Annotated in this window: 107 protein-coding genes, 4 tRNA genes and 1 pseudogene (1 of these 112 running past the window's edge); 72 read left to right on the top strand and 40 right to left on the bottom strand. The window is 69.7% G+C overall.

The features are described 5' to 3' along the window. The 5 genes and pseudogenes from ACIQCY_RS09620 to ACIQCY_RS09600 all read left to right on the top strand — a co-directional run. Nucleotides 1-71, top strand: the final stretch of a protein-coding gene (locus ACIQCY_RS09620; protein WP_400483674.1) for a DUF4233 domain-containing protein. It extends 361 nt beyond the left edge of the window; the window shows 71 of its 432 coding nt (coding positions 362-432); its start codon lies beyond the left edge, outside the window; it ends in the stop codon at nucleotides 69-71. 81 nt (nucleotides 72-152) lie between these two features. Next, nucleotides 153-569: a nucleoside-diphosphate kinase gene (gene ndk / locus ACIQCY_RS09615; protein ID WP_400483673.1), complete on the top strand. Its 417-nt coding sequence runs from the start codon at nucleotides 153-155 to the stop codon at nucleotides 567-569. Between the two features lie 67 nt (nucleotides 570-636). Next, complete coding sequence (locus ACIQCY_RS09610; protein ID WP_400483672.1) at nucleotides 637-1602, top strand: aldo/keto reductase; 966 nt, start codon at nucleotides 637-639, stop codon at nucleotides 1600-1602. A gap of 162 nt (nucleotides 1603-1764) precedes the next feature. Beyond that, nucleotides 1765-1956: a hypothetical protein gene (locus tag ACIQCY_RS09605; protein WP_400483671.1), complete on the top strand. Its 192-nt coding sequence runs from the start codon at nucleotides 1765-1767 to the stop codon at nucleotides 1954-1956. Between the two features lie 151 nt (nucleotides 1957-2107). Then, a pseudogene (locus tag ACIQCY_RS09600) lies at nucleotides 2108-2203 on the top strand (NUDIX domain-containing protein); the annotation flags it as partial. Between the two features lie 314 nt (nucleotides 2204-2517). Here the strand turns inward: ACIQCY_RS09600 and ACIQCY_RS09595 are convergent. From ACIQCY_RS09595 to ACIQCY_RS09585, 3 genes are read right to left on the bottom strand one after another with little or no spacing between them, the layout of a single operon-like run. Further along, nucleotides 2518-3081: a dihydrofolate reductase family protein gene (locus ACIQCY_RS09595; RefSeq protein ID WP_400483670.1), complete on the bottom strand. Its 564-nt coding sequence runs from the start codon at nucleotides 3079-3081 to the stop codon at nucleotides 2518-2520. A gap of 10 nt (nucleotides 3082-3091) precedes the next feature. After that, entirely contained in the window at nucleotides 3092-3937 is an 846-nt protein-coding gene (locus ACIQCY_RS09590; protein WP_400483669.1) for a hypothetical protein, read from the bottom strand. 54 nt (nucleotides 3938-3991) lie between these two features. Further along, nucleotides 3992-4390 carry a hypothetical protein gene (locus ACIQCY_RS09585; protein WP_400483668.1) on the bottom strand — a complete coding sequence of 133 codons (399 nt, stop codon included), beginning with the start codon at nucleotides 4388-4390 and terminating at the stop codon, nucleotides 3992-3994. 149 nt (nucleotides 4391-4539) lie between these two features. Here ACIQCY_RS09585 and ACIQCY_RS09580 point away from each other — a divergent pair, with 149 nt between their 5' ends. Beyond that, nucleotides 4540-4809, top strand: a complete 270-nt coding sequence (locus ACIQCY_RS09580; protein ID WP_400483667.1) for a ribbon-helix-helix protein, CopG family — start codon at nucleotides 4540-4542, stop codon at nucleotides 4807-4809. 375 nt (nucleotides 4810-5184) lie between these two features. Here ACIQCY_RS09580 and ACIQCY_RS09575 read toward each other — a convergent pair whose 3' ends face one another. From ACIQCY_RS09575 to ACIQCY_RS09565, 3 genes are all read right to left on the bottom strand, one after another. Beyond that, complete coding sequence (locus ACIQCY_RS09575) at nucleotides 5185-6306, bottom strand: AI-2E family transporter (protein WP_400483666.1); 1122 nt, start codon at nucleotides 6304-6306, stop codon at nucleotides 5185-5187. A 387-nt stretch (nucleotides 6307-6693) separates the two neighbouring features. Beyond that, on the bottom strand, nucleotides 6694-6939 hold the full coding sequence (locus ACIQCY_RS09570; protein WP_400483665.1) for a hypothetical protein: 246 nt from the start codon (nucleotides 6937-6939) through the stop codon (nucleotides 6694-6696). Between the two features lie 127 nt (nucleotides 6940-7066). Then, nucleotides 7067-7462, bottom strand: coding sequence for a PLDc N-terminal domain-containing protein (locus ACIQCY_RS09565; protein ID WP_400483664.1), 396 nt, complete (start codon nucleotides 7460-7462; stop codon nucleotides 7067-7069). A 214-nt stretch (nucleotides 7463-7676) separates the two neighbouring features. Between ACIQCY_RS09565 and ACIQCY_RS09560 the strand changes: the two genes are divergently transcribed. Next, nucleotides 7677-8096, top strand: coding sequence for a hypothetical protein (locus ACIQCY_RS09560; protein ID WP_400483663.1), 420 nt, complete (start codon nucleotides 7677-7679; stop codon nucleotides 8094-8096). Beyond that, complete coding sequence (locus ACIQCY_RS09555; protein WP_400483662.1) at nucleotides 8093-8401, top strand: transcriptional regulator; 309 nt, start codon at nucleotides 8093-8095, stop codon at nucleotides 8399-8401. Before ACIQCY_RS09560 ends, ACIQCY_RS09555 begins: the two co-directional genes overlap by 4 nt. Before the next feature lie 232 nt (nucleotides 8402-8633). On the opposite strand, the gene ACIQCY_RS09550 is transcribed toward ACIQCY_RS09555, so the two are convergent. Both ACIQCY_RS09550 and ACIQCY_RS09545 read right to left on the bottom strand, forming a co-directional pair. Next, entirely contained in the window at nucleotides 8634-9281 is a 648-nt protein-coding gene (locus ACIQCY_RS09550; RefSeq protein ID WP_400483661.1) for a response regulator, read from the bottom strand. Next, nucleotides 9278-10426: a sensor histidine kinase gene (locus tag ACIQCY_RS09545; protein ID WP_400483660.1), complete on the bottom strand. Its 1149-nt coding sequence runs from the start codon at nucleotides 10424-10426 to the stop codon at nucleotides 9278-9280. Before ACIQCY_RS09545 ends, ACIQCY_RS09550 begins: the two co-directional genes overlap by 4 nt. A 163-nt stretch (nucleotides 10427-10589) precedes the next feature. Here ACIQCY_RS09545 and ACIQCY_RS09540 point away from each other — a divergent pair, with 163 nt between their 5' ends. From ACIQCY_RS09540 to ACIQCY_RS09530, 3 genes are all read left to right on the top strand, one after another. Beyond that, nucleotides 10590-11075, top strand: a complete 486-nt coding sequence (locus ACIQCY_RS09540; RefSeq protein ID WP_400483659.1) for a DUF6326 family protein — start codon at nucleotides 10590-10592, stop codon at nucleotides 11073-11075. Between the two features lie 210 nt (nucleotides 11076-11285). After that, the gene (locus tag ACIQCY_RS09535) at nucleotides 11286-11975 is read left to right on the top strand and encodes a hypothetical protein (protein WP_400483658.1); all 690 of its coding nucleotides are present in this window, start codon (nucleotides 11286-11288) and stop codon (nucleotides 11973-11975) included. A gap of 307 nt (nucleotides 11976-12282) precedes the next feature. Further along, the gene (locus tag ACIQCY_RS09530; protein WP_400483657.1) at nucleotides 12283-13614 is read left to right on the top strand and encodes an alpha/beta fold hydrolase; all 1332 of its coding nucleotides are present in this window, start codon (nucleotides 12283-12285) and stop codon (nucleotides 13612-13614) included. Nucleotides 13615-13782: 168 nt separating this feature from the next. Here ACIQCY_RS09530 and ACIQCY_RS09525 read toward each other — a convergent pair whose 3' ends face one another. The 9 genes from ACIQCY_RS09525 to ACIQCY_RS09485 all read right to left on the bottom strand — a co-directional run bounded on the left by ACIQCY_RS09525 (nucleotide 13783) and on the right by ACIQCY_RS09485 (nucleotide 23763). After that, nucleotides 13783-15909: a 3-hydroxyacyl-CoA dehydrogenase NAD-binding domain-containing protein gene (locus tag ACIQCY_RS09525; protein WP_400483656.1), complete on the bottom strand. Its 2127-nt coding sequence runs from the start codon at nucleotides 15907-15909 to the stop codon at nucleotides 13783-13785. Next, on the bottom strand, nucleotides 15906-17156 hold the full coding sequence (locus ACIQCY_RS09520) for a thiolase family protein (protein ID WP_400483655.1): 1251 nt from the start codon (nucleotides 17154-17156) through the stop codon (nucleotides 15906-15908). Before ACIQCY_RS09520 ends, ACIQCY_RS09525 begins: the two co-directional genes overlap by 4 nt. Before the next feature lie 87 nt (nucleotides 17157-17243). Next, nucleotides 17244-18569 carry an HRDC domain-containing protein gene (locus tag ACIQCY_RS09515; RefSeq protein WP_400483654.1) on the bottom strand — a complete coding sequence of 442 codons (1326 nt, stop codon included), beginning with the start codon at nucleotides 18567-18569 and terminating at the stop codon, nucleotides 17244-17246. A 129-nt stretch (nucleotides 18570-18698) separates the two neighbouring features. Further along, on the bottom strand, nucleotides 18699-19325 hold the full coding sequence (locus ACIQCY_RS09510; RefSeq protein ID WP_400483802.1) for a DUF3000 domain-containing protein: 627 nt from the start codon (nucleotides 19323-19325) through the stop codon (nucleotides 18699-18701). A gap of 128 nt (nucleotides 19326-19453) precedes the next feature. Next, nucleotides 19454-20524, bottom strand: coding sequence for a threonine aldolase family protein (locus ACIQCY_RS09505; protein ID WP_400483653.1), 1071 nt, complete (start codon nucleotides 20522-20524; stop codon nucleotides 19454-19456). Between the two features lie 7 nt (nucleotides 20525-20531). Beyond that, nucleotides 20532-21266 (bottom strand): SDR family NAD(P)-dependent oxidoreductase, encoded by a 735-nt coding sequence (locus ACIQCY_RS09500; RefSeq protein WP_400483652.1) that lies wholly within the window; start codon nucleotides 21264-21266, stop codon nucleotides 20532-20534. Then, nucleotides 21263-22627 carry a DUF6421 family protein gene (locus tag ACIQCY_RS09495; RefSeq protein ID WP_400483651.1) on the bottom strand — a complete coding sequence of 455 codons (1365 nt, stop codon included), beginning with the start codon at nucleotides 22625-22627 and terminating at the stop codon, nucleotides 21263-21265. The genes ACIQCY_RS09500 and ACIQCY_RS09495 overlap by 4 nt, the downstream gene beginning before the upstream one ends. A gap of 210 nt (nucleotides 22628-22837) precedes the next feature. Beyond that, nucleotides 22838-23263, bottom strand: coding sequence for a peptide-methionine (R)-S-oxide reductase MsrB (gene msrB / locus ACIQCY_RS09490; RefSeq protein WP_400483650.1), 426 nt, complete (start codon nucleotides 23261-23263; stop codon nucleotides 22838-22840). A 14-nt stretch (nucleotides 23264-23277) separates the two neighbouring features. After that, complete coding sequence (locus ACIQCY_RS09485) at nucleotides 23278-23763, bottom strand: hypothetical protein (protein ID WP_400483649.1); 486 nt, start codon at nucleotides 23761-23763, stop codon at nucleotides 23278-23280. 88 nt (nucleotides 23764-23851) lie between these two features. Here ACIQCY_RS09485 and ACIQCY_RS09480 point away from each other — a divergent pair, with 88 nt between their 5' ends. After that, complete coding sequence (locus tag ACIQCY_RS09480; RefSeq protein ID WP_400483648.1) at nucleotides 23852-25129, top strand: alpha/beta hydrolase family protein; 1278 nt, start codon at nucleotides 23852-23854, stop codon at nucleotides 25127-25129. Here ACIQCY_RS09480 and ACIQCY_RS09475 read toward each other — a convergent pair. Together ACIQCY_RS09475 and ACIQCY_RS09470 are read right to left on the bottom strand one after the other, a co-directional pair. Continuing rightward, complete coding sequence (locus tag ACIQCY_RS09475) at nucleotides 25113-25553, bottom strand: SufE family protein (protein WP_400483647.1); 441 nt, start codon at nucleotides 25551-25553, stop codon at nucleotides 25113-25115. The two genes, ACIQCY_RS09480 and ACIQCY_RS09475, sit on opposite strands and share 17 nt — an antisense overlap. Then, nucleotides 25550-26467 carry a sulfurtransferase gene (locus ACIQCY_RS09470; protein ID WP_400483646.1) on the bottom strand — a complete coding sequence of 306 codons (918 nt, stop codon included), beginning with the start codon at nucleotides 26465-26467 and terminating at the stop codon, nucleotides 25550-25552. Before ACIQCY_RS09470 ends, ACIQCY_RS09475 begins: the two co-directional genes overlap by 4 nt. 304 nt (nucleotides 26468-26771) lie before the next feature. On the opposite strand from ACIQCY_RS09470, the gene zapE reads away from it, so the two are divergent. Continuing rightward, nucleotides 26772-27803: a cell division protein ZapE gene (gene zapE / locus ACIQCY_RS09465; RefSeq protein ID WP_400483645.1), complete on the top strand. Its 1032-nt coding sequence runs from the start codon at nucleotides 26772-26774 to the stop codon at nucleotides 27801-27803. 114 nt (nucleotides 27804-27917) lie between these two features. Here zapE and ACIQCY_RS09460 read toward each other — a convergent pair whose 3' ends face one another. The 5 genes from ACIQCY_RS09460 to ACIQCY_RS09440 all read right to left on the bottom strand — a co-directional run bounded on the left by ACIQCY_RS09460 (nucleotide 27918) and on the right by ACIQCY_RS09440 (nucleotide 28729). Then, a complete protein-coding gene (locus ACIQCY_RS09460) occupies nucleotides 27918-28169 on the bottom strand; it encodes an antitoxin (RefSeq protein ID WP_400483644.1) in 252 nt (83 codons plus the stop codon). A 161-nt stretch (nucleotides 28170-28330) separates the two neighbouring features. Then, nucleotides 28331-28404: transfer RNA gene (locus tag ACIQCY_RS09455), tRNA-Gly, on the bottom strand. A gap of 29 nt (nucleotides 28405-28433) precedes the next feature. Beyond that, a tRNA-Val gene (locus ACIQCY_RS09450) sits at nucleotides 28434-28505 on the bottom strand. 27 nt (nucleotides 28506-28532) lie between these two features. After that, nucleotides 28533-28603, bottom strand: a tRNA-Cys gene (locus ACIQCY_RS09445). Between the two features lie 52 nt (nucleotides 28604-28655). Continuing rightward, nucleotides 28656-28729: transfer RNA gene (locus ACIQCY_RS09440), tRNA-Gly, on the bottom strand. Between the two features lie 194 nt (nucleotides 28730-28923). On the opposite strand from ACIQCY_RS09440, the gene ACIQCY_RS09435 reads away from it, so the two are divergent. The 5 genes from ACIQCY_RS09435 (at nucleotide 28924) to rpe (ending at nucleotide 33827) form a co-directional block, all read left to right on the top strand. Next, nucleotides 28924-29799, top strand: a complete 876-nt coding sequence (locus tag ACIQCY_RS09435) for a cytochrome (RefSeq protein ID WP_400483643.1) — start codon at nucleotides 28924-28926, stop codon at nucleotides 29797-29799. Between the two features lie 201 nt (nucleotides 29800-30000). Further along, the gene (gene def, locus ACIQCY_RS09430; RefSeq protein ID WP_400483642.1) at nucleotides 30001-30612 is read left to right on the top strand and encodes a peptide deformylase; all 612 of its coding nucleotides are present in this window, start codon (nucleotides 30001-30003) and stop codon (nucleotides 30610-30612) included. Next, the gene (locus ACIQCY_RS09425; RefSeq protein ID WP_400483641.1) at nucleotides 30609-31583 is read left to right on the top strand and encodes a methionyl-tRNA formyltransferase; all 975 of its coding nucleotides are present in this window, start codon (nucleotides 30609-30611) and stop codon (nucleotides 31581-31583) included. The genes def and ACIQCY_RS09425 overlap by 4 nt, the downstream gene beginning before the upstream one ends. Further along, nucleotides 31580-33130: an RsmB/NOP family class I SAM-dependent RNA methyltransferase gene (locus tag ACIQCY_RS09420; RefSeq protein ID WP_400483640.1), complete on the top strand. Its 1551-nt coding sequence runs from the start codon at nucleotides 31580-31582 to the stop codon at nucleotides 33128-33130. Before ACIQCY_RS09425 ends, ACIQCY_RS09420 begins: the two co-directional genes overlap by 4 nt. 34 nt (nucleotides 33131-33164) lie before the next feature. Further along, nucleotides 33165-33827 carry a ribulose-phosphate 3-epimerase gene (rpe, locus tag ACIQCY_RS09415; protein ID WP_400483639.1) on the top strand — a complete coding sequence of 221 codons (663 nt, stop codon included), beginning with the start codon at nucleotides 33165-33167 and terminating at the stop codon, nucleotides 33825-33827. Nucleotides 33828-33836: 9 nt separating this feature from the next. Here the strand turns inward: rpe and ACIQCY_RS09410 are convergent, their stop codons facing one another. Then, nucleotides 33837-34508 carry an acVLRF1 family peptidyl-tRNA hydrolase gene (locus tag ACIQCY_RS09410; protein ID WP_400483638.1) on the bottom strand — a complete coding sequence of 224 codons (672 nt, stop codon included), beginning with the start codon at nucleotides 34506-34508 and terminating at the stop codon, nucleotides 33837-33839. A 93-nt stretch (nucleotides 34509-34601) separates the two neighbouring features. Here ACIQCY_RS09410 and ACIQCY_RS09405 point away from each other — a divergent pair, with 93 nt between their 5' ends. The 13 genes from ACIQCY_RS09405 (at nucleotide 34602) to nusB (ending at nucleotide 47464) form a co-directional block, all read left to right on the top strand. After that, entirely contained in the window at nucleotides 34602-36080 is a 1479-nt protein-coding gene (locus ACIQCY_RS09405; RefSeq protein WP_400483637.1) for a replication-associated recombination protein A, read from the top strand. Nucleotides 36081-36366: 286 nt separating this feature from the next. Next, nucleotides 36367-36993: a 30S ribosomal protein S4 gene (gene rpsD / locus ACIQCY_RS09400; RefSeq protein WP_104181758.1), complete on the top strand. Its 627-nt coding sequence runs from the start codon at nucleotides 36367-36369 to the stop codon at nucleotides 36991-36993. Between the two features lie 158 nt (nucleotides 36994-37151). Next, nucleotides 37152-37526, top strand: coding sequence for a DUF948 domain-containing protein (locus ACIQCY_RS09395; RefSeq protein WP_400483636.1), 375 nt, complete (start codon nucleotides 37152-37154; stop codon nucleotides 37524-37526). A gap of 23 nt (nucleotides 37527-37549) precedes the next feature. Continuing rightward, nucleotides 37550-37813 carry a DUF6167 family protein gene (locus ACIQCY_RS09390; RefSeq protein ID WP_400483635.1) on the top strand — a complete coding sequence of 88 codons (264 nt, stop codon included), beginning with the start codon at nucleotides 37550-37552 and terminating at the stop codon, nucleotides 37811-37813. Between the two features lie 183 nt (nucleotides 37814-37996). Next, a complete protein-coding gene (alaS, locus tag ACIQCY_RS09385) occupies nucleotides 37997-40675 on the top strand; it encodes an alanine--tRNA ligase (protein WP_400483634.1) in 2679 nt (892 codons plus the stop codon). Between the two features lie 8 nt (nucleotides 40676-40683). Beyond that, complete coding sequence (gene ruvX / locus ACIQCY_RS09380) at nucleotides 40684-41220, top strand: Holliday junction resolvase RuvX (protein WP_400483633.1); 537 nt, start codon at nucleotides 40684-40686, stop codon at nucleotides 41218-41220. A gap of 71 nt (nucleotides 41221-41291) precedes the next feature. Further along, nucleotides 41292-42512, top strand: a complete 1221-nt coding sequence (gene mltG / locus ACIQCY_RS09375) for an endolytic transglycosylase MltG (RefSeq protein ID WP_400483632.1) — start codon at nucleotides 41292-41294, stop codon at nucleotides 42510-42512. Continuing rightward, complete coding sequence (locus ACIQCY_RS09370) at nucleotides 42513-43397, top strand: shikimate dehydrogenase (protein WP_400483631.1); 885 nt, start codon at nucleotides 42513-42515, stop codon at nucleotides 43395-43397. It abuts the gene before it with no gap. Nucleotides 43398-43429: 32 nt separating this feature from the next. Next, on the top strand, nucleotides 43430-44638 hold the full coding sequence (aroC, locus tag ACIQCY_RS09365; RefSeq protein ID WP_400483630.1) for a chorismate synthase: 1209 nt from the start codon (nucleotides 43430-43432) through the stop codon (nucleotides 44636-44638). Continuing rightward, the gene (locus ACIQCY_RS09360; protein ID WP_400483629.1) at nucleotides 44638-45228 is read left to right on the top strand and encodes a shikimate kinase; all 591 of its coding nucleotides are present in this window, start codon (nucleotides 44638-44640) and stop codon (nucleotides 45226-45228) included. Before aroC ends, ACIQCY_RS09360 begins: the two co-directional genes overlap by 1 nt. Further along, complete coding sequence (aroB, locus tag ACIQCY_RS09355) at nucleotides 45218-46312, top strand: 3-dehydroquinate synthase (protein WP_400483628.1); 1095 nt, start codon at nucleotides 45218-45220, stop codon at nucleotides 46310-46312. Before ACIQCY_RS09360 ends, aroB begins: the two co-directional genes overlap by 11 nt. 181 nt (nucleotides 46313-46493) lie before the next feature. Beyond that, nucleotides 46494-47057, top strand: a complete 564-nt coding sequence (gene efp / locus ACIQCY_RS09350) for an elongation factor P (protein WP_087075808.1) — start codon at nucleotides 46494-46496, stop codon at nucleotides 47055-47057. After that, complete coding sequence (gene nusB, locus ACIQCY_RS09345; RefSeq protein WP_400483627.1) at nucleotides 47054-47464, top strand: transcription antitermination factor NusB; 411 nt, start codon at nucleotides 47054-47056, stop codon at nucleotides 47462-47464. The genes efp and nusB overlap by 4 nt, the downstream gene beginning before the upstream one ends. A gap of 111 nt (nucleotides 47465-47575) precedes the next feature. Here nusB and ACIQCY_RS09340 read toward each other — a convergent pair whose 3' ends face one another. Next, nucleotides 47576-48874 (bottom strand): PrsW family intramembrane metalloprotease, encoded by a 1299-nt coding sequence (locus ACIQCY_RS09340; protein WP_400483626.1) that lies wholly within the window; start codon nucleotides 48872-48874, stop codon nucleotides 47576-47578. Nucleotides 48875-48970: 96 nt separating this feature from the next. Here ACIQCY_RS09340 and pyrR point away from each other — a divergent pair, with 96 nt between their 5' ends. The 13 genes from pyrR (at nucleotide 48971) to ACIQCY_RS09275 (ending at nucleotide 64102) form a co-directional block, all read left to right on the top strand. Further along, nucleotides 48971-49558, top strand: coding sequence for a bifunctional pyr operon transcriptional regulator/uracil phosphoribosyltransferase PyrR (gene pyrR, locus ACIQCY_RS09335; protein WP_400483625.1), 588 nt, complete (start codon nucleotides 48971-48973; stop codon nucleotides 49556-49558). Beyond that, complete coding sequence (locus tag ACIQCY_RS09330; RefSeq protein WP_400483624.1) at nucleotides 49555-50583, top strand: aspartate carbamoyltransferase catalytic subunit; 1029 nt, start codon at nucleotides 49555-49557, stop codon at nucleotides 50581-50583. The genes pyrR and ACIQCY_RS09330 overlap by 4 nt, the downstream gene beginning before the upstream one ends. Beyond that, on the top strand, nucleotides 50580-51953 hold the full coding sequence (locus ACIQCY_RS09325; protein WP_400483623.1) for a dihydroorotase: 1374 nt from the start codon (nucleotides 50580-50582) through the stop codon (nucleotides 51951-51953). Before ACIQCY_RS09330 ends, ACIQCY_RS09325 begins: the two co-directional genes overlap by 4 nt. Next, nucleotides 51941-52489 (top strand): hypothetical protein, encoded by a 549-nt coding sequence (locus ACIQCY_RS09320; RefSeq protein WP_400483622.1) that lies wholly within the window; start codon nucleotides 51941-51943, stop codon nucleotides 52487-52489. Before ACIQCY_RS09325 ends, ACIQCY_RS09320 begins: the two co-directional genes overlap by 13 nt. Continuing rightward, on the top strand, nucleotides 52486-53835 hold the full coding sequence (gene carA, locus ACIQCY_RS09315; protein WP_400483621.1) for a glutamine-hydrolyzing carbamoyl-phosphate synthase small subunit: 1350 nt from the start codon (nucleotides 52486-52488) through the stop codon (nucleotides 53833-53835). The genes ACIQCY_RS09320 and carA overlap by 4 nt, the downstream gene beginning before the upstream one ends. Continuing rightward, nucleotides 53835-57143, top strand: coding sequence for a carbamoyl-phosphate synthase large subunit (gene carB, locus ACIQCY_RS09310; protein WP_400483620.1), 3309 nt, complete (start codon nucleotides 53835-53837; stop codon nucleotides 57141-57143). The genes carA and carB overlap by 1 nt, the downstream gene beginning before the upstream one ends. After that, on the top strand, nucleotides 57133-57984 hold the full coding sequence (pyrF, locus tag ACIQCY_RS09305; RefSeq protein ID WP_400483619.1) for an orotidine-5'-phosphate decarboxylase: 852 nt from the start codon (nucleotides 57133-57135) through the stop codon (nucleotides 57982-57984). The genes carB and pyrF overlap by 11 nt, the downstream gene beginning before the upstream one ends. A gap of 136 nt (nucleotides 57985-58120) precedes the next feature. After that, a complete protein-coding gene (mihF, locus tag ACIQCY_RS09300) occupies nucleotides 58121-58459 on the top strand; it encodes an integration host factor, actinobacterial type (RefSeq protein ID WP_400483618.1) in 339 nt (112 codons plus the stop codon). Between the two features lie 10 nt (nucleotides 58460-58469). After that, complete coding sequence (gene gmk, locus ACIQCY_RS09295) at nucleotides 58470-59039, top strand: guanylate kinase (protein WP_400483617.1); 570 nt, start codon at nucleotides 58470-58472, stop codon at nucleotides 59037-59039. A gap of 42 nt (nucleotides 59040-59081) precedes the next feature. Beyond that, complete coding sequence (rpoZ, locus tag ACIQCY_RS09290) at nucleotides 59082-59342, top strand: DNA-directed RNA polymerase subunit omega (protein WP_055771293.1); 261 nt, start codon at nucleotides 59082-59084, stop codon at nucleotides 59340-59342. Between the two features lie 31 nt (nucleotides 59343-59373). Further along, nucleotides 59374-60588 carry a bifunctional phosphopantothenoylcysteine decarboxylase/phosphopantothenate--cysteine ligase CoaBC gene (gene coaBC / locus ACIQCY_RS09285; RefSeq protein WP_400483616.1) on the top strand — a complete coding sequence of 405 codons (1215 nt, stop codon included), beginning with the start codon at nucleotides 59374-59376 and terminating at the stop codon, nucleotides 60586-60588. A 106-nt stretch (nucleotides 60589-60694) separates the two neighbouring features. Further along, complete coding sequence (metK, locus tag ACIQCY_RS09280) at nucleotides 60695-61906, top strand: methionine adenosyltransferase (RefSeq protein WP_400483615.1); 1212 nt, start codon at nucleotides 60695-60697, stop codon at nucleotides 61904-61906. Between the two features lie 45 nt (nucleotides 61907-61951). Further along, nucleotides 61952-64102: a primosomal protein N' gene (locus ACIQCY_RS09275; protein ID WP_400483614.1), complete on the top strand. Its 2151-nt coding sequence runs from the start codon at nucleotides 61952-61954 to the stop codon at nucleotides 64100-64102. A 71-nt stretch (nucleotides 64103-64173) separates the two neighbouring features. Here ACIQCY_RS09275 and ACIQCY_RS09270 read toward each other — a convergent pair whose 3' ends face one another. The 5 genes from ACIQCY_RS09270 to ACIQCY_RS09250 all read right to left on the bottom strand — a co-directional run bounded on the left by ACIQCY_RS09270 (nucleotide 64174) and on the right by ACIQCY_RS09250 (nucleotide 68305). Next, nucleotides 64174-64461, bottom strand: a complete 288-nt coding sequence (locus tag ACIQCY_RS09270) for a hypothetical protein (RefSeq protein WP_400483613.1) — start codon at nucleotides 64459-64461, stop codon at nucleotides 64174-64176. Beyond that, on the bottom strand, nucleotides 64461-65591 hold the full coding sequence (locus tag ACIQCY_RS09265; protein ID WP_400483612.1) for a glycosyltransferase family 4 protein: 1131 nt from the start codon (nucleotides 65589-65591) through the stop codon (nucleotides 64461-64463). Before ACIQCY_RS09265 ends, ACIQCY_RS09270 begins: the two co-directional genes overlap by 1 nt. After that, nucleotides 65588-66460, bottom strand: coding sequence for an alpha/beta fold hydrolase (locus ACIQCY_RS09260; protein WP_400483611.1), 873 nt, complete (start codon nucleotides 66458-66460; stop codon nucleotides 65588-65590). The genes ACIQCY_RS09265 and ACIQCY_RS09260 overlap by 4 nt, the downstream gene beginning before the upstream one ends. Beyond that, nucleotides 66460-67293: an aldo/keto reductase gene (locus ACIQCY_RS09255; RefSeq protein WP_400483610.1), complete on the bottom strand. Its 834-nt coding sequence runs from the start codon at nucleotides 67291-67293 to the stop codon at nucleotides 66460-66462. Before ACIQCY_RS09255 ends, ACIQCY_RS09260 begins: the two co-directional genes overlap by 1 nt. A 103-nt stretch (nucleotides 67294-67396) precedes the next feature. Continuing rightward, nucleotides 67397-68305: a sugar-binding transcriptional regulator gene (locus ACIQCY_RS09250; RefSeq protein WP_400483801.1), complete on the bottom strand. Its 909-nt coding sequence runs from the start codon at nucleotides 68303-68305 to the stop codon at nucleotides 67397-67399. A 215-nt stretch (nucleotides 68306-68520) separates the two neighbouring features. Here ACIQCY_RS09250 and ACIQCY_RS09245 point away from each other — a divergent pair, with 215 nt between their 5' ends. From ACIQCY_RS09245 to holA, 8 genes are all read left to right on the top strand, one after another. Continuing rightward, nucleotides 68521-70263: a glycerol-3-phosphate dehydrogenase/oxidase gene (locus ACIQCY_RS09245; protein WP_400483800.1), complete on the top strand. Its 1743-nt coding sequence runs from the start codon at nucleotides 68521-68523 to the stop codon at nucleotides 70261-70263. Between the two features lie 137 nt (nucleotides 70264-70400). After that, the gene (locus ACIQCY_RS09240) at nucleotides 70401-71144 is read left to right on the top strand and encodes an MIP/aquaporin family protein (RefSeq protein ID WP_400483609.1); all 744 of its coding nucleotides are present in this window, start codon (nucleotides 70401-70403) and stop codon (nucleotides 71142-71144) included. Nucleotides 71145-71209: 65 nt separating this feature from the next. Further along, nucleotides 71210-72727: a glycerol kinase GlpK gene (glpK, locus tag ACIQCY_RS09235; protein WP_400483608.1), complete on the top strand. Its 1518-nt coding sequence runs from the start codon at nucleotides 71210-71212 to the stop codon at nucleotides 72725-72727. 287 nt (nucleotides 72728-73014) lie between these two features. Continuing rightward, complete coding sequence (leuS, locus tag ACIQCY_RS09230) at nucleotides 73015-75513, top strand: leucine--tRNA ligase (RefSeq protein WP_400483607.1); 2499 nt, start codon at nucleotides 73015-73017, stop codon at nucleotides 75511-75513. A 40-nt stretch (nucleotides 75514-75553) separates the two neighbouring features. Then, nucleotides 75554-76432, top strand: a complete 879-nt coding sequence (locus tag ACIQCY_RS09225; RefSeq protein WP_400483606.1) for a DegV family protein — start codon at nucleotides 75554-75556, stop codon at nucleotides 76430-76432. A 250-nt stretch (nucleotides 76433-76682) separates the two neighbouring features. Further along, nucleotides 76683-77642: a helix-hairpin-helix domain-containing protein gene (locus tag ACIQCY_RS09220; RefSeq protein ID WP_400483605.1), complete on the top strand. Its 960-nt coding sequence runs from the start codon at nucleotides 76683-76685 to the stop codon at nucleotides 77640-77642. A 212-nt stretch (nucleotides 77643-77854) separates the two neighbouring features. Continuing rightward, on the top strand, nucleotides 77855-80236 hold the full coding sequence (locus ACIQCY_RS09215) for a ComEC/Rec2 family competence protein (protein WP_400483604.1): 2382 nt from the start codon (nucleotides 77855-77857) through the stop codon (nucleotides 80234-80236). An 88-nt stretch (nucleotides 80237-80324) separates the two neighbouring features. Next, complete coding sequence (holA, locus tag ACIQCY_RS09210; protein WP_400483603.1) at nucleotides 80325-81338, top strand: DNA polymerase III subunit delta; 1014 nt, start codon at nucleotides 80325-80327, stop codon at nucleotides 81336-81338. Between the two features lie 161 nt (nucleotides 81339-81499). Here the strand turns inward: holA and rpsT are convergent, their stop codons facing one another. Together rpsT and ACIQCY_RS09200 are read right to left on the bottom strand one after the other, a co-directional pair. Beyond that, nucleotides 81500-81760 (bottom strand): 30S ribosomal protein S20, encoded by a 261-nt coding sequence (rpsT, locus tag ACIQCY_RS09205; RefSeq protein ID WP_087075755.1) that lies wholly within the window; start codon nucleotides 81758-81760, stop codon nucleotides 81500-81502. 323 nt (nucleotides 81761-82083) lie between these two features. Then, nucleotides 82084-82662 carry a type II toxin-antitoxin system PemK/MazF family toxin gene (locus ACIQCY_RS09200; RefSeq protein ID WP_400483602.1) on the bottom strand — a complete coding sequence of 193 codons (579 nt, stop codon included), beginning with the start codon at nucleotides 82660-82662 and terminating at the stop codon, nucleotides 82084-82086. Nucleotides 82663-82854: 192 nt separating this feature from the next. On the opposite strand from ACIQCY_RS09200, the gene lepA reads away from it, so the two are divergent. Together lepA and hemW are read left to right on the top strand one after the other, a co-directional pair. After that, nucleotides 82855-84708, top strand: coding sequence for a translation elongation factor 4 (gene lepA, locus ACIQCY_RS09195; RefSeq protein ID WP_400483601.1), 1854 nt, complete (start codon nucleotides 82855-82857; stop codon nucleotides 84706-84708). 30 nt (nucleotides 84709-84738) lie between these two features. Continuing rightward, nucleotides 84739-85968, top strand: coding sequence for a radical SAM family heme chaperone HemW (gene hemW, locus ACIQCY_RS09190; RefSeq protein WP_400483600.1), 1230 nt, complete (start codon nucleotides 84739-84741; stop codon nucleotides 85966-85968). A gap of 171 nt (nucleotides 85969-86139) precedes the next feature. On the opposite strand, the gene ACIQCY_RS09185 is transcribed toward hemW, so the two are convergent. Both ACIQCY_RS09185 and ACIQCY_RS09180 read right to left on the bottom strand, forming a co-directional pair. Then, complete coding sequence (locus ACIQCY_RS09185) at nucleotides 86140-86556, bottom strand: DUF4870 domain-containing protein (RefSeq protein WP_400483599.1); 417 nt, start codon at nucleotides 86554-86556, stop codon at nucleotides 86140-86142. Between the two features lie 78 nt (nucleotides 86557-86634). After that, nucleotides 86635-87486 (bottom strand): DUF3097 family protein, encoded by an 852-nt coding sequence (locus tag ACIQCY_RS09180; protein ID WP_400483598.1) that lies wholly within the window; start codon nucleotides 87484-87486, stop codon nucleotides 86635-86637. A gap of 174 nt (nucleotides 87487-87660) precedes the next feature. Here ACIQCY_RS09180 and hrcA point away from each other — a divergent pair, with 174 nt between their 5' ends. The 3 genes from hrcA to ACIQCY_RS09165 all read left to right on the top strand — a co-directional run bounded on the left by hrcA (nucleotide 87661) and on the right by ACIQCY_RS09165 (nucleotide 90663). Then, complete coding sequence (hrcA, locus tag ACIQCY_RS09175) at nucleotides 87661-88674, top strand: heat-inducible transcriptional repressor HrcA (protein WP_400483597.1); 1014 nt, start codon at nucleotides 87661-87663, stop codon at nucleotides 88672-88674. Between the two features lie 85 nt (nucleotides 88675-88759). Continuing rightward, entirely contained in the window at nucleotides 88760-89890 is a 1131-nt protein-coding gene (gene dnaJ / locus ACIQCY_RS09170) for a molecular chaperone DnaJ (protein ID WP_400483596.1), read from the top strand. A gap of 2 nt (nucleotides 89891-89892) precedes the next feature. Beyond that, on the top strand, nucleotides 89893-90663 hold the full coding sequence (locus ACIQCY_RS09165) for a 16S rRNA (uracil(1498)-N(3))-methyltransferase (RefSeq protein ID WP_400483595.1): 771 nt from the start codon (nucleotides 89893-89895) through the stop codon (nucleotides 90661-90663). A 33-nt stretch (nucleotides 90664-90696) separates the two neighbouring features. Here the strand turns inward: ACIQCY_RS09165 and ACIQCY_RS09160 are convergent, their stop codons facing one another. Further along, the gene (locus ACIQCY_RS09160) at nucleotides 90697-91674 is read right to left on the bottom strand and encodes a GerMN domain-containing protein (protein ID WP_400483594.1); all 978 of its coding nucleotides are present in this window, start codon (nucleotides 91672-91674) and stop codon (nucleotides 90697-90699) included. Nucleotides 91675-92093: 419 nt separating this feature from the next. On the opposite strand from ACIQCY_RS09160, the gene ACIQCY_RS09155 reads away from it, so the two are divergent. The 5 genes from ACIQCY_RS09155 to ACIQCY_RS09135 all read left to right on the top strand — a co-directional run bounded on the left by ACIQCY_RS09155 (nucleotide 92094) and on the right by ACIQCY_RS09135 (nucleotide 97585). Continuing rightward, entirely contained in the window at nucleotides 92094-93128 is a 1035-nt protein-coding gene (locus ACIQCY_RS09155; RefSeq protein ID WP_400483593.1) for a PhoH family protein, read from the top strand. After that, nucleotides 93125-93598 carry an rRNA maturation RNase YbeY gene (gene ybeY, locus ACIQCY_RS09150; protein WP_400483592.1) on the top strand — a complete coding sequence of 158 codons (474 nt, stop codon included), beginning with the start codon at nucleotides 93125-93127 and terminating at the stop codon, nucleotides 93596-93598. The genes ACIQCY_RS09155 and ybeY overlap by 4 nt, the downstream gene beginning before the upstream one ends. Then, complete coding sequence (locus ACIQCY_RS09145; RefSeq protein ID WP_400483591.1) at nucleotides 93595-94905, top strand: hemolysin family protein; 1311 nt, start codon at nucleotides 93595-93597, stop codon at nucleotides 94903-94905. The genes ybeY and ACIQCY_RS09145 overlap by 4 nt, the downstream gene beginning before the upstream one ends. Continuing rightward, the gene (era, locus tag ACIQCY_RS09140; RefSeq protein ID WP_400483590.1) at nucleotides 94892-95821 is read left to right on the top strand and encodes a GTPase Era; all 930 of its coding nucleotides are present in this window, start codon (nucleotides 94892-94894) and stop codon (nucleotides 95819-95821) included. The genes ACIQCY_RS09145 and era overlap by 14 nt, the downstream gene beginning before the upstream one ends. A gap of 225 nt (nucleotides 95822-96046) precedes the next feature. Next, on the top strand, nucleotides 96047-97585 hold the full coding sequence (locus tag ACIQCY_RS09135) for an LCP family protein (RefSeq protein WP_400483589.1): 1539 nt from the start codon (nucleotides 96047-96049) through the stop codon (nucleotides 97583-97585). A gap of 105 nt (nucleotides 97586-97690) precedes the next feature. On the opposite strand, the gene ACIQCY_RS09130 is transcribed toward ACIQCY_RS09135, so the two are convergent. After that, nucleotides 97691-99649, bottom strand: coding sequence for a M13 family metallopeptidase (locus ACIQCY_RS09130; RefSeq protein WP_400483588.1), 1959 nt, complete (start codon nucleotides 99647-99649; stop codon nucleotides 97691-97693). Between the two features lie 226 nt (nucleotides 99650-99875). On the opposite strand from ACIQCY_RS09130, the gene leuA reads away from it, so the two are divergent. From leuA to ACIQCY_RS09115, 3 genes are all read left to right on the top strand, one after another. Then, entirely contained in the window at nucleotides 99876-101618 is a 1743-nt protein-coding gene (leuA, locus tag ACIQCY_RS09125; protein ID WP_400483587.1) for a 2-isopropylmalate synthase, read from the top strand. 72 nt (nucleotides 101619-101690) lie between these two features. Beyond that, nucleotides 101691-102437 carry a DNA repair protein RecO gene (recO, locus tag ACIQCY_RS09120; RefSeq protein WP_400483586.1) on the top strand — a complete coding sequence of 249 codons (747 nt, stop codon included), beginning with the start codon at nucleotides 101691-101693 and terminating at the stop codon, nucleotides 102435-102437. After that, nucleotides 102434-103240 (top strand): isoprenyl transferase, encoded by an 807-nt coding sequence (locus ACIQCY_RS09115; RefSeq protein WP_400483585.1) that lies wholly within the window; start codon nucleotides 102434-102436, stop codon nucleotides 103238-103240. The genes recO and ACIQCY_RS09115 overlap by 4 nt, the downstream gene beginning before the upstream one ends. Nucleotides 103241-103271: 31 nt before the next feature. Here ACIQCY_RS09115 and ACIQCY_RS09110 read toward each other — a convergent pair whose 3' ends face one another. Continuing rightward, nucleotides 103272-104324, bottom strand: a complete 1053-nt coding sequence (locus tag ACIQCY_RS09110; protein WP_400483584.1) for an alpha/beta hydrolase — start codon at nucleotides 104322-104324, stop codon at nucleotides 103272-103274. A 91-nt stretch (nucleotides 104325-104415) separates the two neighbouring features. Here ACIQCY_RS09110 and ACIQCY_RS09105 point away from each other — a divergent pair, with 91 nt between their 5' ends. Then, nucleotides 104416-105498 (top strand): quinone-dependent dihydroorotate dehydrogenase, encoded by a 1083-nt coding sequence (locus tag ACIQCY_RS09105; protein ID WP_400483583.1) that lies wholly within the window; start codon nucleotides 104416-104418, stop codon nucleotides 105496-105498. A 95-nt stretch (nucleotides 105499-105593) separates the two neighbouring features. On the opposite strand, the gene ACIQCY_RS09100 is transcribed toward ACIQCY_RS09105, so the two are convergent. After that, nucleotides 105594-106184 (bottom strand): DUF3043 domain-containing protein, encoded by a 591-nt coding sequence (locus ACIQCY_RS09100; protein ID WP_400483582.1) that lies wholly within the window; start codon nucleotides 106182-106184, stop codon nucleotides 105594-105596. A gap of 137 nt (nucleotides 106185-106321) precedes the next feature. On the opposite strand from ACIQCY_RS09100, the gene ACIQCY_RS09095 reads away from it, so the two are divergent. The 6 genes from ACIQCY_RS09095 to ACIQCY_RS09070 all read left to right on the top strand — a co-directional run bounded on the left by ACIQCY_RS09095 (nucleotide 106322) and on the right by ACIQCY_RS09070 (nucleotide 112359). After that, nucleotides 106322-107746 carry a dipeptidase gene (locus ACIQCY_RS09095; RefSeq protein WP_400483581.1) on the top strand — a complete coding sequence of 475 codons (1425 nt, stop codon included), beginning with the start codon at nucleotides 106322-106324 and terminating at the stop codon, nucleotides 107744-107746. A 158-nt stretch (nucleotides 107747-107904) separates the two neighbouring features. Beyond that, entirely contained in the window at nucleotides 107905-108285 is a 381-nt protein-coding gene (locus ACIQCY_RS09090) for an iron-sulfur cluster assembly accessory protein (protein ID WP_133080543.1), read from the top strand. Between the two features lie 171 nt (nucleotides 108286-108456). After that, nucleotides 108457-109329 (top strand): cytochrome c oxidase subunit II, encoded by an 873-nt coding sequence (gene coxB / locus ACIQCY_RS09085; RefSeq protein WP_400483580.1) that lies wholly within the window; start codon nucleotides 108457-108459, stop codon nucleotides 109327-109329. Next, on the top strand, nucleotides 109329-111056 hold the full coding sequence (gene ctaD, locus ACIQCY_RS09080) for a cytochrome c oxidase subunit I (RefSeq protein ID WP_400483579.1): 1728 nt from the start codon (nucleotides 109329-109331) through the stop codon (nucleotides 111054-111056). The genes coxB and ctaD overlap by 1 nt, the downstream gene beginning before the upstream one ends. Continuing rightward, entirely contained in the window at nucleotides 111053-111454 is a 402-nt protein-coding gene (locus tag ACIQCY_RS09075) for a cytochrome c oxidase subunit 4 (protein WP_400483578.1), read from the top strand. The genes ctaD and ACIQCY_RS09075 overlap by 4 nt, the downstream gene beginning before the upstream one ends. 122 nt (nucleotides 111455-111576) lie before the next feature. Continuing rightward, on the top strand, nucleotides 111577-112359 hold the full coding sequence (locus ACIQCY_RS09070; RefSeq protein WP_400483799.1) for a GntR family transcriptional regulator: 783 nt from the start codon (nucleotides 111577-111579) through the stop codon (nucleotides 112357-112359). 28 nt (nucleotides 112360-112387) lie between these two features. Here ACIQCY_RS09070 and ACIQCY_RS09065 read toward each other — a convergent pair whose 3' ends face one another. After that, complete coding sequence (locus ACIQCY_RS09065) at nucleotides 112388-112915, bottom strand: phosphatidic acid phosphatase (protein ID WP_400483577.1); 528 nt, start codon at nucleotides 112913-112915, stop codon at nucleotides 112388-112390. Between the last annotated feature and the right edge of the window lie 262 nt (nucleotides 112916-113177).

Below are 113177 nucleotides of genomic sequence, written 5' to 3'. Positions count from 1 at the left end.
TGCGCGTGGACCGCGAGAACACGGAACGGGACCGGCTGCAGGCCGAGTGGGAGAAGGCCAACCCCGAATAACGCTGCGGCCTTTAGTAGAGTCGAGCGTGATACCCGCCCGCAGCGCCGTGCATCACGGCGCCCGCCATCCCAGGAGTCCCCATGAGCGTTGAGCGCACCCTTGTCCTCGTCAAGCCCGACGGCGTGTCCCGAGGCCTGACCGGCACCATCCTGTCCCGCATCGAGGCGAAGGGTTACACCATCGCCGAACTCAAGCGCGTCCATGCCACGCGGGAGCTCCTGGAGGAGCACTACGCGGAGCACGTCGGCAAGCCGTTCTTCGAGCCGCTCGTCGAGTTCATGCTGAGCGGCCCGATCGTCGCCGCCGTCTTCGAAGGCCAGCGCGTCATCGAGGGCTTCCGGTCGCTGGCGGGCGCCACGGAGCCGACGACGGCGGCTCCCGGTACCATCCGCGGCGATCTGGGCCGGGACTGGGGCGTCAAGGTCCAGCAGAACCTCGTGCACGGTTCCGACTCCGCGGAGTCCGCGGAGCGCGAGATCGGCATCTGGTTCGCCTGATACCGCCTCGGAAAGAGTGTTGCCCCGGGTCGTGTGCCCGGGGCAACTGCTTTGGTAGGTTAGGGCCATGATGACCTACCGCAGACTGGGCTCTTCCGGGCTCAGCGTTTCCACCGTCGGGCTCGGCTGCAACAACCTGGGCAGGGCCGGCACCACCTCCGAGTCGCAGGAGGGCACCGATGCCGTGGTGCACGCCGCGCTCGACGCGGGCATCACCCTCTTCGACGTCGCCGATATGTACGGCAAGGCACCCGGCGTCAGCGAGGTGCAGCTGGGCGCGGCACTCGGCAGCAGGCGCGACGACGTCGTGCTCGCCACGAAGTTCGGCCTCGACATGGGCGGCGTGAACGGACCGGACTGGAATGCCCGCGGCTCCCGGCGCTACATCATCCGCGCGGTCGAGGCCTCGCTCCGCCGCCTCGGCACCGACTGGATCGACCTGTACCAGTACCACGCCCCGGACGCGCTGACGCCGATCGAGGAGACCCTCGCAGCCCTCGACGACCTGGTGACGAGCGGCAAGGTGCGCTACCTGGGACACTCCAACTTCGCGGGCTGGCAGATCGCCGAGGCCGAGTTCACCGCACGCAGCGGTGGCTACACACCCTTCATCTCCGCGCAGAATCCCTACAACCTGCTGGACCGCCGCCTGGAGCGCGAGGTGGTCCCAGCCGTCGAAGCCTACGGTCTCGGCGTCCTGCCCTATTTCCCGCTGGCCAACGGCCTCCTGACCGGCAAGTACCGCCGGAACGAGGTGCCTGCCGGCAGCAGGCTCACCCACTCGCGCCAGAACGTGTTGGAGTCGGCGGACTGGGACCAGCTGGAGGCTTTCTCTGCTTTCGCCTCCGAGCGCGGCGTCAGCGAGGTGCAGGTCGCGTTCTCCTGGCTCGCCGCCCAGCCTTCCGTGAGATCGGTCATCGCGGGCGCCACCACTCCGGAGCAGGTTCGGCAGAACGCGGCGGCGGCGGACTGGACGCCGTCCGGCGAGGATCTCGCCGAGCTGGACCGCATCTTCCCGCGCCCGGCGGCCTGACGGAGCACGTCCCGAGCCCGGACCGCGACGGCCCCGACGCGGACGGAACCGCTTCTTCCCCGGGCGGCATGAGAATTCGCCGTACTACCCGGTTCGACGGCGACAGCGACGGCGTAGGATGCGGGTCATGACGATGGGGGAGAAGCGTGGCAGGGCCGCACCATGATCGAACTGGTCGGGCTGGCCGTGAGAATCGCCTTCGCCGCGCTGGTGGAGTCGTTCCCGTACTGGAGTCTCTCCGGGCGCCGCACGTACCGGGACTACCTCCGCGCAGTGCAGCCGGGCGTCACGGCGCTGTCGAGGCGCGAGTGGCGGGCTGCCGGGCGGTCGGGAGATCCGCGCGGCTCCTCGTGACGGACCCGGGGTTCCATACACTGGTCCCATGAGCAGCTCCGAGACCGTCGAGGGATCTCAGATCATTCTGGTGAACGATGGCGGTGTTGCTGCAGCTGCGCGATGACAAGCCCTGGATTCCGTTCCCCGACATGTGGGCCATCCCAGGGGGATGCTGGATCCCGGTGAGTCGGCGCAGGCCTGTATCGAACGTGAGGTGCGCGAGGAACTGGGTGTGACCTCTCCTGCCGGCTCGGTTCGCTTCCTCGGCAGGGCGCACAGGCATTACGGAATCGAATACACCTTCACCGCACCATGTGAAGCAGACCCGCGGGACCTGACCTTGACCGAAGGCCAGCGTGTCGACTGGTTCCTCCACCGCCAGACAGCAGGAATGCACCTGGCGTACGAGGACAACGCTGTACTCGAGGACTTCTTCAGGAACCGTTTCGGAACCAGCCCGACGACCTCAGGACCCGAAGGGCGCCAGCCCCACGGTGGTGAGACCAATGGCCCAAGCGGTCGAATCGGTGCGATGTGCAACAGAATGTCCGAACCCTGGTCCACCGCCGATGTCGACGCTCAGCGACTGGTCCCGTACCTGGTCAGGACCACCCCGCCGGGAAACGTCCGGGTCTCCTCCAGGGACAGGTTCACCCCGTTGTCGAGGGCTGTGAAGAACGGCGTGCCGCCGCCCACCAGGACCGGATGGGTGACGATCACGTACTCGTCGATCAGCCCGGCCCGCATGGCCGCTGCAGCGAGCGTGGCGCCGCCGATGTCCATGGCGCCGTCGTCGTCGGCCTTGAGCCTGCTGATCTCGGCGACGGCGTCGCCGGTGACCAGGCGGGTATTCCAGTCGACCGTGCTGGTGCTGGAGGAGAACACCACCTTCGGCATGGCCCGCCAGCGGCGGGCGTACTCGATGCGCGCCGGTGTAGCGCCAGGCTGCTGGTCGGCGGTCGGCCAATGGGAGCTCATCGTGTCCCACAGCCTGCGACCGTACAGAGCCAGGCCCGTCGCCCCCACCCGGTCGGACCACCAGTGGAACAGCTCGTCGCTCGGTACGCTCCAGCCGAGGTCGTCACCGGGCGCGGCGACATAACCGTCCACGCTCGCGTTCAGGGCGAAGGTCAGTGTGCGCACGGCGTCTGAATCAGGCCCACGTGTCCGCTTCGACTGCGCCGCTGTCCTCGCTCACGGGCACCGTTCTGGTTGCGTTGATGCGCATCGTGGTCAGGTGCAGGGTGCCCAGGACCAGGAAGAGCATGGACAGCCCGAGGTCCGTCCAGAATGCGCTGGGGTTCGGTACGGCATCGAACAGTGGTTTGACCAGCTCGCCCACGGCCAGGGAGAAGATGAGGGTGAAGCCCAGAACGTGGATGGCCGGCAGCAGAAGCAGCCCGATCCCGTGCGACCTGTAGGACAGGACGGCGAGGATCAGGAAGGCGGGCATGATGAAGCACAGGTCCAGGATGAAGATCGAGTAGAGGGAGTCGATCTGCTCTCCGGTGCGCATCAGGGGCAGGAGCATCCCTATCCAGAGAGGGTAGAAGACGAGGGGTTGCAGCATGGCGCCGGAAGCTGACACCAACCGAACCGCTTTCGGCAGGGAAGGTTGGGGGAGGTCACGGCGGAGGTGGGCTCCGGCGCAGACCAGCGCCCAGAGGGCCAGGGTGAAAACCGCCATGTACGCGAGGTACAGCTCGTTGTAAGCGCGCTCGATGACGTAGATCCCGTATGCGTAGAACAGGAACCCCAGGAGCCCCAGAGCCACGATCTGGCGTTTCACCCGGCCACCGTGAGCCGTGATCGCCAGGTACAGGAGACCCAGCGCGGCAGCCACGGAGAGCAGGTCCTGTGAGAAGGCCCCTGGGATGAGCTCCTCGCCGACGACGCCGCCGTACACTGCGGGACGCCACAGCCCTGCCGCTGCGGCGACGAGTGTCAGGACGCCGGTGATGGCCCACAGGGACCGGTGAAGGGTGAGATGAGTGAGCACGGTGTGCTCCTTTCGGGGTCGTGGGCGGTGCCATGTGCCCGCATTGGCCTTCCTTCAGCTGACCATGACCTGCTGGTCGACCCACCGCTCCAGCGGAGGAATCATCAGCAGGACCGCCACGACGCTCACCATCAGTACGTGCACGAAAGCATTCCACGCGGTGGTCCCGGTCGACTCGCCTCCGCCGACGGCGGCGAACCAATAGGGCACGAGGGTGAGAAGCCCCAGCCCCGCTGAACCGAGTGCTGCGTATTCCCACCAACTCCACTGTGCGAACAGGGCCCACGTGGCTACGCAGAAGCCGAGCACGGTCACCAGGGAGAGCACCATCGTGATGCCCCACAGGATCCCGGAGGTATTCACGCCCCGGGTGGCGAAGGTGGGAGTGACCCAGAGCCAGCTGCTGCCGGCCATCAACAGGGCGATACCGCCGAGGGTGCGAAGAGTGAACATGAGTCCAGCCTCGGTGCCCGTCACCTGCCTACCTAGGGTCAAAAGTCCCGATGCCGGCGTTGGTCTTCCAGTTCCTCGGCGCCACCTCTGGTCAACAGTGTCAGCGGTCAGGTGTACACCTTGTTTACCACTGACAGGGAGGGGCAGACGTGCCAACCAGCAGACAGCACCCGCACCCGTCCGGGCAGGTCGTCTCCGTGCGACTGCCACCGGACATCATCAAACGGATCGACGCGCTGGCCGAGCACACGGGACGCAGCCGCGGACTCTACATTCGCCTCGCGCTGAGCGCATTCCTGCCGCAGCTCGAGGAGGATCACTGGAACCACAAGACCGCCCGCTACGAGCGGGAAGGATTCGATCGTGACTTCGTGCAGATCACCACGCATCTGATGGAAGACCCGGAGGCCGGCCCCTAGGCGAATGACCCGCTACCCCTACGCGCTTCGTTCTGCGGATGCATCGGAGATCCGGACAGGCTCGGAGGCGCGACTGCGGGGACACGCGAACGGATGTCTATTTCTCGATCGGGGCACGAGGGCCGGGGCCTGGCGTCTGGCCGTCTGGTGACGTCGAGACGGCCCAGGTTCACGTGCGGCCATGCCGGGCGCGGATCCGGTCAGGAGGGCTGTGGCCGGCCGGGTCGGGTCTTCGGTGGTGGAGGCAGCAGCGCCGGGCGCATGCTTCGGGGGCGTTCCACCTGGCCCTGGGGGTATCCCCCTGCCTGGCGGACGGATCCCACGGTGCGATGGGTCCGGACCCACGATGCAGGGAAAAGGCCGGGACAGTTCAGCTCACTGAGCCCGACGCAGCGGGACCACGAGGGTGTCGACGAGCAGCAGGCATGCTGCGGCGGTCGGGATGGCGACGAGGGCTCCCGGCAGGCCTAGCAGCGCGCCGCCTGCAGTTGCCGCGATCAGCACCCACGCGCCCGGCACCTGGACTGCCTTGCTCATCACGCGTGGCGTCAGGAGATACGCCTCGACTTGCATGTAAATGAGCATGGCCACCAGGACGATGATGGCCGCCAAGAGGGAATGGAGGAGGGCTGCGACGGTCATGACGACGGTCGTGAGGATGGTTCCGATGAGGGGGATCAGCGTGACGAAGAACGCCGCGATCGAGATGAGCGCGGCGAACGGCACCCCGGTGAGAGTGAGCAGGATGAAGCTGAAGGTCGCATTCAGGAGTGCGAGGACCACCATCCCGCTCAGGTACTTTCCGACGGAATCGGCGATCTTCTCCGTGAGGTACACCGTGGTCCTGCGTCGGGACGCCGGGAGGAGGGCGTAGAGGCCATGCTTGATGCGTGGCAGTCCGGCGAGGAAGTAGAGGGTGAGGATGGCGATGAAGATGATGGACGAGACGACGTTCCCTGCTCCGATGCCAGCGCCCACCACGCCGCTGGCGATGTTCGCCAGGACATCCGGGCGAACGAGCACCTGATCCACGGATCCCAGAGCAGTGACCAGGGCTCCGCCCGTCAGGTCGTCGAAGCGCTGGAACCACTCCTCCCCCGTCATTCCCCTTATCGCCGCCGGCAGTGTCTGGATCAGGGCCGTCACCTGCGTGACGACGAACGGGACGACGAGGGAGACCAGGCTCGCGGTCAAGAGGGCGACAGCGACTCCGATCATGGCCACGGCTCCGCCCCGACCCATCCGTGCGCGGCACAGCCGGCGGACGAGCGGATTGAGGCCGAGTGCGAGGAACAGTGCGGCGCCGAGGGACATGACGATCGAGCGCAGGGAGAACAGCACGGAGGCCAGGAGGATCGCCACGAGGACCCCGGCCGTCACCCGGAGGCCCATCCCGAAGAGGGTAGGGATCCGCCCGGGCTCGGGCGAGGTCACCTCCGGCAGGTGCGCCGTCACCGTGCGGGTCGTGCCGTTCCGTGAGCTGTCGTCGGGATTCACAGCGTCTCCTCCTCTGGTGGGCCGATCAGCCCGTCGTCGTGAGCGGCGCGGGACCGGCGCTGAAGGCTCCGGACGGCTGCTGGATCGCGTGCTTCTTGAGCCGCTCGTCTTCACCTCCAGGACCGCTCCCTGGGTCGGGGACATAGCGGGGGTCCTGGCCGGTGACGGTCGCGCCGGGGAAGCACCCGTCACCGTCCGTGGCGCCAAGCGTCGGATGCAACGACCCGGCACCAGCAGTCCCTGCTACGGAAGGTCGTCTTCAGGGCCGGAACTCCCCGGTCGTGTGGAGGCTGGGATTCTCCGGAGGGCGCCCTTCAGAATGATCGGAGCCCGGCGCTGCCGGACTCCGATCGGCCGCACCTGGATGTAGTGACCACGGACGGTGAGCTAGACCGACCGGCGGTGGAGTAGCCAGCCAACGGCGACACCGACGGCGGTGGCCACTGCGAGAGTGACCCACAAGGGAAGGGACACGCTGAGGAACAACAACGAGATACTTGCCACCTCCCTGTTCTGCGCGATGAAGATCACGGCCACGGCGGCAAGGATGATTGCCGTGATCTGCTGACCGGTGAGCCGACGCTTCTGCGGCCTCGCTGTGTTCCTGCCTTTGACTTCGTTCTGCCCGGTCATGACGATTCCTTTCCTCAATTCGTTAGGGTCCGCAACAGGTAATGGTTCGCGCCGGCTCCCGAAGAACGATCGGGCGCCCAGTTGATCGCTTCAAAGCGTCTTCGTCGTCGTCGTCGTCGGGCCGGCTTCATGCTTTGCCGGCGAGCGCCCGGTCCTTCAGTACTGTGAACTCCGGCCCGGAGATGGTGCCTGAGTCCAGAAGCGTCTTCGCCCTCGCGATCTCCTCGGCCGAGCTTGGTGCCGACAGACCGCGGATGTAGTCCTCCGCCGCCTCCTGTGCAGCTCCGGCACGCGCAGCCTCGCGGCCGACCATTCCCGAACCACGGCTCAGGAGGTAGGCCACGACAGTCAGGAACGGGAGGAAGACGAGGAAGATCACCCACAGCGCCTTCGCCCATCCACTGATACTCCGATCCCGGAAGAGATCGATGACGACCTGGAAGAGGACGATCAGATAGGCGAACATCGCAAAGAACCAGAAAAACAGCCAGAAGACATCCCAGATATTCTCCAAAACATTCATTGCTCTACTCCTGTTGACTGTGTCACCATGCCGCGCCCCGGGGAGGTGGCCGACTCTGATGCGTCAAGTCTGATGACCCGCGGAACCGGTCAGAAGGGCCCAAAGTCCTGTTCTCCTGCAGCCGCTCCAGTGCGCGAGGAATTGAGCGAATGGCCGTAGGTGACATTCCTGCACCTAGTTGCCATAACGGTAACTAGGTGCGAGAGTGGTCTGCATGGATAGAGACCTCACCCCCGATGACGCCCGTGCCGCACTGATCGGTGCCACCTCCTCCGCCCAGCGGCTACGGCACCGCGCGCGCTGGGCCGGCACCAAGCTCCTGATCTTCGGTACCGGCATGGGGCTGGTCACGTTGGCCGTGGGTCTTGTCGAGTCCAAGCTGCTGGGCGCCGCGGTCTTCCTGGCCTGGGGCGTGCTCGCCGTGCTCATGAGCCGCTGGGCTCGCCGTCGCACCGCGCACCTGCCGGGGACGAGCACCCGCATTGCGCCGTACTGGGCGCTCGGCTTCGCGTTCTACGCGGTGGCCATCGCCGCGGGCGGCGACGAGTACGGCAACCCTGGCTACTGGGTTCCGGCCGCCGTCGTCGTCGCCCTGCCGATGCTCGTCGGCTCGATCCGTGAGCGACGGGCATGACCGCCGGCCAGCACCCGCGCCACAGCCTCGATGACCTGCTCACCCACCCGGTCCGCTTCTCGATCGTCGCCGCACTCCACGGGTTGGAGAAGGCCGAATTCGCCGCGGTGCGGGACAGTGTGGAAATCACCGCGCCCACCCTGTCCAAGCAGGTAGCGCTGCTGGAGGGCGCCGGTTACGTAGGCGTCGAGAAGGGCCGGGTCGGCCGCCAGGCCCGTACGTGGCTATCGCTCACCGACGCAGGGAAGGACGCCTACACGCAACACCTGGGCGCGCTCCGCCGGATCGCCGGCCTCCCCGGCTGACAGGCACTACCCAGGAGCCAAAGGCCCTCCGGCCACCGGTTCAGTGCACGGACGTGTTCACTGATCCGCAGCCGCTCGAGGCCAGTACCTGCTGGTCGGTAGGTGCGGCACGTGGCGGAACAGGGGGACCCGGCCTGCGAACGCCTTCGGTGTCCGAGGGGGATCCGAGCCGTCAGGGACCTCGTTGCTGCCGAGGGCGTGCACGTGCAGAACCTCGGATCCCGCTCCAACCTCAGGTGCGGCCGGTCTCGTGAGCCCACATGGCGAGCTCGACCCGATTACGCGCGCCGAGCTTGCGCATCAGGCTGGCCAGATGGGTCTTGACGGTGCTGGGACTGACGTGGAGATCGGCGGCGATCTCACCGTTGGTTCGGCCCTGCGCCACCGTGAGGAGCACTTGCTCCTCACGGGAGGTGAGCGGTTCTATCGGCTGCGCGGATGGTTTCTTCTGCGATCCGGCGAATGCCGCAAGGAGGCGGACGGTGACGCTGGGAGCGATCAGAGCATCGCCATCGGCTGCAGCGTGGATCGCCTGGGTCAGCAGCACAGGTCCGGCGTCCTTGAGCAGGAACCCCCGGGCGCCGGCCTTCAATGCCCCGTGGACGTACTCGTCGAGGTCGAAGGTGGTGATCACGACGATCGGCAGGGGGTCGGCGACCTCGGGTCCGGCGAGCTGGCGCGTGGCTTCGATGCCGTCCATCAGGGGCATGCGGATGTCGAACAGGCACACGTCCGGGTGCAGTCGACGCGCCAGTCCGACTGCCTGTCGCCCATCGGTCGCGGCGCCCACGACCTCGATGTCGGGCTGGGCGTTCAGCAGCATCGTCAGGCCGGTGCGCACGATGTCCTGATCGTCGGCGATGAGCACCCGGATGGTCATCGGGGAGCGCCCGCTCGGGGCAGCATCGCCTCCACCCGCCAGCCACCGCCTGCGCTCGGGCCGGCCTGGAACGTGCCGCCCAGCAGCTTGGCGCGTTCCTGAATACCGGCCAGGCCGTAGCCCGACGCGCTGCCGTCGGCCGTGCTGACGGCGCCATCGTCGTCGACCGTCAGCTGCACCCGGTCGGCGTCACCCACGACACGCACGGCTACCCGCGTCGCGCAGCGGGCGTGCCGTCGCGCGTTCGTCACCGACTCCTGGGCCAGACGGTAGAGCGCGGCCCCGACAGCGGGGCTGAGATCGTCGAGCTCACCTGACAGCTCCACATCGACCTGCGGCTCTCCCTCGGCTCGACCGGCGAGTCGCTTGAGGTCAGCCACGCCCGGGCTCGGCGCGAAGTCCGCCACCTCGGTGGCGCGAAGGACGCCGACCATGGTGCGCAACTCGGTCAGCGTTCGCGAGGCCGCGTCCTCGATGACAGCGAGGACCTCACTGGCCCGCTCGGGGTGTGATGCTGCGACGGCACGTCCGGCCTGGGCCTGGATGGCGATGCCGGAGACGTGGTGGGCAACAGTGTCATGGAGGTCACGGGCCAGCTGCTCGCGCTCCCGAGCTGTGGCTTCGTCGATATCGCGGGTGCGCGCGTACGCGTGGTAGCGGATTGCAGCACCCGAGGCTGCGGCGAACAGGAAGAAGGCGTACGCAGCCACCGTGTCTGCCGGGCTGGTCGGGTCGGCGAGGTGGGTGACGACCAGCCAGACCAGGATGACCCCCAGGCCGGTCGCGGCCTCGCGGCCGGCTCCCCACCGGAACAGCGCGTAGGCCAGGACGAGCACGCCCGAGATGCTCGTCAGCAGACCGGCGTCCTCACCTGCGAGGATCCTCGCGACGTCCACAGCCGTCAGTGTGCCGAAGGAGATCACGACCGCCACCAGGGGGCGGGTGCGGCGCCACCACAGGGGAGCAAGGACCACGAACACCGCGGCGAGTGCCAGCGGGCGTGACGTCAGGTCGTCGCGGAGCACCGCCTCCAGGACGGACCACGTCAGGAGTACCGCGATGAGCGCCCCGTCGCGCCACACCCGCCGCGGGGGGTTCGCCGGTCGAGGCTCAGCCCACAACGAGCGCAGCGCCTTCGTCACCATCCGTCCAGCGTAGGGCCAGCGCGGCAGCCGCGGATCAGCCGAAAGCACGAGAGAAAGACCATGCCATCGGCCAGGTGAACTCCGGCCTCCGGGCCGATGCGCCCGCCGCCGGGCCCAGCGATCGTGGACCTATCGACCCTCACCCACCACAACGGAGCCCAGCATGAGAACACGTCAAGCCACCACCACATTTGAAGACCAGCGGATCCCTGTGAAAGCCAAGCTCGCCGCAGCGTGGACGAGCTTCATGTTCCTGTACGTCTACGTGGACATCCTCGCCTTCTTCAAGCCCGGCGTCGTCGATGACATCCTCGTCGGCGTCGTCTGGAAGTTCGACATCAGCCAGGCGTTGCTGACCGCCTTCCTCGCGCTCATGGCAATCCCGATCTTCATGATCGTGCTGTCCATGACGCTGCCCGCCCGGGCGAACCGCATCACGAACCTCACCGTGGCTTCGGTACAGGTCCCCTTCGCGGCATTCAACGCGGTGGGCGAGTCCTGGACGTACTTCTACGGTCTCGGCGTCGTACTGGAGGTGATCGTTCTCGCCCTCATCCTGCGGTACGCCTGGACCTGGCCCCGCACCGCACCGTCGGCGACCATGGCCACCAGCCCGGACCGTGCAGCCGTCCGCGCCCAGCCGACCTAAACCATGACGGAAGGCACAGCACACGTACGGCCAGGGGTCCGTCCGGGTCCGGCATCGCGTGTAATTCGTTGCACCAGCAGGCCGCGGGGGACCTGCCGCAGAGAGGTGCCGAAGGGCCCTGCTCAGGCAGGCGGCGGCGGAGGATGGTGGAGGTTCTGCAACACATCAGGGCAGGTTACTGCCCGTGGTCCACCCCTAGGAGAACCCACCATGAGGATCACGACGCTCACCCTTACGCGCTTGGCCGCAGCTTCCGCAGTCCTCGCGGGTCTCTTGTATATTCTCATCCAGTTCGTCCACCCTGCCGATGTCGTCGCTTCGCTGTCGACGCCGCAGTGGGCGGTGGTCCACGTCTTGAGTTTCGTCGAGGCGATCCTGGCCCTCATCGGAATCACCGGCATCTATCTCAGGGAGGTACGCCGATCCGGAGTGCCTGGTTTCATCGGGTACGCGCTGTTCGGAATATTCTTCGTCCTGCAAGCAGCCTTCAATTTCGCCGAAGCCTTCATCGCCCCTCTTTTCGTCGCTGACGCACCACAGGTGTCGACGGATATCGTCGGATTGTTCGGCCGGTATGATCCCGTCTCGGATCTGGGGCCGCTGGCCGCGCTTCCCAGCATCGGGGGCCTGCTCTACGTAGGTGGCGCGCTCCTGTTCGGTGTGGCCGTCATTCGCGCCCGTGTGCTTTCCCGTGGAGCAGGGATCCTCCTGATCGTTGCTGCCGCAGTGACACCAGTAGCCGGTGCGATCCTGCCCCACACGCTTGAACGGATGGCTGCGGTGCCCATGGGCCTCGCCCTGATCTGGCTCGGCTACTCCCTCTGGTCCGACCAGCGGACGAGTAGCTCCGTGCCACCCGCGCCGGTGACGGACACCCCCGCCAAACCAGCACCCGCTTGAGCGGATAGGAGAAATTTGATCCCTCCTGTCCTTCGCTCGCGGCCTCCCGTGCCAATGCATTCCTGGCGCGCCGCGCATCACGCCGGAACCCCATCGATGCCCACAGCCAGGACCGCCAGGGCCCGGCCCACCTGCCCTACCAAGGCGCCTTCAACGGTCCCGGCCGCTTCCAGCGTCCTTTTCACTCCTCGGAGCACGCACCGCCCACCGCCTATGAATCGAGCCCATCGTGGCCAACACACCAGAAACCCCAGTTCCCACCTCCGCATCTCACCGCGACGGCCCTGATCGATCACCTAGCGAGGATGTGAAGAAATGGCATATCGGGTGGACCGTGGTCGGTTCTTTGACCGCGGGACTCCTTGCTGCTCTGCTCCTTGTCGCCACCCCCTTCATCCGGGCGCAGGAGAGCGAGGTGACCGGTGCAGTGCTATGTGGATTCGCCGTGGGCTGGGCGATGTTGGCGTTTCTCTCCATCAGGTTCACGAACCAGCCACAGCGCTGGGCCTTCGCTCCGGCTGCGTTCTTCGGTATAAGCGGTCTTCTTCTGGTGGTGTTCGGCTCCTCGGTCGACGGGGTGCTCAGCTGGATATGGCCTCCCTCGCTGCTTGCGTTGGTGATCTGGATGTTCATTCACGCTCGACGACGACTCGATAGTAGGAGTAGAGGCTGGCTGCTCTACCCGGTGATGGCCGTCTTGGCACTTCTATCGATCGGTGGCGGCTACCAGACCGTCGCACTCGCGGCAGATGCCAGTGCCCACCCGATGCCAGGTGAGCTGATTGATGTCGGCGGCCATAGCCTCCACCTGTACTGCGCCGGCTCGGGCAGTCCCACCGTCGTGCTCCAACCCGGCGCAGGAGAAATGTCCTCGAACCATGGGTGGATCAGGCCCGCCGTCGCCCGTGATACCCGTGTCTGTATCTACGACCGCGCCGGCAAAGGCTGGAGCGATCCGGCTGACGCTACGCAGGATGCGTCACAGATAACCACGGAACTCCATACTCTGTTGCACGATGGGAACGTCCCTGGGCCGTACGTGTTGGCCGGTCATTCCTTCGGCGGCCTCTACGTACTCACGTTCGCCGCCCGCTACCCCGACGAGGTCGTGGGCATGGTGCTGATAGACTCCACCGCGCCTCAATCGCCACCGGCAGGGGACCCGGAGGCACCGGCGGCGAGCAGCGTGGGTGATTACTCCGTCATGGGCCGGATCTCGACGTTGATGTCGACCTCGGGTCGGGTAGGGCTGTCGCGCCTCTACTCGCCGTTCGAAGATCTGGACAGTCTCCCGCCTACCTCTCGGGACGAAGTCCGCGCCAACATAGCGACCTCGAACAACCTTCGCAGCACGCTCGACGAGTATGTCCAGGGGAATGCCTCGATGCAGGAAGCTGCAGCACTGACCGACTTCGGCACCAAGCCGCTCATCGTCTTGACAGCCGGCACCGGCAGTGACAGCAAGCACCTCGCTTCAGAGGAGAAACTGGCGGCCCTGTCAACGAACAACCTGCATCTCACCGTCAAGACGGCCACCCACGAATCGCTCATCGCGGACAAGAATGACGCAAGCGTGACGACCCAAGCGATCCTCGACGTTGTCACATCCGTCCGGGATGGAGAGCCACTGGTGAATTGACCGATGTGTGACCGCAGACCTGATCCTGCCCGGGGACTGTCAGAAGAACGGTGTGTGAGGGTCTGGGCCCCCGTGGTCGGCTCAGTGGACGAGCCATGACCGAGCACCCCTGGATCAGACGAACGAGGTGGAGCGGGCGCACGGAAGCCTCCGGCGCCCGCTCGGGCATCATGCCTGGTGGAAGGTCTTCCCGTTGACGCGCTCGGACGCCCCGACGCGGTCGAGGTAGGGGGTGATGCCGCCGAGGTGCAGGGGCCAGCCCGCTCCCATGATCATGCAGAGGTCGATGTCCTCGGGCGCCGCGACGACGCCCTCGGCCAGCATGCGCCCGATCTCGTCCGCCAGGGCGTCCTGCGTACGGCGCAGGACCTCCTCGGCCGAGGACGGGCTGCTGCCGCGGTCCAGGAGCGCCAGCGTGGAGTCCGGGACGGCGTAGCTGCCGTCCTCCTGCTTCTCCCACAGACCCTTGATGCCGGCGTCGATCAGCTTCTGCTGGTTCGCCGACACATGGAAGCGGTCGCCGAACGCCGCGTGCAGCGACTCCTGCACGTGCTGGCCGACGGGCAGCCCCACGAGCGCGAGGAGCCTGAACGGCGTCATGGGCATGCCCATGGGGCGCAGGGCGTTGTCGGCGGTCGCCGCGTCGGTGCCCTCATCGAAGACGGCGGTGATCTCCCCGAACATGCGGCCCAGGATCCGGTTCACGACGAAGGCCGGAGCATCCTGCACCAGCACTGCGTTCTTCTTCAGGCCCTTCGCGAGCACGAAGGCGGTCGCGAGCACGGCGTCGTCGGTCTTCGGAGCGCGCACGACCTCCAGCAGCGGCATCGCGGCGACGGGGTTGAAGAAGTGGAAGCCGACCACGCGCTCCGGGTGCGCCAAGTCGGCGGCCATCTCGGCCACGGACAGCGAGGACGTGTTGGTCGCGAGGATGCACTCGGGGGAGACGACGGCCTCCACCTCCGCGAAGACCTGCTTCTTGACGGACATCTCCTCGAAGACCGCCTCGATCACGAAGTCGGCGTCGGCGAAGACGTCCTTCGACACCGATCCGGTCACGAGCGCCTTGGTCCTGTTGGCCGCGTCCTGGCTCAACCGCTTCCTGCCGAGCAGCTTGTCGACCTCGGCGTGCACGTAGCCGACGCCCTTGTCCACGCGGCCCTGGTCGATGTCGGTCAGGACCACCGGCACCTTGAGCTGTCGGGCGAACAGGAGCGCGAGCTGGCTCGCCATGAGCCCCGCCCCGACGACACCGACCTTGGACACGGGGCGCGCGAGCTTCTTGTCCGGCGCTCCGGCGGGGCGCTTCCCGCGCTTCTGGACGAGATCGAGGAAGGCGTAGACCGTGGCATGGAATTCGGGCGTCTGCATCAGTTCGGCCAGCGCGGTGCACTCGGCCTCGGCGGACTCCTTCCGGGACAGTGTCAGCCCGGCCTCCAGCAGGTCCAGCACGCGCGACGGCGCAGGCGCGGCGTTCGACGTCTTCGCCTCGACGAAGTCGCGGCCGGCCGCGACGGCACCCCTCCACGCGGCGTCGTCGTACTGCGCGCGTTCGGCGCGGCGCTGCTCGACGGCGTCTGCGGCCGCTCCGCCGCGGATCACCCGCGCAGCCCACAGCAGCGACTGCTCGAGGTAGTCGGCGGGCTCGAAGAGCGCATCTGCGATGCCGAGCTCGTAGGCGGCCCGCCCGTCGAGGCTGCGATTGTTGCTGAGCGGGTTCTCGATCATGACCTTCACCGCGTTGGCGGGGCCGATGAGCCGGGGCAGGCGGTAGACGCCGCCCCAGCCCGGGACGAGCCCGATGAACGCCTCGGGCAGGCCGATGCCGTTCGCTCCCGAGGACACCGTGCGGTAGTTCGCGGCGAGGGCGATCTCGAGACCGCCACCGAGGGCGACGCCGTTGATGAAGGCGAAGCTCGGCACGCCCAGGTCCGCGAGGAGGTCGTAGGCCTCGTGGCCGAGTTCGGCCATGAGGCGGCCCAGGTGCTCCGACTTCACGCTCTTGACGGTGCTGAGGTCGGCGCCCGCGACGAGGAAGTAGGGCTTGCCCGTGACGCCGACGCCGACGATCTCACCGCGCCCCGCCCGCGCCTTCAGGCCCTCGAGGGTCCGCCCGAACTCGATGAGGGTGTTCGGTCCCAGGGTCGTGGGCTTCGTGGACTCGAGGTCGTTGTCGAGCGTGATCAGCGCGAGGACACCGGCACCCGCGGGAAGGGTGACGTCCTGGACGTAGGAGTGGGTGACGATCTCGGCGGGGACGAGCCCGGCCAGTTCGTCGTAGCGTTCGAAGCTCATGCTGCATCCTGTCCGTAGTGCTCGTGGTGGGGATTCTCCCAGATGACGGTGGCGCCCATGCCGAGGCCGATGCACATGGTGGTCATGCCGTAGCGGACCGACGGGTCCTCCTCGAACTGGCGGGCGAGCTGGTTCATCAGGCGGACGCCGGAGGAGGCGAGGGGGTGCCCGACGGCGATCGCCCCGCCGTAGCGGTTCACGCGCGGGTCGTCGTCGTCGATGCCGAAGTGGTCGAGGAAGCTCAGGACCTGGACGGCGAACGCCTCGTTGATCTCGAAGAGTCCGATATCGCCGATCTCCAGGCCCGCCTGCCGCAGTGCCTTCTCGGTGGCCGGGACCGGGCCGATGCCCATGACCTCGGGTTCGACGCCGGCGAAGGCGTAGGCGACCAGGCGCATGCGGGTGGGCAGCCCCAGCTCGGCCGCGGCGTCCGCCGATGCGAGGAGGGCCGCGGTGGCGCCGTCGTTGAGTCCCGCCGCGTTTCCTGCAGTGACCCGGCCGTGGGCGCGGAAGGGTGTGCGCAGGGCGGCGAGGTCCTCGACGGTGGTGCCGTGACGCGGCGGCTCGTCGACGGTGTTCAGGGTCCAGCCCGAGCCCGCCTTCCTGCCCGCGACCGGGACGAGGTCGGGCTGGATCTGCCCGGCGTCGTAGGCTGCGGCGAGTTTCTGCTGGCTGCGCACGGCATATGCATCCGCGCGGTCCTTCGTGATGGCCGGGAAGCGATCGTGCAGGTTCTCCGCCGTGTTGCCCATGTTCAGTGCCGCCGGATCGACGATGCGCTCGGACATGAAGCGCGGATTCGGGTCGGCGTCCGCTCCCATGGGGTGGTTGCCCATGTGCTCGACGCCGCCGGCGATCACGACGTCGTACGCGCCGAAGGCGATGCCCGAGGCGGTCGTGGTCACGGCGGTCATGGCGCCCGCACACATGCGGTCGATCGCGAACCCGGGAACCGTACGGGGGAGGCCTGCGAGGAGGGCGGCGGTGCGGCCGATCGTGAGGCCCTGGTCGCCCGTCTGGGTGGTGGCGGCGATGGCGACGTCGTCCACGCGCTCGGGCGGCAGGGACGGATTGCGCCGGAGGAGGTCGCGGATGCACTTGACCACGAGGTCGTCGGCGCGCAGGCCCGCGTAGATGCCCTTGTTCCCCGCCTTCCCGAAGGGGGTCCGCACCCCGTCGACGAAGACGACGTCTCGGACTGCTCGTGACGCGCTCCGCGTGGGCGCGGTCCCGGTTTCTGGGCTCACCTTGTGCTCCTCTTCGAGTTGTTGGTCCGCGCTTATGTTACTGGTGGGTAACATAGCGTGCAAGCGGACCTCCCGAGTCGCCTCCGCTCAGCCCTCGGGCGTCTCCTGGCCGGTCTGCTGCTCCTCCCGCCGGCCCTTCACGGGCAGCGGATCCGGATCGAGGAACGCCACGGTGATGATCGCCGCGACCTGCTCGATCTGCCATGGACGGGCGCCGAGGTCGGCGAGGGCTGCCGAGACGGTCTCGAGCGAGATCTCCGCCGGCGGGCGCCAGGCGATCCGGCGCAGGTAGTCCGGTGTCAGCAGGTTCTCCACCGGCATGCCGAGCTGCTCCGCGCGGTTGGCGACCCGCGGACGTGCCGTCTGCAGGCGCGAGGCTGCTTCCGGGTCCTTCTCCGGCCAGATGCGCGGCGGGGGAGGGGCGTTGGTGGACACGTGCAGGGGCGGGAGCTCGGTGAGCTTCCTCGCCTCGTTGATGCACTTGAGCCAGCGCGGTGCTTCCTTCTGGGCTGCCCGCCCATGGAATCCCCTGGTCGCCAGGAGCTGGGGCACGGTGTTCGGCATGGCCCTGGCAGCCGCCACGATCGCGGAATCCGGGATCAGGCGGCCGGGCGCGACATCGCGGCGCTGGGCGAGGTCCTCGCGTTCCAGCCACATCTGCCGGACGGCGGCCAGCTGCCGCCGGTCACGCAGCTGGTGCAGCCCCGACGTGCGGCGCCACGGGTCGATGCGCGGCTCCGCGGGCGGAGTCCGGCGGATGTGCTCGAACTCCTCCTCGGCGATCGCGAGTTTGCCGTCGCTCTCGAGGAGCTTCGCGAGCCTGTCCCGGAGGTCCGTCAGGACCTCGACGTCGAGTGCCGCGTAGCGGAGCCACGGCTCGGGCAGCGGCCGGCGCGACCAGTCGGCGGCCGAGTGCTCCTTCGCGAGGGTGAAGCCGAGCTGGGACTCGATGACCGCGGCCAGGCCCACGCGCGGGAGCCCGGCGAGGCGGGCCGCGAGCTCCGTGTCGAAGAGCCGGTCCGGCCACATGCCGAGCTCCGAGAGGCACGGCAGGTCCTGGCTGGCGGCATGGAGGATCCACTCGACGCCGTCGAGGGCGTCGTCGATGATCCGCAGGTCGTCGAACGGTTCGGGGTCGATGAGCCAGGTGCCCGCGCCCTCACGCCGGATCTGGACGAGGAAGGCCCGCTGTCCGTAGCGGAATCCCGAGGCCCTCTCGGCGTCGACCCCCGCCGGCCCGGTTCCCGCTGCGAGTGCCGCTGCCGCCCGTTCGAGGCCCTCCGGGGTGTCGATGACGAGCGGGACGCCGTCGCGCGGTTCGGTCAGGAGCGGCAGGACGGCGGCAGTGCCGGAATCGTCGGAGGAATCGGACGCTTCGACGCTGTCCGTCTGCTGTGAGGTGTCGGAACTCATGGTGATTTCAGTCTATCCCCGCACGTGCCTGCGGTTCGCAGCGCGGCGGTGGGTGCCGGTCGGCAGACCGCGCGCCCCGACCGACGGTGCACGGTCGGAAGAGCGGGACCGGACTCCCCGCGGGATGGCTCAGGAGCGGCGGTGCGGGAAATGGGTGACGCCCTCGGGCAGGGGTGGCAGTCCTGCGAAGGTGCACACCATCTCCGACCAGGCCTCCAGGTGGCGGCGGACGTCGGAGGTCTCGGGAGTCCAGGATGCCCGCAGTTCGATGTCGATGGTGTCGGCCCGGTCCTCGAGGGTGCCGTAGCTCTCGGAGAGGATCCTCGTGGCGGTGCCGCCCGTGCTGTGGTGGCGCGCTCCGTGGTTCTCGAGGGCCTCCACGAGCCAGGTCCAGGCGACGGAACCGAGCAGGGTGTCGTTGCCCATGTCCGGCTCGAGTTGTGCGCGGATGTAGGTGACGATGCGGAACCTGCCGTTCCAGACCGCGGAACCGGCCGGGTCGTACAGGAGGATGAAGCGGCCGGTGGCCAGTTCCTCGGGCTCGGGCGGCAGGATCAGGGTTCGCGCCGGTCCGTGGAGCGGCGGCGGCATGAGCGGGGTGGCCTCGAAGATCTCGGCCCCGAGGGCCACGGCGAACGGGGCGAGCCGCGAGGGTGCGGGGATCTCCTCGAGCCGGATCTCGCTGCGGCGCGCTGCTTTCCTGAGCCCGGAGAGGGCGTCCAGGAATTCCACAGGAAGCTGCGATACGCCGTCGATTGCACTCACCCCCGAAGGCTATGCCCTGCGGGGGGAAGTTGGGCGGCGACGCGCCGTTGCACCTCGGCGGTCGGGCGCCGTCGGGGCCCTGCCAGGCTACGCCCGACGGCGGCCGGCGGGCCGAATCCTCAGGCGGACACTTCCCGGCGGATCGCGTCGAGGAACGCGTCCACGTCCTCTTCCGTGGTGTCGAACGAGCACATCCACCGGACCTCGCCGGTGGCCTGGTCCCAGTCGTAGAACCGGAAGCTCTCGCGGATACGGTCCGCGGCCCCCGGGGGGAGGATGGCGAAGACCGCGTTGGCCCGCGTCTCCTGCGTCAGGATCACGCCCGGGATGTCCCGCGCGCCGGCCGTCAAGCGGGCCGCCATCGAATTGGCGTGCGTCGCGGAGCGGAGCCAGAGGTCACCCTCGAGCAGGGCGATGAGCTGCGCCGAGACGAAGCGCATCTTCGACGCGAGCTGCATGTTGAGCTTGCGCAGGTACTCCAGCCCGGTGGACGCCTCCTGGTTCAGCACGACGACGCACTCGCCGAACATCAGCCCGTTCTTGGTGCCGCCGAAGGACAGGATGTCCACGCCGGCGTCCCGCGTGAAGGCGCGGAGGGGCTGACCCAGTGCGGCCGCCGCGTTCGCCAGGCGGGCGCCGTCCATGTGGACATGCATGCCGCGGGCGTGGCAGTGGTCGGCGATGGCCTTGATCTCGGCGACCGAGTACAGCGTGCCGAGTTCCGTGGTCTGGGTGATCGAGACCGCCAGGGGCTGCGCGCGGTGCTGGTCACCCCAGCCCCAGGCCTCGCGGTCGATCAGCTCGGGGGTCAGTTTGCCGTCCGGCGTGGGGACGGTCAGCAGCTTGATGCCGCCGACGCGCTCGGGTGCCGCGTTCTCGTCCACGTTGATGTGGGCCGTCTGGGGGCACACGACGGCGCCCCACCGCGGCAGGATGGACTGCAGCGAGAGCACGTTGGCGCCGGTCCCGTTGAAGACGGGGTAGATGGAGATGCCTTCGCCGAAGTGGTGCTCCATCACCTCCTGCAGCCGGGCGGTGTACTGGTCGTCGCCGTAGGCGACCTGGTGACCTTCGTTGGCTGCAGCCAGGGCCGTGAGGATTTCGGGATGCACGCCGGAGTAGTTGTCGGACGCGAAGCTTCGCTGGGTCCGGTCATGCAGGGATGCGGATGGTGTCAGGGTGTCGGTCACGGTGCCATTATCCCCGACGCAAGCCCGCGGCCGCGTCGATGCGGGCGCCGTTGACCTGCGCGGCAGGCGCTGCCGGCAGCGACGCCAGGATGTCGGCCAGGTCGTCGACGTGCGTGAAGCCCGGGAAGCGCCGCTCGGGATGCTGCTCCCGCATGGCATCGTCCACCAGGGCCTTGACGACGACGGCGGTGGCGGCTGTCGCGGTGCCGTCCCGGGTGAAGCCCTCGGCGACGGCCTGCAGCCAGGCGTCGACCGAGGCCTTCACCGCGGCGTAGGAGGCGCTGGCCGCCGTCGGAGCGGCCACGGCGGTCGCCGAGACGGCTGCGAGCCGCCCGCCGCGCCGGGCCAGCTGATCGTAGAAGGCCCGGCTGGTGTTGAACAGCGTCAGGAACACCGAGCGGTGCAGGAACTCGTGGTCCGCCGTCGACTGCGTGGTGATGCCGGTGCCGCCGCGCCAGCCTCCCACGAGGTGGAAGAGGGCGTCCGCGCCGCCGTGGTCGTCGAGGACCCGGCCGGCGAGGGATGCGACCGCCGCCTCGTCCGTGAGGTCGCACACCTGCCGCTCGACGCCGTCGAGCCCGGCGAAGGCCGCGTCGAGCCGCCCGGCGTCGGAACCGACGGCCACCACGGCGAGTCCGTCCGCGATCAGCCGCCGGGTCAGGGCCACTCCGGAGGCGCTGGTGGCACCCGCGACGACGGCGGTGCGGGTGACGGCGGTGCGGGTGCCGGCGGGCGGGGTCATGCTGCGTCCGCCGTGATGCCGGTGGTCGACTCGATGATCGGTCTCATCTTGCGGTCCAGCGCCTCGAAGAACATCGAGAGTGGGAACTCGTCATCGAGGACGGCGTCGGTCAGGGCGCGCGGCGGGCCCATGAGCTCGAGCGCGTCGGGGCCCTTCGCCCACACGGAGGCCGGGTGGGGCGTGACCGTGGCGGAGACCAACTCGTAGGCGGCCAGCCAGTGCGCGGTCTTCGGGCGGTCGATCGAGCGCCAGTAGAGCTGCTCGATCTGCTCGCCGAGGGCGACGACGACGTCGGCGGCCTCCTCCCAGTCGATGGTGAGCTTGGTGTCGGTCCAGTGCAGGACACGGTGCTGGTGCATCCAGGCGAACAGGAGTTGGCCCCCGAGGCCGTCGTAGTTCCGGACGCGGCTGCCCGTGATGCTGAAGCGGAAGATGCGGTCGAAGATGACGGCGTACTGCACGAGCTTCGCGTGCCGGCGGGCCTCCGGCGAGGCGTCGTCGTCCTTCTCGATCCGCACGGATTCGCGGAACGCCGTGAGGTCGCAGCGCAGTTCCTCGAGCGAGTACAGGAAGAACGGCATGCGCTGCTTGATCATGAAGGGATCGAAGGGCAGGTCGCCGCGCATGTGGGTGCGGTCGTGGATGAGGTCCCACATCACGAAGGTCTCCTCCGTGAGCTTCTGGTCCCCGAGGAGCTCCAGCGCGTCGGCCGGCAGATCGAGCCGCGTGATCTCGGCAGCGGCCCGGACCACGCGGCGGAAGCGCGCGGCTTCACGGTCCGCGAAGATGGCGCCCCAGGTGAAGGTCGGCGTCCGGCTGACGGCGACGGTCTCCGGGAACAGCACGGCGGAGTTCGTGTTGTAGCCCTCGGTGAAGTCGAGGAACCGGATGGGAACGAACAGTGCGTTGGAGTAGTCGCCCGCCTCGAGCTCGCCGATGAACTCCGGCCAGAGCACCTCGATGAGCACGGCTTCGACGAGCCGGCTGGTGCTGCCGTTCTGGGTGTACATCGGGAAGACGACGAGGTGCCGGAGACCGTCGATCCGGTGCTGCTGGGGCTGGAAGGCCAGCAGCGGCTCGAGGAAATCCGGAACCGCGAAACCGCTCGCCTGCCAGGCGTCGAAGGCCGTGACGGTGCGGTCGAGGTACTCGGCGTCGTGGGGGAAGAGGGGAGCGAGTTCCCGGACGGCCGCGGTGATCGCCGCGGTGTGCGCGGCTGCGGCGCCGTGGTGGTCCGGATCGGGGATGGAGCCGTCCTTCACCTGCAGGAGGCGCAGCTCCTGCGCCGCCGCTCTGAGGGCCTGCCAGGCGGCGGTCTCCTGTGGCTTCCCGGCTGTCGGGGCGAGGGGAGTGATGGTCATGGCTCCTTCTTTCTCTGCTCGTGCGCATTGCATGTCGTGTGCGCGAGCGTAGCAACCAGAACAGCTGTCCTTACCCTCGAGGCCGGACATAGAAAGCAACTCTTATGCTCGTCGAGGTTCTGATCAGCAGAAGGGCCAGTCCGGCTTCACGATCCCGGACAGCAGGAAGGCCAGCCCGGAGGCCGGCCCGACCTGCCGGGACCGCCGCGGCTATGCGGTGGGCACCAGCTTCATCGAGATGGAATTGATGCAGAAGCGCTGATCGGTGGGGGTGTCGAAGCCCTCGCCCTTGAAGAGGTGGCCGAGGTGCGAATCGCAGCGGGCGCAGCGCACCTCGATCCGCTCCATCCCGAGGGACCGGTCATGCAGGTAGCGGACCTTGTCCTCCGCCAGCGGCGCCCAGAAGGAGGGCCATCCGCAGTGGGAATCGAACTTCTCGTTGCTGGTGAAGAGTTCGGATCCGCAGGCACGGCACGCATAGATGCCGGCCGTCTTCGCGTCGTAGTACTCGCCCGTGTAGGGGCGCTCGGTGCCGGCCTGGCGCAGCACCTGGAACTCCTGCGGGGTCAGTTCCTGCCGCCACTCGTCGTCGGACTTCTGGATCTCTGGCCGGTAGGTGTCGCGTTCGGTAGTCATACTTCTCCCAACGCCTACGAGTCGCCAATAAATCCCGAGCCGGAGTACAGGTGGAGGACGGCGATACCGAGCTTGTCCTGCGCCTTCGTGGCCCAGTCCGTGTGGAACGTGTCCGCCATGGCGTGGGGGCGCGTGATGACCACGGCCTGCACGGCCCCGCTGTCCGCAGCCTCCTGCACGAGGGCGTCGACCGGGTCTCCCGCCGTCGTCCGTCCACGGGCCTCGAACCCCTCCCGGGTCAGCAGGTGCAGCGACTGCTCGAGTGCGGTGCGCGCGGCGACCTCGTCGTGGCGGCGGTCGTCGGACGAGAAGGTGCGGAAGGCCTCGCCGACCTCGAGGAGGCTGAGGTGGCGGAAGAACTCGCCCAGCACCGACTCGTTGCGGTCCTCGGGGATCAGGACGACGACCTCCGCGGGCTCCTCCCCCTGGAGGGTCTGCAGGTTGCGGAGATCAGGGTGCGTCAGGGCTTCCTCTGTCAGCACGACGATTGTTTGTGTCATGGCGCCACTGTACTGCCGCACCCCGGCGCGCCTCGCCGGACGGCGCGCTGGATCGACGGCGCCTGACGGGCAGGGTAGAAATGGAACCATGGCATCGACGAGCCCAACGGCCGCAGCGCAGCCCATCACCGCTCCCTGGCTCAAGTGGACCGCGCTCGGGGTGGGGGCAGGTGCTGCCCTGGCATCCTCCGCCGCCGGGGCGGTCTCGGGGCTCGCCGTGTACTTCGCACGCCAGGTGGTGACTCCCGCCCGGAGCCGGGACGAGAACCTCGACATCCTGGCCGTGGTCGGCTCCGCCGGCCATCAGACCGTGATCCTCCCGGCCAACGACGACACGACGATCGAGGGTACCTACAGCCTCCACTTCGACCGGGGACGGGGGCACGCCCGGATCGGAGGGGTACGCTCCTACGTCCCCCGGGAGGGCACCGTGGAACGTGAGGTCGAGAAGGTCTACGCGGGGGACCTGGCGTCGGCCACGCGCGGCTGGTGGGGCGGGGCGGTCTACCCGTCGCCGTCGGCCATGGGCTTCGCGGAGGAGGAGGTGCTCATCCCCGTCGAGGGCGGCGCGGCTCCGGCCTGGCTCGTGCGCGCGGAAGCTCCTGCCCGCACCTGGGCGATCATGGTGCACGGCCGCGGGGCGACGCGGGCGGAGGCGCTGCGCGCACTGGGGCCGGCCCGTCGCCTCGGCCTCACGAGCCTCGTCCTCTCCTACCGGAACGACGGCGAGGCGCCCTCGGCGCCGGACGGCCGCTACGGGCTCGGCATGACCGAATGGCACGACGTCGACGCCGCGATCGACTTCGCCGTCTCGCACGGCGCCCGCGACGTCGTGCTCTTCGGGTGGTCCATGGGCGGCGCCATCGTGCTGCAGACGGCCGACCTCTCCCGCCATCGGCAGCGCATCAGTGCACTGGTGCTGGACGGGCCGGTGATCAACTGGATCGAAGTCCTCGCGCACCATGCCGCCCTGAACCGGATCCCTGCTCCCGTGGGGAGGCTCGGACAGTACCTGCTGGCCAGCCAGCGCGGGCGGAGGATCACCGGGCTGGCCGCTCCGCTGGACCTCAAGAGCATGGACTGGATCGCCCGCGCCGAGCAGCTGACCCTGCCGACACTCGTCCTGCACAGCGAGGACGACGAATTCGTCCCCATCGGGCCGTCGGCGGAACTCGCCGAGAAGAACCCGTCCTTCGTGACGCTCGAGCGGTTCCACCGTGCACGCCACACGAAGGAATGGAACGTCGATCCGGAGCGGTGGGAGGCCGTCGTCGAGCGCTGGCTCGACGGTCACCTCAACGGCCGGACGCTTCCCGGCGGGAAAGCGCCCGAGCCGGCGGCACCGGCAGCTACTGGGCTTCCCTGATCTTCCGCTTGATCCGTCCCAGCATGGCCGCCATGCCGCGCATGCGCAGGGGTGTGATGGCCCGCGTGAGGCCGAGGCGGTCCGGGACGTCGTCCGGCACGGCGAGGACCTCGGCGGCGGGCAGGCCGTCGAGCCCCTCGAGCAGCACGCCCGCGAAGCCGCGCGTGGTCGGGGCCTCGGGCGGCGCCGAGAAGAAGAGGTGCACGGGCCGCTGGGGCTCGTCGCCGATCTCCATGGTCAGGAAGAGCGGGCTCTGGCACTCGACCACCTGCTCCAGCAGTTCGGGGTGGTCGGTGTACCGCTCCGGCAGGTCAGGCAGCTCGCGGGAGAAGTCGAGCAGCAGCTGGAGCCGGTCCGGTTCGGTCAGGTCCTGGAAATCGTCGATGATCTCGGCGAGCTTCGGGGGGATCGCCGCGCTCGTCATCGGGCGGCCCGTGCCGATCCCGCGGGCACCTCGCCGGGCTCCGTGCCGCGGACGATCGGCACACGGACGGCGTTGCCCCACTCGGTCCAGGAGCCGTCGTAGTTGCGCACGTTCCCGAAGCCGAGCAGGTGGGTGAGGACGAACCAGGTGTGGCTCGACCGCTCGCCGATGCGGCAGTAGGCCACGACGTCGTCGCCGTCCCGCAGGCCCGCCTCGTCCCGGTAGATGGCATCGAGTTCGGCGCGCGTGCGGAAGGTGCCGTCCTCGGCGGCCGCCCGCGCCCAGGGCACGGACTTCGCGGTGGGGATGTGGCCGCCCCGCAGGGCGCCCTCCTCCGGGTAGGCGGGCATGGTGGTGCGGGCGCCCGTGTACTCGTCGCCCGACCGTACGTCGATGAGGGGCTTGCCGAGGTGCTCCAGGACATCGCCGAGGTAGGCGCGGATGCGGGTGTCGTCGCGCTCGACGACGGGGTAGTCAGCGGTGGCGACCTCCGGCCTGTCCGTCGTCATGTCCCTGCCCTCGGCGACCCACTTGTCCCGGCCGCCGTCGAGCAGGCGCACGTCCTCGTGGCCGAACAGCGTGAAGACCCAGAGCGCATAGGCGGCCCACCAGTTGCTCTTGTCGCCGTAGATGACCACCGTGGAGTCGCGGGAGATCCCCTTGGCCGCCATCAGGCGGGCGAAACCCTCGCCGTCGATGTAGTCGCGGGTGACTTCGTCGTTCAGTTCCGTGTGCCAGTCGATCTTGACGGCGCCCGGGACGTGGCCGGTCTCGTACAGCAGGACGTCCTCGTCCGACTCCACGACGACGAGGCCCTCGGTGCCGAGGTTGTCGGCGAGCCACCCCGTGGAGACGAGCCGTTCGGGGTGGGCGTACTCGGCGAACTTGTCCTGCGTGTCTGCTGCCAGGGTCATGGGGGCCTTTCGCATAGCTGTCCTCACGGTCCCGCGTGCTGCGCTTCCGTCTTTCCTCCTAGCCTAACCACGCGGTGCGGCAATTGCTTCCGGTGCTACGGCGTGCGGCGGACGGGTGCCGGCGCCCGTCCGCGGGGGCGCCCGGTCCGATCCTGCCGGACCGGCCGGGCCCCCGGTCAAGGGCGGGATGGCGGGTGCGCGGCGGCGCCGTGGGCGGGCGGCCTGCCGTAGGCTTGCGTAGCGGAACGGACGCCTGCGGGGCCGTTGCCGTCACCCCCTCCCGGAGAGAAAGCGGTCCAGATCCGTGCCAGCCATCGAGCACCTGACAGAGCGGTCCCCCAAGGTCTCCGTCGATGATCTGCTGGGCGGGTTCTACCCATCGCCCCGCTTCGGCGAGGTGTCCTTCGACACCTACCGCCCGGATCCGCAGCAGCCGTCGCAGTCCGCGGCAGTGGACAAGCTCCGCGACTTCGCTTCCGCCGTCAATGAGCCCGGACCCTCCGGATTCCGCAGGCTGTTCGGCGGGAAGAAGGCCCCGAGCCGGGCGGGCATCTACCTCGACGGCGGGTTCGGCGTGGGCAAGACCCACCTCCTCGCGTCGCTCTGGCATGCGTCGACCGGGCAGAAGGCCTTCGGGACCTTCGTCGAGTACACGAACCTGGTGGGGGCGCTGAGCTTCCGCAAGACGGTCGACGCCCTGAGCGGCTACAGCCTCGTCTGCATCGACGAGTTCGAACTCGATGATCCGGGGGACACCGTCCTGATGTCCCGCCTCATGCGCGAACTCGCCGACGCCGGGGTCAAGCTCGCGGCGACCTCCAACACCCTCCCCGGTTCGCTCGGCGACGGACGTTTCGCGGCGGAGGATTTCCAGCGGGAGATCCAGGTCCTCGCGGACCAGTTCGAGGTGGCCCGGATCGACGGTGAGGACTATCGCCACCGCGGGCTGCCGCAGGCCCCGGAGGCCATCGATGACGCCGCACTGCGGGAGCGGATCGCCTCCTACTCCGGCGGCATGCTGGCCGAGGACGACTTCGCGAGCCTGGTGCGGCACCTCGCGGATGTCCACCCCAGCCGTTACCGGCAGCTCCTCGACGGTATCGACGCGGTCGCCTGGCACAACGTGGAGACCATCACCGAGCAGGCCGTGGCGCTGCGCTTCGTGGTCCTGGCGGACCGGCTCTACGACCGGGACGTGCCGATCATGGCGAGCGGCACCACCTTCGACCACCTCTTCACCGAGGAGATGATGGGTGGCGGCTACATGAAGAAGTACTACCGGGCCGTATCCCGCCTGACGGCACTCGCCCGGCAGGGGAGCGACGTCGCGCGGTAGCGTCGATCGGGGCTCTTCCCCCCGGTTCCCGGGCGCCCTCCTCGGAGTCCGGACGCAGGAAGCGCCGGTGCCGCCTCTCGGCGGGACCGGCGCTCCTTATTGCCAGGCTGGGATTCACACGGCCGGCGGAGGGGTAGGGCCTACGTCGCCCTTGCCGTCCTTCTTGTCGATCCTGTCGACCATCTCCGAAGCCTTCGTCCGCACTCCGTCGATGTGGTGCGAGTACTTGCCATGGGTCCTGCTGTCGACGAAGCCGCCAGCCTTCCCGATGCCGTTCTTCACCTTGTCGGAATTGTCGCCAATGAGTTCGGTCGCCTTACCCGCGAGGGTGCCGGCCTTGCCCTTGAGCCCGTCCAATAAACCCACGGACACCTCCTTTCGGTCGTGGAAACGCAGTACCGTTTCCGCTCCGTCAATCATAGGACAGGAAGATGGGGAAGTCCTGGGAGGAGCCACAGGGGAGGCCCGGGGCAGAAAAAATGCCCGGTCCTCGCCAGGACCGGGCAACGGCCGACAACCGGCCTGAGAGCGGACGACGGGATTCGAACCCGCGACATCCACCTTGGCAAGGTGGTGCTCTAGCCAGCTGAGCTACGTCCGCAAAAAAGCGCCCCCGAGGGGGCGCCGTAGTGGGCGATACTGGGATCGAACCAGTGACCTCTTCCGTGTCAGGGAAGCGCGCTACCGCTGCGCCAATCGCCCATCTTCATGGGTGCTCGTACCGTAGTGAGGTGGGGACGGGATTCGAACCCGCGTGGACGGCTTTGCAGGCCGCTGCCTCGCCTCTCGGCCACCCCACCGTGACCGGATTCCTCCGGCCACCGGACTGATCCGGCTCTACAGTGACTTGCGAGCGGACGACGGGATTCGAACCCGCGACATCCACCTTGGCAAGGTGGTGCTCTAGCCAGCTGAGCTACGTCCGCAGATGAAAAGGACCAGAAATTCCCGCTCGATACCGTGTATTTCGCGGTGTTTCTTCGTTTTCCAACGAGAGAAAACTCTATAGGACGTTTCGGGGTTCGTCCAATCGGACGGGGCCGGTCCGCGGCCGGGGACCTGTGCCCAGCACCCGGCCGCGGATGACCGGGCTGTCAGAGGCAACTGGAAGACTGGAGCCATGACCGCTCCGCTCCTCGCCCACGCAACGCCCCACGGCCGGATGTACGCCCGCTCCACGTCGGAGCAGCCGTCCGTCCCGTCGATCACCACCGTCATCTCCCAGCTGCCCACCTCCCTCGGTGGTTGGTTCGGCCACATGGCAGCCAGCGCGCTGTCACGGGACCCGCGCTTGCCGGGCGCGCTCGGCAACCCGGCGGAGCTGCGCGCGGCGGTCCGGGACGCCTCCGGCGCGGCCGAACGGTACCGCGATGATGCGGCCCTGCGGGGAACCCGCGTGCACCACTACTGCGAACAGGTGGCGCTGCGCGCCCTCGGCAGGCCCGAGGAACTCGACGCGGCCCGGCTGGCCCTCGAGGAGAACGGGGAGGGCGGCTTCGCCCAGCGGTTCGACGAATGGTGGGACCTGTACGACGTGCGGCCCGTGGAGCCCGAGATCACGGTGTGGAACGCCGCCCTCGGCTACGCGGGCACACTGGATCTCGTCGCCACGATCGGCGGCCGCACCTGCCTCATCGACTACAAGACCAAGAACACCGACCGGGACGGCTTCGTGAAGGCGCTCGACGACAAGGTGGTCATGCAGCTCGTCGCGGGGATGAAGGCGGAGGAATCCCTCGTGGACCCGCAGCAGGGTGAATGGCGCCCGTGGGCGCACGGCGACCAGCCCCTGCTGCTCGGGGTGGCCGTCGGCCAGACGGAAGTGCGCGCGATGAGGGCGAATCCGTCGGTGCTGAAGAACCACTGGCTCCGCTTCTGCGCCCTGCGTCGCGCCTGGGAGGCCGGGCTCGATGCCGAAGAGGCCGGCCGCGCGCTCCTTCCGATCGGACCGCCACCCGGCAAGGTGGCCGTGCCGGAGACCGCCCTCCCCGCCTGAGGCCCTTCCGGGCAGGGGGACGGGGAAGGACCCGGGAGGTTCTTTCCGCGCGACCGCCCCGGGGGCCGAGCTTCGGCGCGCCGCGACCGGCACTAGGATTGATGCGTGCCTCGCGGCAGGAGCACGGCCGCGGGCACCGAAGAGTCTTCCCATCCCGCGCCCTGCGCGCATTCCGCGACCGAAGCGAGGAACAGAGCACCGATGGCCGTCCTGAGTATCCGCATGATCGGGGACCCGATCCTCCGCACACCCGCAGCGGAGGTCACCGAGTTCGGGCCCGATCTGGCCCGGCTGGTCGAGGACATGACCGAGACCATGATCGATGTGCAGGGAGCAGGGCTCGCCGCCCCCCAGGTGGGGATCGGGCTGCAGGTCTTCACCTACCGGGTGGACGGCGTCGAAGGGCACGTGGTCAATCCCGTGCTCGAGCTCGCCGGCGGATCCCAGGGGGAGTCCGACGTCGAGGGCTGCCTGTCCGTTCCCGGTCTCGGAAGCTACGTCGACAGGACCGAGTGGGCCCGGGTCACCGGCCAGGACGTGTCCGGCGCGGACATCGTGGTCGAGGGGACCGGCATGCTGGCACGCGCCCTGCAGCACGAGACCGACCACCTCCGCGGCACGCTCTACATCGACCGCCTGGAGGGCGAGGACCGCAGGAGTGCCCTGAGGGCCATCCGGAGTGCCGAGTACAACCGCGTCACGTCCCGCACCGCCGCGCAGCGCTCCCAGTCCCTCGGATCGAGCTTCACGCAGGGGACCGCACCCTCGAGGGGTAGCGGCGGCACCGGAGCCTTCGGGCAGCGCACCCGATGAGGATCCTCTTCGCGGGGACGCCCGAGGTGGCCGTCCCGTCACTTCGGGCCCTGGTGGAGGCCGGCTTCGACGTCGCTGCCGTCCTGACGCGCGTCGACGCTCCCGTGGGACGGAAGAGGATCCTGGCTCCGAGCCCGGTCGCTGCGGCCGCCGACGCCCTCGGACTCCCGGTCCTGAAGGCGAACCGCTTCACCCCCGAGCTGATCACCCACCTCGGCACCCTCGGCCTCGATGCCGCCGCGATCGTCGCCTACGGCGGGATCGTCCCGCCTGCCGGGCTGGCCGTGCCGGCGCACGGCTGGATCAACCTGCACTTCTCCGTCCTCCCCGCCTGGCGGGGCGCGGCGCCCGTGCAGCACGCGGTGCTCGCCGGTGACGACGTCACGGGTGCCACGACCTTTCGCCTGGAGGAGGGGCTCGACACGGGCCCCGTGTTCGGGGTGATGACCGAGACCCTCGAACCCTCCGCGACGAGCGGCGAGGTACTGGAGCGCCTGTCGCACAGCGGCGCCGTCCTGCTCGTGCAGACGCTGTCCGGGATCGACGCCGGACGGGTCACGGCGACTCCCCAGACCGGGGAGCCGAGCCTCGCGCCGAAACTCACGATCGACGACGCCCGGGTCGAGTGGACGCAACCGGCTGTGGCCGTGCGGCGCCGCGTCAACGCGGTCACTCCCGAACCCGGCGCGTGGACCACGCTCGGCGGGCAGCGCCTGAAGCTCGGCCCCGTCACGCCCGTCACGACCGTCACGACCGTCAGCCCCGGCGAGAGCGGGGAGGCGGCCGCGGACGCGCCGGCCCGCCCCCACCTCGAGCCCGGCGAACTGCGGGTCCTCGGGCGGGAAGTGCTCGTGGGCACGGGCACCGATCCGGTGGTCCTGGGGACCCTCCAGCCTGCGGGCAAGAAGATGATGAGCGCCCTCGACTGGGCACGGGGCGCGGCGACGCGCGGAGAGCTGGTGTTCGAGTGAATGAGACCGGAGGAGCGGACAGGGGATCGGGACCGAAGGGGTCCGGAGGCAGCGGCAGGGGACAGGGGGGCAGCCCCCGCCGCCGCAACGAGCAGGGCCGTGAGCGCAACCGCGGCGGGGAACGGCAGTTCTCCCAGGCGGCGCCCTCCCAGCGCTCACGCCGCGCCGACCCCGCGCGCCTGGTGGCGTTCGAGGTGCTGCGCGCGGTCCAGGCCGAGGACGCCTACGCGAACCTCGTCCTGCCGGCGAGCATCCGCAAGCACCGGCTCGACCGCCGGGATGCCGGCTTCGCCACCGAACTCACCTATGGCGCGCTGCGCGGCCAGGGGACGTACGACGCCGTGCTGGCCCGCTGCGTGGACCGGCCGCTCGAGCAGCTGGATCCGGCCGTGCTGGACGCCCTGCGGATCGGCGTCCACCAGCTCCTCGCGATGCGCGTCCCCGCCCATGCGGCGCTCGACCAGACCGTCGGGCTCGTGCGCGCCGTGATCGGCGCGGGGCCGTCGTCGCTCGTGAACGCCGTGCTGCGGAAGGTGACCGCGCATGACCTGGAGGGCTGGATCAGCGAGCTCGTGGACGGCCTGACGGACGCGACCGCGATCGCCGCCCTGGCGCACAGCCACCCGGAATGGATCGTGCGCGCCCTGCGGCAGGCCCTCGTGGCCCACGGCCGGGACGTCGCCGAGATCGACGCGCTGCTGGCCGCGGACAACGCGGCACCCGTGGTGCACCTCGTGGCCCTGCCGGGGCTCGCATCGCTCGACGACGCGCTCGCCGAAGGAGCCGAGCCGGGCCGCCTCGCCCCCGGATCGGCCTACTACTCGGGCGGGGACGTCAGCCGCCTGCCGGGAATCTCGACGGGCACCATCCGGGTGCAGGACTCCGGGTCCCAGCTCGTGGCCCGGGCGCTGGCCGCCGTCGACCTCGGCGCCGGGAGGACAGGCGGCCCCGAGCAGTGGCTCGATCTCTGCGCGGGTCCCGGCGGGAAGACGGCCCTGCTCGCAGCCCTCGGCCAGGACTCGGGAGTCCACCTGACGGCGAACGAGCCGGTGCCGCATCGTGCCCGGCTGGTGCAGCAGGCGCTGCGGCCCCTGCCCGAGGAATCCTGGACCGTGCGGGTCGGAGACGGCCGCGACCTCGGACGGGAACAGCCGGACACGTACGACCGCGTGCTGGTGGACGCGCCGTGCACGGGCCTGGGTGCCCTGCGGCGCCGTCCCGAGTCGCGGTGGCGCCGCACGCCGGCGGACCTCGTATCCCTCGCGCCGCTCCAGCGGGAGCTCCTCGCCTCTGCCCTCGACGCCGTCGCGCCGGGTGGTGTCGTGGCGTACGTCACCTGCTCCCCGCACCATGCGGAGACGGACGCCGTCGTCGACGACTGCCTCCGCAAGCGGCCCGGGTTCGAGCGGCTGGACGCCGGCGCGGCCCTGGACGCGGTGAGCATCGGGGGAGCACTCGGCGCCGGCCACGGCGCGAGCGCGCAGCTCTGGCCCCATGTCCACGGCACGGACGCGATGTACCTCGCGCTCATCAGGAAGAATCCGTGAGGCGCTCCCGGCCCGCGCGACGAAAGGAACGGTCGTGACGCATCTCCGTATCAACCCGAGCATCCTCTCGGCGGACTTCGCCAACCTGGAGGCCGAGCTGCAGCGCATCGCGTCGGCCGACGCGGTGCACGTGGACGTCATGGACAACCACTTCGTGCCGAACCTCACCCTCGGCCTGCCGGTGGTCAGGCGGATCCAGCAGGTCAGTCCGCTGCCGCTCGACGTGCACCTCATGATCGAGGACGCGGACCGCTGGGCGCCGCAGTACGCCGAGGCCGGAGCGGCGTCCGTGACCTTCCACGCGGAGGCGGCGTCAGCCCCGGTCAAGCTGGCCCGCGAGCTGCGCGGCGCCGGAGCCAGGGCCGGCATGGCGCTGCGGCCGGCGACACCGGTGGAGCCGTACCTGGACATGCTCGGTGAGCTCGACATGCTGCTCGTGATGACCGTCGAGCCGGGGTTCGGCGGCCAGTCCTTCCTGGACCTCACCCTGCCGAAGATCCGCCGGGCCGCGGAGGCCATCCGCGGTGCGGGCCTTCCGCTGGTCATCCAGGTCGACGGCGGCATCTCGGAGGAGACGATCCTGCGCGCAGCGGAGGCCGGCGCCACGGTCTTCGTCGCGGGATCCTCGGTCTACGGGGCGGACGACGCCGCGTCCGCCATCTCGGCCCTGCGCTCGGCGGCGTCCCGGCCCGCCTGACGCCACCTCCTAGACGGCTGCGGGCGGGTCGGTCACGGTGATGCGGACGGACAGTGCCGACCGGGCCGCCTCCTTGAGGACGGCGAACCGCGGATCCGGCACGGTCAGGAAGGGCACCTGCGGAAGGCTCGCGAAGGGTGCGAGGACGGGTTCGCCGAGCGCCGCTGCCGCCAGCGCCCTGTCACCGCCGAGCTGCAGGCACGACGGCGCATCCGCTGCGTACAGTGCGGCGGCGCGGACGGCGGTCTCCTCGACCAGGGCGTCGGCCTGGTTGGCGCGCCGGCGCGCGAAACGCTGCTGCGACCAGCCTCCGGCCGCCGTCCTGCCCTGGACGTAGCGCGTGCCCGTCTTCGACGACAGGACCACGCCCTCCCGGGCGACCCCTACCGAGTAGCCGCCCCGTCGGAGCAGGAGCAGTCCCACGGGAACCGTGAGGTCGATACCCGACAGCAGGGCCGCGGTCAGCCCGCCCGGCCCCGGGATCGGGATTGCCGGCGCAGGGGCTGCCCGCAGGGGTGGGGCCAGGACGGCGCTGCAGCCGTTCGCGGCGACGATCCTCAGGGAGCCGCCGGTGGTCTCCGGGTCCGGCTGCACCTCGAAGGGGCCGTTGCGCTCCCCGAAGCGCCCGAGCCAACCCTCGAGCCGCTGCGCCTCGACGAGGACCGACCGGCTCGGGGACATGGGGTTCCTTCTCGTCGTCAGCGGGGGAGGGTCGGGCACGGGGAGGGCCCCGCGGTGCCCTCCCCGTCAGTGGCCCACAGTAACGTTGACACCGTGAATGATCTATTCAGTGCGGCGGCGGACGACGACGAGGCCGACGCCGCCGCCGACGGCGGTTCCCGCGCGCCGGGCGCGGTGCGGCCGCGCAGCCCCCTCGCCGTCCGCATGCGCCCGCGCACCCTCGACGAGGTGGTCGGGCAGCAGCACCTGCTCGGTCGAGGCTCGCCCCTGAGGACGCTCGCCGGCGAGCACGATCCCGGTGCGCATGCCGCGCCGTCGTCCGTGATCCTGTGGGGCCCGCCGGGAACCGGCAAGACGACACTCGCCCATGTGATCGCGCGCGGTCGGGGCCGGAAGTTCGTCGAACTCTCCGCGATCACCGCGGGGGTCAAGGACGTGCGGCGCGTCATGGACGAGGCGTTGACCTCGCGTGACCTGTACCGGCAGACCACGGTGCTGTTCCTCGACGAGATCCACCGGTTCAACAAGGCCCAGCAGGATGCCCTGCTGCCGGGCGTGGAGAACGGCTGGGTCGTGCTGATCGCCGCGACCACCGAGAACCCGTCCTTCTCGGTGGTGTCGCCGCTGCTCTCCCGCTCGCTCCTGCAGACCCTTCGCCCACTCGACGAAGCGGATGTCCGGGGCCTGCTCCAGCGGGCCGTCGACGACGATCGCGGACTCGCCGGGACCGTGGAGGTCTCCGGGGAGGCGCTCGAGCACCTCGTCCGCCTGGCGGCAGGAGACGCCCGGCGCGGGCTCACGGCGCTGGAAGCGGCTGCCGGCGTCGCCCAATCGGAGCAGGGGACGCAAGCTCCCGGGCATCACCCGCGCCGCCCGGACGGCGGGGAGACGGGCGGAAGCGAGGACGAGGACGACGAGGGGCAGGAAGCGCTGCCCGTGCTGGTGACGCTCGAGCACGCGGAGAAGGCGGTCGACGTCGCGGCCCTGCGGTACGACCGCGCCGGTGACCAGCACTACGACGTTGCGAGCGCCTTCATCAAGTCGCTCCGCGGCTCCGACGTCGACGCGGCGCTGCACTATGTGGCACGCATGCTGGAGGCCGGCGAGGACCCGAGGTTCATCGCGCGGCGACTCATGATCTCCGCGTCCGAGGACGTCGGCATGGCCGATCCCACGGCCCTGCAGACCGCCGTCGCCGCTGCGCAGGCCGTGCAGCTCGTCGGCATGCCCGAAGCGCGCATCATCCTCGCGGAAGCCGTGGTGCACATCGCGACGGCGCCGAAATCGAACGCGGCCTACAACGGCATCAACGCCGCCGTCGCCGACGTGCGGGCGGGGCGCGGCCAGGGGATCCCGGCGCACCTGCGGGATGCACACTACCCGGGGGCGTCGCAGCTCGGACACGGGCAGGGGTACGTGTACTCGCACGACGAGCCCCACGGGATCGCGCTGCAGCAGTACGCCCCGGACGACCTCGTGGGGCGCGACTACTACGAGCCGACGGACCGGGGCGCCGAGCGGGACATCGGCTCGCGCCTGGCCCGCCTGCGCCGCATCATCCGCGGGAAGTAGCGCCGCCGGGTACGGCGGGTCACGGCGCGGCGCACGATTCGGCGGCCACCGGCCTGACTGCTAGCATTGAACGCTGACTGGCAAGTCGCCGTGTACCAGCCATCTCCCTTCGTGTCGCAGCAGGTTCCTGCTGCCTCCGCGGGGTGGCGGCCAGGGTCGCAGCGCACTGTAGTACCGGGAAGCGGCCAATCCCGGCTCTCCGCAAGTGGAGGCCAGCGACACCAGGAAGTGCGGACGCCCTGACGGCGTGAGTCCGTTTCTTCGCCGCAAAAATCGAAAGGTAGACGTGGCTAACAACACACGTGCCCGCCGGAAGGTGCGCATCTCGCGTGCCCTCGGCATCGCCCTGACCCCCAAGGCAGAGAAGTACCTCGAGCGCCGGCCGTACGCGCCGGGCCAGCACGGCCGTGCGCGCCGTAAGCAGGACAGCGACTACGCCGTGCGCCTGCGCGAAAAGCAGCGCCTGCGCGCCCAGTACAACATCCGCGAGGCACAGATGGCCCGTGTCTTCGAGGAAGCCCGCCGCACCGCAGGCCTGACCGGTGAGAACCTGATCGAGCTGCTCGAGATGCGCCTCGACGCCCTCGTGCTCCGTGCCGGGTTCGCCCGCACCAGCGCCCAGGCCCGCCAGCTCATCGTGCACCGCCACATCATGGTCGACGGCGCCCGCGTGGACCGCCCGTCGTTCCGCGTGGCCGAAGGCCAGCTCATCCACGTCCACAGCCGCAGCGAGACCATGGTCCCGCTGCAGGTTGCCGCCGCTGGTGCGCACCGCGACGTCCTCCCCGCCGTCCCCGGCTACCTGGACGTCCAGCTCGACAAGCTCCAGGCACGCCTCGTGCGTCGCCCGAAGCGCTCCGAGGTCCCCGTGACCTGCGAAGAGCAGCTCGTCGTCGAGTACTACGCACGCTAGTCGCCCCTGGCCGACGCGACCCGTCGGCGACGAGCGAGACGTGCAGACCGAAGAGCCCGCGGCACCCGCCGCGGGCTCTTCGTTCTGTAAGGTACTAAGAGCAAGAATTCCCACGCCCGCCCCGGAGGCGGTGCCCCCTGCGTAGAAGGAGACCGCCCATGTCAGGTGGAGATATTGCGGGCCTGATAGCTGCTGGCGTGTTCGCCGTCCTGGTGCTGCTGCTGGCCGTGCCGATCTGGAAGCTCGGGCGGGTGTTCGACGAACTGCGCAGGGCCATCCGCACCGTCACCGAGGAGACGACGCCGCTGATCGAGGAGGTCACGAGCACCGTGAGCACCACGCACCAGCAGCTGAAGACCGTGGACGGCATCACCTCGAACGTCTCGGACGCATCGGCCAACATCTCTGCACTGTCGTCGCTGGTCGCCGCCACCATCGGTTCTCCACTCATCAAGGTGTCAGCGTTCTCCTACGGCGTCCGCTCGGCCCTCGCCGGCCGGAAGACCCCGGCGCGCCGTCGCCGCAGCCGCTAGCCCCCAACGAACCGGAGAGAACGATGATCAGAAGAGCCTTCTGGCTGGCAGCCGGCATCACGATCGGCGTCGTGGCCGTGCGCAAGGTGTCCCAGGCCAGGTCCGCCCTCGGCCCGGAGGGCCTCAACCGTGCGGTCGGGCAGGTCAGTGACAGCATCGCCGATTTCGCCGATGCCCTGCGTTCGGCCATGAGCGAGCGCGAGAACGACCTGCGGGCCGCCCTGGGCGTCCAGGCGCCCGCTGCGGCCGAGGACGAGGGCTCCGCGCCCCGCCGGGCACTGCGCTAGTCCTCGGCGCCGCCGCCCGGCGGACCGCCGGATCCGCGGCGCACGGCAGTGCCGTCGTCCGGTCCGGCGGGCCGTGCCAGGTCCTCACCGGACGGCACCGGCTCCCTCCCGGGCCCCCTGCCCCCCGTCCGACGCCGTGCCCCGTTCCGCCGCGTCCCGACCACCCATTTGAAGGATCCCCCCATGAAGTCCCACGAGATCGCCACCCGCTGGCTCAGCTACTTCGAGAAGAACGGGCACACGGTCGTGCCCTCGGCGTCGCTGATTTCCTCCGACCCGTCGCTCCTGTTCACCGTCGCCGGGATGGTCCCCTTCATCCCCTACCTGACGGCCCGGGAGGTGGCTCCGTACAGCCGGGCCACCAGCGTCCAGAAGTGCATCCGCACCGGTGACATCGAGGAGGTCGGCAAGACCGCCCGCCACGGCACGTTCTTCCAGATGTGCGGCAATTTCTCGTTCGGCGACTACTTCAAGGCAGACGCCATCCGTCTCGCCTGGCAGCTGCTGACCAGCGACGTGGCGGACGGCGGCTTCGGCCTGCCCGCCGAGAAGCTGTGGATCACGGTCTACCACGAGGACGAGGAAGCGCTGGGGATCTGGCGCGACAGCATCGGCGTGCCCGCCGACCGGATCCAGAAGATGGGCAAGAAGGACAACTACTGGTCCACCGGCCAGCCCGGCCCCGCGGGTCCCTGCTCCGAGATCTTCTACGACCGCGGACCCGAGTACGGGCTCGACGGCGGCCCGGAGGCGGACGACGCCCGGTACGTGGAGATCTGGAACCTCGTCTTCATGCAGTACCAGCGCGGAGAGGGCACCGGGAAGGACGACTTCGAGATCCTCGGTGAACTCCCGAAGAAGAACATCGACACGGGCCTCGGCCTCGAGCGCCTCGCGATGATCCTGCAGGGCGTCGAGAACATGTACGAGACGGACCAGGTGCGTCCCGTGCTCGACCGCGCCGCGGCGCTCAGCGGGAAGACCTACACGAGTGCGGAGTCACCCGCCGACCCGCACCACACGGACGACGTCCGCATGCGCGTGGTCGCCGACCACATCCGTTCCTCGCTCATGCTCATCGCCGACGGCGTGACCCCCTCCAACGAGGGCCGCGGCTACGTGCTGCGCCGCCTGATCCGACGGGCGATCCGCGCCATGCGGCTCCTCGGCGTCGAGAAGGCATGCCTCCCCGAGCTGCTGCCCGCATCCCGGGATGCGATGAAGGGCGTGTACCCGGAGGTCGAGAAGGACTTCGAGCGCATCAGCCGCATCGCCTACGCGGAGGAGAAGGCGTTCCTGCGCACCATCGCCTCGGGGACGGCCCGGCTCGAGGAAGCGGTCCGTGAGTCCCTGGCGGAGGAGCGCCCGCTCTCCGGGCAGGACGCCTTCACGCTGCACGACACGTACGGCTTCCCCATCGACCTGACGCTCGAGATGGCGGAGGAGGCCGGCCTGGCCGTCGACGCTGACGGCTTCCGCTCGCTCATGCTCGAGCAGCGCCGGCGCGCCCAGGCGGACGCCCGCGGCAAGAAGGCAGGCCATGCGGACCTCTCGGTCTTCAACGAGCTGCTCGGACGCGGCCAGACGGTCTTCACGGGCTATGACGAGCTCACCTCCGAAGCGACGATCGTCGGCCTGCTCGACAAGGGCCAGTCGATCACCAGTGCCCTGCAGGGCGAGGAGATCGAACTCGTCCTGGACCAGACTCCGTTCTACGCCGAGGCGGGCGGCCAGGCCGCCGACGTCGGACTCATCACGGGGAACGGGTTCGTCGTCGAGGTCCTCGACGTCCAGCGGCCCCTCAAGGGGCTCAGCGTCCACCGGGCCATCGTGCGCGAGGGCGAGGTGGCGCAGGGGGCCACGGTCACTGCGGCCGTCGACCGCCAGCGCAGGCACGCGGGGGAGCAGGCCCACTCGGGCACGCACATCATCCACGCCGCCCTGCACGAGATCCTCGGCCCCGAGGCACTGCAGCGCGGCTCCTTCAACAAGGCCGGGTACCTGCGCTTCGACTTCTCCTGGGGCGAGGGCATCAGTCCTGCGGCCCGGTCGGAGATCGAGGAGGTCTCGAACATCGCGATCCGCAACAACTACGAGGTCGAGACGAAGATCATGTCCCTCGCGGACGCCAAGGCGCTCGGCGCCACGGCCCTCTTCGGTGAGGCGTACGGCGACACCGTCCGCGTGGTCGAGATGAACGCGGACTTCTCCCGCGAGCTGTGCGGAGGCACGCACGTCGCGTCGACGTCGCTCATCGGCAGCCTGACGCTGCTCGGCGAGCAGTCGGTCGGATCCGGCAACCGGCGCGTGGAGGCACTCGTCGGCCTCGATGCCTTCCGCCACCTCGCGGCGGAGCGCGCCCTTGTCTCCGAGCTCTCCGACATGCTGAAGGTGCCCTCGGCGCAGCTGCCGGAACGGCTCTCGGTGACGCTCAACAAGCTCAAGGCCGCCGAGAAGGAGCTCGATCGGCTCCGGAAGGAGCAGCTCGCCGCCGCCGCCGGTTCCCTCGTGGACACCGCCGTGGACGTCGACGGCGTGCGGCTCATCGCGCACGACGCCGGGCAGATCGGCGGGGCCGACGAACTGCGTACGCTCGTCCTGGACCTGCGCGGCCGCCTCGGCTCCGACGCCGCCGTCGTCGCGGCGACCGGCGTCGCCCATGACCGCCCGCTCGTGCTCGTCGCGACGAACGAGGCCGCCCGGAGTGCCGGGATCAAGGCCGGTGCGCTCGTGCGGACCGCGGCCAAGATCCTCGGCGGCGGAGGCGGCGGCAAGGACGACGTCGCCCAGGGCGGCGGCTCGGATGCCTCGCGCATCCCGGACGCGCTGTCCGCCATCCGCACCGCGGTCGCGGAACGCTGACGCCCGGGATGGCTGGGGAGGGTCTGGGAACCGCCGGCGGGAGTGCCGGCGCCTACCCCCACGGACCGAAGCTCGGCGTCGACGTCGGGCAGGTCCGGGTGGGCCTGGCCGGGTGCGACCGCGACGGCCTGCTCGCCACACCGATCCGGACGCTCAAGCGGGATCCCCGCAGGAACAGCGACGTGCGGATCCTCGTCCGGGAGGCGATGGAGCGCGGCGCGGTGCAGATCGTGGTCGGGCTGCCCCGAAACCTCAGCGGGCGGGAGGGGGCGTCCGCGGAGATGGCACGGGACTACGCGGCGCTGATCGTCGAGGAGCTCCTGCGCCAGTCGCAGCAGGTGCCGGTACGCCTGGTCGATGAACGCCTGAGCACCGTCTCGGCGCACCGTTCGCTGCATGCGGCTGGTCTCAGCAGCCGTGAGCATCGTAAGGTAGTGGATCAGGTGGCTGCCGTCGAAATACTCCAGCATGCCATCGATATGCAACGTTCACGTGGACGGGACGTGGGGGATCCGGTTCCTGTGCGTGAGGCAGAGGGCGCTTAGGGCCCGCTGCTCACCCCTACAGAGGAGCCAGTTATCAAGGACAGTTCGCCCAGCAGGAGGAATTCGGAGTCGTGAACAATCGCACCCGCCCTTTCCCCGCCTCCCACGAGTCCGACGGCGCGCACGTCGAGGACGACGGCTACGCGCACCCCGAGCCGGTCGAGGAGTTCTTCGCGGCTCAGGAGCGGGCCCCGCGCCGCAAGCAGTCCCGCCGCCCGTCGAAGGCCAGGCAGCGCAGGCGCCTGCGGCGCACCGTCGTCATGCTCGTCGTCCTCATGCTGTTCGCCGGGACCGTCTACGGCGTCGCGCTCATGCTGCGCGACCTGCTGGGACTGAACGACGTCACCGACTACGCGGGCCCGGGCGGGGACGAGACCATTTTCACCGTGCCCGAGGGGGCCGGTGCCCTGGCCATCGGCAACGGCCTCGAGGCCGCCGACATCGTGGCGGACTCTGCAACCTTCGTCTCGGCCCTCGCCGCCATCTCCGAAGGACGCGAGGTCCAGCCCGGAGAGTACGAGATGCGCCTCCAGATGCCCTCCGCGGACGCCGCGGAGGCCCTCCTCGGCGAGGACCCCTCGATCGTCTCCTACGCAGCCGTGGCCCGCGACCTCCGCCAGGGCGAGGTCTTCGACATCCTCAGCACCTCCACCGGCATCCCGCGCGCCGAATTCGACGCCCTGGCCGCCGCACCCACGCAGTTCGGCCTCCCGCCGCAGGCGCTGTCGCTCGAAGGCTACCTGCACCCCGGGGAGTACCGCTTCGACGTCGAGGCCACCGCCACGGACATCATCACGGAGATGGTCAAGGCCACCACGGACCGCCTCGCGGAGGACGGCGTGACCGACCCCGCCGAGCAGTACAGGATCCTGACGATCGCGAGCATCGTGCAGGCCGAGGCCCAGCAGGGGGACTACGCGACCGTGGCCGGCGCCATCAACAACAGGCTCGCACCCGGCAACACCGAGACCGGCGGGTTCATCCAGTCCGATGCCTCCGTCACCTACGGGCTGGGCAAGCGCAGCTACCAGCTCACCGACGAGGAGAAGCAGGACACCTCCAACCCGTACAACACCTACGCGAACCCCGGACTGCCGAAGGGCCCCATCGGTTCTCCCGGCGACGATGCGATCGACGCGACGGTCAACGCGGCGGACGTGCCCTTCTACTTCTGGGTGACGGTGGATCTCGACACCGGCGAGACCAAGTTCTCCGAGACCTACGCGGAGCACCTGCGCTACGTCGCCGAGTACGACGCCTGGTGCGCGGGCAACCCCGGACGGTGCGAGTAGGTGGTCCCTGCCGGACCCACGGCGGCACCGCCACTGCGTGCCGCCGTGGTCGGTTCGCCGATCGGACACTCGAAGTCGCCGCTGCTGCACGCCGCCGCCTACCGACTGCTCGGCGTCCACTGCGCCTACACGGCGATCGACGTGGACGAGGAGTCGCTGGGCGCCTTCGTCCAGGAGGTGCGTACCGCCCCGGGATGGCGCGGACTGTCCGTGACCATGCCCCTGAAGGCCGCCATGGCCCTCCTCGTGGACCGCATCACGGAGCCTGCCTCGGTCCTCGGGGTCGTGAACACCGTCGTCGTCGGCGGTGAGGGAGCGGGCCGGGTGCTCACGGGACACAACACGGACGTCGTCGGGGTAGCCCGGGCACTCGCCTCCGCAGGGGTCGGCCATCCCGAACGCGCGGTCATCCTCGGCGGCGGCGGCACGGCCGCCGCCGCCGTGGCCGGGCTCGCCCTCCTCGGAGCGCAGGCGGTGCAGGTGGCCGTCCGACGGCCCGAAGCCGCCGCCGACCTGCAGAGGATCGGGGCCGCCGTCGGGGTCGACGTCGCGCTCACGCCCTGGGCGGACGCCGCCGCAGCGGTCCAGGCGGCCGACGTCGTCCTCTCCACCCTCCCTCCCCGCGCGGCGGATCCGCTGGCGGCGGAGCTCTCCTCGCGCGCCGGCTTCCGCACGGACGGAACACTGCTCGATGTGGCGTACGACCCATGGCCCAGCGCCCTCGCCGCGGCCTGGCACCGGGGCGGCGGGACGATCGTGCCCGGACTCGACATGCTGCTGCACCAGGCCGTGGAGCAGGTGCGCCTGTTCTTCCCGGACGCCGGCCAGGATCCGGCCGCCGTCTTAAACGTGATGTGTGACGCAGTGGGCGCCCCCCGGCGCTGAAGCCTGCGGTGCTGCATGGCAGTATGGAAACCATGTTGCGTTGGTTGACGGCAGGAGAATCGCACGGCCCCGCCGTGGTCGGGATCATCGAGGGGATGCCTGCGGGAGTCGGCATCACCAGTACCGATATCCAGGAAGCGCTGGCCCGCCGTCGGCTCGGCTACGGACGCGGTGCCCGCATGAAGTTCGAACAGGACCAGGTCCGCATCATCGGCGGCGTCCGCCACGGCCTGACGCAGGGCGGGCCCGTGGCCATCGAGGTGGCGAACACCGAGTGGCCGAAGTGGGAGAAGATCATGTCCGCCGATCCGCTGGGCGCGGACGACGCCGCGGAACTCGCGGCATCGGCGCGCAACGCCCCGCTGACCCGGCCGCGTCCCGGCCATGCGGACTTCACCGGCATGCAGAAGTACGGCTTCGGCGAGGCGCGCCCCGTCCTGGAACGGGCGAGCGCCCGCGAGACCGCCACCCGCGTGGCCCTCGGCACCGTCGCCGCCCGGTTCCTCGAAGGCCTCGGCATCCGGCTCGTCAGCCACACGGTGTCCATCGCCTCCGTCTCCGTCCCGGAGGACGCGCCCCTGCCGACCCCGAGCGACGTCATCGCCCTCGACACCGACCCGCTGCGCTGCTTCCACCGGGACACGTCCGACGCCATGGTCGCCGAGGTCGACGCCGCCCACAAGGAGGGCGAGACGCTCGGCGGCGTCGTCGAGGTGGTCGCCTACGGGCTCCCGCCCGGACTGGGCAGCTACGTCCACTGGGACCGGCGCCTCGATTCCCGCCTCGCGGCGGCCCTCATGGGCATCCAGGCCATCAAGGGCGTCGAGGTGGGCGACGGCTTCGAGACGGCGGCCCGCCGCGGCACCGCAGCCCATGACGAGATCATCCGCAACGACGACGGCAAGATCGTCCGCGCCAGCAACCGTGCCGGCGGCATCGAGGGCGGCATGAGCATCGGTGACACCCTCCGCGTCCGGGCGGCGATGAAGCCCATCGCCACGGTGCCGCGCGCGCTGCGCACCGTGGACGTCAGCACGGGGGCCGCGGCCCGGGCCCACCACCAGCGGTCGGACGTCTGCGCCGTCCCGGCGGCCGGAGTGGTGGCCGAGGCGATGACCGCCCTGGTACTCGCCGAGGCGGTCACCGAGAAGTTCGGCGGCGACTCCCTCGCGGAGACCGCGCGCAACCTGCGCACCTACCTCGAGAGCATCCCGGAGTTCCTGGACTCCGCCGGAGCCTGATGGGACGGAACCGCCCCGTGGTGCTCGTCGGCCCCATGGCCGTCGGGAAGTCGGCCGTGGGGCGGTCGCTCGCCCAGCGGACGGGCGCGCGCTTCGTGGACTCCGACCGCGTGGTCGCCGAGCGCCACGGCAGCATCCCGGCCATCTTCGCGCAGCAGGGCGAGCCGGCCTTCCGTATCCTCGAGGCGGAGGTCGTGCGCGAGGCCCTTGCCCTGGACGACGTCGTCGTCTCGCTCGGCGGGGGAGCCGTGCTGCACCCCGGCACACAGGGCCTGCTGGGCGGCGCCACCGTCATCTTCCTCGACACCGACGTCGAGACCATCCTTCCGCGCATCAGGGGGGATTCCGGGCGACCGCTGCTGGCCGAACGCCCTGCCGAGCGGTGGCAGGAGCTGTACGACGAACGGCGCCCGCTCTATGCCCGGCTCGCCTCGGTCATCGTGGACACGCGCGGGCTGACCGTTCGCGAAGCCACCGATGCCGTGCTGCGTGCCCTGCCGGAACGGGACCACGCCCCCGGTACGGCTTCCGGACCGGTACCTGATCAAGAACCTCCACGACGAAAGCGGTACGAATCCCATGGCGACTGACGAAGCGACGATCATCCCGGTGACCGGGAGCGCCTCCGAGAACAGCTACGATGTCGTCGTGGGGCGGGGTCTGCTCGGCAGGCTCCCGGAGATCCTCGGCGAGCGGGTACGCCGCGTCCTGGTGATCCACCCGCGCGCGCTCCGGGCCACCGGGGACACCGTGCGCGACGAGCTGGCCGACGCCGGTTTCACCGCCGTCACGGCGGAGATCCCCGACGCCGAGGAGGGCAAGCACATCCAGGTCGCAGCCTTCTGCTGGCAGGTGCTCGGCCAGAACGACTTCACGCGCTCCGACGCGGTCGTCACCGTGGGCGGAGGGGCCGTGACCGACCTCGGCGGTTTCGTCGCCGCGACCTGGCTGCGGGGCGTGCGCGTGGTGCATCTCCCCACGAGCCTGCTCGGCATGGTGGACGCGGCCGTGGGCGGCAAGACGGGCATCAACACGGCGGAGGGCAAGAACCTCGTCGGGGCCTTCCATCCGCCTGCCGCCGTGCTGGCCGACCTCGACGCGCTGGCAACGCTCCCCAGGAACGAGCTCGTGACGGGGCTGGCGGAAGTGGTCAAGTGCGGTTTCATCGCCGACCCGGCCATCCTGGACCTGATCGAGCAGGACACGGCGGCCGCGTCGGATGCGACCTCGCCCGTCCTGCGGGACCTGGTGGAGCGCGCGATCCGCGTGAAGGCGGACATCGTGTCCGAGGACCTGCGTGAATCCGGCCGCCGCGAATACCTCAACTACGGCCACACGCTGGCGCACGCCATCGAGCTCGCCGAACGGTACTCGTGGCGGCACGGAGCGGCCGTCTCGGTGGGCCTGGTGTTCGCCGCGGAGCTCTCCCGCATGGTGGGGCGCCTCAGCGACGCGGATGCCGACCGCCACAAGGGCATCCTCGAATCGCTCGGGCTGCCCGTCACCTACCGGCGCGACCGGTGGGCCTCGCTCCTCGACGGGATGCGCCGCGACAAGAAGTCGAGGGGGGACCTGCTCCGGTTCGTCGTGCTCGACGGCGTCGGGCGCCCCGGCATGCTCGAGGTCCCGGACACCTCCCTCCTGTTCGCCGCCTACCAGGAGATCGCCTCCTGACCGGTCCTTCGCAGCTGTGCGCCTCGGACCGACGTCCGGGCCGGACGGGTCGGGGCGCGGTCCGGCAGATCGGCCTCCGCGCCGCGCAGGGTAGACTGGTCTCTGGACTTTTGGCGTGCTGCGGCGCGCCCGCTGTGCCTCGGCCGGCCCATCCATCCGCGAAACCGACGAAAGTGAATCTGTGGCGACCACGAACGACATCAAGAACGGCACTGTGCTGAAGCTCGAAGGCAACCTCTGGAACGTCCTCGAATTCCAGCACGTCAAGCCTGGCAAGGGTGGAGCCTTCGTCCGCACCAAGCTTCGCAACATCCTCTCCGGCAAGGTGGTCGACAAGACCTTCAACGCGGGACTGAAGATCGAGACGGCCACCGTGGACCGTCGCGACTACCAGTACCTGTACAAGGACGGCGAGGACTTCGTCTTCATGGACACCTCGGACTACGACCAGATCACGGTGCCGGGCAAGACGGTCGGCAACGCCGCGAACTTCATGCTCGAGAGCCAGATGGCGACGATCGCCCTGCACGAGGGCTCCCCGCTCTACGTGGAACTCCCCGCATCCGTGACGCTCGAGATCACCTACACCGAGCCGGGCCTGCAGGGCGACCGCTCCACGGGTGGCACGAAGCCCGCGACGGTCGAGACCGGCCACGAGATCCAGGTCCCGCTGTTCCTGGGCACCGGCACCAAGGTCAAGGTCGACACCCGGACGGGCGAGTACCTGGGACGCGTCAACGAGTGAGCGCACGCAGTAAGGCCCGCCGCCGGGCCCTGGACATCCTGTTCGAGTCGACCCAGCGCGAGATGCCGGCGCTCGAGGTCATCCGTGCCCGCCGTGAGAAGACGGACATGGTCATCGCCGACTACACGGTGGACATCGTGGAGGGCGTGCTGGAACGGCAGGAGCAGATCGACGAGTTCCTGAGCACCTACTCGCAGGGGTGGACGCTCGACCGCATGCCCGTCGTGGATTTGATGATCCTGCGGATCGGCAGCTGGGAGCTGCTGTACAACGACGACGTCCCTGACGGGGTCGCGGTCAGCGAAGCCGTCGAGCTCGCCAAGATCCTCTCCACCGACGAGTCGCCGAAGTTCGTCAACGGACTCCTCGGCAGGCTGCAGCAGCTCAAGCCCACGCTGCTCGCGTAGAAGCACACCCCGGAAGCTCCCGTAGGCCGCCACAGGCGGTCCTCGGGAGCTTCTGCGTCGGCCGGCCGGGGCGCGGCGCAGTCGTGGACCGGAGGCGGTCCCGCGCGCTGCTCAGCGCGTGGCCGATGCCACCTGGAAGATCCGTGCACGGCGCTGCGTCGCTTCCGCCAGGAGTGCGCGCTCCTGGGTGGCGTAATCGGCGTCGCGCCGTCCGCCCAGCATGCGCTGGCGAGTGTAGGCGATGCGGGACCCGGTACGGATGAACTCCCGCATGTCCTGCTGCGCGCCGACGGACTGCGCCCACGCCAGCGCCTGGGACCGGCCCGGCCGCGTGGCGAGCATCCGCACCTCCTCCTGGGTGAACCATCCCGCCCGGGCGTAGTCGCCGAGCCGCGCCTCGGTCAGGCGCCGCTCGGAGCGGCGGAGCAGGACGACGGCGATCACCGCTGCGATGAACAGGGGGACCTGGACCACGAGGTAGAAGAGGACGAAGTCGTGGAACAGCACGAGGGTGCCGCCGTTCCACAGCATGTGGCCCGCCATGGCCGGGACGAGGCCGAGCACGAAGGCACCGAGGATGCGCCCGTTGCCGCCGCCGCGGCTCAGTGCGAGGCCGAGGACGAAGCCGAGCATCGACGTGAACATGACGTGCGCGAAGGGGGAGAACAGTCCTCGCAGGATGAAGACGCTGACCAGCGAGCCCGCGCTGCCCGACTCCGCGACGGCCGAACCGAAGTACAGGATGTTCTCGGTGAAGGCGAAGCCTGCCGCGACCGTTCCGGCATACACGATGCCGTCCACGGGGCCGTCGAAATGGCTCCGGCGCGTGTAGACGAGGATCAGCACGCCGAGGCCCTTGGCGAACTCCTCGACGAGCGGTGCCTGCAGCACCGGCCCGATCACCTCGGGTGAGGTGGTGCTGAACGCGCTGCCCAGCAGTTCCACCACGTAGGTCCCGAGCAGCAGGGTCACGGCGACGGACGCGCCCGCACCCCAGAGGAACGCGAAGAGGAGGGCACCCCGGGGCTCGGGGTCCCACCGGTCGATCCAGCGCAGCCCGAGCAGGCAGATGCCCAGCGGCACGAGGGCGAGGACCCCGCAGAGGAGGAAGGCGGACGGCCCCAGGGACAGCGAGAGCAGGAGCAGGACACCGGCGACGACGAGGGCCGCGACGATCACGAGGAGGACGTTGAGCACGCCGTGACGTCGCGGGGGAGGCTGGTTCCAGACCGGCTGGAAGGGGTGTCCGGCGGTGCGGGCGGGCGCCGGACGGTGCTGCCGCACCGTGGTCTCGCCCCACCAGCCCTGGTGCTGCTGCGGCTGGTGGTGGCCGTCGGGGTGGCGGCCGGTACCCCCGGTGTCGTGCCGCTGCGGGCCGCCCGCGCCTGAACCCTGGTTGTTGATCGCCATGCTGCAACCCTAGGGGCAAGCGGCGCTGTGATAGTTTTGACCGAGCAACCAGCCTTTAAATTCCGTCCAGTGAGGCGGGGAAGGAGGAAGCGTGTTATGACCGTGCCTGCCCCGAAATCCGGCATCCACAAGCGCGTCGTTCTCGCAGAAGCAGACATAGACCGCGCCCTCACGCGCATCGCCCATGAGATCCTCGAGGCGAACAAGGGCTCCCGCGATCTCGTGCTCCTCGGCATCCCGCGCAGGGGCTTTCCCCTGGCGCAGCGGCTCGCCCAGAAGATCGCGGCCGTGGACCCGTCCGTCGACGCGGACCTCATCACCGGACAGCTCGACGTCACGATGTACCGTGACGACCTCCAGCGCAATCCCACCCGCTCGCCGCTCGCCACGCAGCTGCCGCCGTCCGGCATCGACGACAAGATCGTGGTGCTCGTCGACGACGTCCTGTACTCGGGACGTACCATCCGTGCGGCCCTCGACGCCCTCGCGGACCTCGGACGTCCGCGCACCGTGCGCCTTGCGGTCCTCGTGGACCGCGGGCACCGTGAGCTGCCCATCCGCGCCGACCACGTCGGCAAGAACCTGCCGACGTCGTCCCGCGAACGCGTCCGGGTCCACCTCGCGGAGATCGACCTGATCGGCGGTTCTGCGGTGAACGAGGTCGTCATCGAGGACCGCCCGTGAAGCACCTGCTCAGCACCCAGGACCTCTCCGCGAGGAACGCCCTTCGCCTGCTGGATGTCGCCGAGGAGATGGCGGCCGTGGGGGAGCGGGAGATCAAGAAGCTGCCCGCCCTGCGCGGACGCACCGTTGTCAACCTCTTCTTCGAGGACTCCACGCGCACGCGCATCTCCTTCGAGGCAGCGGCGAAGCGCCTCTCGGCCGATGTCATCAACTTCGCGGCCAAGGGATCCTCCGTGTCCAAGGGGGAGTCGCTGAAGGACACCGCGCAGACCCTTGAGGCCATGAGCGCGGACGCCGTCGTGATCCGCCACCCCGCCTCCGGCGCACCGGCGCGGCTCGCGGCGTCCGGCTGGATCGATGCCGCCGTGGTCAACGCCGGTGACGGCACGCACGAACACCCCACTCAGGCGCTGCTCGACGCCTTCACGCTCCGCCGGCACTGGGCGCGGCTCGGCGGCAACGCCTCGGCGGGCACCACGCTCGCCGGCATGAAGGTCCTGATCGTCGGCGACGTCCTCCACTCGAGGGTGGCCCGCTCCAACGTCTGGCTCCTGACGACGCTCGGCGCGGAGGTCCTGCTCGCGGGCCCGCCCACGCTGCTGCCGGTCGGCATCGCGTCCTGGCCCTGCACGGTGTACTACAACCTCGATGACGCCCTGGCCCAGCGGCCGGACGCCGTGATGATGCTCCGCCTGCAGGCCGAACGCATGAATGCGGCGTTCTTCCCCTCGACGCGGGAGTACTCGCGGCGCTGGGGTTTCGACGACGGACGCCTGGCGCTGCTCGACACGATGGGCCTCGACGACACGGTGATCATGCACCCCGGACCCATGAACCGCGGGCTCGAGATCTCCTCCGCCGCGGCGGACTCGCCCCGCTCCACGGTCCTCGCCCAGGTACGCAACGGGGTCTCGGTGCGCATGGCCGCGCTCTACCTGCTGCTCTCGGGGGACCACCACGACGAGCACGACGGCGACCAGGACGACGAACTGCCAGCCACGACGCCGGAAGGCCGCATCCAGTGACCGAGAACACCAGCACCACCCCCGAGTACCTCATCCGGGGTGCTTCCCTCCTGGGGGGCGCCGCCCAGGACCTCCTCGTCCGCGGAGGCGTGATCACCGCCGTGGGCGGGACCGCGGCGGGCGACGCCTCGGCGGGCGCCGTTCCGATCGACGCCGAAGGCCTCCTCGCGCTGCCCGGCATGGTCGACCTCCACACGCACCTCCGCGAACCGGGCCGCGAGGACGCCGAGACGGTCGAGACCGGCTCGCGCGCCGCGGCGCTGGGCGGCTTCACCGCCGTGCACGCCATGGCGAACAGTTCGCCCGTGGCCGACACCGCGGGCGTCGTCGAGCAGGTGTACCGCCTCGGCCTCGCCTCCGGCTGGGTCGAGGTCCGGCCGGTCGGCGCCGTCACCGTGGGCCTGGGCGGCGAACGCCTCGCCGAACTCGGTGCGATGGCGGAGTCCCGCGCGTCCGTCCGGGTCTTCTCGGACGACGGCATCTGCGTCTCCGACCCCGTCCTGATGCGCCGCGCCCTGGAGTACGTGAAGGCGTTCGACGGCGTCATCGCCCAGCACGCCCAGGAACCCCGCCTCACGGAGGGCGCCCAGATGAACGAGGGCGCGGTGTCGGCCGTGCTCGGGCTCACCGGCTGGCCGGCCGTCGCCGAGGAGAGCATCATCGCCCGCGACGTCCTCCTGGCCCAGCACGTCGGGTCGCGGCTGCACGTCTGCCACGTCTCCACCGCCGGGTCGGTCGAGATCATCCGCTGGGCCAAGGCCCGCGGCATCGACGTCACGGCCGAGGTCACGCCGCACCACCTCCTCCTGACCGACGAGCTGGTCCGCAGCTACGACCCCGTGTACAAGGTCAACCCGCCGCTGCGCACGTCCGAGGACGTCCACGCCCTCCGCGCGGCCCTCGCCGACGGCACGATCGACGTCGTCGGGACGGACCACGCCCCGCACCCGAGCGAGCACAAGGAGTGCGAGTGGGCGCAGGCGGCGATGGGCATGACCGGTCTCGAGACCGCCCTGTCCGTGGTGCAGCACACCATGGTGGAGACGGGCCTGCTCGACTGGGAGGGCTTCGCCCGCGTCACCTCCGTGACGCCCGCGCGCATCGGCCGGCTCGGGCACCAGGGCCGTCCCCTGGCCGTCGGCGAACCGGCGAACCTGATCCTCGTCGATCCGGCCGCGCGCTGGACGGTCGATCCCTCGAGGATGGCGACGAAGGGCCGCAACAGCCCCTTCCGCGGGCTCGAGCTTCCCGGCAGCGTGCGCGCGACCTTCTACGCGGGCCACCCCACGGTGCTCGACGGGCGCCTGGCCACGCCCCGCCCGTCCGCAGGAGTGGCGGCCCCGGAGGAGGCACCGGCATGGAGTATCTAGGTGCCGTGGCCGTGACGCTCGCCATCATCGTCGTCATCGTCGCGCTGATGGCGCTCGGCTGGCGCAACCGCCTGCGACGCCAGGCCGACGTCCCCGCACCGCCGGACGAGCCGGCCGGGCTCGGACCGGTCCTCTACGAGGCCGAGGGCCAGTACGTGGCGACGACGACGGCGGGCGACTGGCTCGATCGCATCGCCGTGCACGGCCTCGGCCTGCGCGGCAACGCCGTCGTTTCCGTCCACGCTTCCGGCGTCCTGATCACGCGCACCGGCGCGCGCACCGTGTTCATCCCGCGCGCGGACCTCACCTCGGTCCAGCTCGCCGGTGGCATGGCGGGCAAGTTCGTCGAGAAGGAGGGCCTCGTGGTGATCACGTGGCTCCTCGGCTCCGAGCGTGTCGACACCGGCTTCCGGACACGCCATGCCGCACACAAGGCCCAGCTCGTTGCCGCCGTCGCGGCGCTCGTGCCGGCCGACCCCCCAGCTACGACACACCACCGAACTCCACCGACCCCCGAAGGCAGGGAACAGCCGTGAGCCACGTCCAGACACACGCACCGGTCCATCGACAGGCACCCGCGGTGCTCGTCCTCGAGGACGGACGCACCTTCCGCGGCCGCGCCTACGGTGCCGAGGGCACCGCGCTCGGCGAAGCGGTCTTCGCCACCGGCATGACCGGCTACCAGGAGACCATCACCGATCCGTCCTACGCGCGCCAGCTCGTCGTCCAGACGGCGCCCCACATCGGCAACACCGGGGTCAACGCGGACGACGCCGAGTCCCGGCGGATCTGGGTGGCGGGCTACATCATCCGCGACGCCGCCCGCCGGCCGTCGAACTGGCGGTCCGAGCAGAGCCTGGACGACCAGCTCCGCGAGCAGGGCGTCGTCGGGATCGAGGGCGTCGACACGCGCGCCATCACCCGGCACCTCCGTGAACGCGGCGCCATGCGCGCGGGGATCTTCTCCGGCGCGGACGCCTCGCTGCCCGAGGACCGCCTCGTCGCGAAGGTGACCGCCCAGCCGTCCATGGCGGGCGCGCGCCTCGCGGAGGAGGTCAGCATCGACGAGGCGTACGTCGTCGAGCCTGCCGACCACGGCTGGACCGGGGAGACCGTCGCCACCATCGCGGCCCTCGATCTCGGCATCAAGGCCATGACGCCCAAGCACTTCGCACAGCGCGGCGTGCGCACCGTCGTCCTGCCGGCCGCCGCCACGTTCGAGGACGTCGTCGCGGCGCGCCCGGACGGCGTCTTCATGTCGAACGGACCCGGCGACCCCGCCACCGCCGACGCCCAGGTTGAGCTCCTCCGCCGCGTGCTCGACGCCCGCATGCCGTTCTTCGGCATCTGCTTCGGCAACCAGATCCTCGGGCGCGCGCTCGGCTTCGGCACGTACAAGCTCCGCTACGGCCACCGCGGCATCAACCAGCCGGTCCTCGACCGCCGCACCGGCAAGGTCGAGATCACCTCGCAGAACCACGGGTTCGCCGTCGATGCCCCGCTCGACGGCCCGGTCGAGGCGCCCGCGGGAACCTACGGCCGCGTCGAGGTGAGCCACGTCAGCCTGAACGACGACGTCGTCGAGGGCCTCGCGTGCCTCGACCTGCCGGCGTTCTCGGTCCAGTACCACCCCGAGGCCGCCGCCGGTCCGCACGATTCCGCGTACCTCTTCGATCGGTTCATCGACCTCATGCAGGCGGAGAAGGCGAGCCCGGGTTCCGGGAACGCGGTACGGGCCTCGGCGCTCGATGCCCCCTCCGAGTCGGAAGCGCTCGCCAGTGCGGCCGCGGCCGAACTGGGGACGCACGGATCCAAGGTGACGGGCACGCAGCCCCGGCACAGCCCCACTGACCCGAACAGCACAACGCAGGAAGAGAACTGATGCCCCGCAGAACCGACCTCAAGAGCGTCCTGGTCATCGGCTCCGGGCCGATCGTCATCGGGCAGGCCGCCGAATTCGACTACTCGGGCACGCAGGCGCTGCGCGTCCTGCGCGAGGAGGGCCTGCGGGTCATCCTCGTGAACTCGAACCCCGCCACGATCATGACCGACCCCGAGTTCGCCGACGCGACCTACGTGGAGCCGATCACTCCCGAGGTCGTCGCGAAGATCATCGAGAAGGAGCGCCCGGACGCGCTGTTGCCGACCCTCGGCGGCCAGACGGCGCTGAACACGGCGATCGCCCTGGACAAGAACGGCGTGCTGGAGAAGTTCGGCGTCGAACTCATCGGCGCGAACATCGCCGCGATCGAACTCGGCGAGGATCGCGAGAAGTTCAAGGGCGTCGTCGAGCGCTGCGGTGCCGAATCCGCGCGGTCCGCGATCATCCACTCCATCGACGAGGCCCTCGTGGCCGCGGACGATCTCGGGTACCCCATGGTGGTGCGGCCGTCCTTCACGATGGGCGGCCTCGGCTCCGGCCTCGCCTACACCGAGCAGGACCTGCGCCGGATCGTCGGCCAGGGCCTGCAGTACAGCCCCACGAGCGAGGTCCTCCTCGAGGAGAGCATCCTCGGGTGGAAGGAGTACGAGCTCGAGATGATGCGCGACAAGAACGACAACGTCGTGGTCGTCTGCTCGATCGAGAACTTCGACCCCGTGGGCGTGCACACGGGCGACTCCATCACGGTGGCGCCGGCCCTGACGCTCACCGACCGCGAGTACCAGCGACTGCGCGACATCTCCATCGCCGTCATCCGCGAGGTCGGCGTCGATACCGGCGGCTGCAACATCCAGTTCGCCGTCGAGCCCGACACTGGCCGCGTGGTGGTCATCGAGATGAACCCGCGCGTCTCGCGGTCCTCGGCCCTCGCCTCGAAGGCCACCGGCTTCGCCATCGCGAAGATCGCGACGAAGCTCTCCCTCGGGTACACGCTCGACGAGATCCCGAACGACATCACGCTGAAGACCCCGGCGTCCTTCGAGCCCACGCTGGACTACGTGGTGGTCAAGGTCCCGCGGTTCGCGTTCGAGAAGTTCCCCGCCGCGGACCCCACGCTCACCACCACCATGAAGTCGGTCGGCGAGGCCATGGCGATGGGCCGCAACTTCAGCGAGGCACTGCAGAAGGCGCTCCGCTCGCTCGAGCAGAAGGGCTCCCAGCTCTCCTACGCGCCGGTCCCCGCAGAGGAGGTCGACGCCCTCGTGGAGGCGGCCAGGCGCCCCACCACCGAACGACTCTCGCAGGTGCAGCGTGCCCTGCTCGGCGGCGCGAGCGTCGAGCGGCTCTACGAGGCCACGGGCATCGACCCCTGGTTCCTCGACCAGCTCGTGCTGCTCAACGAGGTGGCCGAGGAGGTGCGCTCGGCGCCGAACCTGACGGAGGAGGTGCTGCGGCACGCCAAGCGCCACGGCTTCTCCGACGAGCAGATCGGGTTGCTGACCTCCACCCCCGAGGCCGTCGTGCGCGGTGTCCGGCACGCCCTCGGCATCCGCCCGGTCTTCAAGACCGTGGACACGTGTGCCGCGGAGTTCGAGGCCTACACGCCCTACCACTACTCGTCCTACGACGAGGAGGACGAGGTGGCGCAGCACGAGAAGCCGTCGGTCATCATCCTCGGGTCCGGTCCCAACAGGATCGGGCAGGGCATCGAGTTCGACTACTCGTGCGTCCACGCCACGATGGCGCTGCGCGAGGCGGGCTACGAGACCGTCATGGTCAATTGCAACCCCGAGACAGTGTCCACCGACTACGACATCTCGACGCGCCTCTACTTTGAGCCGCTGACCCTCGAGGACGTCCTGGAGGTCATCGCGGCCGAGGAGCGCACCGGCGGCGTGCTCGGGGTGTTCGTGCAGCTCGGCGGCCAGACGCCGCTGAAGCTCGCGCAGGAACTGGCCGACGCCGGCATCCCCATCCTCGGCACCTCACCCGAGGCGATCGACCTCGCCGAGCACCGCGGTGCCTTCAGCCGCGTGCTCGACGCCGGCGGACTCATCGCCCCCAAGAACGGCACCGCGGTGTCCTTCGAGGACGCCAAGAAGATCGCCGACGAGATCGGGTACCCCGTCCTCGTCCGGCCGTCCTACGTTCTCGGCGGCCGTGGCATGGAGATCGTCTACGACGAGGCCAACCTCTCGCGCTACATCACGAACGCCACGGAGATCACCGAGGCCCACCCCGTGCTGATCGACCGCTTCCTCGAAGACGCCATCGAGATCGACGTCGACGCCCTGTACGACGGCACGGAGATGTACCTCGGCGGCATCATGGAGCACATCGAGGAGGCCGGCATCCACTCGGGAGACTCCGCGTGCGTCCTGCCGCCCATCACGCTGGGCGCCGACGTCCTGCAGCGCGTCCGCGAGGCGACCCTCGCCATCGCGGAGGGCGTGGGCGTCCGCGGGCTGATCAACATCCAGTTCGCCCTCGCCTCGGACGTGCTCTACGTCCTCGAAGCCAACCCGCGGGCCTCCCGCACCGTGCCCTTCGTCTCGAAGGCCACGGGCGTGCAGCTCGCGAAGGGTGCGGCGCTCATCGGCACCGGCGTCACGGTCGCGGAACTGCGCACACGGGGACTCCTCCCCGCCCGGGGCGACGGCGGGTCGCTGCCGCTGGACGCGCCTGTCTCCGTGAAGGAGGCCGTCCTGCCGTTCAGCCGCTTCCGGACCCCGGAGGGGACGGTCGTCGACTCGCTGCTGGGCCCCGAGATGCGGTCCACAGGCGAGGTCATGGGCATCGACAAGTACTTCGACACCGCCTTCGCCAAGAGCCAGGCAGCAGCGAACGCTGCCCTGCCGATCGAGGGCAAGGTCTTCGTGTCCGTCGCGAACCGGGACAAGCGCGCCATCATCATGCCGGTCAAACGGCTGGTGGACCTCGGCTTCGAGATCGTCTCCACCGGGGGCACGGCGGACGTGCTGCGGCGCAACGGCATCCAGGCGACGACGGTCCGCAAGGTCGCCGAGGGTACCGGCGCCCACGGTGAGGGAACCGTCGTCGACCTCATCACCGAGGGCGGGATCGACATGATCATCAACACGCCGTCCGGCGGGCAGGCACGCGGCGACGGCTACGAGATCCGCGCCGCCGCCACGTCCTACGGACTGCCGGTCATCACCACCATCCCCGAGGTGGGGGCGGCCGTGCAGGCCATCGAGGCCATGCGCTCCTACGAGTGGTCGGTGACGAGCCTCCAGGAGCACGCAGCCAACCTGCGCGCCTCGACCGCAGCCCGCGATGCCTCCTGAGGCAGGCGCCGCCGCGCCCCGCGTCCCCTTCGGGGAACGGCTCGCGGCGGCCCGCGCGGAGAAGGGCAGCCTGTGCGTGGGCATCGATCCGCATCCGGCGCTGCTGGCCGCCTGGGGGCTGGAGGACTCTCCCGCGGGCGTCGAGCGGTTCTCGCTCGCGGTGCTCGACGCCGTCGGGCCGGTTGCCGCTGCACTCAAGCCGCAGGTCGCGCTCTACGAGCGCCACGGCGCACGGGGCCTGCTGGCCCTCGAGGCCCTCCTCGCCCGGGCGGCCGACGCCGGCGTCCTGACGATCGCGGATGCCAAGCGCGGTGACATCGGGTCGACGATGCAGGCGTACGCCGATGCCTGGCTGGGGGAGGGACGGCCGCTCGCCGCGGACGCCGTCACGCTCAACCCCTACCTCGGGTTCGAGTCCCTCCGGCCCGCCCTGGACCTCGCTGCGGCGACGGGGCGGGGCGTCTTCGTCCTCGCGCTGACGTCGAATCCGGAGGGCCGCTCGGTCCAGCATGTCGGGGGGCACGAATCGGTGGCGCGATCGATCGCGCACGCTGCCGCTGCCGAGAATGCCGGCCCTGGGCCCGGTCACGTAGGCCTCGTGGTCGGTGCGACCGTCGGCGACGCCCCGCAGCGGCTGGGCCTCGACCTGCCCTCCCTCAACGGTCCCATCCTCGCCCCGGGGGTGGGCGCCCAGGGCGCCGGGACCGCTGAGCTGCGTGCCGCTTTCGGCGCGGCGATGCCGTTCGTGCTCCCGACGTCGAGCCGCGCCATCCTGGCCGCCGGACCCGGTGCCGCCGGGCTCCGGGCGGCGGCGGAGCGCACGCGTGACGAGCTCGCCTGACGCCGGGCGCGCATTGATTTCAGGGGCGCGGTGCCGGTAGGTTCGGTTCAAGCCCGACCCTTGACCAACGACCCGACCCATCCATACGACGAGTGGTCGCCGCCATCCGTGGTGCCGTCCAGCGCAGGGAGCACCCGTGAGCCTGAAGCCATTGACGGACGTCGAACGAACGCAGGCGCGCGAGAAGGCGACGGCGGCCCGGGTGGTCCGGGCGGACATCAAGTCGCGGCTCAAGACCGGTAGGCTTTCGGTGGCGGACGTGATCGAGAACCCGGACGGTGACGACGCCGTGGGCCGCCTCAAGGTCCTGGACCTCCTCAAGGCACTGCCCGGCGTCGGAGACGTCAGGGCGGCCGCCATCATGGCGGAGGTCCGCATCGCCGCGACGCGTCGCGTGCGGGGCCTCGGGATCCACCAGCGCAAGGCCCTCGTGCAGTACCTCGAACAACACCACTCTGGCCCGGCCAGTAAGTAAGGAATCCTTCGTGTCACAGCCCCGGCTGACAGTCCTCGCCGGCCCGACGGCCGTCGGCAAGGGAACCGTCTCGACCTACATCCGGGACAACTACCCCGAGGTGTGGCTCTCCGTCTCGGCGACCACGCGCCCGCCGCGGCCCGGCGAGGTGGACGGAGTGCACTACTTCTTCGTCTCCGCGGACGAGTTCGACCAGCTCATCGCGGACGGGCAGTTGCTGGAGTGGGCCGTGGTCCATGGGCGCAACAGGTACGGGACCCTCCGGCGCACCGTCCAGGCCGCGATGGACGAGGGCCGCACGGTACTCCTCGAGATCGACCTGCAGGGCGCGCGGCAGGTCAAGGAGTCCATGCCGGAGGCCAATTTCGTCTTCCTCGCTCCTCCCAGCTGGGAGGAGATGGTGCGCCGCCTCGTCGGGCGCGGCACCGAAACACCGGAGGAACAGCAGCAACGGCTGGAAACCGCTAAACTGGAACTTGCCGCCGAGCCGGAATTCAACCACACCGTCGTCAACGACTCCGTGGAGCATGCGGCAGACGAGCTCGTATCACTGATGGGACTGCGTCCGCTGCAGCGCTGAGAAGCCCCGCATCAGCCGTTCCGCCTAATATTTGGAGAATTTGTGTCAACTCAGCCCGAAGGCATCATCAACCCGCCGATCGACTCTCTGCTGGAGGCCTCGGACTCGAAGTACGCCCTGGTGATCTACGGTGCCAAGCGCGCCCGCCAGATCAACGCGTACTACTCCCAGCTCCACGAAGGCCTGTTCGAGTACGTCGGCCCGCTCGTCGACACCAAGCTGAACGAGAAGCCGCTCTCCATCGCCCTGCGCGAGATCAACGAGGGCATGCTCGTGTCCTCGCCCATGGAGCAGTCCGAATAGTCCCCGCGGTCCAGGAGGCAACGGACAACCGGTGCGCATAGTACTCGGAGTCGGAGGAGGGATCGCGGCCTACAAGGCCGCATCCCTCCTCCGTCTTTTCACGGAGTCGGGGCATGACGTCACGGTCATCCCGACGGACGCGGCGACCCGCTTCGTGGGCACCGCCACCTGGGAGGCGCTCTCGGGCAACCCGGTGAGCAACAGCGTCTGGGACGACGTCGACAAGGTGAACCACGTGCGCCTGGGCCACGAGGCCGACCTGATCGTCGTCGCCCCCGCCACCGCCGACGTCCTGGCCCGTGCCGCCGCCGGCCTCGCCAACGACCTCCTCACCGGCACGCTCCTCATGGCCCACGGGCCGGTCGTCATGGCACCGGCGATGCACACGGAGATGTGGCAGCACGCCGCGACCCGGGCGAACGTCGAGACCCTCCGCGCCCGTGGCGTCACGATCATCGAGCCGGCATCGGGGCGGCTCACGGGTGCGGATTCCGGGCCGGGCCGGCTCCCCGAGCCTGCCGACATCTTCGCCGCGGCCATGGCCGTCGCCACCCGTCCGGTCGCGGGCGGATCGCTGCAGGGCAGGCGCGTCACCATCTCGGCCGGTGGCACCCGTGAGGCCCTCGACCCCGTGCGGTTCCTCGGCAACCGGTCATCGGGCAAGCAGGGCATGGCCCTCGCCGAGGCGGCGCTCGCGCAGGGAGCCCACGTGACCCTCGTCCTCGCCCACGCGGAGGTGCCCCCGCCGCCCGGGTGCGACGTCGTGCGGGTCGAGTCCGCGCTCCAGCTGCGCGACGCCGTCCTCGAGGCGCTCCCCGCCACGGACGTGCTCGTCATGGCTGCGGCCGTGGCGGACTTCCGCCCCGCCGAGGTCGTGGCGACCAAGATCAAGAAGAACGACGACGGGACGGACCCCGTGCTCACCCTCGTGCGGAACCCCGACGTCCTCCGCGAGGCCGTGCTGGCCCGCGAGGGCCGCGAGCCGCGTCCGGTCATCGCCGGATTCGCGGCCGAGACCGGGGACGCGACGGCGGACCCCCTGACGCACGCCCGCGCCAAGCTCGCGCGGAAGGGCTGCGATTTCCTCGTGCTCAACGTCGTGGGCACGGAGCTGGTCTTCGGGGAGGACTCGAACGAGGTTACGATCCTCGATGCGGACGGCGGCGAATCAGCAGCGGTGCGGGGCTCGAAGCGGCTGGTCGCGGACGCCGTGATCGGCCACGCAGCCCGGCTGCTGTCCCGCTGAGCCCTGGTCCGCCCGGCCCGGACGCGCTGTCGGAACACGTCGACGCACGGGGTCGTGCCGCGTAGCACCGAGCCGTACTGTCCCTGCAACCAAGTAGAGTGGGCACGTGAATTCACCCAGTACTGATTCCTCCCTGCGCCTCTTCACATCGGAATCGGTCACCGAGGGCCATCCGGACAAGATCTGCGACCAGATCAGCGATGCCATCCTCGACGGCCTCCTCGAGCAGGACCCGGATTCCCGCGTCGCGGTCGAGACGCTCGTGACCACGGGCCTGGTGCACGTCGCCGGCGAGGTCACCACGGAGGCCTACGTCGAGATCCCCGACATCGTCCGGAAGACCATCCTCGGCATCGGGTACGACTCCTCGGCCAACGGCTTCGACGGCGCCCGCTGCGGCGTCTCCGTCTCCATCGGGCAGCAGAGCGCGGAGATCGCCTCCGGCGTCTTCACCTCGCTCGAGACCCGCGAGGGCACGGGCGTGGACCCGTACGACGCGCAGGGCGCGGGCGACCAGGGCATCATGTTCGGCTACGCGAGCGATGAGACGTCGGTGTTCATGCCCACGCCCATCTGGCTCGCCCACCGCCTGTCGGAGCGCCTCACCTCGGTCCGCAAGGACGGCACCCTGCCGTACCTTCGCCCGGACGGCAAGACCCAGGTCACCATCGGGTACGACGGCGACCGCCCGGTCTCCATCGACTCCGTCGTGATCTCCTCCCAGCACAGCGCCGACGTTCCGCTGGAGGACCTGCGGGCCGACCTCGTGGACCACGTCATCACCCCGGTCCTCGCCGACTCCGAGCTCGACGCGTCGTCGGTCCGCCACATCCTCAACCCGGGCGGCGCCTTCATCATCGGCGGTCCTGTCGGAGACGCCGGCCTGACCGGCCGCAAGATCATCGTGGACACCTACGGCGGCATGGCCCGGCACGGTGGCGGTGCCTTCAGCGGCAAGGATCCCTCGAAGGTGGACCGCTCGGCCGCCTACGCCATGCGGTGGGTCGCGAAGAACGTCGTCGCTGCCGGACTCGCACGCCGCGCCGAGATCCAGATCGCGTACGCCATCGGCATGGCGCAGCCCGTGGGCATCTACGTCGAGACCTTCGGCACCGAGACCGTGGATCCGCGGGCCATCGGTACCGCCATCCGCGAGATCTTCGACCTCCGCCCGCTCGGCATCATCAACGCCCTCGACCTCAAGAAGCCCATCTACCAGCGCACGGCGGCGCACGGCCACTTCGGCCGGGAAGAGGACGGCTTCACCTGGGAGCGCACGGATCGCGTGGACAAGCTCCGGAGCTACTTCAACGCCTGACACGGGAGGGGGAAGCCGCAGGCGCAGGCCGGGCGCTGCAGCATCATGACGGAGACCACGCGGGACACCGGTACGGACGGCCAGTTGTCGCTGCTGCACGGCTTCGGCCCGGCGAGGCTGCCCCAGGCCGATCCCGGGCGGGCGTCGTCGCTGCCGGTCGCACGCGTGGTCCTCGACGCCCAGTTGCCGCACCTGGACAGGTTCTTCGACTACTCCGTGCCCGCTGCGATGGACGCCGAGGCCCTGCCGGGCGTCCGGGTCAGGGTGCGGTTCGCCGGGCGCGAGCACTCCGGTTTCCTGGCCGAGCGTGTCGAGGAGGCCAGCACGACGGCGACCCTCCTGCCGCTGGGGAAGGTCGTCTCGCCCCAGCAGGTCCTCACACCGGAGGTCCTGGCCCTGGCCGCGGCGGTGGCCGGGCGGTCGGTGGGCACCGTCAGCGACGTCCTCCGGTCGGCCGTGCCGCCGCGGATGGCGCGCGTCGAAGCGGAGTTCCCCCTCGCGCTCCCTGCCGCAACCCCCGAGGTGACGGCGGAACCGCCCGAATCCGGCAGCTTCCGGCGCTACGTGAACGGGTCCACCTACCTGCAGCACCTCCGCGCGGGCGAGTCCCCCCGTGCCGTGCTCACGAGCCTCGGCGGGTACGGCAGTACGGCCTGGACGGAGGAGATCACCGACGCCGTGGCGGCCGCAGCCGCGTCCGGGCGGGGCTCGGTCGTCGTGGTCCCCGACCAGCGGGACCTCGCCCGGGTGGAGGCCGCTCTCGCCGCCCGCCTCGGCGCGTCCTCCGTGGCACGCCTCACGGGCGACGACGGAGCCACGCCCCGGTACCGCAACTTCCTGCGCATCGTGCACGGTACGGCGACGGTCGCGGTCGGCACGCGGTCGGCCGCCTACGCGCCCGTGCGGAACCTCGGCCTCGTCTGCCTGTGGGATGACGGGGACGACCAGCACATCGAGCAGCGGGCGCCCTACCAGCACATCCGGGACGTGCTGCTGCTGCGGGCCGAACACGAGGGAGCCGCGATGCTGCTCTCCTCCTTCGCGCGGACCACGGAGGCGCAGCGCCTCGTCGACACAGGGTGGGCCCACGCCATCCAGGCCGATCGCAGCGAGGTGCGGCGGGCCGCTCCGCGCGTCGTCCATGCTGCCGACGCCTACCAGATGGAACGCGACCCGCTCGCCGCGCAGGCCCGGATCCCGCACGCCGCGTGGGCGGCGGCGCAGGCAGGGCTGAAGCACGGTCCCGTCCTGCTGCAGGTGGCGCGCACGGGCTTCTCGCCGGCGCTGGCCTGCGACCGGTGCCGCCACCCGGCCCGCTGTTCCGTGTGCGCGGGGCCGCTCGCCCAGGCGGGCCGCAATGCCCCGCCGGCCTGCCGCTGGTGCGGGCGCCCGGACAACTCCTGGTCCTGTTCGGAGTGCGGCGGCACCCGGGTGCGGGCGACAGTGGCGGGTGCCACCCGGACGGCGGAGGAACTGGGCCGGGCATTCCCGGGAGTACCCGTCATCTCCTCGGCGGGCGAGCACATCGTCGACACCGTGCGGGACGCACCTGCCGTCGTCGTCGCGACACCGGGCGCCGAGCCCGTGGCCGCCGCCGGGTACGCCGCCGTGATCCTGCTCGACGGCAACGCCCTGCTCAGCCGGGAGTCCCTGCGGGCCGGCGAGGACGCCCTGCGCCGGTGGTTCTCCGCGGCGATCCTCGCGAGACCGTCGACGGCCGGCGGGACGGTGGTGATCACGGGCGACGACGACGTCGCCGTGGGCCACCTCGTGCGGTGGGATCCGGCGGGAGCCGCGTCGCGTGAACTGGCCGAACGCCACGAGCTCGGGCTGCCCCCCGCCGTCCGGTATGCGGTCCTGACCGGGACGCGCGAGGCCCTCACGCATTTCCTCGAAGGTTTGGACACGGAGGGGGCTGCGCGCGTCGTCGGCCCTGCGCCGGTTCCACCCGACGTCCGCCGGGACGCCATGCTCGCCGCCCGCGCGGCCGCGGACCCGAAGCGCCGCACCGACCGGACCGGTGCGCCCTCCACCGACGTCCTGGCAGGACAGGGCAGCCACCGGGTCCTCCTCTTCTTCTCCTACCGGGCGGCCGCCGGGATCACGCGGCAGCTGCGGGCCCGTCGTGCGGCACTGTCCGCCAGGAGGACGGGCGAACCGGTCCACATCCGCCTCGACGCGCTCGACGTCCTCTAGCCCCGGGCGAGTATCGCGTGCGCCGGGGGGTGTTCGTGGGGGTGCCGGCCGCCGGGTCCACCGGCACGATTTCACGGCGGGGGTAGCGGATGCCATCCGGCGGAGTCGACCTCGATGATCGCGGGCGCCACGGCGTCCACGCCCCTCATGCGCAGGGCGCCCTCGATGTCCTTCTCCGACGCCGTGACCACGAAGGCCTCGCCACGGTACAGATCGGCTGTCTCCTCCACGAGCGCCACGACGGCCTCACGCCCGCCGGCGTCGAAGCGTCCCGTGATGCGCACTCGGGAGAGCCAGGCCGGCGGTACCGCGGCAGCGTCGAGGAGGACGGCAGTGGCGGGGCACTGGAGGTCCGCCATCAGGAACCCGGCGCCCGCTGTGCAGGAACTGCCGGGCCGCGGGGCCCCGACCGCCGTCGGCCGTGCTCGGCGATGGCATGCCGGCACGCCTCCCGGAGCTGCTCCGCGGAGGCGCTCCAGGAGTAGGTGGCCGCGCGTTCGAGCCCTGCACGGGATGCCTCCGCCCAGCGGCCGGGCTCCTCGAGGGAGCGGACCGCCACGGCCACTGCCGCCGGATCATCCGGGTCGACGAACAGTGCCGCGGACCCCCCGACCTCGCGGAAGATGGGGATGTCGCTCGCGATCACGGGTGTACCGGTGCCCATCGCCTCGATGATGGGCAGCCCGTAGCCTTCCGCCCTCGAGAGCGTGACGAGCGCGGTGGCGTCGTCGAGCAGGTCCTCGTACTCCCCGTCCGTCACGCCCCCGTGGAAGACGACGCCGCCTGCTGCGGGTGCGAGCGCCTCGAGTTCGGCGCGGCGTTCGGGCGTGATGCGGCTCAGCAGGTGGAGCGTATGGCCGGGCAGGAGGGCCATTGCGCGGACGAGTGTCTCGACGTTCTTGTAGGGCATGAAGGAGCCCATGTAGAGCAGCGACGCGGACCGCGGGGCGTCGGGATCGCGGCGCCGCTCCGACGGCTGGGGCGCGTTGCCCACGAGCAGGACGGGCCGGCGCGTGAGGCGGTGCCGGCGCATGAGGTCCGCCGTCGTGTCCGAGATCGTGGCGACCACGTCGGCCCGGTCCAGCAGGAGCCGCTGGGGCCAGTAGGCGAGGTGGTAGAGCCGCCACAGGAGGCGCACCGGGAGCGGGAGGAACGACGGCGGCGTCGGGTTCTGGTAGTAGATGAGGTCGTGCAGGGTGAGGACGAGGGGATACCTGCGTCCCCACGAGCCCATGGTCTGCATGGGGCACACCACGACGTCGGGCTCCAGGGCGTTGATGCGCCGGGCCACGAACAGTTCCGCGGGGGAGAGCGGGCTGTTGACCAGTACGTGCGGTACGTCCGGCAGGAGGGCCAGTTGCCGCCGGTCGCTGATCAGCATGACGACGTCGTCCGTCTCCGCCAGCGCGGCGATCAGGCTGGCGCCGTAGCGGCTGATTCCGTCGTGGTGGTCGGTGCGCGTGAAGCGCGCGTCGAACAGGATCCTCATGCGGAGACACCCTCCAAAAAGGTCTCGATGAGCCGTGCGGCATCCCGCGGCTTCTCGTAGTGGACGAGGTGGCCGACGTCGCCGATGACGTCGAGGGTGGCGTTCGGCATCAGGGCTGCGAGCTCACGCTGGCTGGCGACCGAGCCGATGTCGTCCTGCTCCGCGGCGATGAGCAGCACCGGTATGTCGAGCTGATGCGCACGGTCCCTGACCGTGCCGGAGATGGACGACCGGAATGCCTCGAGGACCACCCGGCGGCTGGCGAACGAGCTGAAGTAGGCGTCGTGCTGGGCGTGGATCCAGCGACGCAGCGTGCGGTCCCTGGTCTTCGCCATGAAGACGCTCATGGCGCGGACGATCACCGGATTGGCCAGGAGCGCACGTCCGGCGGCCTCCGGGAGGCGGTCCGCGGCCAGGTAGTAGCCTTCGGCGACGCGCGATGCGATCCGGCTCGGCCCTTCGAGGGCGGGGGCGCTGATGGGATTGACCAGGACCAGGGATCCGGCGAGCCCCGGTGCGAGCGCTGCCGCCTCGGCTGCGACGATCGAGCCGAAGGAGTGACCGAGCAGCACCGGTGGCTCCGGAGCCAGGCTGCGTGTGGTGTCCGTGATGAAGCGGGCGTACGTGGCGACGTCGTGCGTGCCGCGCAGTTCCTGGCCCTGGCCGAAGCCCGGCAGGTCGGGGAGGATGACCCGGTGGGCGGGCAGTTCCTCGAGGAGGCGCAGCAGTCCGTGGTGATCGCCGCGGAATCCGTGCACCATGACGATCGTCCGGCCGCCGAGGGCGTCCTCCCGGTCGACCGGAGGGAAGTCCCAGACCCGCTGGAGCGTGCCCTCCCACCTCACGCTCCGCACGGTCGCCCCGCGCATCAGCCCACCGTGTCCGGGTGCGAACCGAACCGCTGGTCCCGGTCGAGCGCGTCGAGTGCCGAGAGGTGCGCGTCGTCGAGCGTGAACCCGAAGATGTCGAGGTTCGAGCTGATGCGCTCGCGCGAGCTGGCCTTGGGGATGGTCAGGACGTCGTGCTGGTAGTGCCACCGGAGGATCACCTGGGCGGGCGTGCGGCCGAGTTCGGCCGCGATGCGCCCGATCTCCGGGTCCACGAGCACGTTCCCGCGTCCCAGCGGACTCCACGCCTGCGTGGTGATCCCGTGCCGCTCGTGGAAGGATCGCAGCCCGCTCTGCTGGAGATACGGGTGCAGCTCGACCTGGTTGAGGACGGGGGCCACCCCGGTCTCGGCCAGGAGGCGCTCGAGGTGCGCCTCCTGGAAGTTCGAGACGCCGATGGAGCGGACGCGGCCGTCGGCGCGGAGCCGTTCCAGTGCCCGCCAGGTGTCGACGTACAGGTCCTTCGAGGGACACGGCCAATGGATGAGGTAGAGATCGAGCTGATCGAGGCCCAGCAGCTCCATGCTCGCGTCGAACGCCCGGAGCGTGGCCTCGTAGCCGTGGTCCGCGTTCCACACCTTCGAGGTGATGAACAGGTCCTCCCGCGTCCCGGTCTCGAGGTACCGGCGGGCGGCGGCACCGACGCCCGCCTCGTTCCCGTACAGAGCCGCGGTGTCGAGCAGGCGGTACCCGACGTCGAGCGCCGTCGAGCAGAGCTCCTCCGTGTCGTCGGGTGGGACTTTGTAGACGCCGTACCCGAGCACGTCCATCAGGGTGCCGTCGGCGAGCGCGGTGCGGGGAACCAGGGAGCTCATGGGGGAACTCTACCGAGGTGCGGCCCGCCCGCCCGGAGTCGCCCGCGGCAGGCGCGCCCACTCGCCCGGTTCGAGCCCGTCGAGGATCAGGGTCGGTCCGTGCCTACGTATGCACGAGCCGCCGGGCCGACCCCTCGTCGAGGATGAGGTCGGTCGCCAGGCCTGCGGCGAGAGCGCCGCGCAACCCGTCGATCTTCGATTCTCCGGAGACCACGCAGATGCGGCGCGGCACGGTCCGCAGGTCGTCCAGGTTGGGGCCGGTGCTGCGTGCATTGAGCAGGATGTCCCGGTGCGTCCCGTCCGCACGGAAGAACATGGTGGCGACATCGCCCACCACGGCGTCGCTCTCGAGGGTCTCGAGGTCTTCCCGGTCGAGGTAGCCGCCGCTGTACACGTGGCTCGGGATGCCCGCGCCGATGGAACCCACGCCGAAGATCGCCATGGTCATGCGGCGCTGGAGGTCGAGGATGCGCCGCACGCTGCGTTCCTCCCACATCGCGGTCTTGGTCTCCGCATGGTCGAAGAAGGCGGGGACGGGAAACTGCTCCACGCGCGCGCCGTAGGCCTGCCCGAAGCGGCGCAGGATCTCGCTGGCATAGGTGATCCCGGTGGTCTGGGTGTTGCCCGCGCCATTGAGCTGCACGATCGTGCTGTCGTGGGTCTGCTTGCGGGTCAGGTGGTGGCTCACGGCGCTGAGGGTGGACCCCCAGGCGACACCGACGATCGCGTTCGAATCCACGAGTGGTCCGATGGTCCGTGCGGCCTGGATCGCGACCCGGTCCAGCACCTCCGAATCGCTGACGGAATCGGAGACCGGCACCACGTGGGCCTCGACGCCGAAGCGGCGCCGGATCTGCTGCTCCAGCGCCGGCGCCCGCTCCGAGGGGTTGTTCACCTGGATCTGCACCAGCCCGGTCTCGCGTGCCATGGACAGCAGCCTCGAGACGGTGGAACGCGAGGTGCACAGCTCGCGTGCGATCGCGTTCATCGTGAGGTCCTGCAGGTAGTACATCTGGGCCGCCCGCAGCGCGTCCCGGGAACGGTTGCCCGGCGGCTGATCCGCGGCTGCGGGTTCTGCTCCCGTACCGCCACTCGTCGTCGTCATCCCGCCAGTCTGGCCCCTGGTGCACGTTTGTGCAATCGGCTTGACTGGTATTCCCAGCGCTCGAAGAATTGAACGTGCAGCACCCATTCCAGACATTGAAGTTACGGAGTAGCACCTTGAGCATTCCAGCCGGCCGGACGAACGGTGAAGGCACAACAACCTCGACCCGCACCGTGGTGCAGAAGCTCAGGGACAAGCCCCGGGCGTCCGTGCTCGTGATCGGCGGCGGGATCAACGGGGTCGGCACGTTCCGCGACCTCGCACTGCAGGGTATCGACGTCGCGCTCGTCGAGCGGGGCGACTACTGCCAGGGGGCCTCTGGCGCATCCTCGCACATGATCCACGGCGGGATCCGCTACCTCGAGAACGGCGAGTTCCGCCTCGTCCGGGAGTCGGTCATCGAGCGCAACGCCCTCCTGAGGATCGCGCCGCACTATGTGAAGCCGCTGCAGACCACCATCCCCATCTACACCACCTTCTCGGGCATCCTCTCCGCTCCCATGCGTTTCCTGACGCACAAGCAGGGCAAGCAGGTGGAGCGCGGCGCCGTGCTCATCAAGGCCGGCCTCACCATGTACGACTTCTTCTCGCGCGACGGCGGCAACGTGCCCCGCCACTCCTTCGTCGGCCGCAAGAAGGCGCTCGCCGCCATGCCCGACCTCCGCAAGGACATCAAGTACGCGGCGACCTACTTCGACGCCTCGGTGCACAACCCCGAACGCCTCACGCTGGACGTGCTGCGCGACGGGCAGGTGGCCAATCCTGCCGCCCGCGCCGCGAACTACGTCAGCGCCATCGGCAACGGCGAGGACGGCGTCCTCCTGCGCGACGAACTCTCGGGTGAGACCTTCACCTTCCAGGCCGACGTCGTCGTCAACGCGACCGGTGCATGGACCGACGGCACCAACGCCACCCTCGGGGCCGAGACCCTCTTCATGGGCGGCACCAAGGGTTCGCACATCGTGCTGGACCACCCGGAGCTGCTCAGGGCGTGCAACGGCACGGAGATCTTCTTCGAGCACCTCGACGGCCGGATCGTGCTGATCTACCCCATGGGCGACCGCGTCCTCGTGGGCACCACCGACATCGACGTGGACGTGAACGAGCAGGCCGTCTGCACCGATGAGGAGATCGACTACTTCTTCGAGCTGATCGGGCACGTGTTCCCGGACATCACGGTGTCCAAGGACGACATCGTGTACAGCTTCTCCGGAGTTCGCCCCCTTCCCCGGCATGACGAGACCCAGCCCGGCTTCGTGTCGCGGGACTACCGGATCGAGAAGCGCGAGGAGAAGCTGGGGGGCCGCACCGTCACCACCCTCAGCCTCGTCGGCGGCAAGTGGACCACGTTCCGCGCGCTGTCCGAGCACCTGGCGGACGAGACCCTTGCAGCCCTCGGCGCGTCCCGCAGGACGTCCACCGCGGGCGTCGCCATCGGCGGCGGGAAGGACTTCCCGACGGACGAAGCCGCGGAGCGTGCCTGGATCAGGGCGGCGGTCCGCCCGGGCTTCGACGAAGCCCGGGTCGGGGTACTGCTGACGCGCTACGGCACGCGTGCGAAGAATGTCCTCGAATACCTCGCCCAGGGCAGCGACAGGATGTTTAATTCCACCAAGGAGCTCAGCACGCGGGAGCTCGCCTACATGGTGGAGCACGAGCAGGTCGGTCACCTGATCGACGTCCTGATCCGCCGGACATCGCTTGCTTTCCGGGGCCTCGTCACCCAGGAACTGCTCGCCGAGCTCGCCGAGACCCTCGCTCCGCTGCTGGGGTGGGACGCCGCGGAATCCGCGGCGGAGATCGAGCTCGCCGAGAGTGTCCTGGCCGAGGCCCATAGGGTGCAGGTCAAGAGCCTGACCTCGTAGCGGCGCCGCCGCGACGAGGTCGAATCGCTGCTCGACGCAGCGATGCAATGCCATCGGCAGAGGTTGCCGGGGGGAACCAACGGGTGCCGTCGAGGCGGCGGCACCCGTCGATAAATGAATAGATGGAGGAGTCAAAGATGTCTCTGGAAGTATTTGTAGCCGAAACGTTCGGCACAATGCTGCTGTTGTTGCTCGGTACCGGTGTGGTCGCGAATGTCGCGCTCGCCAGGACCAAGGGAAATAACGGCGGCTTTCTCATGGTCAACTTCGGCTGGGGCCTCGCGGTCTTCGCCGGTGTCTACGTGGCGGCCCTCTCAGGCGCCCACCTCAACTTCGCGGTCACCGTCGGTCTCTGGGTGAACGGCGACACAGCCGAATTCGCGCCCGGCGTGGACAAGAACTTCGTCAACGCCATGGCGTATCTCGCAGCCCAGATGATCGGCTCCATCCTCGGCGCCGTCCTCTGCTGGCTCTCCTACAAGCAGCACTTCGACGAGGAGCCGGACCCCGCCAACAAGCTGGGCGTCTTCTCCACCGGTCCCGCCATCCGTTCCTACGGCTGGAATGTCGTCACCGAGATCATCGGCACCTTCGTCCTCGTGTTCGTGATCCTGTCGATCGGCAACACCCCGTCCGGTCTCGGCCCGCTCGCCGTCGCGCTGCTCGTCGTCGGCATCGGCGCCTCGCTCGGTGGTCCCACCGGCTACGCCATCAACCCGAACCGCGACCTCGGCCCCCGTATCGCCCACGCCCTGCTGCCCATCCGTGGCAAGGGCAGCAGCGACTGGGGCTATGCCTGGGTGCCGGTCGTCGGACCGATCATCGGTGGTGCCCTCGCCGGCATCGTCGTCCAGTTCATCGCGTTCCCGCCGGCAGCCTAGGCCCTACTCACGACCGGCGGCTGCCTGCAGCCGCCCCATCTTGTCATCCAATGAAGGAGTAAGACATGTCGCAGCAGTACGTCATCGCCATCGACCAGGGCACCACGTCCAGCCGGGCCATCGTGTTCGACCACAAGGGCGACATCGTGTCCTCCGGGCAGAAGGAACACGAGCAGATCTTCCCGCGCGCCGGCTGGGTGGAACACGACCCCGCCGAGATCTGGGACAACACCCGTGAGGTCATCGGCTCCGCGCTGTCCAAGGCGAACCTCACCCGCCACGACATCGCCGCCGTCGGCATCACCAACCAGCGCGAGACCGCCGTCGTCTGGGACAGGACCACCGGCAAGGCGGTGTACAACGCCATCGTCTGGCAGGACACGCGCACGCAGAACATCGTCGACGACCTCGCGAAGGACGGCGGCGTCGAACGGTACAAGCAAAAGGTCGGCCTCCCGCTGGCCACCTACTTCTCGGGCACCAAGATCAAGTGGATCCTCGACAACGTGGAGGGCGCACGCCAGAAGGCGGAAGCCGGTGACCTCCTGTTCGGCAACACGGATTCCTGGGTCACCTGGAACCTCACGGGCGGCACCGACGGCGGCGTGCACATCACCGATGTCACCAACGCCTCGCGTACGTTGTTCATGGATCTCGAGACCCTCTCCTGGGACGAGTCGATCCTCGCGGACTTCGGCGTGCCCGTGTCGATGATGCCCGAGATCAGGTCCTCCTCCGAGGTCTACGGCACGGTGCACACCTCGCAGCTCCTGCGCGAGACGCCCGTGGCCGGCATCCTGGGCGACCAGCAGGCGGCGACGTTCGGCCAGGCCGCCTTCCACAAGGGCGGGGCGAAGAACACCTACGGCACCGGCAACTTCATGATCGTCAATACCGGCGAGGAGATCGTCCACTCCAAGAACGGCCTGCTCACGACGGTCTGCTACCGGCTCGGGGACGCGAAGCCCGTCTACGCGCTCGAGGGCTCGATCGCCGTCACCGGTTCACTCGTCCAGTGGCTCCGTGACAACCTCGGCATCATCAAGAGCGCGCCGGAGGTGGAGCAGCTCGCCACGACCGTCGAGGACAACGGCGGCGTGTACATCGTGCCGGCGTTCTCGGGCCTCTTCGCGCCGTACTGGCGTGCTGACGCTCGCGGCGCCATCGTCGGCCTGACCCGCTTCGTGAACAAGGGGCACATCGCACGAGCAGCGCTCGAGGCGACGGCCTTCCAGACCCGCGAGGTCCTGGACGCGGCGAACGCGGATTCCGGCGTGAACATGGAGGACCTCAGGGTCGACGGCGGCATGGTCGCCAACGACGCCCTGATGCAGTTCCAGGCGGACATCCTCGGCATCCCGGTCATCCGGCCGAAGGTCACGGAGACCACGGCGCTCGGCGCCGCGTACGCCGCGGGCCTCGCCGTCGGATTCTGGAAGGACACCGACGAGCTCGCCACGAACTGGGCCGAGGACAAGCGCTGGAACCCGTCCATGGACGAGGCCGAGCGCGAGCGCCAGCTGCGCCTGTGGAAGAAGGCCGTCACGAAGACGTTCGACTGGGTGGACGAGGACGTGCGCTAGCAGAGCCGGCTCCCCGCAGGGGCACCCCCGGTCCGTCCCTCGACGGGCCGGCGGTGCCCCCGCATGCGCGACCGCGCCGGGCACCGCCTCGCGCGCACTGCTAAAGTGAACGCATGCTCCGCGCCCTCCTCCTTACCTAGCCGCACGGTACTCACCGTGCGGCGGCCCCTCCTGTGTGCGAGGGGCTTTTGTGTGTCTGGGCGCAGGCCGCCCCGGGCGCGGGGTCGCAGCAGCAGAGAAGAACCAGAGCAGGACGACGTTCCACCGACAGGACAGGTCAACATACAGTGAGCATCAACCCCGAGGGCGCTCAGCCGGACGAGAACACCTACGACTTCTCCGCCATCGAGGCGAAGTGGCCGGCGGTCTGGGACCGGCTCCAGCCCTTCGCGCCGGCCGACGACGGGTCGCGGGAGCGGCGCTACGTGCTCGACATGTTCCCCTACCCGTCCGGCGACCTGCACATGGGCCATGCGGAAGCGTTCGCGATGGGCGACGTCGCCGCGAGGTTCTACCGGCAAAAGGGCTACGACGTCCTGCACCCCATCGGCTGGGACTCCTTCGGGCTGCCCGCCGAGAACGCGGCCATCAAGCGCAACGCGCATCCGGCCGAGTGGACCTACGCGAACATCGAGACCCAGGCGCACTCCTTCAAGCGCTATGCGATCAGCGCGGACTGGAGCAGGCGCCTGCACACCTCGGATGCCGAGTACTACCGCTGGACGCAGTGGCTCTTCGTACGGTTCTTCCAGAAGGGCCTGGCCTACCGACGCGACTCGCCGGTCAACTGGTGCCCGAAGGACCAGACCGTGCTGGCGAACGAACAGGTCATCAACGGGGCCTGCGACCGGTGCGGCACCCCGGTCACCAAGAAGAGCCTGAACCAGTGGTACTTCAAGATCACCGACTACGCGGATCGCCTGCTGGATGACATGGAGCAGTTGAAGGGCCACTGGCCCGAACGCGTCCTCGCGATGCAGCGCAACTGGATCGGCCGTTCCGAGGGTGCGCACGTGCGCTTCCGCATCGAGGCCGAGGGCGACCTGCCGGAGAGCGACGTCACGGTCTTCACGACGCGCCCCGACACGCTGTACGGGGCGACCTTCTTCGTCGTCGCGGCCGACGCCGACCTGGCCCTCGAGCTCGTCACGCCGGACCGGCGGGCCGAACTGGACCAGTACCGGGAACAGGTCAAGGGACTGTCGGAGATCGAGCGGCAGGCCACGGAGCGCGAGAAGACCGGCGTGTTCACCGGCCGCTACGCCGTCAACCCCCTGAACGGGGAGAAGCTCCCGGTGTGGGCCGCCGACTACGTCCTGGCCGACTACGGCACCGGGGCCATCATGGCGGTCCCCGCGCACGACCAGCGCGACCTCGACTTCGCGCGCGCCTTCGACCTGCCCGTCCGCACCGTCGTCGACACCGGTGCCGAGGATGCCTCCGCGACCGGGATCGCGACGACGGGCGAGGGGACGCTGGTCAACTCTGGCGAGCTGTCCGGGCTGGACAAGGCGACCGCCATCCGCCGCGCCGTCGAGCTGATCGAGGAGCAGGGCACCGGCGAGCACACCATCAACTACCGCCTGCGCGACTGGCTGCTCTCGCGGCAGCGCTTCTGGGGCACGCCGATCCCGATCATCCACTGCCCGTCCTGCGGCGAGGTGCCCGTACCGGACGACCAGCTGCCCGTCACGCTGCCCGAAGGCCTGCGGGGGGAAGCCCTGGCGCCGAAGGGCACGTCCCCGCTGGCCGCCGTGGAGGAGTGGGTCAACGTGTCGTGCCCGTCCTGTGGCGGCGCGGCGACGCGGGACACGGACACGATGGACACGTTCGTGGACTCGTCCTGGTACTACCTGCGTTTCGTGAGCCCGCAGCTCGACACCGCGCCGTTCGACACCGAGGCGGTCAACCGCTGGTTGCCGGTCGGGCAGTACGTCGGCGGCGTGGAGCACGCCATCCTGCACCTGCTGTACAGCCGGTTCTTCACCAAGGTGCTGTTCGACCTCGGGATGGTCGGCTTCACGGAGCCCTTCAGCGCACTGCTGAACCAGGGACAGGTGCTCAACGGGGGCAAGGCCATGAGCAAGTCCCTCGGCAACGGCGTGGACCTGGGCGAGCAGCTGGACCGGTTCGGCGTCGATGCCGTGCGCCTCACCATGGTGTTCGCGTCCCCACCGGAGGACGACGTCGACTGGGCGGACGTCTCGCCGTCGGGCTCGGCCAAGTTCCTCGCGCGGGCGTGGCGGCTCGGCGGCGATGTCACCAGCGACGCCGGTACGGACCCCTCGACGGGTGACCGGGCGCTGCGCTCGGTGACCCACCGGACGGTCGCGGACGCCGCGGAGCTGATGGAGGCCAACAAGTTCAACGTCGTCGTCGCGAAGCTCATGGAACTCGTCAACGCGACGAGGAAGGCGATCGACTCCGGAGCGGGCGGGGCGGATCCCGCCGTGCGTGAGGCGACCGAGGCGGTCGCCATCCTCCTGAGCCTGTTCGCGCCCTACACGGCCGAGGACCTGTGGAGCCGGCTCGGCCACGAGGCCACGGTGGCGACGGCGGGCTGGCCTGCCGTCGATCCGGCACTGCTGACGCAGGAGAGCGTCGTCGCCGTCGTGCAGGTGCAGGGCAAGGTGCGGGACCGGCTGACGGTGTCGCCGGACATCGGCGAGGACGACCTGCGCGAGCTGGCGCTCGCCAGCGAGCAGGTGCAGCGGGTTCTGGACGGCCGCGGCATCCGTACCGTGATCGTGCGGGCGCCCAAACTGGTCAACATCGTCCCGGCCTGATGCAGCGCCGACCCGCGGCTCCGCGCACGGGGACGTTCCCGTGCGCGTAGCCGTGGTCACCGACTCCGCGGCCGGTTTCGCTCCCGGCTGGAGCGCTCCGGGGGGCATGGCCGACGGAGTGCGGGTGGTCGCCATGCCCGTCCTCGTGGGGGACGACATCCTGACGGGTGAGCACGACGACGTCACCGCGCCCCTGATGGTCGCCCTCGCGGCGGGTTCGGACGTCCGCACGTCCAGGCCGTCCCCGGGGCAGTTCGAGCGAGTCTACGAGCGCCTGGCGCAGGAAGGCCACGACGGCGTCGTCTCCGTCCACCTGTCCGGGCTGCTGTCCGGCACGGTGGAGTCCGCCCGGCTGGCGGCATCGCGGGCCGCCATCCCGGTCGAGGTGATCGACACCAGGACGGCGGGCATGGCGCAGGGCCGCGCAGCCCTTGCTGCGCTGGCCGCGGCACGCGCCGGCGCGGACCTGCAGGCGGCTGCCGCAGCCGCCGCGATGGCCGCGCGCACCTCCGCACTCTACTTCTACGTTCCCAGCGTCGAGCAGCTGCGGCGCGGCGGCAGGGTGACCGCCGCCGCGGGCTGGCTGGGCACGCTCCTGTCGGTCCGGGTGATCCTGCACGTACAGGGCGGACGGCTGGTGCCGCTCGAGCGCATGCGGTCCGCGGCGAAGGGAATACAGCGGTTGCAGGAACTCGTCGAGGCGGATGTGTCCGGCCGGGACAGCGGCGTGCAGCTGACGGTGCACCACTTCGGCAACGAGGACGAGGCAGCCGGCCTCGCGGAGCGCCTGCGGGACGTGGCAGGACCAGGGAGCGTCACGACGGCGCCCTGCCCGTCGGTGCTCGCCGCGCACGCAGGGCTCGGCGTCGTCGCCGTCACCGTCAGCGCCCTGCGGACCCCCGGCTTCCCGACCGGCTGAGGCTACCGGCCGCGCGGATGTCCACATAGCGTGGGTCGTCCTGTCGGGCGACCAGGCCTGCTCCTAGCGTCGGACCATGGGAAAGCACCGATGGCCGACAACCGGGCAGGCCTGGGATCCACCACTCCCGCCCTCGTCCTCGCCAGCCGACCCGCTCGCGCCCTCGGGCTCCCGAGGGCAGCCGTCCCCGGGGTACCGGGCACGGCCGGAGCCGGTCAGCGCCGATGAACAACAGGATGCGGCCGACGATGTGCGGGTACATCCTGGGCTCGGGACGGATCCGCGCCGTCGGCTCGTCGGGCACGACGCCACGGGTGAGGGCCCGCCCGGCGGATCGCCGGCGGCGGGCGCCGGCGGGGGAGGCGTTCAATGGCGGATTGCGCGCTCTGCCGCTCTCGTGTGGCTCGGGGTGGCGCTGGCGGTCGGAGCCGCACTGTTCCTCGTCCGCAGTTCCGAGCCCTCGGCTGCGGCGGTATCGGTACAGCTCGACGCCCCGGCATCCGCGCCCGCCGAGGGCGGTGCCGCCCAGGGGGATCGTTCGGGGCCGGCTGGGGAGGGCTCGGACGACGCTTCCCGGGACGGCAGTGGATCGGGCTCTTCCGGCGGTGGTCCTCCGGGCTCCGCCGGGGACGGCGCGGTCCCCCCGGCGGCCGGACAGGCCGACGCAGCGTCCGGGCGCTCATCCGCGGAGGATGCATCGGCGGCCCCTGACCCCGGCAGGGACGGGGGCCTCGTCGTCGTCTACCTGACGGGCGCAGTGGTCTCACCGGGCGTTCTCACCGTGCCTGCCGGCACGCGCCTGTTCGAGATCATCGAGAAAGCCGGCGGAGCCCTTCCGGAGGCGGACCTGGAGGGGATCAACCTCGCTGCCACACCGTCCGACGGCCTCCACATCCACCTCCTGGCCGTGGGGGAGGAACCACGACCAGGGATGGTTCCGGATGCCTCCCCGGTGCCCGGCGGGCAGGCCCCCGGTGGGGACGGTGGGGCTGCGGGCGGTTCCGGTGGGACGGCCGGCGCCATCGACATCAACACCGCCACGCTCTCCGACATCGAATCCCTACCGCGCGTCGGACCGGTCCTGGGGCAGCGGATCATCGACTGGCGGGAGAAGCACGGGCCCTTCGCGCAGACGGCGGACATCGATGCTGTCCCGGGGATCGGGCCCGCGATGCTCGAGGCGATCCTGCCGCTCATCGTGGTGCGGTGAGCAGGACACCGTCGGTACGGGGTGCGCGCGCCGGCCGGTCGGTGCAGCAGGCCAGGAACCGGACCGCGGAACGTCTGTCGGCCAGGTCCGGCAGTACGCCGGACGGAGGGCGCCTCCGCCCCGGAGGAACGGGATGGACGGGCGACCTGCGGCTTCTGCCATCTGCGGCAGCGGCGTGGATCTCGGCTGCAGTAGCCGTCCAGGGAGGAGCGATGCAGGCCACGGCCTGTGGTCTTCTCTCCGCCGCGGTCGGACTGGTGCTCAGCTGCATGGTCTTCCTCAGGCCCGCAGGAGGTGGCGGGCGATGGGCGTCCCTGCCCTCGCAGGCGCTGGCATCGGTCGCGGCCCTGGCGCTGGTCCTGCTCGCCGCGGGTGGGAGTCTTGCTCGCGCGGAAGCGGGGCCGGTGGACGAGGCGATGCTCGACGGCACCCCATTCACGGCCCTCCTCAGGATCTCGGGTGAGCCGTCGTCACTGCCTCCGGGTCCCTTCGGCGGGGGAGACCGCTATCTCGTCGATGCGGACGTGATCGGTGGGGTGCTCCGCGGCGAGACGTTCGCCTCGACCACTCCCGTCGTGGTCATGGGCACGGGACCGTGGGCACGCATGAGTGCGGGCGACACCGTGCGTGTCCTGGGCACGGCGAAACCGGCCGATCGCGTGGGCAGGGCTGCGGCCGTCTTCCTCCCCGCCAGTACCCCGACGGTCGGCGAGTCGGAGGGTTGGCTCGGATACACCGGGGACCTCCGGACACGCTTCCAGGAGCTGTCCCAGCGTGATGGCCGCGACGGGGGCCTGCTTCCGGGCATGGCACTGGGCGACCGCATCGGGCTCGACCCCGATCTCGAAGCGGACATGAGGACCACGGGACTGACACACCTGACGGCCGTGAGCGGCGCGAATTGCTCCTACGTGGTCGCCTTCGCCTTTCTCGGGCTGCGGCTGGTCCGGTTCCCACGACTGCCATCAGCTGTCGGTGCGGTCCTCGCCCTGGTGTGCTTCGTGATGCTGGTGCGGCCCGAGCCCAGTGTCCTTCGGGCGGCCGTCATGGGTGCGATAGGGGTGGCGGCCGTACTGTCGGGGCGGGGGAGGGTGTCCCTGGCCCTGCTGATGCTGTCGATCATCGTGTTGCTCGCGGTCGATCCCTGGCTCTCGGTGTCGTTCGCGTTCATGCTGTCCGTTGCGGCGACGCTGGGGCTCGTGACGGCCGGGCCCGGCGTGGTGGATGCCCTCGAGCGGGTGATGCCGCGCTTCGCCGCTCAACTGCTGGCCATCCCGTTGACGGCGCAACTGTTCTGCACGCCGATCCTCGTCCTGATCCAACCGGCCCTTCCGGTGTACTCGCTGCCGGCGAACGTCCTCGCGTCGCCCGTCGTGCCGGTGATCACCCTGCTGGGGATGGCTGCGGTACTGGCGCTCGTTGCTGCGCCCGTGCTGGCACATCCGCTCGTCGTCGCCGCGCAGTGGGGGACGAGATGGGTGGCGGGTGTCGCCGAGGGCTTCGCTGCCGCGCCCGCCGCGTCGATGCCGTGGCTTCCCGGGGCGCCGGGTGCCGTTCTCGCCGCTCTCGCGTCACTGACGCTTCTGCTGGTCCTCGTCAGGCAGGTGCCACTCGTCGCAGCCTGGAGGCGGGCCACGAACACCTCGACGCGGCCTGGAAGCCGCGCAGTATCCGCGGCATCCGCAGAGCGAGCGGAATCCGGACCGGGGGGAGAGCCCGCACCGGGTTCGGGGAGGCGACGTACTCCGCTGGTCCTCGCCGTCGTCCTCACTCTGTGCCTGGCAGGCGGGGTGGTCCTGTCCGGTCGGTGGTCGGTCCCCGGCGGCGATGCGGGGATGATGGCGATGTGCGATGTCGGACAGGGCGACGGCGTCGTTGTGGGAACGACACCAGGGCACGCGATGGTCGTCGACACGGGACCCGACCCCGAGGCCATGGACCGTTGCCTCGACAGCCTGGGTGTCGAGGTGATCGACGCGCTGGTGATCACCCACCTGCACGACGACCATTACGGCGGCGTGGCGGGGGCGGTACGCGGGAGGACGGTGACCGCCCTCTACTACTCCACGGGTGAGCACGATCTGCCGGCGGAGGTGACCGAAGCTGCGTCGGCGGCCGGACTCGAGCCGAAACCGCTGGATGATGAGACCGCACTCGATCTTGCCCCGCTCCGCGTGGACGTGCTGTGGCCCGTGCGCGACGCAGGCCCTTCGGAGGAGAACAACGCCAGCGCGGTGCTCGAAGTCGAGGTGCCCACACCCGTTCGGCCCGTGACCATCCTGCTGACGGGCGACCTCGAGGAAGACGCTGCTGCCGTGGTGCTGTCCCGAGTCCCCTCCCTGCGGGATGGACGCGTGGACATCCTCAAGGTCGCCCACCACGGCGCCCGGAACGGCGGCACCGCGGTGATCGAGGCCGTCGATCCGATCCTGGCTCTCATCTCGGTGGGTGAGGGCAACGACTACGGCCACCCGCACCCCTCCATCCTGGACGCGCTCGACGCCGCCGGCGTCGCCACCGCCCGCACGGACGAGCTGGGGGCCTTCACGGTGGACCTGGTCGATACAGCGCTCGAGGTGCGCCCGCTCCGATGATCCGCACGCACGTCGGACACCTGCGGCTTTGAGGCACGACGGCGTCATGAAACAGTAGGAGCGCACCTGATGGAAGGAACCTCGCCTCGTGGCAACAAGATCACCGGCCGGCCGCAGCAGCGGTTCGAGCCCGCAAGCGGCATCATGGCGGGAGGTACGGCCGGCGGCGGTCGTCCTGCTGTCCGGCCCGGAGGACTACCTCGCATCGAAAGCAGCCGAATCCATCCGGAGCCAGGTCCGGGCAGCGCAGCCCGAAGCGGAACTCGTTCGGTTCGATGCCGGGGCCTACGAGGCGGGAACCCTCACGATGCACGCCAGTCCGTCGCTCTTCGGCGACTGGAAGGTGATCGAAGCCTCGGGTCTGGCGCAGATGAACGACGCCTTCCTCGTCGACGCGCTCGCCTACCTCACCGATCCTGCTCCCGACGTCGTCCTCGTGATGCGCCACTCGGGCGGGAATCGCGGCAAGAAGCTGCTGGATGCGGTCAAGGCCATGCAGTCCACCGTCGTCGACTGCCAGCCCCTCAAGAAGGACGGCGAGAAAGCCGAGTTCGTCACCACCGAGTTCCGTCTGGCGCGGCGCCGGATCGACCCGGACGCGGTGCGGGCACTCGTCGCCGCCGTCGGTTCGCAGTTACCTGAGCTCGCTGCGGCATGCCAGCAGCTCATGGCCGACACCGCGGGGGACGTCTCGGTGGAGACGGTGGAGAAGTACTACGGGGGCAGGGTCGAGGCAACCGGGTTCAAGGTGGCCGACGCCGCCCTGGCAGGGCGCACGGCGCAGGCGCTGTCGATGCTTCGCCATGCCCTCGCCACGGGAGCGGATCCTGTACCGATCGTGGCGGCGCTCGCCATGAAGGTCCGTGCGGTCGCGAAGGTGCACGGCGTCAGGGGGTCCTCCCTGCAGCTCGCCAAGGACCTGGGCATGGCACCGTGGCAGGTGGACCAGGCGCGGAAGGAAGCCCAGCGCTTCAGCTCCGACGCCCTGGCACGCTGCATCCGCGCCCTCGCGGAGGCGGACGCCCAGGTGAAGGGCGAATCACGTGACCCGGTGTACGCCGTGGAGCGGGCCGTCACCGTGATCGCGCTCGGGGACGGCTGAACGGGGCATACCGCTACGGCCGGTAGGCCGTGACGGTAGGCCGCCGGTTCCCGGACGGCCAGCACTCGGCCCGTTCGAGCCCGGCGGCGCCTGACTGCCGGCGCTTAACCGACGAAGGCCGGCCCCATCAGGAGCCGGCCCTCGTCGAAGGGATGCGCAGCTTAGAGCGCGTTGACCTTCTTGGAGATCGCGGACTTGCGGTTCGCTGCGTTGTTCTTGTGCAGCACACCCTTGCTGACAGCCTTGTCCAGCTTGCGGCTCGCTGCCTGCAGAGCGGTAGCGGCAGCGTCCTTGTCAGCGCCCTCGACGGCCGTGTTCACGGCGCGGATGGCGGTCTTGAGCTCGGACTTGACCGAGTTGTTGCGCTGCCTCGCCTTCTCGTTGGTGAGGATGCGCTTCTTCTGGGACTTGATATTTGCCACGTATGAGAACTTTCTTTGTATTGCGGACTGGGTCGTGAGGGTATTTCGGCCAACCGAAGACTGAGCGGCGTGGGGATACCGTGTGGCGATCGGCCAAAGTGCCCGAAGACCTGCGCGGACACACAGCTATAAAGGTTACCAGAAGGGCGCACGAATCCCCGCCTCCTGATGCCGGTCGCAGGCCAGGCGAAGGAGTCACCAGTCAGGCGGGGAGTCCCTGGCGCCCGAGGAGTAAGGCACCGGGCCGGCGCCTCGGTAGGAGGAGGGCGTCCGCCCCGGGCGGACGCCCCGGGCGGACGCTGGAGGGCGCAGCGGGCGGACGCCTAGGCGAGCAGGTAATCGGGTACCGCCGCAATCACCTGCTCGAAGCGCCGGCGCGCAAGGACGGCCCCTTCGCGCCGGATGTCGTCCGGTGCGATGCGGAGCAGGCGGTCGACTTTCACCTCGCTCGGACGCCCCTGCCGGTCCCAGGCGCCGGTACCGATGTCGATGTAGCGGTCGTCGCGGTCACGGGAGGTGTTGCGGTCCCGGCTCGTGAGCATCAGGCCTAGGAGGGTTCCGCCGTCACGGCCGATCACCAGCACCGGGCGGTCCTTCCCCTGCGCCGGGTCCTCCTCGTACGGGACCCAGGTCCACACGATCTCGCCCGGATCGGGCTTTCCGTCGGCGGAGGGCGAATAGGCCAGCACCGCCTTCCGCCGTCGGCTCTTCGCCTCTCGTGACGCCTCTCGTGACGCCGACGGTCCCGCCGATCCCGCCCGCCCTGGCGTCGCCGGCGCGCCGGCGGGCCGATGGCGGTCCCGGGTCCCCCTCCGCTCGGCCGGAGCCTGGCCCGAGGTGCTGTTGACTGCACGGACGACGCGGCTCGCGAGGGACAGGAGGGAACGGACAGTGATCGCCATGCTCGAATCCTAGCGAGCGCGGCGTCGAGCCCTCCGGGGACTTCCTGCCCGGAACCGCGCGATTGCCGGTGCCGAGCGGCTCCGTGGGACACTAGGGGGTGTGAAACGGCGCTGACCAGCGCCGGCCGCCCCCGAGGATGGCCCGGCCGGTTCCTGCATGCCGATCCTGTCCCGTAAAAGTGAGGAACCTACGTGTCACCCATGGCCCGCACCGCGCCGGTGCCTGCCGCCACCGATCCGGCGATCATCAGGAACTTCTGCATCATCGCCCATATCGATCACGGAAAGTCCACGTTGGCCGACCGCATGCTCCAGCTCACCGGAGCCGTCGAGCAGCGGGACATGAAGGCGCAGTACCTCGACCGCATGGACATCGAGCGCGAGCGCGGCATCACGATCAAGTCCCAGGCCGTCCGCCTTCCCTGGGAGGTCGATGGCACGGCGTACGCGCTGAACATGATCGACACGCCCGGCCACGTCGACTTCACCTATGAGGTGTCGCGGTCGCTCGCCGCCTGCGAGGGCGCGATCCTGCTGGTCGACGCCGCGCAGGGCATCGAGGCCCAGACGCTGGCGAACCTGTACCTGGCGATGGAGAACAACCTCACCATCATCCCGGTCCTCAACAAGATCGACCTTCCGGCTGCCCAGCCCGAGAAGTACGCGGCGGAGCTTGCAAGCCTGATCGGCGGCGAACCCGAGGACGTGCTGATGGTATCGGGGAAGACCGGCGTGGGCGTCGAGGCCCTCATGGACAAGATCGTCCGGGACCTGCCGGCCCCCACCGGTGACCCGAACGCACCGGCCCGTGCCATGATCTTCGATTCGGTGTACGACACGTACCGCGGTGTGGTCACCTACGTCCGGGTGGTCGACGGCAAGCTCAGCCCGCGCGAGCGCATCCAGATGATGTCCACGCGGGCCAGCCACGAACTGCTCGAGATCGGTGTCAGTTCACCGGAGCCGAAGCCGTCCAAGGGACTGGGCGTCGGCGAGGTGGGGTACCTCATCACCGGTGTGAAGGATGTCCGCCAGTCGAAGGTCGGCGACACCGTCACCAACCTGGCGAAGCCGGCGGCGCAGTCCCTCGGCGGCTACGAGGACCCCAAGCCCATGGTCTTCTCCGGCCTGTACCCGCTGGACGGCACGGACTATCCGGTGCTGCGGGACGCCCTCGCGAAGTTCACCCTCAACGACGCCGCGCTCGTCTACGAGCCCGAGACGTCGGCGGCACTGGGCTTCGGTTTCCGCGTCGGCTTCCTCGGCCTGCTGCACCTCGAGATCACGCGCGAGCGCCTCGAGCGGGAGTACAACCTCGACCTCATCTCCACCGCCCCGAACGTCGAGTACGAGGTCACCCTCGAGGACAAGCGCGTCCTGAAGGTCACCAATCCCAGCGAGTACCCTGTCGGAAAGATCGCGGAGGTGCGCGAACCGATGGTGTCCGCGACCATCCTCGCGCCCTCGGAATTCGTCGGCGCGATCATGGAACTGTGCCAGCAGCGCCGCGGTGTCCTCGGGGGCATGGACTACCTCTCCGAGGATCGCGTCGAGATCCGGTACCGCCTGCCCCTGGCGGAGATCGTGTTCGACTTCTTCGACCTCCTGAAGTCGAAGACACGCGGGTACGGCTCCCTGGACTGGAAGGCGGACGGCGACCAGGTGTCCGACCTCGTGAAGGTCGACATCCTCCTGCAGGGCGAGCAGGTGGACGCGTTCAGCGCCATCACCCACCGCGACAAGGCCTACGCCTACGGCGTGATGATGACCGGCAAGCTGCGTGAGCTGATTCCGCGCCAGCAGTTCGAAGTGCCCATCCAGGCAGCCATCGGAGCGCGCATCATCGCGCGGGAGAGCATCCGGGCCATCCGCAAGGACGTCCTGGCGAAGTGCTACGGCGGTGACATCACCCGTAAGCGCAAGCTGCTCGAGAAGCAGAAGGAAGGCAAGAAGCGCATGAAGATGGTGGGCCGCGTGGAAGTGCCCCAGGAAGCCTTCATCGCCGCCCTGTCCTCCGACGAGTCGAAGGACAAAGCCAAGAAGTGACCGCGTACGTTGCGACACGGGGTATCCGGCATGCCTAGCGCCCTCCCGCTCGGCATGCCGGCGCCCCAGGACGGCGTCCTGCCGCCGGCGGCCGCGGAGGGAGCGCTCGGGCGCGACTTCTGCCTCTACGTCCATATCCCGTTCTGCGCGGTCCGCTGCGGCTACTGCGACTTCAACACCTATACGGCCACGGAGCTCGGCGGCGGGGCATCCCAGGACGCCTATGCCGGCTCGGTGCTCGCCGAGCTCGCCCTCGGGGCGCAGGTGCTGGAGTCCTCAGGCGTACCGGCCCGGCCTCTGTCGACGGTCTTCTTCGGCGGAGGCACGCCGACACTGCTCCCGGCGGAGGACCTCGCCTCGATCCTGGTCGCGGCCACCGCGCAGTGGGGCCTCGCGCCCGACGCCGAGGTCACGACCGAGGCGAACCCCGATTCCGTGACCCCGGAGTCGCTGCGCGTGCTGAAGGAGGCAGGCTTCACCCGGGTCTCGTTCGGCATGCAGTCCGCGGTGCCCCACGTCCTCGCCGTGCTCGACCGCACGCATTCGCCCGAACGCGTGCCGCAGGCCGTGCAGTGGGCGCGCGAGGCCGGGCTGAAGGTCAGCCTGGACCTGATCTACGGCACGCCGGGAGAGTCCCTGGAGGACTGGCGGACGTCCCTGTCCACGGCCCTGTCCTACGGCCCGGACCACATCTCCGCCTACGCCCTCATCATCGAGGAGGGGACGCGGCTCGCTTCCCGTATCCGTCGCGGCCTCGTGCCGCCCATCGACGACGACGACCACGCGGACAAGTACGCGCTGGCGGAGGAGATGCTGACCGACGGCGGCCTGCACTGGTACGAGGTGAGCAACTGGGCGCGGACTCCCGCGGACGAGTGCCGGCACAATCTGGCCTATTGGCGTGGCAGCGACTGGTGGGGTGCGGGACCCGGGGCGCACTCGCACGTGGGCGGCACGCGCTGGTGGAACGTGAAGCATCCGCGTCCCTACGCCGACGCCCTCGGCGCGGGCCGCTCTCCCGCCGCCGGACGCGAGGAACTGTCCGGTGAGGACCGATACGTCGAGGACGTGATGCTGCGGGTGCGGCTGCGCGAGGGCCTCGCGACGGACGTGCTGACGACGTCGGGCCGTCGGGCCGTCGCCGGGCTGATCGCCGACGGGCTCGTCGAGCCGGCTGCGGCCTTCGCCGGTCGCGTGGTCCTGACGTTCAAGGGCCGGCTGCTCGCGGACGCCGTGGTGCGGAGGCTCCTGCCCGACTGAGGTCCGAGCTACCAGCGGGGGGTATGGCCGGACGCGACCGCGGTGCGTCGGCGACCGTCGCCAGGCGTGGAACAGGACGGGCGTGCAAGAGGACGGGCGTGGAACCGGACGGGCGTGGAACCGGACGGGCGTGGAACCGGACGGGCGTGGAACCGGACGGCCTGGCTGGAGCTAGCGGATCAGGCGCAGGTTCGCGGGGTAACGGTACGGGCGTCCGCGATTGACCTGGATGCCGGCATTGACCGAGAAGACCGTGAGCGTCACCCAGATGAGCGCGTTCACGACGGCGAAGATGCCACCGATCTCCGGCACGAGCGACAGGAGCCAGGCCGCCAGGGCGAGGATCGTGGGCGGAAGCGTGAAGTTCAGCGCCTCCCTGGACTCCTGCGCCGTGAACGGGCCGCGGTCCTTGAAGATGAGGAAGATCAGCAGGGAAGGGATGAAACCCAGGATCCCGCCGAAGTGGGCCAGTGTCGCGAACTGGCGATCCTCGGATGCCGTCAGTGGAAGGGCTTGTGCCGGGATGCCTTCGAACACCGGCTGCGACTCGCCCCGTCCGTGGTGCTGGTGGTCGGCGGTATTGGACAACGAAATTCCTTTGCTGGCTGGCGGAGAACTCTCCCCGGAAGGTGCTCCAAGGATACGTGGTAACGAGTAGCGGACTGCTCAGGCGGTGCCCGGGGGAGCGGTCAGGAAGTCGATGACCTCCTCGACCCTCCCGAGCAGCGAGGGCTCGAGGTCGGCGTAGGTGCTCACCCCGGCGAGGATCCGCTTCCAGCCGTGGGCCACGGCTGCCTGGTCGGAATGCGGCCACCCGAGCCCGGCGAGGATGCCCGTCTTCCAGTCCTGGTGGCGCGGCACCACGGGCCAGGCGTCGAGCCCGAGGGCGGCCGGTTTCACCGCCTGCCAGACGTCGACATAGGGGTGCCCGACGATCAGGACGTGGCTGCGGGCTCCGGGGACGGTCATCGCCTGCTGCGCGATCCGGGATTCCTTGGTCCCCGGCAGCAGGTGGTCCACGAGGATCCCGAGCCTGCGCTGCGGCCCGGGCCCGAACGCCCTCACCGCTCCCTCGAGGTCGTCGACGCCGTGCAGCGGCTCGACGACGATGCCTTCGAGCCGGAGGTCGTCGCCCCACACCTTCTCCACCAGTTCGGCGTCGTGCCGGCCCTCGACCCAGATCCTGCTGGCCCGCGCCGTCCGCGCCCGGGCGCCCTCGACCCGAACCGAGCCCGACGCCGTCCGCGTGGCCGCCGGAGCGGCGCGCAGGACGGGCGCGACGACGTGGACGGGCTGTCCGTCGAGGAGGAATCCGTGGCCGAGCCGAAACGTGCGGTGCTTGCCGCGCCGGTCCTCGAGCACCATGACATGCAGCCCGCCGGACTTCTCGACGCGGACCACCGCGCCGACGAAACCGCTCTGGACGTCCTCCAGGACCATGTCCTTCTCGACGGGTACGTCGGGCAGGACGGCCCGCTTCGGAGCCGAAATATCCTGTGCTCCCCAGCCGTACTCCATGCCGGCCTGTCCTTCCCACGAGGGCTTCGGCGGTGTGCCGCAGCCCGGGTTCCCAATGCTAACAATCGCTCCGGACGTACTAGACTTGGCACTTGGGTGTGTCGAGTGCTAACTGGCCGGGACCACCCTGGAAGCGTGGTCGTGAGTGCGGGACAGATCCGGAGGTGCACAGGAATGAGTGAACCGCGACGCCTGGAGGTGCTCCGGGCCATCGTCGAGGACTACGTCCATTCGCGGGAGCCCGTCGGATCCAAGGCGCTGGTCGACCGCCACCAGCTCGGCGTCTCTTCCGCCACGATCCGCAACGACATGGCCGTCCTCGAGGAGGAGGGTCTCATCGCGGCCCCGCACACCAGTTCCGGGCGGATCCCCACGGACAAGGGCTACCGCCTCTTCGTCGACCGCATCTCCGAGGTGAAGCCGCTCTCGGCCCCCGAGAAGAAGGCCATCCAGACCCTCCTCGAGGGTGCCGAGGACCTCGACGACGTCATGGACCGGACCGTCCGGCTGCTGGCGCAGCTCACCAACCAGGTCGCCGTCGTGCAGTTCCCCCGCGTCGGTGGTGCGTCCGTCCGGCACATCGAATTCGTGCTGCTCGCACCCCAGCAGATCCTGGTCGTCCTGATCGCGACCAACGGCACCGTGCAGCAGCGCATCGTGCGGACCGATGGCGATCTCCAGGAGGCGGAGCTCGCCGAACTCAAGCAGCGCATCCTCTCTGCCGTGTCCGGCGTCAAGCTGTCGGCGCTGCCGGCCGAGCTCGGGATCGCGCAGTCCCAGTTGCCTCCTGCACTGAGGGCGCACGGGGGTACCATCGTGAAGGCGCTGGAGCAGCTTGCCGGACTCGGACGGGACGACCGGATCCTGCTGGCCGGGACGGCCAACCTCGCGAGGTCCACGGGTGATTTCCCGCTGAGCATCGGTCCCGTCCTCGAGGCGCTCGAGGAGCAGGTGGTGATGCTGAGGCTGCTGTCCGAGATGGAGTACGACGCCCGGGGCATCTCGGTGAGGATCGGGAGCGAGAACCCCTACGGAGGCCTCTCGGGAGCCTCCGTCGTGGCGACCGGCTACGGTCCGGATGCCGGCGCGAAGCTCGGGATCCTCGGTCCCACCCGCATGGACTACCCGACGACCATGGCCGCGGTGCGCGCCGTCGCCCGCTATCTCTCGAGGATCCTCGAGGAGTAGCCCGGCTACGGCAGCCGCAGTATCGCCCGCCGGCACCGCCGGCGAGCAGAAGACAGAAGTCTCCAACAGGAAGTGATGTGCACGAGTGAGTAATCACTATGAGGTCCTCGGTGTGGCGCAGGGCGCGACCGGGGAGGAAATCAAGAAGGCGTACCGCAAGCTCGCCCGGAAGCTCCACCCGGACGTGAACCCCGGTGACGACGCGTCGGAGGAGTTCAAGCGCGTCAGTCACGCCTACGAGGTCCTGTCGGATCCCCAGAAGCGGCGGGTCTACGACACGACGGGCAACGAGAACGGGACCGACAACGGCTACGGCTCGGGCTACTCGGGCTCGGGCTTCGCCTTCCAGGACATCTTCGAGACCTTCTTCGGCGGAGGCGGCCAGCAGCCGGGCGCTCCTTCCCGGACGCGCCGCGGGCAGGATGCGCTCATCAACGTGCGCATCGACCTGAAGGACGCCGTCTTCGGCACGAACAAGAAGATCGAGGTGGACACCGCGGAGGTGTGCCCCACCTGCGACGGCACGTGCTGCCAGCCCGGCACCTCGCCCCGCACCTGCGACATCTGCGGCGGTTCGGGCCAGGTCCAGCGGGCCGTGCGTTCGATCCTCGGCCAGGTCATGACGAGCGCGCCCTGCGGCACCTGCCAGGGGTACGGCACCGTCATCCCGAGCCCGTGCCACGAGTGCAGCGGCGAGGGACGTATCCGCGCCCGCCGCACGCTGACCATCAAGGTCCCCGCCGGCGTCAACACCGGCACGCGCATCCAGCTGGCGGGCCAGGGCGAGGCCGGCATCGCGGGCGGGCCCCAGGGCGATCTCTACGTGGAGATCCGCGTCGCCACCGATTCGACCTTCCTGCGCGACGGCGACGACCTGCACGTGACGCTGAGCGTCCCGATGACGGCGGCCGCGCTGGGCACCAGCGTGCACCTGGACACGTACGACGGCGACCAGGAGCTGGTGATCAAGCCGGGCACGCAGTCCGGCGAGATCCTGACCCTCCGCGGGCTGGGCGTCACGCACCTCAGGAACCAGGGCAGGGGAGACCTGCGGGTCCACCTCAACGTGGAGACGCCGCGCAACGTCGACCAGCAGCAGGAGGAGCTCCTGCGCAGGCTCGCGGAACTGCGGAACGAGGAGTACACGGACGGCCAGCTGGCCAGCAGCGGTTCCGGCGTGTTCGCACGCCTGCGGGAGCGCCTCGGGAACCGCTGAGCATGACGCGACCCCTCTTCTTCGGGCCCGGTGAGGCCGTCCGTGCCGCGTCCCCGGGCAGCGTCTTCGTCCTCGGCGGGGACGAGGGTCGCCACGCGGCGACCGTGCGCCGCCTCGCCGCGGGGGAACGCATCGACGTCTCCGACGGCGCCGGCTACCGGATCGGCGGGATGATCTCCGCGGTGGGGACGGGCACCGTGGACGTCCTGGTGGAGACGGCCGGCCAGGACCCTGCGCCGCGCCACACGCTCCTGCTCGTCCAGGCCCTGGCGAAGGGCGGTCGCGACGAGCAGGCCGTGGAGTCGGCGACCGAGCTGGGCGTCGACGCCGTGGTGCCGTGGCACGCTGAACGGAGCATCGTCCGATGGCGCGGCGACAGGGCGGAGAAGGGTCGGCAGAAGTGGGTGTCCCTCGTGGGCGCTGCCTCGAAGCAGTCCCGACGATCCTTCGTGCCCGAGGTCCATGCCGTGATGGACACCTCGCGGATGGCCGCCTGGGCTGCTGCGACCGTCGACCGCGTCGTCGTCCTGCACGAGGACGCCGGGTCCTCCCTGGCCGAGCAGGTGTCGGCGCTCCGTGCCGCCGGTTCACTCGAGGCCCCGTCGTCCACCGCCGTCGTCGTCGGGCCCGAAGGTGGGATCAGCGGGGCGGAGCTCGAGAAGCTGCTGGCCGTCGGCGCTCGTGCGGCCCGGCTCGGACCCCACGTGCTGCGCTCGTCCTCGGCGGGCCCGGCGGCGCTGGTCCTGCTGAACCACCTGCTCGGGCGCTGGTAGGCCCCGCGAGCGGGTTCCCCTGCTCCGGGGTGGCTACCCGACGACGACCGTCTTCGAGTCCTCGGCCCTGCCGCTGCCGGTGGGGGCGGACACCGTGATGTCGTACCGTCCGGGGGGAAGCGTCACGGAGAAGGAATAGGCACCGGGAGCGCCGTCCTCGGGCAGGATGTCCACCGTGCCGTCCCTGAAGAGAGCGGTGTCGCCGCCCTCGGAGCCGTCCGTGCTGCGGTCGATCCGCCACGAGAGCGAGTCCTCCGAGGCCGGTCCGAGGCCGTGGATGGTCAGCCCGGCGGATTCCGCCTCGACCCCCTCCTGGGGGTCGATGATCCACACGGGAGCGAGAGTCGACGTGTCGCGGGTCCACTCGCCGCCGAGGTCGACGGAATCGAAGGCCCGGTAGTCCGCTGCTCCATCCACGAGCACGACGAGGGAACTCGCCTCGCCTCCCTGGATCAGGCCGGCGTTCGACGCCGCAGCCGTCGCGGTGTAGACGAGCTGCTGCAGGGCGAGCCGCGCGTCGTCCGCACCGAGCTTCTCCGAGAAGGCGTCGGAGGAGATGTCGAGGGTGATCACGTTCTTGGTCGAGATCGAGGACCGTACGCTCGATGCCTTCCGCCAGGGCGAGCGGTAGTCGGGATCCAGTGGCCGCCCCGACGTCATGAGCTGCACCGCATCGGCGATGGGGTCGCCGGTGGTCTCGTCAGGCGCCGCCAGGAATTCCCGGAACAGCCTGTCGCTCCCGTCCACGTCGCCCAGCCAGTAGACCGGCAGGAGCGGGTCGGCAGGGTCCGCCGCCGCCTGGGCCTGGATCGTGGCGTCGGCCGGCCCGGCCTCCGCGCCGGCATCAGCGGCCGAGAGGGGCTCGGCAAGGGCGGTCGTGGGGGCGCTGCCCTGCGGCAGGCCGACATTCGGGGCGAGGAACACGCTGCTGGCCACGAGCACCGTGCCGGAGGCCAGGAGCATTCCGCGCAAGCCCAGGCGGCTCCTCTTCAGGGGGTCCTGCTCGTTCATGCCGGCCCCCTTCCGTCAGGCGCGCCGGTGCGCGGATCGATTCGTGGAATGCGTCGTGGAATGCGTCGTGGTCCGGCGCGTGCTCCGACAGGAGGGCGTCGACCAGGACGCGCACCGCAGGCGGCTCCCGAGCCCGCCGGACCTGTTTCAGCTTGGCACAGGGAGGATGGCACGGCTGCAGGAAAAGGTGCGCACGCGGGGACTGAAACCTGATCGATACGAAGCCGTTGCCGATTCGCGATGAAACCCGAGTGCTGCTCGATCCTCCGTCGGGGAAAGCACAGGGGCGGGAATCAAGGCCGCTCCGCTCCTGTTGACAAAAGACGGATGGCGTAGCATTGGCATTTCTGCGACTCCAGCAGCACATCATCAGGACGACTACTCCACTGAGGGGCGATCAGAGGCCGGACGGCCGAGCTATGAGCGAATCTTCGACAGGCATCAATGCGGCAGGACTGGACACCAGGACGTTCGTCTTCGAATCGACGGCGCAGATGGTGCAGGCGCTGGGCTCCAATGACGAGGCCCTCCGCCTGATCGAGGAGTCGTTCCCCGGCGTCGGCCTCCAGGCCAGGGGTAACGAACTGACCATCACCGGACCGTCGGCGGACGTGCTGCGCACCGAACGGCTCATCGGCGAGATCCGGACCATGGCCGTCAACAACGCCACCGTCTCCCCCCAGGTCCTCGAGCAACTGGTCACGATGCTCAAGACGCAGAGCGCAGCCAGGCCCTCGGAGGTGCTGTCCGTCAACATCCTCACCTCGCGGGGCAAGACCATCCGCCCCAAGACGCTCAACCAGAGCACGTACGTCGATGCGATCGACCGCAACACCGTCGTGTTCGGCATCGGCCCGGCGGGCACCGGCAAGACCTACCTCGCGATGGCGAAGGCCGTGCAGGCGCTGCAGCAGAAGGAGGTCAACCGGATCATCCTCACGCGGCCCGCCGTCGAGGCGGGAGAGCGGCTGGGCTTCCTCCCCGGCACGCTCAACGACAAGATCGATCCCTACCTGCGACCGCTCTACGACGCCCTGCACGACATGATGGATCCGGACTCCATCCCGCGCCTGATGGCAGCCGGCACCATCGAGGTCGCGCCGCTCGCGTACATGCGCGGACGAACCCTGAACGATGCGTTCATCATCCTCGACGAGGCCCAGAACACCACGCCCGAGCAGATGAAGATGTTCCTCACGCGCCTCGGCTTCGGCTCGAAGATGGTGGTGACCGGAGACATCACGCAGGTGGACCTCCCCGGCGGCACGAGTTCCGGCCTGCGGGTCGTCAGCGAGATCCTCCGCGACGTCGACGACGTCCACTTCAGCGAGCTCGACGCCACCGACGTCGTCCGCCACCGGCTCGTCGGCGATATCGTGACCGCCTACAGCGCATGGGACGAGGAGCAGCGCGCCGGCCAGTCCCGCGCCGTCAGGCCGGTGGCAGCCCGATGAGCGTCGAGGTCAACAACGAGTCGGGGTACGAGGTCGACGGGGAGTCCCTCGTCCGTCTCGTCAATTTCCTCCTCGAATCCCTCTTCGTCCATCCCGAGGCCGAGCTGTCGATCATCATGGTGGACACGGCGGCGATGGAGAAGCTCCACATCGAGTGGATGGACGAGCCCGGCCCCACCGACGTGCTCTCCTTCCCGATGGACGAGCTGCGCCCGGGCACGCCGGGTCGGGTGACGCCCGCCGGGCTCCTCGGCGACATCGTGCTGTGCCCCGAGGTCGCTGCCTCGCAGGGTGCGGCGGCAGGTCACAGTACCGACGACGAGCTGCTGCTGCTCACCACCCACGGAGTACTCCACCTGCTCGGCTACGACCACGCGGAACCCGAGGAGGAGAAGGAGATGTTCGGCCTGCAGCGCCAGCTCCTCTCCGACTTCCTCGGTGGCAACGCACCCCAGGAGACCCGCGCTTGACCATCTGGCTCCTCGGGCTCATGGGTTTGCTCTTCGCACTCACCGCTGCCCTCGTCACCTCTGCCGAAGCAGCGTTCAGCTACCTCCCACGGCAGGAGGGTGAAGCGCTCGTCCAGGAGTCGCGCACATCCTCGCTGCGCCGGATCCTCGACGCTCCTGTCGCCCACATGCACGCCCTGCGCTTCTGGCGGGTGTGGTTCGAGATGGCCGGGGCGGTCGCCGTCGCCATCCTCTTCCACGACCTGCTGGACAGCATCTGGCTCGCGGGCCTCCTGGCGACGGCGGTCATGGCGGCGGTCGGCTTCGTGATCGTGGGCGTCTCACCGCGCCAGCTCGGCCGCATGCACGCGCCCGCCGTCGTCCGGCTGACCGCCGGGCTGGTCGCCTTCCTCTGCGCCGTCCTCGGGCCGATCCCGCGCTGGCTCGTGCGGATCGGCAGTTCCATCACCCCGGGCGCCGACCGGGACGAAGCAGCCTTCTTCACGCAGGAGGAGTTCCGGGAACTCCTCTCGCGTGCCTCCGACGCCGAGATGATCGAGGACAACGAGGCGGAGCTGATCCACTCGGTGTTCGAGCTCGGCGACACCAAGGTGCGCTCGGTGATGGTCCCGCGCACCGACATGGTGACCATCGAGTCCGGATCGACGCTCGACCAGGCGATGTCCCTCTTCCTCCGCTCCGGCTACTCCAGGATCCCGGTGATCGGGGAGAGCTCGGACGACATCAAGGGCCTGCTGTACCTGAAGGACGTGGTGGCGAACCTGCACGGGCGTCCGGCGTCGAATCTCTCGCGTCCCGTCGACGCCGACTGCCGGCCTGCCCGGTACGTCCCCGAGTCGAAGCCCGTGGGAGACCTGCTGCGGGAGCTCCAGCGTGAGTCGACCCACGTCGCGATCGTCATCGACGAGTACGGCGGGACCGCGGGGCTCGTCACGCTGGAGGACCTGATCGAGGAGATCGTCGGCGAGATCGTGGACGAGTACGACTCGGAGGTCCCCGAGCAGGAACAGCTCGACGACGGCGAGTACCGCGTCAGCGCGCGCATGGGGATCGACGACCTCGGGGAGCTGTTCGGCCTCGACCTCGACGACGAGGAGGTGGACACGGTCGGCGGGCTGCTCGCCAAGACCCTCGGCAGGGTGCCGATCGTGGGATCGGAGGTCACAATAGACGGTATCGGTCTTCGGGCCGAACGCGTGGAGGGCCGACGCAACAGGGTGTCCCACGTCATCGCGCACCGCCTGCCACCCGGGCACACCGAGCTGGACGAACGAGAGACGATAGAGGCTGACAATGAGCGACGCTGAGCACAGGGCGGGGTTCGTCTCGCTTGTCGGGAGGCCGAATGCCGGCAAGTCCACGCTGACCAACGCGCTGGTCGGGCAGAAGGTCGCGATCACCTCGGCCAAGCCGCAGACCACCCGCCATACGATCCGGGGGATCGTCAACCGCGAGGACTCCCAGATCGTGCTGGTCGACACGCCCGGCCTGCACCGCCCGCGGACCCTCCTCGGGCAGCGCCTCAACGACCTCGTCGCCGACACGCTCTCGGAGGTCGACGCCGTCGGGTTCTGCCTGCCGGCGAACGAGAAGATCGGTCCGGGTGACCGTTTCATCGCCGAGCAGCTGGCTCGGCTCAACCGCAAGCCGCTGATCGCGGTGGTCACGAAGACCGACCTCGTGGACCGGCAGGCACTGACGGAGCAGCTCCTCGCCGTCTCGAAGCTCGGCACGGAGGTCGCCGGGCCCGAGGGCTGGGCCGACATCGTGCCGGTCTCGGCCGCGGACGGCTTCCAGGTGGACACGGTCGCCGAGGTGTTCAGCAAGCACATGCCCGAATCGCCGGTACTGTACCCCGGAGGGGAACTGACGGACGAACCGGAGGCCGTCATGGTCGCCGAGCTCGTGCGTGAGGCAGCCCTCGAGGGCGTCCGCGACGAGCTGCCGCACTCCCTCGCCGTCGTCGTGGAGGAGATGATTCCGAGGGGAGGGCGGAGCGAGGACAACCCGATGCTCGACGTCCACGTGAACCTCTACGTGGAGAGGCCGTCCCAGAAGGCGATCATCATCGGCAAGGGCGGCGCCCGGCTCCGGGAAGTCGGCACCAACGCCCGCCGGGGGATCGAGGCACTCCTCGGAACCCGGATCTACCTCGACCTGCACGTCAAGGTGGCCAAGGACTGGCAGCGCGACCCCAAGCAGCTCGTCAAGCTCGGGTTCTAGGGCACTACTTCCCGGCGTCGCTCGTTGGGATGCGGGGCCGACGCAGCCGGCCGTACGGCCGACCGTACTGCCGGCCGATCACCGCCGGTCCCCTCCGGCATTGCACGATGCAACCTCGGGGTGCCGATTGGGCCCTGACCGGCGCCGACGGCGGCGAAGAGCAGCGACACCCGCCGGCCCTCGGGCCGGTACCGACCACGTCCATCCATCCGAAGGAGCCCGGGCATGACCCGCCGACCGTCCCGTGAGGGCGCAGACAGCGCCAGTGACGCCCCCGCGGCGACATCAGCCGGCACGCCCGGGGCCGGCGAGCCGATCGGACGGCACCTCGGCAGGGGAGGTGGACACCGGGCGCTCAGGCTGACAGCCATCCTCATGGCCTCGGTGCTCGTGGCCGCCGTCGCCTTCGTGGCCGTGCAGGTGTTCCGCCTGCAGTCCAACGTCGTCACCATGCCGCTCAACCTGGCGGACGGCCAGGAGTCCGCCCTCCCCGTCGACTCGAGCACCGATCCGCTGCAGATCCTGATCCTCGGCACCGACACCCGCACGGGCAACAGCGGTGAGTTCTTCGGCAACGAGGAGGACTCCTCCGGCGAGGGGAACTCGGACGTGATGATGCTGATGACCCTCTCGGCGGACCGCGAGAACGTCACGGTCGTCTCCTTCCCGCGCGACCTGCTGGTGCCGCTGCCCTCCTGCGTCAACCCCGACACCGGGGAGGCCTCCCAGGCGATGGACCTGGGGCAGCTGAACGGAGCACTGGGGGAGGGCGGACCGGGCTGCACCGTGGCCGCGATCAACAACCTCACGGGCCTCTCCGTGGACCACTTCATGATGGCCGACTTCAACGCGGTGAAGGAACTGTCCTCCACCCTGGGCGGCGTCGAGGTCTGCGTGGACGAACCCGTGGACGACGAGTACTCCGGACTGTCGCTGCCCGCCGGTACGAGCGAGGTCGAGGGCGACCAGGCACTCGCCTTCCTCCGGACGCGCCACAGCTTCGGAGACGGAGGAGATACCGGACGCATCGCCGCGCAGCAGTCGTTCATGGCCTCGATGGCGCGCAAGGTACGCGCCGAGGGCACCCTGACGAACCTGCCGAAGCTCTACGCCATCGCGGACACGGTCACGCGCAACCTCACGGTCGACGAGGGCCTGTCCCAGCCTCGGGAACTCCTGAAGATCGCGGACCGCATGAAGAACGTCGACCTCGGCAACATCGCGTTCGTGACGGTGCCCACCGAGCAGTGGGTCGAGGACCCGAACCGGCTGGTCCTCGACGAGGACGGCGCCGCGCCGCTGTTCGACGCACTGCGGGAGGACCGGGGGCTCACCGAGGAGTCACCCGAGCCCGCAGCCCCGGCGACCCCGTCAGGACCCGCCACTCCGGAGGCTCCCGCGCTCGACCCGGCGGCGGTCCCCGTCCTCGTCGTCAACGCCACGGCGGACGCCGATCGTGCTGCAGAGGTGCGGCAGCTCCTCGCCGGTGCCGGGTACACCCAGTCCTCACCCTTCGAGTCCGCACCTGCGGAGACCTCGCAGATCCTGTTCGGGACGGGCTACGACGGCGCTGCCGCTGACCTCGCGGCGCGTTTCGGGATTCCCGGGCAGCAGGTGATCTTCAGCGACGCCGTGGTGGGGATCGAGCTGGTCGTCGGTGCCGATCTCGCGACCGGCACCAAGGTCACGGTCCCTCCGCTCGGCAGCGACCTGGAGGGCCAGACGGCCGAGCAGGTGACCTGCCAGGCGTCGTCGGGCCTGTAGCCCCGGCACCACCGCCGGGGTCGGGAGGCCGCTCGCGTCCCTGTCGCACCCGTTCCCCGAGGGAGCGGGTGCGACAGGTCCCGCACCACCGTCGGCGGCGCGGTGCTACCAGATGCGGACGCGTTCCTCCGGGTCCAGCCAGAGCCGGTCCTCCGTGGCCACGCCGAACGCCTCGTGGAACTCGTCGAGGTTCCGCACCACCTGGTTGCAGCGGAACTCGTTGGGCGAGTGCGGGTCGACGGTGAGGCGACGCCGGGCCTCTTCCGGGCGGATCTTCTGCTGCCAGCACGTGGCCCAGGACAGGAAGAACCGCTGCGTCCCCGTCAGGCCGCCGACCACGGGAGCCTCACCGTCCCCGAGGCTCAGGAGGTACGCGCGGTAGCTGATGCCCAGACCGCCGAGGTCACCGATGTTCTCCCCGAGGGTGAGCTCGCCGTTCACGGCCCGGCCCGGGACCTCGGACGGTTCGAGCGCGGCGTACTGCGCCACCAGCCGCCCCGTGAGGGCGTCGAACGCCTTCCTGTCCTCCTCGCTCCACCAGTTGGAGAGACGCCCCGTGCCGTCGAACTGGGAGCCCTTGTCGTCGAACCCGTGACCGATCTCGTGCCCGATGACAGCGCCGATCGCGCCGTAGTTGACGGCGTCGTCGGCCTCGATGTCGAAGAAGGGCGGCTGGAGGATGGCGGCGGGGAAGACGATCTCGTTCATGGTCGGCATGTAGTAGGCGTTGACCGTCTGGGGCGTCATGAGCCAGGCGGCCCGGTCGATGGGCCGGCCCAGCTTGTCGAGCTGCCGGCGGTGCTCGAACTCGGCCGCCCGCAGGACGTTCCCGTAGAGGTCCGACGGCTGGACGTCGAGCGGACCGTAGTCGATCCATTCCTCCGGGTAGCCGATCTTCGTGGTGAACCGCGAGAGCTTCTCGAGCGCCCGGACCCGCGTCGCGTCGGTCATCCAGGTCAGGGCGGTGATGCTCGACTCGTAGGCCGCGATGAGGTTGCCGACCAGCTCGAGCATCGCGGCCTTGTGCGTCGCCGGGAAGTGCCGCTCGACGTAGCGCTGGCCGATCGCCTCTCCCATCGCGCCCTCGACGAGGGCGACGCCGCGCTTCCAGCGGTCCTTGAGGCGTGGCGTACCCGCGAGGTGCGTGCCGTAGAAGGCGAACGCGGCGTCGACGAACCGTTCGTCGAGGTAGTCGGACGCCTGCAGCAGCACGCGGCTCGCCAGCCACTCACGCCACGTCCCGAGGTCCTCGTCGCCCAGGGCGGCGTCGAGCCCGCGCACGAACCCGGGCTGGCTCACGACGAGTTCGGCGGACTGGTGCGGAGCGTCGGTCACGATCCGCAGCCACGGGACGAGGTGTGCTGACAACCCGACGACGTCGTCGTGCTGCACCAGGTTGTAGGTCTTCTGCGGATCCCGGCGTTCCACGCTGCCCATGGACGAGGCGGCCAGCCGCGACTCGAGTGCGAGGACGCGGTCCGCGGCACCGGAGGCGTCCTCGGTGCCGACGAGACCGAACAGGGTTGCGAGCAGGGCGCGGTACTTGTCCCTCGTCTCCGCGAACCCGTCCTCGCGGTAGTACGACTCGTCGGGCAGGCCGAGGCCCGACTGGTAGACGTGGAGCAGGTACCGTTCCGGGTTGCCGGCGTCGTTGCTCACGTACGGGGCGAGGAAGCCCTGGACGCCGGACCGGCTCAGGCCCGCGCTCAGTTCGACGAGCTCCTCGAGCGTCGTCACCGCGGCGATGCGCTCCAGCAGTGGGAGGATCGGGGCGGCCTGCTGGGCCTCGATGCGCCCGGTATCCATGAAGTCCGCGTACAGCGCGCCGAGCTTGGCGTCGATGCCGTCGGCCGGCCCGCCGCCGGCCCGCGCGGCAGCGTCCTCGATGATCGCACGGACCGCGAGCTCGGACGCGTCGCGCAGCGCGGTGAAGGACCCGGCCAGCGGGCGGTCCTCGGGGATGACGGCATCCTTCAGCCACACGCCGTTGGCGTGCCGGAAGAGGTCGTCCTGCGGCCGGACCGTCTCGTCGAGACTGTCCGGATCGAGTGTGCTGATCGTCATGGTGGCTTTCCCGTTCCTCGTGGTGCGGTACCTGGCTGGCCGGGGCGCAGGGCCCCGCAAGCCATCCTATGTGTCGTGCTATGGTGGCAAAGTGCGCGCACAGACGACTCTTCTTCGGTGCCGCGGCGAGGCCATCTAGGACTTCAGAGCTACTGGCCACCCCTCGCCGCGGAGTCTGCGTTGCCCGGCCGCCAGCACCTCAGTTCCGACAGACAAGGCCGATTCCATGCACAATGCACAGAAGACCTCCGGTATGCCGTTCGGCAAGTACCGTCCGTTCCAGGACCAGATCTCCGTGGAACTCCCGGACCGCACCTGGCCCGACCGCGTCATCACCAAGGCCCCCCGCTGGTGCGCCGTGGACCTCCGCGACGGGAACCAGGCCCTCATCGATCCGATGAACCCCGAGCGCAAGCACAAGATGTTCGACCTCCTGGTGCAGATGGGCTACAAGGAGATCGAGGTCGGCTTCCCCTCGGCGTCGCAGACCGACTTCGACTTCGTCCGGCAGCTCATCGAGGGTGACCGCATTCCCGACGACGTCACCATCCAGGTCCTGACGCAGTCCCGCGAGCACCTCATCGAGCGCACCTATGCGTCGCTCGAGGGAGCGGACCGGGCCATCGTCCACCTCTACAACTCGACGTCGGTGCTGCAGCGGCGCGTGGTGTTCAACCAGGACCAGGACGGCATCATCGACATCGCCCTCCAGGGCGCGCGGCTGTGCCGCAAGTTCGAGGAGAACATGGGTGACACGGCGATCACCTACGAGTACTCGCCGGAATCGTTCACGGGCACCGAACTCGAGTTCGCGGCCCGGATCAGCAACGAGGTCTCCGCCGTCTTCGAGGCCTCCGCGGACCGCCGGATGATCCTGAACCTGCCGGCGACCGTGGAGATGGCGACGCCGAACGTCTATGCCGATTCGATCGAGTGGATGAGCCGGAACCTCGCCGACCGGGACAGCATCATCCTCTCGCTGCACCCGCACAACGACCGCGGGACGGGCGTCGCCGCCGCCGAACTCGGCTACCTGGCCGGCGCCGACCGCATCGAGGGTTGCCTCTTCGGCAACGGGGAGCGGACCGGCAACGTGGACCTCGTGACGCTGGGGATGAACCTCTACAGCCAGGGCATCGATCCGCAGATCGACTTCTCCGACATGGATTCGATCCGCCGCACGGCCGAGTACTGCAACCAGCTCAGCGTCCCCGAGCGTTCGCCCTACGGCGGTGACCTCGTGTTCACGGCCTTCTCCGGATCCCACCAGGACGCCATCAAGAAGGGCTTCGAGAGCATGGAGCGCGACGCCGCCGAGGCCGGCGTCGGTGTCGACGACCTCCCGTGGGCCGTCCCGTACCTGCCGATCGACCCCAAGGACATCGGCCGGTCCTACGAAGCGGTGATCCGCGTCAACTCGCAGTCCGGGAAGGGCGGGGTGGCGTACCTGCTCAAGAACGAGCACAGCCTGGACCTGCCGCGCCGCGCGCAGATCGAGTTCTCCGGCGTCATCCAGCGCCGTACCGAGACCCAGGGCGGCGAAGTCAGCGGAGCCCAGCTCTGGTCGGTCTTCCAGGACGAGTACCTGCCCACCCGTACCGAGGGCGGCACGGAGGCCTGGGGTCACTACGAACTGACGTCCGTCAACACGGACACGGCCGAGGACGGTTCCTTCAAGCTGGTCGCCACGCTCCTCGTCGACGGCGTGCAGCAGCGGAAGGCCGCGCAGGGCAACGGTCCGATCGACGCGCTGATCTCCATCCTGAGCCGCGACGGCGTGGACGTGCGTGTCCTCGACTACACCGAGCACGCCCTGTCCTCGGGCGGGAACGCCCGCGCTGCGGCCTACGTGGAGTGTGCCGTGGGCGAGCGCGTCCTGTGGGGCGTCGGGATCGACGCGAACACCACCATGGCGGCACTGAAGGCCGTGATCTCCGCCGTCAACAGGGCCATCCGCGACGCGGCCTGACGGCCGTCCCTTCCACCTGCCGTCCCCGCGCCGGTCGAATGCAGCGGGGGTGGCAGGTGGAAGAATGGTGTCGTGGCTTCCTCGTCTGCATCACGCACCTATCGCACCGAAGGTGTCGTGCTGCGCACCTACAAGCTCGGTGAGGCGGACCGCATCATCGTGCTGCTGACGCGTGACCAGGGCCAGGTGCGCGCGGTGGCGAAGGGCGTACGACGGACCAGCAGCAAGTTCGGATCGCGGCTGGAGCCCTTCATGTCGGTGGACCTCCTGCTCGCGCACGGACGGAACCTGGACGTCATCACCCAGGCCCAGACGAAGGGCGCCTACGGTCACGGCATAGCCTCCGACTACGGGTGCTACACCGCCGCGACGGCCATCGCCGAGACCGCGGAGCGCCTCACCGACATCGGCGAGGCCGGGGGAGCCCAGTACGCCCTCGTGGCCGGAGCGTTCTCGGCCCTCAGCCGCAACCTGCATCCGTCGGAGCTGATCCTCGACTCCTACCTGCTGCGGGCCCTGGCGACCGCCGGCTGGGCCCCCAGCTTCACGGACTGCGCCCGGTGCGGCGTCCCCGGGCCGCACTCGGCCTTCTCGACGCCGCTCGGCGGGGCGGTGTGCCCGTCCTGCAGGCCGCCCGGCGCGGCGTCGCCGGCGCCCGCCACGATGGAACTGCTCGGAGCGCTGCTCACCGGCGACTGGACGATCGCGGACGCATCCGAGAACGGGGCGCGCCGCGAGGCCGCCGGGCTCGTCGCGGCCTTCCTGCAATGGCACCTCGAGCGCGGGGTCGCCTCCCTCAAACATGTGGAGCGTGTATGAAGAACCCCGGACAGCGTCCCGTGGCGCCGTGGCCCCACCCGAGCGGTGAGCGGGCGCCGTCCATCCCGCGCCAGTTCGTCCCGCAGCACGTGGCGATCGTCATGGACGGCAACGGACGCTGGGCCAACGAGCGGGGCCTGCCCCGGACCGAGGGGCACAAGGCCGGGGAGGCGGCGCTGCTGGACGTCATGGCAGGTGCCATCGAGATCGGCGTTCGGCACGTGTCGGTCTACGCCTTCAGCACGGAGAACTGGAAGCGCTCGCCCGAGGAGGTGCGCTTCCTCATGGGCTTCAACAAGGACGTGCTGCGGCGCCGGCGAGATCAGCTCGACGAGTGGGGCGTGCGCATCCGCTGGTCCGGCCGCCGGCCGAAACTGTGGCAGTCGGTCATCCGGGAACTGGAGGAGGCGGAGCGGCACACCGTGGACAACACGACCTGCACCCTGACGATGTGCGTCAACTACGGCGGGCGCGCCGAGATCGCCGATGCGGCCCGAGCCATCGCCGAGGACGTCGCGGCCGGCACCTTGAGGGCGGCGTCCGTCAGCGAGAAGACCATCCAGCGCTACCTGGACGAGCCCGACCTGCCCGACGTCGACCTCTTCCTCCGCACCTCGGGCGAGCAGCGCCTGTCGAACTTCATGCTCTGGCAGTCCGCCTACGCGGAGATGGTCTTCATGAACACCCTGTGGCCCGACGTCGACCGGCGGACGCTGTGGCGCGCCATCGAGGAGTACGCTGCGCGCGACCGCCGGTACGGGGGAGCAGTGGACCGGGCGGCTGCGGGTCCGGCGTCCACCTGACAGCGGTCCCGCAGCCCCCGGAAGCACGCGGTCAGTCGCGCATCACCGGATCGAGGGCGCTCCTGGCATGCGCCTCCGTCGGCACGTATGCGGCGAGCCACCACGCCGCGGCGTCGATGGCGGCCCTCCTCACCGCAGCCCGCGAGAGGAAGACGTCGTGCAGGGCTCCCGGCAGGCGTCGGATCGTCACGCTCGGACCGAGTTCCGCGGCGCGGCGCACCATCGGGGTCACGTCGAGGACGCTGTCGGTCTCCAGCATGGACGGGTTCCAGGTGGCGCTGATCGTCGACGCCGCCGAACAGAGCACGAGCACCGGGGCGTCGATCGACACCCCCCGGGCCAGGGCGGCGTGTCCTGCGAGCACGGCCGCGAGCCAGCCGGCCCGGATGGGGAAGCCCGCTTCCGGTCGCCATGCGGCGTCGATCGGCCACTCGCCGTCGCGGGTGTCACTGATGCTCCGGAAGTAGAACCCCAGCTCGGGCAGCCGGAGCCGCGTCCTGGGCCGGCGCCGCGAGACGGTGTCGAGGATCCCCTGGGCGGCAGTCCGCAGGAGGGCGCTGCCCTGCGTATCGAGCCACGGACTGTTCAGGACGAGGGCGGCGATCCGGCCCGGGTTCCGCGCTGCCCAGAGCGCGGCGGTGAGGCCGCCCGTAGAGTGCGCCATGAGGACGAGGTCCACGGCGACGGGCCTGCCCGCCCTGGCGGCCAGGCGCTCCTCGAGCGCTCCGAGCGCCGCCTCGAGGTCGGCGTCGTAGTCGTCGAGGGATGTCGCGAAGCCCGGGGTCTGCCCGGGCAGCAGGCTCCGCCCGTATTTGTGCAGGTCGAGGGCGAAGAACGCCCAACCGCGGGCGTGCAGCGCCTCGGCGAGTTCGCTGTGGAAGAAATAGTCGCTGAACCCGTGCATGTAGAGCACCGCGCGTACCCGGGCTCCCGGTTCCCCGGGCCGCACCTCCTCGGCGGGCGTGCCGCCGGGCTCGAACGCGACGAGGGTCGCCACCCGCGGGCCCTCGTCGTCGGGATCGAGGGGAAGGGTCAGGGAGCGGAAGGATTCGCCGAGGATGTCCGCCGACCAGAGCTCGTCCATGCCTCGACCCTACCTCCGGTGCGGCGGGTCGCCGGGAATCCCCGGGTGACCCGAGTTGTTGCCCTCGCCGTACGCGTGGAATTCTGGAGGCATGCGCTTCTACCCGACCTTCTTCCGGATCGTCTTCTCCGGCATGGACGCCGAAAGGGCCCACAGGATCGGGTTCGCACTCATCCGGGCCGTGGACCTCACACCGGCGGGTTGGGGGCTGCGCCGCTTCTGCGCGCCCGATCCCAGCCTGGCCACCACGGCTTTCGGCGTGGACTTCCCGTCACCGTTCGGCCTCGCCGCCGGTTTCGACAAGGCAGGCAAGGGCGTCCTCCCACTGACTGCACTCGGCTTCGGGCACGTGGAGATCGGGACGATCACGGGCCAGGCACAGCCCGGCAACCCTGCTCCGCGGCTGTTCCGGCTCGTCGAGGACAGGGCCGTGATCAACCGGATGGGCTTCAACAACGACGGCGCGGCCGCCGTCGCTCCCAGGCTGCGCTCGGCGCGGCAGAGACTGGCCCGGCGGTACGGGGCGCGCCCGCGGCCCGTGGTAGGGGTCAACATCGGCAAGACCAAGAAGGTGGACCTCGCGGACGCCGTCGCCGACTACCTCGTGAGCGCCGGGCAGCTGGCACCGGTGGCGGACTACCTCGTGGTCAACGTCTCCTCGCCGAACACGCCCGGACTCCGGCTGCTCCAGAGCGTCGAGTCCCTGCGCCCGCTCCTCGAGGCCGTGCGCCGCACGGCCGACGAGGCCGCGGGCCGCCATGTGCCGCTCCTCGTCAAGATCGCACCCGACCTGACGGACCAGGACATCGACGACGTCGGCGCCCTCGCGCTGGACCTGGGCCTGGACGGCATCGTGGCGACCAACACCACCATCACCCGCGAGAACCTCGCCACCGACGCCGCCACCGTGATGGCCAAGGGCGTCGGCGGCCTGAGCGGCGCGCCCCTGAAGGCACGGTCGCTCGAGGTCCTCAAGCGACTGCGGTCCGCGGTCGGCGACGAGCTGGCCATCGTCGCCGTCGGCGGTGTCGAGACCCCGGAGGACGTCGTCGAGCGCCTCGACGCCGGCGCCACCCTCGTGCAGGGCTACACCGCGTTCCTGTACGAAGGTCCCTTCTGGGCGCACCGCATCAACCGCGGACTGCTGCGGTCCCGCCGGACTCCACCCGCCTGACCGTGCCACCCGCCTGACCGTCGCACACGGAAGGAGCCGGGCCCCTCGGGGACCCGGCTCCTTCGCTTCCGCTCGTCCTGCCCGTCGCGGGACGGTCAGGAGGGGTACTGCCCCCGGCGCACCTGGGGCTTGGGGAGGCGCAGCCGGCGCAGCTGCAGCGCCCGCGTCACGCCGTACCAGAGATCACCCTGGCTGGGGGAGCCGAACTTCTCGGTCAGCTTCTTCTTCAGCTTGCGGCGCAGGAGCACGCAGTCGACGATCACGGCGACGATGAGCACCCAGAAGGCCATCAGCACGGCGCTCTGCACGGCGAGGGACTGGAAGAAGCTGAGGATCACGAACACCAGGGCCGCGATCATGAGGAACTCGCCGATGTTGACGCGGGCGTCGACGAACTGCCGGATATACCGACGGTTCGGGCCCTTGTCCCTCAGCGGCAGGTAGCGCTCGTCGTCGGTGTCGAGGGCCTGGCGCATCCGCGCGCGCTCGTCCCGGACCGTGGAACGGCTCTGCTCGCGTGCTGCCTTCCGATCATCGGGGACCAGGGGTCGCCTGCGGGCGGCCTGCTGGACGCTGCGCTTGGGCGTGGGAGCGCCCTTGCCCTGCGCGCGCTGCGCTTCGGAGGTGCGTGAAGCGCTGTCAACGACTTCCTGGGCAGGGGGGGCTTGTCTGTTTCGTCCGAACACCCTTTCAGGATACCGGGTCCCCGCACCCGGCCTGCCGGTCCGCCCTGGAAAACCGGCGGCGGGTCCGGAAGCCGCTGCCGGAAGCGCAGCGCGGTGGCGCACCCATCGGTCGGGATGCGCCTGTGTAGGGTTCTGGCATGACTTCGATGAATACCCCTCCCGGGCAACCGCACGAGCCGTCCCCTGCCGGCGAGCAGCTCCGAGCAGCCGTCGACGCAGCATTCCCCGGCATCGTGGAACAGCTCTCGTCCCTCGTCGCCATCCAGGGCATCGCCTGGGAGGCCTTCGACGCCACGGAACTCGACCGCAGTGCCGAAGCCGTTGCCGAGTTGATCCGCGGCGCCGGGATCGACGACGTGCGCATCCTCCGCGTCGACAACGGCGGGACACCGGGCGGTCCCGCCGTCGTCGCCCGCCGTCCAGCCGCTGCGGGCCGGCCCACCGTCCTGCTGTACGCACACCACGACGTCCAGCCGCCCGGAGACCCGGCGCTCTGGGAGACCGAGCCCTTCGTCGCCACGGAACGCAACGGCAGGCTCTACGGCCGGGGAGCGGCCGATGACAAGGCGGGCATCATGGCGCACGTCGGCGCCATCGGAGCCCTGACCCAGGTCCTGGGGGATTCCTTCGGCGTCGGCGTGACGCTGTTCATCGAAGGGGAGGAGGAAGCGGGCTCGCCGACGTTCCGCGCCTTCCTCGAGACCTACCGGGACGACCTCGAGGCCGACGTCATCATCGTCGCCGACTCCAGCAACTGGAAAGTGGGCGTGCCGGCGCTCACCACGAGCCTGCGCGGCCTGGTGGACGGCACCATCGAGGTGCAGGTGCTCGATCACGCCGTGCACTCGGGCATGTTCGGTGGTCCCGTGCTCGACGCACCGACCCTCCTCGCGCGCCTCATCGCGACACTGCACGACGACGCCGGCGACGTCGCGATCGCGGGACTGCAGGGCGGGGACGTCGCATCGGTGGACTACGCCGAGGAGGACTACCGCGCGGACGCCTCGGTGCTCGACGGCGTGGAACTCGCCGGAACGGGATCCCTCGCGTCGAGGCTCTGGCACAAGCCCGCCCTGTCGATCATCGGCATGGACATACCCAGTGTCGCCCTGTCCTCCAACACCCTCCTCCCGAGGGCGCGAGCCAAGTTCAGCCTCCGGCTCGCTCCGGGCCAGGATCCGCAGGAGGCGATGGAGGCGGTCCGCACCCACGTGGAGTCCCACGCGCCGTTCGGGGCGCGGGTGACCTTCACGCCGGGGGAGACGGGCAGCCCCTTCCGGACGGACACCAGCGAACCGGCGTCGCGCCTGGCCCTGGAAGCCCTGCACGAGGCGTGGGGAGTGGAGCCCGTCGAAGCAGGCATGGGCGGCTCGATCCCCTTCATCGCCGATCTCACCGAGCTCTTCCCCTCCGCCCAGATCCTCATCACGGGGGTCGAGGACCCCGACTCGCGGGCGCACAGCGCCAACGAATCGCTCCACCTCGGCGAGTTCAGGAAGGCCGTCCTGGCCGAGGCCATCCTGCTTGCCCGGATCAATGACGGAGGCCTTGACCGCGGGTAGCCGCCGGGGCCGGACAGGAGGGCGGAAATGTTTCCGCCCTCCTGTCCGTTATGAGGAGAGCGGGCCCGGCGTACGATTGGACAAAGCCGTGTGCGCCACACCGCGGACGGTACTGAGAGCGGACACACCCCGGTGGAGTCCGAGCTAGGAGAAACACTATGAGCACATCGACCACCGAAACAGGGTCCCTCCAGGAGTCCACGGAACTCCCGGTGCACGAGGTCGCCCTGTCCGACGTCGCAGCCGGCAAGGTCCGCAGCCTCCTCGAGCAGGAAGGCCGCACCGACCTGCGCCTGCGCGTGGCCGTCCAGCCCGGCGGCTGCTCCGGCCTGATCTACCAGCTGTACTTCGATGAGCGCGTCCTCGACGGCGATGCCGTCCGGGACTTCGACGGCGTCGAGGTCATCGTGGACAAGATGAGCGTGCCCTACCTGTCGGGTGCGTCCATCGACTTCGAAGACACCATCTCGAAGCAGGGTTTCACCATCGACAACCCCAATGCGGGCGGATCCTGCGCCTGTGGAGATTCCTTCCACTAGCACGCGGAAAAGGGGCCCGGAACGAACCGTGAAGGTGTGTTCCGGGCCTTTTGCATGTCACCGGATCGTCGGTCTTACGGGTAAGCTCTACAGTGAGTAGTAAAACTGGATGTGCACCCCGGGCAGCTTCATGGGCGGGTGGCAACGCACGTAGAAAAGGAAGGTCCGTCTGTGAGTTCGCAGGACCGAACCGGTAGCAAGCGCGTCAGGATCGCAAAGATCTCCAGCATCTCGCTGGTCGGCGCCCTCCTACTGACCGGATGTTCGGCAGAAGCCCAAAAGGGCTGGCTTCCGGCAGACCGGGACAACACCAACCACACGGGAATCATCACCGATCTGTGGGTCAACTCGTGGATCGCGGCACTGGTCGTCGGCATCATCACGTGGGGCCTGATCATCTGGTGCATGGTCGCGTACAGGCGCCGGAAGAACGACACCGGGTACCCGCGGCAGATGAGCTACAACCTGCCCCTCGAGATCTTCTACTTGACGATCCCCCTCTTCATGGTGCTCGTGTTCTTCTACTTCACCGAGCGCGACATCGCCACGATCGACGCCCGCGTGGAGGACCCCGACGTCATCGTCGACGTCCGCGGCAAGCAGTGGTCGTGGGACTTCAACTACGTCACGGAAGACAAGTTCTCCACGGGGGTGCAGGCGCACCTCACGGGTGAGGAAGGCCAGGTCGAGGACCTGCCCACCCTGTACCTGCCCGTGAACAAGAGCGTGGAGCTCCAGCTCAACGCCCGCGACGTGCAGCACTCCTTCTTCGTCCCGGCGTTCCTGCAGAAACGCGATCTGTACCCGGGCCGCACGAACTACATCAACCTCACGCCGACCAAGGAGGGCACCTTCGCAGGCAAGTGTGCCGAGCTGTGCGGTCAGTACCACTCGGAGATGCTCTTCAACGTGAAGGTCGTCTCCCAGGAGGAGTTCGATGCGCAGATGGCGCAGCTGGAAGACGGTCAGCTCGGCGACGAGTACGACCGCGATTCCTACCCTGAGGATGATCCCGATACCGACCCAGCCAGGAGCAGCAGCTGATGTCCACCTTCGAATACACCCTTGAGGAAGCCGGCACCGTAGCCGCTCCACGCGTCGTGCCGAGGTCCAAGGGACGCATCATCGTCAGCTGGATCACGTCGACCGATCACAAGACCATCGGGTACATGTACCTGATCGCGTCCTTCGTGTTCTTCTGCTTCGCCGGCGTGATGGCGCTGGTCATCCGCGCCGAGCTCTTCGAGCCGGGCATGCAGATCCTGCAGACCAAGGAGCAGTACAACCAGCTGTTCACGATGCACGGCACCGTGATGCTCCTGATGTTCGCGACCCCGCTGTTCGCCGGCTTCACGAACGTCATCATGCCCCTGCAGATCGGTGCCCCCGACGTCGCCTTCCCGCGCCTGAACGCGCTGGCCTTCTGGTTCTTCCTCTTCGGCAGCACCATCGCGGTCTCGGGCTTCATCACACCCCAGGGGGCGGCGTCGTTCGGCTGGTTCGCGTACGCGCCCCTGTCCAGCACGACCTTCTCGCCGGGCGTCGGTGGCGACCTCTGGGTCTTCGGCCTCGCCTTGTCCGGGTTCGGCACCATCCTCGGCGGCGTCAACTTCATCACCACCATCATCTGCATGCGCGCTCCCGGCATGACGATGTGGCGCATGCCGATCTTCACCTGGAATGCCCTGATCACGTCCATCCTCGTGCTGATGGCGTTCCCGCCGCTCGCCGCGGCCCTTTTCGCCCTCGGAGCCGATCGTCGCTTCGGGGCCCACATCTTCGACCCCGAAGCGGGCGGTGCCATCCTCTGGCAGCACCTCTTCTGGTTCTTCGGGCACCCCGAGGTGTACATCATCGCGCTGCCGTTCTTCGGCATCGTCTCGGAGATCTTCCCGGTCTTCAGCCGCAAGCCCATCTTCGGCTACAAGGGCCTCGTGTATGCGACGATCTCCATCGCGGCCCTGTCCGTCACCGTGTGGGCGCACCACATGTACGTGACCGGCGCCGTCCTGCTGCCGTTCTTCGCCTTCATGACGATGCTCATCGCGGTGCCGACGGGCGTGAAGTTCTTCAACTGGATCGGCACGCTCTGGCGCGGTTCGCTGACGTTCGAGACCCCTATGCTGTGGAGCCTCGGGTTCCTCGTGACCTTCCTGTTCGGTGGTCTCACCGGGATCATCCTGGCCTCGCCCCCGCTCGACTTCCACGTCTCGGACACCTACTTCGTGGTGGCGCACTTCCACTACGTGGTCTTCGGCACCGTCGTCTTCGCGATGTTCGCCGGGTTCTACTTCTGGTGGCCCAAGTTCACGGGCAAGATGCTCAACGAACGCCTCGGCAAGATCCACTTCTGGATGCTGTTCCTCGGCTTCCACGCCACGTTCCTGATCCAGCACTGGCTCGGTGTCGAAGGCATGCCGCGCCGGTACGCGGACTACCTGCCGGAGGACGGCTACACCGCCATGAACCAGTTCTCCACCGTCGGCTCCTTCGTGCTCGGCGCTTCGCTGATCCCGTTCTTCTGGAACGTCTACATCACCTGGCGCACCGGCAAGAAGGTCGAAGTGGATGATCCGTGGGGCTTCGGCGCCTCGCTCGAGTGGGCGACCTCGTGCCCGCCCCCGCGCCACAACTTCACCTCCCTTCCGCGCATCCGCTCGGAGCGCCCCGCGCTGGACCTGCACCACCCCGAGCTGCAGCAGACGCACACCCCCGACGACAGTGCCGCCAGCTTCATGGGCTCGGCGGACCGAAAGGACGCCAAGGCATGAGGATCGAGAAGAACCTGTTCCTGATCGGCCTCCCGATCTTCGTCGTGATCGGTGTCGTCTACGGTGTCCTGACCGAGTTCTCCGAATGGGTGGGGTTCCTCGGAATCCTCCTGGTGGGCGGCTTGGCCGGCATGATCGGCTTCTACCTGGCGTTCACGGGCAAGCGGGTGGGTGAGCGGCCGGAGGACCGCCTGGACGCCGAGATCCATGAGGGCTCGGGCGAGCAGGGACACTTCAGCCCGTGGAGCTGGTGGCCGCTGGTCCTCGGCCTGTCGGCCGCAACGGGGTTCCTCGGCATCGCCATCGGCTTCTGGATCATGTACATCGGTATGGGCCTGGCCGTGATCGCGCTGGTCGGGTGGGTCTTCGAGTACAGCCGTGGGGACCACGCGCACTAGTCCTACGGGACGCCAGACGACAGGGAGTCCGCCGCGTGCGGGCTCCCTTCCGTTTAACTACAGTCAGTACTGCGGCCGGTCCGGGCAGCAGGGGGAGTGAGGGGTTGACCATCGTGACGGTACTGCCACGACCGTTCGACGCGGAGCCCCTGGACTACGCCTCGGGGGTCCCGAAGCATGTCCAGTTGCGGGAGAGCCTCAGGCGCTACGTGCGGCAGTTCGGCGAGCCCGGGACGAGCATCCCGTCGGAGCGCCGGCTGAGCCAGTACTTCGGAGTGGCCCGCATGACGGTCCGGCAGGCGATCGATGCGCTCGTGGCCGAAGAGGTCCTCGAGCGTGTCGTGGGCCTGGGGACCTTCGTGGCGCGCAGCAAGATGGACCTGCACATGAAGATGACCTCCTACACGGAGGAGATGATCCGGCGCGGCATGGTGCCCGATGCGAGGGTTCTCAGCTTCGAGCAGCAAGGGGCGTCCCCCCTCGTGGCCCGGGAGCTGCAGATCGAGGTGGGCCAGCCCGTCGTGCGCTTCCGACGGCAACTCCTCGCCGACGGCGAGCCCATGAGCGTCGACGAGAACTTCATCCCGGCGCACCGGGTGAAGGGCATCCTCGACGATCCTCCGCCCACATCGCTCTACAACGTCCTGAGCGAGAGGTACGGCCTCGTCATGGAATGGGGCGAGGACACGATCGAGGCGACCGCAGCCTCGCCGTCCATCGCGAGGCTGCTCAATGTCGAGATGAACGCGCCGCTGCTGAAGATCCAGCGCCACGCGTACGTGGCCCGCGCTATGGTCGACTTCTCCGTGTCCTACTACCGGGCGGACCGCTACAAGCTATGGGTGCCGCTGCAGCGGCCCGGTCTCCGGACGCCCCGCGCCTACAGCTCCAAGCGCCTGGGCTAGCTCCTCGCCCGTCGTCCGCCGCGCGGGGTCAGGCACGGGCGAGGAAGACGGCGAATGCCGCACCGATCACGGCACCGACCAGATAGCCTGCCGCGACCTGGGCCGGCGTGTGGGCACCGAGGCGTACCCGTGACCATCCCACCGCTGCGGACATGAGGGCGAGTGGGGCCGCCCCTGTCCCGAAGAGGGAGAAGCTGCCGACCGTCACGAATGCCGCGACGGCGCAGTGGGCGGACAGCTTCCACCACAGGTTCACGACCAGCACCGCCACGACGCCGGCCACGGTGCTCAGCACCGCAGCGAGCACCGCCCGGGGGGTGTCGAGGAGGGCGAGTACGCCCAGCCCCGCGGCGATGGAGACGAGTGTCGCCGCGAGCACGGGCGCCCGCTGCCGGCGGTCGCTGATGTGGTGGTCGGACAGGTGGCCGCTGCGGACGAGGAGGAGCACGCCTGCCAGGGGGAGCCCCGTGGTGAACCCGACGGCGACGACGGCCGCGGGGATGCCGTCGGGCCATCCCGCCGCGCCGAGTGCAGCCGACACCAGGAACAGGGTCACGAGGATGGCGGGAGCGAAGACTTCACTGAGTACACCCGCGATCCGTGTGCCGGCGGGACTACTCGTTCTCGTGGTCGGGGCGGGCACGGGTGGACCTTCCGTCGTGGGCCGTCAGGGGATCCGGAGGAGCGGGGGAGCCACAGCGTGCAGAAAGGGCCCGGACGGAATGAACTGGTCCCCGGATGTTGGACTGGCTAAGTAAGTAGGTTAGGCCGCGAGGGTCTGAGCACGGTATTGCACCGGGCTCAGGCCCTCGAGCTTT

This window comes from Arthrobacter sp. NPDC092385 (genome assembly GCF_044755105.1).
Classification (GTDB): domain Bacteria; phylum Actinomycetota; class Actinomycetes; order Actinomycetales; family Micrococcaceae; genus Arthrobacter_D.
This window is presented reverse-complemented; position numbering and strand designations above follow the sequence as displayed.

Bases quoted from the DNA above. Each gene is read 5' to 3' on its own strand.
- ndk (WP_400483673.1), top strand. From the start codon at position 153: ATGAGCGTTGAGCGCACCCTTGTCCTCGTCAAGCCCGACGGCGTGTCC.
- ACIQCY_RS09610 (WP_400483672.1), top strand. From the start codon at position 637: ATGATGACCTACCGCAGACTGGGCTCTTCCGGGCTCAGCGTTTCCACC.
- ACIQCY_RS09605 (WP_400483671.1), top strand. From the start codon at position 1,765: ATGATCGAACTGGTCGGGCTGGCCGTGAGAATCGCCTTCGCCGCGCTG.
- ACIQCY_RS09585 (WP_400483668.1), bottom strand. From the start codon at position 4,390: ATGTTCACTCTTCGCACCCTCGGCGGTATCGCCCTGTTGATGGCCGGC.
- ACIQCY_RS09570 (WP_400483665.1), bottom strand. From the start codon at position 6,939: ATGACCGGGCAGAACGAAGTCAAAGGCAGGAACACAGCGAGGCCGCAG.
- ACIQCY_RS09565 (WP_400483664.1), bottom strand. From the start codon at position 7,462: ATGAATGTTTTGGAGAATATCTGGGATGTCTTCTGGCTGTTTTTCTGG.
- ACIQCY_RS09560 (WP_400483663.1), top strand. From the start codon at position 7,677: ATGGATAGAGACCTCACCCCCGATGACGCCCGTGCCGCACTGATCGGT.
- ACIQCY_RS09555 (WP_400483662.1), top strand. From the start codon at position 8,093: ATGACCGCCGGCCAGCACCCGCGCCACAGCCTCGATGACCTGCTCACC.
- ACIQCY_RS09550 (WP_400483661.1), bottom strand. From the start codon at position 9,281: ATGACCATCCGGGTGCTCATCGCCGACGATCAGGACATCGTGCGCACC.
- ACIQCY_RS09545 (WP_400483660.1), bottom strand. From the start codon at position 10,426: ATGGTGACGAAGGCGCTGCGCTCGTTGTGGGCTGAGCCTCGACCGGCG.
- ACIQCY_RS09540 (WP_400483659.1), top strand. From the start codon at position 10,590: ATGAGAACACGTCAAGCCACCACCACATTTGAAGACCAGCGGATCCCT.
- ACIQCY_RS09535 (WP_400483658.1), top strand. From the start codon at position 11,286: ATGAGGATCACGACGCTCACCCTTACGCGCTTGGCCGCAGCTTCCGCA.
- ACIQCY_RS09525 (WP_400483656.1), bottom strand. From the start codon at position 15,909: ATGAGCTTCGAACGCTACGACGAACTGGCCGGGCTCGTCCCCGCCGAG.
- ACIQCY_RS09515 (WP_400483654.1), bottom strand. From the start codon at position 18,569: ATGAGTTCCGACACCTCACAGCAGACGGACAGCGTCGAAGCGTCCGAT.
- ACIQCY_RS09500 (WP_400483652.1), bottom strand. From the start codon at position 21,266: ATGACCCCGCCCGCCGGCACCCGCACCGCCGTCACCCGCACCGCCGTC.
- ACIQCY_RS09495 (WP_400483651.1), bottom strand. From the start codon at position 22,627: ATGACCATCACTCCCCTCGCCCCGACAGCCGGGAAGCCACAGGAGACC.
- msrB (WP_400483650.1), bottom strand. From the start codon at position 23,263: ATGACTACCGAACGCGACACCTACCGGCCAGAGATCCAGAAGTCCGAC.
- ACIQCY_RS09485 (WP_400483649.1), bottom strand. From the start codon at position 23,763: ATGACACAAACAATCGTCGTGCTGACAGAGGAAGCCCTGACGCACCCT.
- ACIQCY_RS09480 (WP_400483648.1), top strand. From the start codon at position 23,852: ATGGCATCGACGAGCCCAACGGCCGCAGCGCAGCCCATCACCGCTCCC.
- ACIQCY_RS09475 (WP_400483647.1), bottom strand. From the start codon at position 25,553: ATGACGAGCGCGGCGATCCCCCCGAAGCTCGCCGAGATCATCGACGAT.
- ACIQCY_RS09470 (WP_400483646.1), bottom strand. From the start codon at position 26,467: ATGACCCTGGCAGCAGACACGCAGGACAAGTTCGCCGAGTACGCCCAC.
- ACIQCY_RS09435 (WP_400483643.1), top strand. From the start codon at position 28,924: ATGACCGCTCCGCTCCTCGCCCACGCAACGCCCCACGGCCGGATGTAC.
- def (WP_400483642.1), top strand. From the start codon at position 30,001: ATGGCCGTCCTGAGTATCCGCATGATCGGGGACCCGATCCTCCGCACA.
- ACIQCY_RS09425 (WP_400483641.1), top strand. From the start codon at position 30,609: ATGAGGATCCTCTTCGCGGGGACGCCCGAGGTGGCCGTCCCGTCACTT.
- ACIQCY_RS09410 (WP_400483638.1), bottom strand. From the start codon at position 34,508: ATGTCCCCGAGCCGGTCGGTCCTCGTCGAGGCGCAGCGGCTCGAGGGT.
- ACIQCY_RS09395 (WP_400483636.1), top strand. From the start codon at position 37,152: ATGTCAGGTGGAGATATTGCGGGCCTGATAGCTGCTGGCGTGTTCGCC.
- ACIQCY_RS09390 (WP_400483635.1), top strand. From the start codon at position 37,550: ATGATCAGAAGAGCCTTCTGGCTGGCAGCCGGCATCACGATCGGCGTC.
- alaS (WP_400483634.1), top strand. From the start codon at position 37,997: ATGAAGTCCCACGAGATCGCCACCCGCTGGCTCAGCTACTTCGAGAAG.
- ruvX (WP_400483633.1), top strand. From the start codon at position 40,684: ATGGCTGGGGAGGGTCTGGGAACCGCCGGCGGGAGTGCCGGCGCCTAC.
- aroC (WP_400483630.1), top strand. From the start codon at position 43,430: ATGTTGCGTTGGTTGACGGCAGGAGAATCGCACGGCCCCGCCGTGGTC.
- ACIQCY_RS09360 (WP_400483629.1), top strand. From the start codon at position 44,638: ATGGGACGGAACCGCCCCGTGGTGCTCGTCGGCCCCATGGCCGTCGGG.
- aroB (WP_400483628.1), top strand. From the start codon at position 45,218: ATGGCGACTGACGAAGCGACGATCATCCCGGTGACCGGGAGCGCCTCC.
- ACIQCY_RS09340 (WP_400483626.1), bottom strand. From the start codon at position 48,874: ATGGCGATCAACAACCAGGGTTCAGGCGCGGGCGGCCCGCAGCGGCAC.
- pyrR (WP_400483625.1), top strand. From the start codon at position 48,971: ATGACCGTGCCTGCCCCGAAATCCGGCATCCACAAGCGCGTCGTTCTC.
- ACIQCY_RS09320 (WP_400483622.1), top strand. From the start codon at position 51,941: ATGGAGTATCTAGGTGCCGTGGCCGTGACGCTCGCCATCATCGTCGTC.
- carB (WP_400483620.1), top strand. From the start codon at position 53,835: ATGCCCCGCAGAACCGACCTCAAGAGCGTCCTGGTCATCGGCTCCGGG.
- pyrF (WP_400483619.1), top strand. From the start codon at position 57,133: ATGCCTCCTGAGGCAGGCGCCGCCGCGCCCCGCGTCCCCTTCGGGGAA.
- ACIQCY_RS09275 (WP_400483614.1), top strand. From the start codon at position 61,952: ATGACGGAGACCACGCGGGACACCGGTACGGACGGCCAGTTGTCGCTG.
- ACIQCY_RS09270 (WP_400483613.1), bottom strand. From the start codon at position 64,461: ATGGCGGACCTCCAGTGCCCCGCCACTGCCGTCCTCCTCGACGCTGCC.
- ACIQCY_RS09265 (WP_400483612.1), bottom strand. From the start codon at position 65,591: ATGAGGATCCTGTTCGACGCGCGCTTCACGCGCACCGACCACCACGAC.
- ACIQCY_RS09260 (WP_400483611.1), bottom strand. From the start codon at position 66,460: ATGCGCGGGGCGACCGTGCGGAGCGTGAGGTGGGAGGGCACGCTCCAG.
- ACIQCY_RS09255 (WP_400483610.1), bottom strand. From the start codon at position 67,293: ATGAGCTCCCTGGTTCCCCGCACCGCGCTCGCCGACGGCACCCTGATG.
- ACIQCY_RS09250 (WP_400483801.1), bottom strand. From the start codon at position 68,305: ATGTACTACCTGCAGGACCTCACGATGAACGCGATCGCACGCGAGCTG.
- ACIQCY_RS09240 (WP_400483609.1), top strand. From the start codon at position 70,401: ATGTCTCTGGAAGTATTTGTAGCCGAAACGTTCGGCACAATGCTGCTG.
- glpK (WP_400483608.1), top strand. From the start codon at position 71,210: ATGTCGCAGCAGTACGTCATCGCCATCGACCAGGGCACCACGTCCAGC.
- ACIQCY_RS09215 (WP_400483604.1), top strand. From the start codon at position 77,855: ATGCAGGCCACGGCCTGTGGTCTTCTCTCCGCCGCGGTCGGACTGGTG.
- ACIQCY_RS09200 (WP_400483602.1), bottom strand. From the start codon at position 82,662: ATGGCGATCACTGTCCGTTCCCTCCTGTCCCTCGCGAGCCGCGTCGTC.
- hemW (WP_400483600.1), top strand. From the start codon at position 84,739: ATGCCTAGCGCCCTCCCGCTCGGCATGCCGGCGCCCCAGGACGGCGTC.
- ACIQCY_RS09180 (WP_400483598.1), bottom strand. From the start codon at position 87,486: ATGGAGTACGGCTGGGGAGCACAGGATATTTCGGCTCCGAAGCGGGCC.
- hrcA (WP_400483597.1), top strand. From the start codon at position 87,661: ATGAGTGAACCGCGACGCCTGGAGGTGCTCCGGGCCATCGTCGAGGAC.
- ACIQCY_RS09165 (WP_400483595.1), top strand. From the start codon at position 89,893: ATGACGCGACCCCTCTTCTTCGGGCCCGGTGAGGCCGTCCGTGCCGCG.
- ACIQCY_RS09160 (WP_400483594.1), bottom strand. From the start codon at position 91,674: ATGAACGAGCAGGACCCCCTGAAGAGGAGCCGCCTGGGCTTGCGCGGA.
- ACIQCY_RS09155 (WP_400483593.1), top strand. From the start codon at position 92,094: ATGAGCGAATCTTCGACAGGCATCAATGCGGCAGGACTGGACACCAGG.
- ybeY (WP_400483592.1), top strand. From the start codon at position 93,125: ATGAGCGTCGAGGTCAACAACGAGTCGGGGTACGAGGTCGACGGGGAG.
- era (WP_400483590.1), top strand. From the start codon at position 94,892: ATGAGCGACGCTGAGCACAGGGCGGGGTTCGTCTCGCTTGTCGGGAGG.
- ACIQCY_RS09135 (WP_400483589.1), top strand. From the start codon at position 96,047: ATGACCCGCCGACCGTCCCGTGAGGGCGCAGACAGCGCCAGTGACGCC.
- ACIQCY_RS09130 (WP_400483588.1), bottom strand. From the start codon at position 99,649: ATGACGATCAGCACACTCGATCCGGACAGTCTCGACGAGACGGTCCGG.
- leuA (WP_400483587.1), top strand. From the start codon at position 99,876: ATGCACAATGCACAGAAGACCTCCGGTATGCCGTTCGGCAAGTACCGT.
- ACIQCY_RS09115 (WP_400483585.1), top strand. From the start codon at position 102,434: ATGAAGAACCCCGGACAGCGTCCCGTGGCGCCGTGGCCCCACCCGAGC.
- ACIQCY_RS09110 (WP_400483584.1), bottom strand. From the start codon at position 104,324: ATGGACGAGCTCTGGTCGGCGGACATCCTCGGCGAATCCTTCCGCTCC.
- ACIQCY_RS09105 (WP_400483583.1), top strand. From the start codon at position 104,416: ATGCGCTTCTACCCGACCTTCTTCCGGATCGTCTTCTCCGGCATGGAC.
- ACIQCY_RS09095 (WP_400483581.1), top strand. From the start codon at position 106,322: ATGACTTCGATGAATACCCCTCCCGGGCAACCGCACGAGCCGTCCCCT.
- ACIQCY_RS09090 (WP_133080543.1), top strand. From the start codon at position 107,905: ATGAGCACATCGACCACCGAAACAGGGTCCCTCCAGGAGTCCACGGAA.
- ctaD (WP_400483579.1), top strand. From the start codon at position 109,329: ATGTCCACCTTCGAATACACCCTTGAGGAAGCCGGCACCGTAGCCGCT.
- ACIQCY_RS09075 (WP_400483578.1), top strand. From the start codon at position 111,053: ATGAGGATCGAGAAGAACCTGTTCCTGATCGGCCTCCCGATCTTCGTC.